Here is a 115,016-nt window from a genome sequence, read left to right as displayed (position 1 = left end):
TCGGGTGGCCCATATGCAGCGCGTGAACGCGGAGCTGATGGGTGCGGCCGGTATAGGGTTCCATCTCCAGCCAGGCGAGGTTCTGCGCGGCGGTATCGATGACACGGTAATAGGAAACGGCGTGATCGGCCCCCTCCTCGCCATGCTTGGCGATACGCATGCGGTCGCCATCCATGGTCTGTTCCTTGACCAGCCAGGTAGAAATCTTGTCCTGGTGCTTGCGCGGAACGCCTTTGACCAGCGCCCAATAGGTCTTCTTGGTGTCGCGCTCGCGGAAGGCGGCCGTCAGCTTCTGCGCAGCACCGCGGGTGCGGGCAACCACCAGCACGCCGGAGGTATCGCGGTCGAGGCGGTGCACCAGACGCGGCTTTTCGCCCTTAGGGCTGGTCCAGGCTTCCAGAAGCCCGTCGATATGGCGGTTGACGCCGGAACCGCCCTGAACGGCGATGCCGGCCGGCTTGTTGAAAACGAAAACCTTGTCGTCTTCATGCAAGAGCATGCGCGCCAGAAGTTCCGCGTCTTCCGAATGTTTGAGATCCCTTGATCCGATCGGTCCGCTTTTGACCTTGAGATCGGAATCGACCGGCGGCACGCGCACCATCTGTCCCGGCTGCACCCGCGCATCCGTCTTCACCCGGCCGCCATCCACGCGCACCTGTCCGGATCGCAACAGCTTCTGCAACTGTCCGAAACCAAGTCCCGGATAGTGAATCTTGAACCAGCGATCGAGGCGCATACCGGCCTCGTCGGCCCCGACCTTGATATGCTCGATACCTGCCATGAAATTTCCAGTCTCTCTGTCTTGATCGCGCGCCCGTTGTTCGGCGCGCCGTTTGGATCAAGCCTTTAGAACAAGTTGCGGCCCAAGGCCAGCCCGGCGAAAACCGCGGCAATGGAAACCACAAGACTTGCAAGGACGTAAACGGCCGAAAGGCCGAGCGCACCGCGTTCGAAAAGCGCCACCGCATCGAGTGAGAAGGAAGAAAATGTCGTAAAGCCGCCGAGCACGCCGGTGACGAGAAACAGGCGCATTTCCATCGAGGCGTTCAGCCGCCGCGCCACAAGCTCGACCAGCAGGCCGATGAGGAAAGACCCGACCACATTAACTGCAAGCGTTCCCCAGGGGAAATTGGGCCCGGCCAGCCGCACGCTCCAGACGCCGACCAGATAACGGAACACGGAACCGATGGCGCCGCCTGTCGCGACAAGAGCGATATTGATCATGGGAATGGTATCTCCGGAAATTACCGGACCTGTGAAGTCCGACGCATTTCTAGACCAAGGGCACAGCGGACGAAAGCCCTTTGGCAGGCGTCTTCGTCCACTAAAATACGATTAAATTGCAGCGTCGCGATTTAGCCTTCCAACAAGATGCGGCTGCTAATCTCGCTTTTTTAAGGGTCGGCGACAATTGCCGGGGGTTGGATGACACAGGTTCTTTCTGTTTCCGCGAATACGGCAGCCTATGCGCTGGAAGCCGTGAAGCCATCGCAGCGCGTTCCGCGCAAAAGCGAAGTGGAAGAGGCCATTCACGAATTGGCGCGCAAGGCCGAAGGTGGGGATGACTTCCAGCTGCGCGGCATGATGACGGTGATCAAGCCACCCGCCCTGACGCTCTATTTCCTGACCGTTGCCAGCCAGCGCCACGAGCCGCAGGCGACACTGGAGCAGGCCGTTGAGGCCTATGAGGAAAACAGCACCACGCAAAAACCCAGAAATGACGTGTTAGATCATACCGATATATAGGTATCTTAATTTGGTTTCTCGGTCTCTTGACCACGTCGAACGGACATTCGCGTTCAGCTTGGTGTCAGCTTGATTTTCTAGATATTTTCGACCGAATTCGGAAAATCGCGATGGCAGATGCCCTCTCCCTTTTTCCATCACGGCGCTGAAGAACAAATATAATATATGAAAAATTTGCGGCTACCGGACCTGTCACGCGTTCCGGTAGCCGCTTTTCATTGGTCAATTATGCTTGTGGTCGCTGCCGCCCTTGGCTGCGCCAGTGGAGAGCACGATCTCGACCTTGCCGGCCTTTTCGAAGATCAGCGTCACCGGCACCTTGTCGCCTTCGGCAAAGGGCTTCTTTACGTCAAAGAACATCATGTGCAGGCCGCCGGGCTTCAGCTCCACTGTCTGCCCTGCGGGAATGACGATGCCGTCATCCAGCTTGCGCATTTTCATGACGTCGTTGACCATGGCCATCTCATGGATTTCGGCACGACCGGCAGCCGAGGATTCAACGCCGACCAGCTTGTCGTCGCTATCGCCGGTATTCTTGATCGACACATAGCCGCCGCCCACGGGCTGGCCCGGCAACATGGCCTTGGTCGTGCCGCCAGACACTTCGAGACTGCCGCCCTTCACGACATCCATATCCATGCTCATGCCGGCATGATCGTGGCCGCCCGCATGCGCCTTGGCCGCAACCTTGATGGTCGGCGCCGGGCTTTTCAGGGAATGGGGATCGACGCCGGCCGCCGCGACCTCATCCCAGGATACCTTGCCCTTGTCACCGCAAAGCTGTGTTACCTTGAAAGGCAGGTCCTGCCCCGCTTCGATACCGGAAATCTTACCCTGCACCGCGAAGGTATCGTAAAACTCGTCCGGCAGGTTGCCGCCCTTCCAGCGAATTTCGATCGGACCGCTTTTGATCTCCTTGCCGTGGTTCTTATAGGCCTTCTGGTAGTCGCCCTTGATGATCTCCAGCTCCCAGCCGGCCTTGGGCTGCGGCTTGGCGGAAATGAAGCCTTCCGGCAGCTTGATCTGGACTTCGGTGGTGGCGAGACCGCCGTCGCAGCCATGCGGCACCTGAAGGGCGGCAACGACGGTGCTGTCCTGTTCGGCCGAACCCTCAACGAATGTGGCATGGGCAAAAGCCTGTGCAGTCGAAACCGAGGCGACGAAAAGGCCGCAGGTGATGATCTTGGTGGTTTTCATTTGCTTGTCCCTGCGACTGCTACCCTCAGGGTCTGCGCAGCCGCTCCGTGCCGCCAAAGACGGCGATTATCCCGTTAAAACGAAAAATCAGGCGGACTGGGGTGGCGGGCCGCGCGCGGCGGGTTGCTGGATCGTCAGGACGGAGCGGAAGCTCCATTCCGCAGAGAGACGATTGTCGAGCCAGGCAAATTGGGTCTTCAGCCAGCCTTCGGTATCGGGCATGGGCAGAAGAATGGACGATGCCAGCAGGCACGCCTCGCAGAAGAGGATCGCGTCACCCGAATGGGCCGGGCTGTCCTTGGTGTGGGAGGCATTCAAACCGCCGGCGTGGCCAAGGCAGATTTCGGCAAAGGTGCCATCCGGAAGCCGGTAGCTCTCGTCGAGGACAACCTCCGGGGCAACGGCAAGTGCTGGCTTGTGGGCAAAACCGAGCGACAACATCAGGGTCGCGCAGAAAATGCGAAGCACCTTCTCCATCCCTGTCAGTCGTCGTTTTTGATTTGCATCCATAATCCCATGCGATATCCCGCTTTCCTGCCGATTTCAAAGGGGAATTTTGCCGCAGGCTTAACAGTTGCAAGGGAACAATCGCCGCAAGGCGGCATTTCCCCGTCGGAACCACCGTTTCAAGGGAGATCCGACATGCCAGCCAAATCGAAAGCCCAGCAGAAAGCCGCCGGCGCCGCACTCGCCGCCAAAAGGGGTGAGACGAAGAAATCCAGTTTACAAGGTGCTTCAAAAAGCATGGAGAAGTCCATGACAGAAAAGGAACTTGAGGATTTCGCCTCGACGAAACGCAAAGGCCTGCCGGAGAAAAAATCCGATTAGCGCCGCCCCTTCCAGCCAGCCTGAAGCCGTGCGCTGAAAAAGCCTCGTCGCGCCCATGCGAGCCGCATCGACCGGACTACTCCGACGAGTACGAAACGCGGTCTTAAAACCGTTATACCGGACAGGATAGATGTTGATGGCGCAGATGGAGCAAGAATCTGTTCAGATGCGTCATTTGGTCCTTGCCAATAACGGGCCTTCGAAGATAATGAGCGTCGCATCATCGTTGGGAGAAACCGCTTCAATGCGGTGCCGAAGGAGCAACCGCCCCGGAAACTCTCAGGCAAAAGGACCAGCGGTGACGACGGAACTCTGGAGAGAAGCCACCTTTAAACAGGACGGCTCGCCGAAGGGATAACAATCTCAGGCGACAAGGACAGAGGGGGCTCTTGAACCCGGCGCGTTTCGCGTCATGACCTGAGCCCGCGCGATCTTTCGCGCAACCCTGGAGGCGTCCTTGGACGATACCGCCGAGCTTGACATCACGCCGTTGCATTCCCTGCATCTTTCGCTTGGCGCCCGCATGGTGCCGTTTGCCGGTTACGACATGCCGGTTCAATATCCGGCAGGCGTCTTGAAGGAACATCTTCAGACCCGCACCTCCGCCGGTCTCTTTGACGTGTCCCATATGGGCCAGGTGATCCTGAAGGCGAAATCCGCTAACAATGCCGATGCCGCACTTGCGCTGGAAAAGCTGGTGCCGGTCGACATTCTCGGCCTCAAGGAAGGTCGTCAGCGTTACGGTTTCTTCACCGATGAAAACGGCTGCATTCTCGACGACCTGATGATCACCAATCGCGGCGATCATCTTTTCGTCGTCGTCAACGCATCCTGCAAACACGCCGATGTCGCCCATATGAAGGCGCATCTTTCCGGCGACTGCGAGATTACCCTTCTTGACGACCGGGCGCTTATCGCGCTGCAGGGACCACGCGCGGAAGCGGTTCTGGCGGAACTGTGGGCCGGCGTCTCCGAAATGAAGTTCATGGATGTGCTGGAAATTCCGCTGCATGACGTGCCCTGCATCGTCTCCCGTTCCGGTTATTCCGGCGAGGATGGTTTTGAAATCTCCGTACCCGCCGAAAAGGCGGAAGAGATAGCCAAGGCCCTGCTCGAACATCCCGATTGCGAACCGATTGGTCTTGGCGCGCGTGACAGCCTGCGTCTCGAAGCGGGCCTTTGTCTTTATGGCAATGATATCGACACCACGACCTCCCCCATCGAAGCGTCGCTCGAATGGGCGATCCAGAAGGCGCGCCGCGCCGGTGGCGATCGCGAAGGCGGCTTTCCGGGCGCGAAACGCATTCTCGGCGAACTGAAAGACGGCACATCGCGCCGTCGCGTCGGCCTGAAGCCCGAGGGCAAGGCGCCGGTGCGCGGCCATTCCAAGCTTTTTGCGGATGCCGATGGCAAGACGGAAATCGGCGAAGTGACCTCCGGCGGCTTTGGCCCATCGGTCGAAGGTCCCGTCGCCATGGGTTACGTGCCAACGGCCTACACGGCTCCCGGTACGGCAATCTTTGCGGAAGTGCGCGGCAAATATCTGCCCGTCACCGTCGCTGCCCTGCCCTTCATCAAGCCCACCTACAAACGATAATCTTCATCCCATCTCCGGAGAGAATACGATGCTGAAATTTACCGCAGAACACGAATGGCTGAAGTTCGAAGGCGATATCGCCACCGTTGGCATTACCAGCCACGCCGCTGAACAGCTTGGCGACCTCGTCTTCGTCGAATTGCCGGAAGTGGGCGCCACCTTTTCCAAGGATGGCGACGCAGCGACCGTTGAATCCGTCAAGGCGGCTTCCGATGTCTATTGTCCGCTGGATGGCGAAGTGGTGGAAATCAACCAGGCCATCGTCGATGATCCCTCGCTGGTCAATTCCGATCCGCAGGGCGCCGGCTGGTTCTTCAAGCTGAAGCTTTCCAACGTCGCGGATGCCGATACGCTGCTCGACGAGGCAGCCTACAAGGAGCTGATCGCGTAATGACGACGCCCACAGAATTCCATTTCACCGACTATCAGCCCTATGATTTCGCCAACCGGCGTCACATCGGGCCGTCGCCGTCGGAAATGGCTGACATGCTGAAGGTCGTTGGTTACAAAAGCCTCGACGCGCTCATCGACGCCACCGTTCCCTCCTCCATCCGCCAGAAGGTGCCGCTGACCTGGGGTGCCGCGCTGACCGAACGCGAGGCGCTCGACCGCCTGCGCGAAACGGCCAACAAGAACCAGGTGCTGACCTCGCTGATCGGTCAGGGTTATTACGGCACGATCACGCCACCGGTCATCCAGCGCAACATTCTGGAAAACCCGGCCTGGTACACAGCCTATACGCCCTACCAGCCGGAAATCAGCCAGGGCCGTCTTGAGGCGCTGCTGAACTACCAGACCATGGTCTGCGATCTGACCGGCCTCGATGTCGCCAACGCATCGCTGCTCGATGAAGCGACGGCCGCAGCCGAAGCCATGGCCATGTGCCAGCGCGTCGCCAAGTCCAAGGCAACCGCCTTCTTTGTCGATGCCAATTGCCACCCGCAGACCATCGCGCTGATCGAGACCCGTGCGGCCCCGCTCGGCTGGAAGGTAATCGTCGGCAACCCGTTCACCGATCTCGATCCGGTCGACGTGTTCGGCGCGATCTTCCAGTATCCGGGCACCCACGGCCACGTCAGCGATTTCTCCGGCCTGATTTCCCGCCTGCACCAGACCGGCGCCATCGCCGCCGTCGCCGCCGATCTTCTGGCGCTGACGCTGCTCAAATCTCCCGGTGAAATGGGCGCCGATATCGCCATCGGCACCTCGCAGCGTTTCGGCGTTCCGGTCGGTTACGGTGGCCCGCATGCGGCTTACATGGCCGTCAAGGATGCGCACAAGCGCTCCATGCCCGGCCGTCTGGTCGGCGTCTCGGTCGATGCGCGCGGCAACCGCGCCTACCGCCTGTCGCTGCAGACCCGCGAGCAGCATATCCGCCGCGAAAAGGCCACCTCCAACATCTGCACGGCGCAGGTGCTCTTGGCCGTCATGGCCTCCATGTACGGTGTCTTCCACGGCCCGCAGGGCATCAAGGCCATCGCACAGCAGACCCACCAGAAGGCCGTTTTGATGGCCAAGGGTCTGGAGAAACTTGGCTACGTCATCGAGCCGGAGACTTTCTTCGATACGATCACCGTCGAAGTCGGCCATATGCAGGGCGTCATCCTGCGCTCGGCCGTTGCGGAAGGTGTGAACCTTCGCAAGGTCGGCGCAACCAAGATCGGCATGAGCCTTGACGAGCGCACGCGCCCGGCAACGCTTGAGGCCGTCTGGCGCGCGTTCGGCGGCAATTTCTCGATCTCGGATTTCGAGCCGGAATATCGTCTGCCGAAGGAACTGCTGCGCACCAGCCAGTACATGACGCATCCGATCTTCCACATGAACCGTGCCGAAAGCGAGATGACCCGTTACATCCGCCGTCTTTCGGATCGCGATCTGGCGCTCGACCGCTCGATGATCCCGCTCGGTTCCTGCACCATGAAACTGAACGCAACTGCGGAAATGCTGCCGATCACCTGGCCGGAATTTTCCGACATCCACCCCTTCGTGCCGGCCAATCAGGCGCTCGGCTACAAGGAAATGATCGACGATCTCTCCGAAAAGCTGTGCTCGGTCACCGGTTACGATGCCTTCTCCATGCAGCCCAATTCCGGTGCGCAGGGGGAATATGCGGGACTTTTGACCATCCGCAACTATCACCTCGCCAATGGCGGCACCCATCGCGATGTCTGCCTCATCCCGACGTCGGCGCATGGCACCAATCCTGCCTCAGCACAGATGGTCGGCATGAAAGTGGTGCCGGTGAAGGTGCGGGACAACGGTGACATTGACATCGAGGATTTCCGTGCAAAAGCAGAGCAGTATGCGGAAAACCTCTCGTGCTGCATGATCACCTACCCGTCCACCCACGGCGTGTTCGAGGAGACGGTTCGCGAGATCTGCGAGATCACCCACAAGCATGGTGGTCAGGTCTATCTCGACGGCGCGAACATGAACGCCATGGTCGGCCTTGCCCGTCCCGGCGATATCGGTTCGGACGTTTCCCACCTCAACTTGCACAAGACCTTCTGCATTCCGCATGGCGGCGGTGGTCCGGGCATGGGGCCGATCGGCGTCAAGGCGCATCTTGCTCCCTTCCTCCCCGGCCATCCGACGACGGACGGTCGCGAGGGCGCGGTTTCGGCTGCCCCCTTTGGCTCGCCCTCGATCCTGCCGATCTCCTGGAGCTATTGCCTGATGATGGGCGGCGAAGGGCTGACGCAGGCGACCAAGGTGGCGATCCTCAACGCCAACTATATCGCCGAGCGGCTGAAGGGCGCTTACGATGTGCTCTACAAGTCCGAAACCGGACGTGTAGCGCATGAGTGCATCATCGACACCCGGCCCTTGGCGGATAGCTGCGGCGTGACGGTGGACGATGTTGCAAAGCGCCTCATCGACTGCGGTTTCCATGCGCCGACCATGAGCTGGCCGGTTGCCGGCACGCTGATGATCGAGCCGACGGAATCCGAGACCAAGGCGGAAATCGACCGTTTCTGCGATGCCATGTTGGCGATCCGCGAGGAAGCCCGCGACATCGAGGAAGGCCGTGCGGACAAGACCAACAATCCGCTGAAGAACGCGCCGCACACGGTAGAAGATCTCGTCGGCGAGTGGGATCGTCCCTACAGCCGCGAACAGGGTTGCTTCCCGCCCGGCGCCTTCCGCATCGACAAATACTGGTCGCCTGTGAACCGCATCGACAACGTCTATGGCGACCGTAACCTCATCTGCACCTGCCCGCCGATGGAGGCCTACGCCGAAGCCGCCGAATAAGGCATTCGGTGCAAACAAACACAAAAAGGCCCGGAGCGATCCGGGCCTTTTTCGTTACGGCAACAACATTTCGCGACCTCGCTGCACACGATTGATCGTCATCCGTTCCATGCTAAAACGGGTGCCACAATCAAGCGGTGATGGAGTGTGAATGCGTCTGATTTGCCTGAATGGTTGGGGCGGAAAGCTTCATGACGAGCTTGTTCCCTATATCTCCTCATCCGATCCCGATATTCTTTGCCTGCAAGAGGTGGTGCACACGCCGACTGCCTTGCAGGACTGGCTGAGCTATCGCGATCACGGCATCGACCTGCCGCAAAGAGCGAACTTCTTCAGCGATATCGCCGAGGCCTTGCCGGATCATCTGGCGATTTTCTGCCCGGCGGCGCAGGGCGATCTCTGGCATGGTGAGATCAGGTATCCTTCCCAATGGGGGCTGGCGACCTTCGTGCGCAAATCCATTGCCATCGTTGCGCAGGCTCAGGGTTTCGTGCACGGCACCTTTTCCGCAGATGGATACGGCGATCATCCACGGTCTCGCACGGGCCACGCCATCAGGGTTTTCGATTTCACGACCGGTCAACCGGTTGTCATTGCCCATATGCACGGGCTGCGCGACCCCAACGGCAAACACGATATCCCTGCCCGTCTGGCGCAGGCGAAACGCCTCGTGCAACTTGTCAAAAACATTGCGGAAGATGGCGACCGGATCGTCGTCTGCGGTGACTTTAATGTTCTGCCTGACAGTGAGACCTTCGCCGTATTGAAGGAAATGGATCTCATCGAACTCGTGACGACACGCGGCTTTACCGACACCCGGACATCGCATTATGCCAAACCGAACCGTTATGCGGATTACATGCTGGTCAATCCGGCTGTGACGGTCGATCACTTCAATGTGGTGAGGCAGCCGGAAGTCTCGGACCACTGCCCTTTGCTGCTCGAGTTCAGCTAAAGACCCCGAGCAGCCTCGTCTGTCATTTTTTCACGGCCCGCTGCCTCAGCGCACCAGCCGGATATCGCTCGTCACCACCGTCTTGCCGGTCCGGCCATCCTTGTCGGTGGTGCGCAGGCGCAGGCCATTGGCGCCAACCTTTTCGATGGTCATGGCGGCGACGCGATCACCATTGATGTCGCGATTCCAGCGGACCGTGAGGTTGATCGCGTTTCCCCGCCTTGTGCCGGAAAGCGCAGACGGACGACCGGAAGGACCGGTATAGGCACCGCTATAGCGTCCACCCTTCGCCGAGAGATCGGCGGCTATTGCGCGCCTTACGACGAGCAGTCCCCGGCAAGTGCCGGACATGTTGAGCGACGAGGCCCCCGCATTGGAATTAAGCGTACAGTTCACATTGATGGGCGGCGTGCCGATGCGAGTAATCACGGTTCCCTTGCCCGCCCATGTGCCTTTCAGCGACGAAAGGAATTCGCGTTCATCCGCATGCGCGGGCTGTGCGCCGAGCAATCCGGCAGAAAATAAAATTGCGAGAGCCTTGGTCTTCATGGCGAGTATCCGGTTTTTCTTCGAAGACTAACTCGCTTGCACCGCGAAACGTTCCTCCGGCCTATTCTGCAACGAGCAAAATATCGAAGGACTTATATTTCTGTCGTGCCAATGCAACCAAACGCGGGCACAGATGTTTCTCGCCAGCCTCGATCAATTTCTGATCACCTCTTGCATATTTTTCGGAGCATATTTCATGACGATTATCGGCGTTTCGGCACCGCGCGGCAGCCTGCCTTCCGGCGGTCTGCCTCGCAGCGGTGGCATTTCAGACCGCACGCTTTTTGCCCTTGCAGCACTGAATTTTTTTCTGGCCGATGCCCGCGACGGTCTAGGGCCGTTTCTGGACGCATTTTTAGCGACACAGGGCTGGTCTTCGCTTTCATTGGGATTGATCGCCACGGTCGGCGGTCTCGTCGGTCTGCTCGCCACGCCGCTTTGCGGCGCGCTGGTGGACGGTACGACCTGGAAAAGAACGTTGATTGCCATCCCCGTCGTTTTCGTGACGGTCGGCGCGCTGATCACGCTGATCTTTCCGGATGTGTGGATCGTCTGGACCGGCCAGATCATGACGGCGGTCGTCGGTGCCGTCGTCGGCCCGGCGCTAGCCGGACTGACGCTCGGTCTGGTCGGTGAACGCCTGTTCTCCCATCAGATATCGCGAAACGAATTCTGGAACCACGGCGGCAATTTTGCGTCGCTTTTCGCCACTTACATTGCCGTCTCCTTCTTTGGCCTGCATGGCGTCATCGGGTTGATGCTGCTGACTGCGGCCGGTGCGCTTGTTGCGGCAGCAGCCATCGACCCTGATAGGATCGACCACAAGGTTGCGCGCGGCCTTGCCGAAGACAAGGGCGAACCGGGGCCGTCCGGCATCAACGTGCTGCTTCACGAACGCGGCCTGATATTCCTCGCCATCATTCTTCTGATCTTCCACTTCGGCAATGCGCCGATGGGACGGCTCATCGCGCAGAATTTCGCCATCGAATTGCAGACACCGTTCCGCACGACGGCGGTCATTACCGGCGTCGCGCAATTTGCGATGATCTTCGTTGCCGCCATGGCACCGTGGCTGATACGTCGCTTCGGTCTTGCGACCGTGTTTCTGATCGCGCTTGCCGCCCTGCCGATCCGCGGCCTGCTTGCCTCTGCCTTCACGGATTTCTGGGTGATCTTTCCGGTGCAGTTGCTCGACGGCATCGGCGCCGGTCTTTTAGGCATCGTGACACCCGTCGCGGCCGAACGCATTCTCAAGGGAACAGGCCGGTTCAATGTCGGGCTTGCAAGCGTCATGATGGTGCAGGGCGTGGGTGCTTCTCTCAGCAACGTCGTTGCCGGCTGGCTGGTCACCAAAGGCGGTTATGCGCTTTCGCATCTGGTCGGCGGCGGCATATCGGCCATCGCTATCGCCCTGTTTTTTATCTACCGAAACGAAATCGCCCCGAAGCAGGACGACGAAGCACTGCCTCAGTAGGCCGTACAAACAAAAAGGAGGCCTTCCGGCCTCCTTCATAAACCTTATCAAATGTCGGCTTTATCCGACGAAAGCGCGCTCGATAACGAACTCAGCGGGCTTGTTATTGGCGCCTTCGTTGAGGCCGGCCTTTTCAAGCAGCTCCTTGGTGTCCTTCAGCATGGCCGAGGAACCGCAGATCATGCCGCGATCGATTGTGGGATCGAGCGCAGGCACACCGAGATCCGCAAACAGCTTGCCGTTCTCGATCAGCGTGGTGATGCGGCCCTTGAAGGGGTAGTCCTCGCGGGTGACGGTGGCGTAATGCTTGAGCTTGTCGCCGACGATCTCGTTCAGGAATTCGTGGTTCCTGATTTCCTCGACCAGATCGAAACCGTATTTCAGCTCGGCCACGTCGCGGCAGGTATGGGTGAGGATGACCTCTTCGAACTTTTCATAGGTATCCGGATCGCGGATCAGGCTTGCGAAAGGCGCAATGCCGGTGCCGGTCGAGAACATATAAAGCCGTCTGCCGGGTGTCAGCGCGTCCAGAACCAGCGTGCCTGTCGGCTTCTTGCGCATCAGAACCGTGTCGCCGGGCTTGATCGCCTGAAGATGCGAGGTCAGCGGGCCATCAGGAACCTTGATCGAGAAGAACTCCAGTTCCTCGTCCCAGGCGGGGCTGGCGATGGAATAGGCGCGGTAGATCGGCTTTTCGCCGACCATCAGGCCGATCATGGCGAATTCGCCGGAACGGAAGCGGAAGCCGGCCGGACGCGTCATGCGGAAACGGAACAGGTGATCCGTATAGTGCTCCACCGACAAAACTGTCTCGGCGTAAACACCATCAGGTATCTTGATCGCGAAATCTTCCGTCTTGGCTGGCGCGTTCATTTCAGGTTCCGTCCATTCATTCGATAAGCGACATTCTTCGACCGGGCAATTATACCATTTTTGCCGCGGTTTGAAGGCATGAGAATATCAATACTGCCATGCGCGCAGAAAATATGCATCTAAAACTCATATTTCCGCGCAACGCGTCATTGGGCCGCACGGCGGCGCCAGCTATAGGCCTCTCCACCTTTGGCCGAAAGGGCCGTCGGCTGGTAATAGACCGGGATTTCCGGCAGGCGATTTTCGGACAGGCGGCGGATCGCCGTCTCGTTCGTCACCGCGAAGCTGGTAAAGCCGGTGCGCAGCATCAGCGGCACCTGGTCGATCAAAACATCGCCAACCGCCCTCACCTCACCGGCAAAATCAAGACGGCTGCGCAGCAACGAGGCATGGCTGAAACCCCGCCCGTCATTGAAGGCCGGGAAGCTGACGGCGACAAGGTCGATGCGGTCGAGATAGGGCTCGAGCCGGGTGACATCGTCGGCAGGCGCAATCAGAACGCCGAGGCCGACATCATTGCTTTCAGCCGCACGGACAAGGAAATCAGCAAGCGACAGCACCGGTTTCTGCTCGGCAGTTGCCTTCACTTCTTCCGTTTCGATCACCCAGGGATCGTTTTCCACGAAGCCGTCGCGGTTCCAGATTTTCGTCATGGCAATCTCCTCAGGCGGCTTCAGCGGCGGAACCGTAGAGCGCATCCTTGAACGGCTGCGGTCCGACGCGGCGATAGGCTTCGAGGAAGGTTTCTTCCTTCGAAAGACGCAAGCCCAGATAGGTGTCGACGATGGTTTCCACCGCGTCGGTCACCTTTTCCGGCTCGAAACCGCGACCGATGATCTCGCCGATCGAGGTATTTTCGTCGCCCGACCCACCAAGCGTGATCTGGTAGAGTTCGGCCCCCTTCTTCTCCACGCCCAGCAGGCCGATATGGCCGACATGGTGGTGGCCGCAGGCATTGATGCAGCCGGAAATCTTGATCTTCAGCTCGCCGATTTCCAACTGACGCTCATGTGCGCCGAAACGGGTGGAGATTTCCTGCGCGAGCGGAATGGAGCGCGCATTGGCAAGCGCGCAATAGTCCAGCCCGGGACAGGCAATGATATCGGTGATCAGCCCGGCATTGGCGGTTGCCAGCCCCGCACCCACCAGCGCGCGATAGACCGGTTCGAGATCGGCCAGCGCCACGTGCGGCAGGATGATGTTCTGCTCGTGGCTGATGCGGATTTCGTCGAAGGCATACTCCGCGGCGATATCGGCGACGAGTTCCATCTGCTCGTCGGTCGCATCGCCGGGGATGCCGCCGATCGGCTTCAGCGAGATCGTCACCATGCCGTAGTCGGGATGTTTGTGCGGCGCGACGTTCTGCTCGACGAAGCGGGCAAAGCCCTCATCCGCCCGCTTCCAGCGCGCCAGGCTTTCCCAGCCTTCAGGGCGATCCTTCAGTGCCGGCGGTGCAAAATAGGCGGTGATTGCCGCGATATCCGCATCCGGCAGCTTCAAATCGGTGTTTTTCAGTTCCGCGAATTCTACCTCGACCTGACGGGCCAGCTCTTCCGCACCCGTCTCGTGCACGAGGATCTTGATACGCGCCTTGTATTTGTTGTCGCGGCGGCCATGCAGGTTATAAACCCGCATGACGGCCGTGGTGTAGGAGAGAAGATCCTCTTCCGGCAGGAAGTCGCGGATCTTCTTGGCGATCATCGGCGTACGGCCCTGCCCGCCGCCGACATAAACGGCAAAACCGATCTCGCCCTTGTCGTTCTTTTTCAGGTGCAGACCGATATCGTGAACCTGAATAGCGGCGCGGTCGCGCTCGGCACCCGTTACCGCGATCTTGAACTTGCGCGGCAGGAACGAGAATTCAGGATGGACGGAAGACCATTGACGCAGGATTTCCGCGTAGGGGCGCGGATCGGCCACTTCGTCAGCCGCAGCACCGGCGAAATGATCGGCGGTGACGTTGCGAATGCAGTTTCCGGACGTCTGCAATGCGTGCATTTCCACGCTCGCAAGTTCGGACAGGATATCCGGCGTGTCGGAAAGGCGCGGCCAGTTGTACTGGATGTTCTGACGGGTGGTGAAGTGGCCGTAACCCCGGTCATATTTGCGGGCGATATGGGCCAGCATCCGCATCTGCTTGGAATTCAGCGTACCGTAGGGAATGGCGACGCGCAGCATGTAGGCATGGAGCTGGAGATAGACGCCGTTCATCAGGCGCAGCGGCTTGAACGCGTCCTCGGCCAGTTCGCCGGACAGCCGGCGCTCTACCTGATCGCGAAACTGTGCCACGCGGCCTTCAACAAATGCGTGATCGAATTCGTCGTAACGGTACATATTCTTCCTCAGACTGCGATAAATGCTGCATCGGCCGGCTTGAAGCCGTTGGCATAGTGCATGGTCGGGCCGGCGGCGCGAATGCGCTCGCGAAGCCGCGTCGGCCAAAGCTTGCCGTTCTCCTCAATGACATCGACGACATTCACGTCAACGACCTTATTGGCGGAAAAATCGCGCTTGCCGATTTCCTCGAACGAGGCAACAGCCTCCGCATGGCGCGCAACGATCGCGCCCTGCAGGTTCTCCGTCCATTCGCCATTGGCGTCGAGCCAGACGGCGATACCATCGCCGAGGCGGTTGGCGGTCAAAACCTTGTCAGCCATTTGCATACTCCCGTTTGAGGTTCGCTGGCTTTGAGCCAAGCGCAAGCGCCTCGGACCTGTCGAAATTGGCGCCCGCCACCGCATCGCCGATGATGACCATGACCGGACCGGTCAGTTCGTCGCGATCTTCGAGGTCGGGCAGATCGTTCAATGTACCATGCAGCAGGCGGCGATCCGCGCGGCTGGCATTTTCGATGACGGCCACCGTCGTTTCCACGCCGAGCCCCGCCTCTATCAGCCGTGTCGCCACCGAAGCGGCAACGCTGCGGCCCATATAGACGGCGATGGTTGCACCCGAGACGGCGAGACGTGCCCAATCGGGCAAGACATCGCCGGTCAGATCGTGGCCGGTGGTGAAAATCAGCGACGAAGCGACACCGCGCAGCGTCAACGGCAATTCGAAATCCGCAGCGGCGGCGAAGGCGGAAGTGATGCCGGGCACGATCTCGTAGCCGATACCGGCATTGCGCAGCGCCGCCATTTCCTCGCCCGCCCGGCCATAGACCAGCGGATCACCGGATTTGAGGCGCACGACACGCTTGCCGTCCTTGCCGAGACGCACCAGCAGGCGGTTGATTTCGTCCTGCGACTTCGTATGGCAGCCCTTGCGCTTGCCGACGGACAGTCTTTCGGCATCGCGGCGGCCCATATCGACGATCGCCTGCGGCACCAGCGCATCATAAACGATGACGTCGGCCTCCATCAGCACTCGCTGCGCGCGCAGCGTCAACAGGTCTTCAGCACCCGGACCGGCGCCGACAAGCCAGACACGACCTTCGCTGCGTTCGGGCGATTGCAGCAGACGGTCAGCGGCATCGCGGGCGGAAAGCGTATCGCCGAGAGCAACGGCATCCGCGACAGCACCGGAAAAGAACCGCCGCCAGAAATTGCGCCGCAAGGCCCCCTTGGGAACATTCTGCTCGGCGGCGTCACGATATTGGACGGCAAGGCGGGCAAGCTTGCCGAGCGACGGCGACAGCATCTGGTCGATACGCGCGCGGATCATCTGGGCAAGAACCGGCCCTGCCCCTTCGGTGCCAATGGCGATGGCGACGGGCGCGCGGGCGACGAGCGCCGGGGTGAAGAAATCGCAAAATTCCGGCTGGTCCACCGCATTGGCGAGGATTTTCTTAGCGCGCGCAGCCGTAACTATCTCGCGGTCCAGCGCCTCGTCCCCGGTGGCGGCAAAAACCAGCGTCGCGCCTTCGATCAACTGGCTGGAGAAACCCAAAGCCCGATGATCAATGCCGTTCTCGCGGAGATAGCGCACAAAATCCGCTTCCGCCTTGTCGGCATAGGCAATGATATGCGCATTGGTATTGGCGAGAAGCCTCACCTTCGCGAACGCTTCATCACCATTACCGAACACAGCGACCTGCCGTCCCTCAACCCGGAAGAAGGCGGGGAAGGTAGAAAGGCGGTCGCCAGCAGCGGAAAAATCATGTTCGTTGTGCATTGGACATATATCTCGCATTGCGGTGCAAGATTGAAGAAACAGAAATTCAAGCCTTTCCGACACCTGGATTTTTATTTCTCGAAGACCCCGGTTTTGGAGGAAAACAAACCGGTAGCCCTTTTTCGCGCCTGCGCAAGGCCTGAGAATCCACTCAGAATCCCTTGACAAAGCGGGTACCCGCGCCGAACAAGGAGCAACGATTACCCGTCGATTTCTCCATGCGAAGACCGCTTTTCCTTGAGGCGGCACGAAGGATCAGACCCTTGACCAGCCACACCCTCGCCGCCCGCCTTCTCGATGTCATCGAACACGATATTCTGCCCTTGACGGCGCGCGGCGTCAGCCTCGGCAACAAGGTCTTCGGTGCGGCTATCCTACGCAAATCCGATCTGTCGCTGGTGATAGCGGAGACCAATAACGAACTGGAAAACCCGCTCTGGCATGGCGAAGTGCACACGCTGAAGCGGTTTTACGAACTGGGCGAAAAGCCGAACACCAAGGACCTGATTTTTCTTTCCACCCACGAACCCTGCACCATGTGCATGTCCGCCATCACCTGGGCCGGCTTCGACAATTTCTATTCCTTTTTCAGCCATGAGGATTCACGCGACGCTTTCGCAATCCCGCACGATCTGAAAATCCTGAAAGAGGTTTTCGGGCTGGAGCCGGGCGGATATCGCCGAAACAATGCCTTCTGGAACTCGTATTTCATCGCCGATCTGGTGGAGGGCGAAGACGATCCGCTGAAAACCACGCTGAAGGCGCAGACGGCCCGTATCAAGGCCGCCTATGACGATCTTTCCACCAGCTATCAGTCGTCAAAAAGCGGCAACGACATTCCGTTGAATTAGAGCCCTTCCAGGCGGTTTTCCGTCAGGATAATGCGCAAAAAAGCGAAGAACGAAGGTTTGAGACATATGGAAGCCTCGAAGGATATTTCCCGCCTGATCGAGATCATGGAAGCCCTGCGCCAGCCGGAAACCGGTTGCCCGTGGGATGTTGTGCAAACCTTCGAAACGATCAAGCCCTATACCATTGAAGAAGCTTATGAAGTCGCCGACGCCATCGAGCGCAAGGACATGGACGATCTTTGCGAGGAACTGGGCGACCTTCTCTTGCAGGTGGTTTTCCACGCCCGCATTGCCGAGGAACGGGGTGAATTCGCCTTTGGCGACGTGGTTGAGGCTGTCACCTCGAAGATGATCCGCCGCCATCCGCATGTCTTTGCCGTTTCCGAGGCCGATACACCTGACAGCGTCAAGCTGCAATGGGACCGGATCAAGGCCGAGGAAAAGCGCGAGCGGGCTGAGCGCCGCGCGCGACGGGGCATCACCGAGGATTTCAAGGCCGGGTTTCTAGGCGGTGTGCAGCGCAACCAGCCGGCGCTCACCGAGGCCCTGAAGCTGCAGGAACAGGCCGCGCGCGCCGGTTTCGACTGGTCAGATCCCGCTCCCATTCTCGACAAGATCGAGGAGGAAATCGCCGAACTGCGTGAGGCGCTGGCGGATGGAAAGCCTGAGAAGGTTTCGGACGAACTAGGCGATCTGATCTTTGCCCTCGTCAATATTGGCCGGCATGTCAAAGCCGATCCGGAAGATGCGCTGCGCGGCACCAATACGAAATTCCGTAGGCGTTTCAATCACATCGAAACGTCGCTCACCGAAAATGGCGAGACGCTGGAAGAAGCGAGCCTTGAGCGGATGGAAGACCTGTGGCAGGCGGCAAAACGCATCGAGCGCTCGCTCGATACCGTTTCGTCCTAATCAACCGGATATGCCCGAAAAATAGGAGCGCCCGGCGCTCCCGAGACTGGTGACGTGAGGGAAGCTCCGCCATCGTTCTCGAAGCCCTCAGCGCTCCCAGTCCTCGCGTTCGCGGATGGTCACTTTACCAAGCTTGCGCTCCAGCTCGGCGGCCTGCGTTTCCGACAGGCGCACATCGAGCGCCACCGATCCGTCCTCATGGTCTTCACGGGCATCCACGATGGAATTGCTGTAGACCCAGGAAATCAGCGACAGCTGCTCAACGGAAAGCACGACGGTCGTTTCCGTCAGCACACCGGAGAGGCGCTTTGAAATCTCGTCCATCAGGGCATCAACGCCCTCACCCGTGATTGCCGAAACGGCGCGAATATCCGAGCGGCCTTCGGCGCGCTGCATGATGGCGTCATGCGCTTCCGGCTCGAGACGGTCGACCTTGTTCCAGACCTCGATGATGCGCTTTTCGGCCTCCTTCTCGTCAATGCCGAGATCGCCGAGAATACGTAGCACATCCGCAGACTGTGCGGCATTATCCGGATCGGACATGTCGCGCACATGCAGAACGAGATCGGCTTCCAGCACCTCTTCCAGCGTTGCACGGAAGGCGGCGACGAGATGCGTCGGCAGGTCGGAAATAAAACCGACCGTATCGGAAAGGATGACAGTGCGGCCATGCGGCAGCTTCATCCGGCGCAATGTCGGGTCGAGCGTCGCGAACAGCATGTCCTCCGCCAGAACGCCCGCGCCGGTGATGCGGTTGAACAGCGTGGATTTACCGGCATTGGTGTAACCGACCAGCGCCACGATCGGATGCGGCACCTTGCGGCGCTTGGCGCGGTGAAGCTGGCGGGTGCGCACCACCTGCTCCAGCTCCTTTTCGAGCTTTACGATGCGATCCTGCAGCAATCGTCTATCGGCCTCGATCTGAGTTTCACCCGGACCACCCATGAAGCCCGCACCACCGCGCTGGCGCTCAAGGTGGGTCCAGCTTCTGACGAGGCGGCCCTTCTGGTAGTTCAGATGCGCGAGATCAACCTGCAACGTGCCTTCCTTGGTGGAGGCGCGGCGGCCGAAGATTTCAAGGATGAGACCCGTGCGGTCGATAACCTTGGCATTCCACTGCTTTTCGAGATTTCGCTGCTGCACCGGGGTCAGCGGATGATCGACGATCACCAGGCCGGAATCCGTCTCATCGAGCAGATGGCCAATTTCCTCGATCTTGCCGGTACCGAACAATGTCGCCGGGCGCGGCTGGTTCACCGAAACGATGAGACCCTGCGTCACCTCCAGATCGATGGCGAGCGCCAGACCCTTGGCTTCCTCAAGCTTGGCTTCAACGGAGCGGCCGGGAGCGACGGGGCCTGCCGCCGCATCGCGATTTTCGCGCTGCTGCTTGAGGACGGGCACGAGGACAACCGCGCGCATGTCGTCGCGGCGCTTTTCCTGCTCCGGAATGATCGATTCGTTCGAAGTGTCGCGCGTCGAAATGGGCTCAGCCTTATCCAGAAAGAAGATTGCGGCCGACCGCATCCGCGCGGGCGGCCATGGGAATTAACCTGACGGAACGGGAAATGTTCCCGGTCCGGGTCAGTCTATATCGAATATCCGTCGAGGGAGCCGATCAGGCCGCGCCTTCTTCGCTTTCGAACATCTGCATCGGCTGGCCGGGCATGATGGTGGAGATCGCATGCTTGTAGACCAGCTGCGAATGACCGTCACGGCGCAAAAGCACGCAGAAATTGTCGAAGGAGGTGACAACGCCCGTCAGCTTGACGCCGTTGATCAGGAAAATCGTGAGCGAAATCTTCTGCTTACGAACGGTATTGAGGAAGAGATCCTGAAGGTTTTGAGAACGTTCCGCCATAGCGCCGCTTCTTTCTTTTTTGCCGGCAGGGATACCGGAAAATAATCAATCAATAATAAGTCGGCCAAGTCTTGTCCCCCGCTTGGCTGACCTCAAACTCTGGTATCAAATCATGTTCCGTTCCGCAACGGTCAAAACAGCCTGACGGGTACGAGTATTGACCCGCATTTTCGATTCGGGACAGTCAAAAATATTGTATCGAAACACGGAAAAGTTGTTCCACGTCGCGCACCGCATCGGCGGATGCAAAGAGCACGACACGGTCCTTCGCCTTGATTTTCGTGCTGCCGTCAGGACGGATCACCACACCGTCGCGATAGATCGCGCCGATGCGCACGCCTTCGGGCATATCGATGTCGCGGAAGGATTGGCCGACCAGCGGCGATGTCTCCAGCGCCTCCGCCTCGATTACCTCCGCCGAACCGCGTTGGACGGCGTAGACGGAGCGGATGCGACCCTTGCGCACGTGCTGAAGCACACGGGAGATCGTCACGGCCCTGGGGTTGATATAGGCATCGAGCCCCAGAGAACGGGCGACATCGTGGAATGACGTGCTGTTCAAGAGCGCCAGATTCGATTTGCAGCCGAGCTGCTTTGCAATGACGGCGGCCAGAATATTGGTCTGGTCATTGTTGGTGAGCGTTACAATCAGGTCGGCGTCCTGAATATCGGCCTGCATCAGGATTTTCTGATCGAGCGCCGAACCATGCATGACGATGGTGTGGCTCAACTGCTCAGATGCGGCAACCGCCCTGTCGCGGTCCGACTCGATGATCTTCACCCGCGTCTTCGGCTGCATCTCCTCGATCTTGTGCGCGACGAAATGGCCGATATTACCGGCGCCCGCAATCACGATGCGCTGCGCTTCCTGCTCCTCGTGACCGAAGAGGCTTAAGGTACGGCGGGCGTGCTGGCGCTGGCAGATGACATAGGCAAGGTCGCCCACCCGCAACTGTTCCGAAGAATGCGCCACCTTCAGAATACCATCCCGGTAAACGCCAACCACTGTGGCGATAAGGTCGGGAAAGAGGCTGGAGAGTTGCTGCAGCGGTGTGTTGATGACAGGGCAATCTTCCATGCACTCGATGGCCAGCATGTAGATCGTATCTTCCGCGAACCGCACAACGTCGGTTGCGCCCGGAAAAGCGATACGCCGCAGCACCATCTTGCCGACTTCGACTTCCGGAGAAATCGTCACATCGATGGACATGTTCTCGCGGCTGAAGAGATCGGCATATTCCGGCTTCAGATAGCTCTGGTCGCGGATGCGGGCGATCTTGGTCGGCACGCTGAAGAGCGCATGCGCCACCTCACAGGCGACGATATTGATCTCGTCATGCAGCGTAACGGCGATGATCATGTCGGCCTGGTCGGCACCGGCCTTGGCCAGCATGTCGGGATGGGCGCCATGGCCGACATAACCGCGCACGTCCAGCGTCTCGGTTATGGCGGTAATAAGCGGCGCAGCGGTATCGATGACCGATACCTCATTATCCTCCCGCGACAATTGTTCGGCGATGCCGTAACCCACCTGCCCTGCGCCGCAAATGATGACTTTCATGCTGTCTCTCTGACGGAATAATCGGTTACGGCAAAGCGCCTAGATTCCTTATACGCCGAGAGATTTCAGTTTGCGATGCAGCGCCGACCGTTCCATGCCGACAAATTCCGCCGTGCGCGAAATATTGCCGCCGAAGCGGTTGATCTGGGCCATCAGGTAGTCCCGCTCGAACATTTCACGCGCTTCGCGCAGCGGCAGGGTCATGATGTGCTGATCGCCCTGCGCCGAAATCTTCGGCAGCATGTCGCCAATATCCGCCGGCAGCATGTCGGCCGAGATCGGCGCTTCGCCGCCTTCGGGACGTGCCAGAATCATCAGCCGCTCGATATTGTTGCGGAGCTGGCGGATGTTGCCCGGCCAGTCATGGGTCTGGAGAACGGCCATGGCGTCATCCCCGATCTTGCGCGGACGGATGCCAGCCTGTTCGGAAATCTGCCGCATGAACATGTCGACGAGGAAGGGGATATCTTCGCGGCGCTCGGAAAGCGCCGGCACCTTCACCGGCACCACGGCGAGACGGTGGTAAAGATCCTCGCGGAATTGGCCTTCGGCGATCAGGCTTTCGAGATGGTGGGCGGTCGAGGAAATGATGCGCACATCCACCTTCACCCGCTTGCCGCCGCCGACACGCTCGAATTGCTGGTCGACCAGCACGCGCAGGATCTTGTTCTGCGTTTCGCGTGGCATTTCGCCGACTTCATCGAGATAAAGAACGCCGCGATGGGCTTCTTCCAAGGCGCCTACCTTGCGTGGCTGTCCGGGCAGGCCTTCCGTGCCGAAAAGCGCGATTTCCATGCGGTCGGGCGTGATCGTCGCGGCATTGAGCGCCACGAAAGGTCCTGTAGCGCGCGAGGATTTCTTGTGCACCATGCGCGCCACCAGTTCCTTGCCGGAACCGGAGGGGCCAAGGATCATGATGCGGCTGTTGGTGGGAGCCACCCTGTCAATGGTCTGGCGAAGCTGCGACACGGCAAGTGACGCACCGACGAGTTCAACCGCGTCACCGGTGCGTTTCTTGAGTTCCTGAACCTCGCGCTTCAGCTTGGAGTTTTCCAGCGCCCGCTCGGCGATCAGGATCAGCCGGTCGGCTTTGAACGGCTTTTCGATAAAGTCGAAAGCGCCACGCTTGATGGCGTTGACGGCGGTTTCGATATTGCCGTGACCGGAAATCATGACGACAGGAATTTCGGGATGGCGGCTCTTGATTTCGTCCAGCAGCGCCAGACCGTCGAGCTTCGAACCCTGCATCCAGATATCGAGAAAGATCAGGCGCGGCACCCGTTCCGAAATGGCGGCCAGCGCGCTGTCGCTGTCGAACGCCATGCGGGTCTCGTGTCCCTCGTCGGAAAGAATGCCCGCTACGATTTCGCGAATGTCCGCCTCGTCATCCACGACCAGAATATCAGACGCCATATGCTGCTTCCTTGTTATTTTCGCTGCCGACCGCCTCGATATAGGGCAGCAGCACTCGGATCATGGCGCCATGGCCATGGTCGAATTCGGCCGGGGCATCATGGAGCTCCAGATACCCGCCATGTTCTTCGATGATTTTCTTGACGATGGCGAGGCCGAGGCCTGTGCCCTTGTCCCGCATCGTCATATAGGGTTCGAGAATGCGGTGACGGTTCTCGACGGGAAGGCCGCGGCCATTGTCGATGATGTCAGCCACGAAACGGGAATTGGCCTCGTCGAAGGAGGCGCGCACCAGGATTTTACCCGGACGCTTTTCGCCTTCCACCGCCTCGATGGCTTCCGTCGCATTCTTGATGAGATTGCCGAACGCCTGTCCCAGCATGCGGGCATCGAACATGCCCTCCAGGGGAATGTCGCCCAGCTCCGTTGAGAACTTCGTGTCGGCGGCGCTGATTTCGCGCAGGAACGCCGCGTCCTTCAAAATCGAACGCAGGTCCGATTTTTCCTTCGTCGGTTTGGGCATACGCGCAAAAGCGGAGAATTCATCCACCATCCGGCCGATATCACCGACCTGCCGGACGATGGTGTCCGTACACTGGTCGAAAATGGCGCGGTCGCTCTCATCGATCTGCTTGCCGAAACGGCGCTTGATGCGCTCGGCAGAAAGCTGGATCGGCGTCAGCGGGTTCTTGATCTCGTGGGCGATGCGCCGCGCGACGTCCGACCATGCGGTGGAGCGTTGGGCGATGACGAGATCGGTGATGTCGTCGAGCGTGATGACGTAGCTGTCGCGGCTGTCGCGGGCGTCCTCGCGGGTCACCTGCACATTGAGGGTACGCTCCTTGCCGCGCCGCATGATATTGATCTGCTTGCGGAAGTTGCCGCGCGACCAGGTGTTGGCCTCGGTCACGACCTCTTCGATTTCAGGCGCAATTTCCGACAGTTGCGCACCGATCAACTGGTCGGAAGAAAGCGCCACGAATTCTTCTGCCGAAGGATTGACGATGGTGATCTTGCGGTTCTCGTCAACGCCGATGACGGCGGCTGTAACGCCCGACAGCACCGCCTCGATGAAGCGGCGACGATCGTCGATATCGTCTTTCGCCTCGATGATCTGCTCCTGCTGGCTGCGCAGTTCCGAGACCATCTTGTTGAAGGTGCGCGACAGACGCCCGACGTCGCCATCAACGGCGCGAACGGGCACCAGCACATGCATGTTGCCGGTGGCGACACTGTCTGCGGCGCTGATGAGAAGCCGGATCGGGCGCACGATACGGTCGGCGACCGCGATCGCCGTCCAGATCGCCGCCAGAAGCACGATCAGCGCAAAACCGAGATAGAGGATCGCAAAGGCGATCTGCAGCGGCGCACGGCCTGCCTCCATCGCCTTGTATTCGGCGCGGTTCTCTTCCATCAGCCGCATTGCGCCCATGACCTTGGGATCGACGGCGCGTACCGTGTAAAGGAAGGTTCCGCTAATGCCTTCGAGCTTGATAATCGCGCCAACGAGGTTGGTGATGCCAGGCGGGATCAGCGTCGGCTGACCGGCGGCGGCCTTTTCAAGCGCGTCATGCGGAATGGCGGGAAGCGGTTTTTCCGTCTTGATATCGGCCTGCGCGACGGCGTCGCCGTCTTCCTGCACCAGAAACGCGCCAAGCAGGCCGCGTCCCTTGGCCTGACGGGTCATGAGATCAACGAAGCCGGTGCGGTCTAGATAAAAAAGCGCGCGGTTGCGGTCGAGATCGGTGGCCATCGACAGGGTCTGGCCCTGAAGATAACCGGCATTTTCCATCATATAGGCCTGGGCGATGTTGCTGGAGGAATCGACGATCGACTGCGTGCGCAGCGAAAACCAGCGGTCGAGACCGACATTCAGCGTCAGGCTGGCGAAGATGGCGACAAGCACGGCGGGCGTGATCGCCACGATGGAGAAAAGCACGACGATGCGCACGTGCAGACGCGCTGCCGCCCTGCCCTTTTTCCGAGCTTTTAGCAGGCGGTTGATTTCGCGGCCGATCAGAAAGATCAGGCCGATCACGAAGATAGAATTGATGACGACGGAAGCGATGACGACGTTGGATGTCGGCGCAATCGGGGTCACGCCGAGCAGCACGAAGAGGGTAATGATGGCGCAGACGAGGGCGACGCCGGCGAGCACCAGCCCCGGCAGAGCGAAAGACATCCTGCGATCGGCAACCACCATGCCCGCTGCTTCGTCAGCAACGGCGTTTTCGGCGGCGGGTTTCCGCATCAACTACTCCCAATCGCTGGCCAGCCAGCACCACATTCCTGAAGTCAGGCAAGATTCACCGCAGTTCGACGAATCTCTCTCCCTCCTAGTGTTTTCCAAGCAACACAATGTGGCGAAAATGCAACGACAGATGCGGCCTTGTCAACATTCTCAGCTGGGGCGGGAGCTGCGATACACGGAAACTCCAAGCTCGCGGATTTTCTTGCGTAGCGTATTGCGGTTGAGGCCAAGAAGATCAGCAGCCTTGATCTGGTTGCCGCGTGTCGCCGTCAAGGCGGCGAGAATCAGCGGATATTCCAGTTCGCGCAGCACGCGGTCGTAAAGACCCGGCGGCGGCAGGCCATCGCCGAAGCTTGCGAAATAATCCCGCATGTTTTCCTCGACCGCCTGCGAAATGGTGAGCGAGCCGGTACGGACCGCCATCTTGTCGAGCGGGCTGTCCGGGACATCCGACTGCAATTCCTGCTCGATGATCTCGCGGGTGATGACTTCCTGCGGATAAAGCGCCATCAGCCGGCGGATCAGGTTTTCCAGCTCGCGCACGTTGCCCGGCCAGGCATAGGCCTTCATGACCTCCAGCGCCTCGGTCTCGAAACGCTTGCCTTCCAACCCTTCCTTTTCACCCTGCTGGATGAAATGGCGCACGAGATCGGGAATATCCTCGGCACGGTCGCGCAGCGGCGGCAGGCGCAGCGGCACGACGTTCAGGCGATAATAGAGGTCTTCGCGGAAGAGACCCTGATTGATCGACTGCTTCAAATCCTTGTTGGTGGCGGCGACGATGCGGACATCGGTGCGGATCGGCGTGCGTCCGCCGACGGTCGTATATTCACCCTGCTGCAAGACGCGCAGCAGGCGCGTCTGGGCGTCCATCGGCATGTCGCCGATTTCATCGAGGAACAGCGTGCCACCCTCGGCCTGTTCGAAACGGCCGGTCGAGCGGTTCTGCGCGCCGGTGAAGGCGCCCTTCTCATGGCCGAACAGTTCGGATTCGATCAGATCGCGCGGGATTGCCGCCATGTTGATGGCGACGAAGGGACCATTGCGGCGCTTGCCGTAATCATGCAGCGCCCGCGCCACCAGCTCCTTGCCGGTGCCGGATTCGCCGGTGATCATCAGCGTCAGGTCGGTCTGCATCAGGCGGGCGAGAACGCGGTAGATTTCCTGCATCGCCGCGGAACGGCCAACGAGCGGCATGCCGTCCTGCATGTCGTCATCAAGCTTGGCCGGCTTGCGCTTCGGCTCAGACAGGGCGCGGCCGATGATCGCGATCAGTTCCGTCAGGTCGAAGGGCTTCGGCAGATAGTCGTAAGCGCCTTTTTCCGAGGCCTTGATGGCGGTCATGAAGGTGTTCTGCGCGCTCATGACGAGAACCGGCAGATCCGGACGGGCCTTCTTGATGCGCGGCAGAAGGTCGAAGGCGTTTTCATCCGGCATCACGACATCGGTCACGACAAGATCGCCCTCGCCCGCCGAAACCCAGCGCCAGAGCGTTGCGGCGTTGGAGGTGATGCGCACGTCGTAACCGGCGCGGCTCAGCGCCTGGTTCAGAACGGTGCGGATTGCGGCATCATCATCGGCGACGAGGATCGTAGCTGTCATAGGTCATTTCCTGTCGTGTTCGGCAAGGTGATGTCGTCGAGCGCCACTTCCGGAGAGACGGGCATCAATACGCGGAAAGTCGTGCGATGGTTCTGGCTGTCGCATTCGACAATGCCGCCATGGGCGCCGATGAGTTTGGCGACAAGCGCCAGGCCCAGGCCCGAACCATTCGTCTTGGTGGTGATGAAGGGGTCGAAGAGATGCGGCAGCAGATCGGCCGGAACGCCCGGGCCATTGTCATGCACGCAGAATTCGAGCGGCAGCGAGATGCGCTCGCGGCTGCCGGCGACGGAAAGCCGCATGCCGGGACGGTAGGCGGTGGTCAGCAATATCTCGCCATCCGACTGGTTGCCCACGGCTTCCGCCGCATTCTTCACCAGATTGAGGAAGACCTGAACCAGCTGGTCGCGATTGGCATAGACCGGCGGCAGCGACGGGTCATAGTTCTCGGAAATCTTGATGTTGCGGGCAAAACCGGCCTTGGCGATTGCCTTCACATGATCGAGCACGGAATGGATGTTGACCGGTACGCGATCCACCGGCCGCTCGTCGGAAAACACCTCCATGCGGTCGACCAGCGAAACGATGCGGTCAGTCTCATCGCAGATCAGCCGCGTCAGCGCCCGGTCCTCATCGGCAACCGATGTCTCCAGAAGCTGGGCAGCGCCGCGAATGCCTGACAGCGGGTTCTTGATCTCATGCGCGAGCATCGAGGCAAGGCCGGTGACGGAACGGGCAGCCGCGCGATGGGTCAATTGCCGGTCGATCTTGTCCGCCATCGACCGCTCCTGAAAGACGACGACAACCGAACCCGGCTCGCTGACAACGGGCGCCACATAGAGATCGACGAGCTTGTCCTGTCCAAGCCGTGGCGAACTCAGATCGACGCGATATTCATTGACCGGCGCGCGGCGCTCCCGCACCTGATCGATCAACGCCAGAAGCGGGCTGCCGAAGGGAATGAATGTGGAAACGCGGTAGCGGGCAAGATGGGAGGCGCTTGCTCCGAAAAAGGCTTCGGCTTCCCAATTGGCGAATGCAATGAAACCTTCGGCATCCACCAGAATGACGGGGTTCTGCACCGCGTTCAGAACCGCCATGGCGAGCGGGTTTGCATCTGCCGGGCTGTGTTTGTCAGCGCTCATGCGGCCTTCCTTGCGGCGTCTTCGCCCGCATTTGCGCAAAGTGCGGAGCGCAGCAGATCGGCCACCTCCACCGTGTCACGCGATGTCATGATTTGAGCCTTGTCTGGCGTGGCGATCTCTGGCGCGAAACGGTCGAGATACCAGCCCAGATGTTTGCGGGCATGCCGGAGACCGGCTTCCATTCCGTAAAATTCCAGCATCATTTCGTAATGCTCGATGGCAATGGCGGGAATATCGTCGCGGTGCGGCGCTGCATGTCCGGCGAGCACTGCCGGCAGCCAGGGTTGTCCCTGTGCGCCGCGCCCGACCATGACGGCATCCGCACCCGAACGGCGCAAGATTTCGCGCGCATCTTCGGCCGTCTCCACATCTCCATTGGCGATGAGAGGGACGGAAATCACCTCGCGCACGGCGCGGATGGCGTTCCAGTCCGCTCGTCCCTCGTAAAACTGCATGCGGGTGCGCCCGTGAATGGTGATGAGCTGAACACCTGCCGCCTCGGCGCGGCGGGCGATATCAGGCGCATTGATGGTGTTTTCGTCCCAGCCGAGCCGCATCTTCAGCGTCACAGGCACGTCGACCGCATTGACCGTCGCCTCGATCAGCGAGAGCGCATGATCGGGATCGCGCATCAGCGCCGAGCCGGAATAACCGCCCGTTACCTTCTTGGCCGGGCATCCCATATTGATATCGATGATGCCGGCGCCGTTATCGGCCGCGATCTTCGCCGCCTCGGCCATGAAATGCGCCTCACGCCCGGCAAGCTGCACCATATGCGGAACCATGCCGGCATTTTTCAGCCGCGCCCAGGATTCCCCCCTGTTAGCGACGAGCTCGCGGCTTGCGACCATCTCCGTCACGACGAGACCCGCACCATAACGCCAGGCAAGCTGCCGAAACGGCAAATCCGTCACGCCCGACATGGGCGCCAGCACGGCACGATTACGGATCGTAACTGAGCCGATGCTGAACGGTTCTGACAACTCCGGAAGATGCAATTGATGATCTTTCATGCAGAAGGGTTATTTGCATTATTTTTAGACAGTGTTTGCGCGGTTGCCAAGCACTTTTAGAGGGTTGCACCTTTTATTTGCTGGGCGACTGCCTGCCTGTTTTGCTGTCGGCAGCAATTTGTGCAGGTTCAAAGGCCAATGACGATCGATCCTGCGTCATGCAGGGGCGAATGCGCGTCTTATCAGGCTGGCCATCCGGGTTTTGAAACGCTAGAGCAGGACTGTCAACCGCTAAGGGTTGCGCGCAAAGCATATGACCAATGCAGGAAAGTACTATGAAACTCGGCATCGTCATCGTCGCCGCGGGACGCGGTGAAAGGGCAGGCTCGCCACAGGAAGGGCCGAAGCAATATCGCCCGATCGGCGGAAGGGCCGTGATCGAGCATACATTGGCGACGTTCCTCGGCTGGAATGGCGCCTCCCCCATCGTGGTCGTCAGCCATGCCGACGATAAAGCACTGCTGTCACCAATCCTGCAGCGACTGGATGCGGGTGAGCGGATTGTCACCGTAACAGGCGGCGCGACGCGCCAGCAATCGGTGCTGGCCGGGCTGGAGGCGCTCGCCTCGGAAGAGCTGACGCATGTTATGATCCATGACGCCGTGCGGCCTTTCGTCGCCGTGGACATGCTGGAACGCATCATCGCCCTGCATCAGGCTGGCGCCACCGGCGTTCTGCCTGCCCTGCCCGTCACCGATACACTGAAGCGCGGCTCTGACGACCTCGTCGTACAGACAGTTTCCCGGCAGGGTCTTTATGCGGCGCAGACACCGCAGAGCTTCAATTACGGTGATATTCTTCGCGCGCATCGCGCTGCTGCTGCTTCCGGCAAAACGGATTTCACCGATGACGCATCCATCGCCGAATGGGCCGGGCTGACGGTGACGCTGACCGAAGGTTCGGTCGACAACGTAAAACTCACTCTCAAGCGGGATATCGCCATGGCCGATGAAAAGCTTTCTCACGGATTGCCCGACGTGCGCACCGGCAATGGTTACGACGTGCATCAGCTGGAGGCCGGGGATGGCGTCACCCTCTGCGGCATCTTCATCGAGCATGACCAGAGACTGAAAGGTCATTCGGATGCCGATGTGGCGCTGCATGCGCTGACCGATGCGCTGCTCGCCACCTGCGGCGCCGGCGATATCGGCGACCATTTCCCGCCCTCGGATCCGCAATGGAAGGGTGCGGCCTCCCGTATCTTCCTCGAACACGCGGCCAAGGTGGTGCGTGACAATGGCGGCACGATCATGAATGCCGACGTTTCGCTGATCGCCGAAGCGCCACGCATCGGTCCGCACCGCCAGGCCATGCGGGAAGCGCTTTCGGACATGCTCGGCATCGCGCTGGAGCGCTGCTCGGTGAAAGCGACAACCAACGAGACGATTGGCTTCGTCGGCCGTCGTGAGGGCATCGCGGCGATAGCCACCGCTACCGTCGTCTACCGGGGCAGACCGCTATGAGCCTTTTTCCCGCTGACATAGAAGAACTGGCGCGGCGAATCATCACCGATTTCACCGCCCGCGGTTTCATGGTCTCGACAGCTGAGAGCTGCACGGGCGGCCTGATCGCCGGCGCGCTGACAGAGATTGCCGGCTCCTCCGCCGTCGTGGACCGTGGTTTCGTTACCTATACCAATGAAGCCAAGATGGACATGCTGGGAGTTGGCGTCGAGACACTGGCGAATTTCGGCGCGGTCTCCCGGCAGACGGCGCGGCAGATGGCGCATGGCGCCCTGTTCCGTTCACGGGCGGATTTTGCCGTGGCTGTAACCGGCATTGCAGGCCCGAGTGGCGGCTCTTCGGAAAAACCGGTGGGATTGGTGCATCTGGCGGCCAAGGCGCGCAATGGCCAGAGCCTGCACAAAGAGATGCATTACGGCGACATTGGTCGCACCGAAATCCGTCTTGCGACGGTTAAGACAGCGCTCGAAATGCTGACTGCACTTAGTCAGGCCGGGTCAGCATAAATCTTGTCGGCGCGGGTCTCGAAGGCTTCCGCGAACATGCGGAACGCCCGGTCGAACATCGACCCCATGACCGCGCCGAGCAGTCGGTTCTTGAATTCATAGTCAATGAAGAAATGAATGGCTGAGCCGCCCTCGTCCGAGGCCTCAAAACGCCAGCGATTTTCGAGATATTTGAATGGTCCGTCGATATATTTCACATCGATGGCGCGCTCCGCAGGGTTCAGCAGCACCTGGGTGGTGAAGGTCTCACGAATGGCCTTGTAACCCACCGTCATGTCAGCCACCAGCAGCATCTTGCCGTCGCGTTCCTTGCGCGAGCGGACGGTGAGCGCCTCGCAAAGGGGAAGAAACTGCGGATATTTCTCCACATCGGCGACGAGGTCGTACATGCGGTCGGGCGAGTGTTTGACAAGGCGATGCGTTTCGAACTGTGGCATGAGCGGCAGTTAATCCTCGATAACGAGAAGATCAAGAAGGCGGCGAAACTGTTTTCGGCTTTTCAGCTGGAATACCGGCACATCAGGACCATAAAGCGCGAAATTCTGCTCAAAAATCGGGGCGTGGCGGCGTTCGAAATTCCAGATATAGCGCAGGAAATCGATGTCTATCCTTTCGGGACATCCCTCCGCCATTTCGGGCCGCGCCTTGCCGTAACCCTTGATCGCCCGGCTGACGGCGCCCCACAGGCAGAGCCAGCGCGGCATGCGCACCCAGAGAACGATGTGGGACCTCGGCAGGCGCATATCGAAAGACGACGGGTTGCTGCCGTCCATCAGCCAGCGCTCTTCGGTGATGATGGCGGCTATCCTCTGCCGCTGCTCATGGCGGGCGCGCGCCTGCCAGCCGGGCAGCCAGAAAATCTCCCGATCCATGGAGATATAACGAAGCCCGAAATTGCCCGCGAGCTTCTGCGAAAGCGTCGACTTGCCGCCGCCGGAACAGCCAACGACCAATATGCGCTGCGCGCCGGCGATAATCGCGGCAGCATCTTCTACCCTGTGAAGATAGTTCGGCATTTGATAGACCTCATCCAACCGCTGGATATATTTCTGCCACCCGGTCATAACCCTTGAGCGATATCGTTACCGCGCATGGCAGTTACGGAAAATTGACTATTGTAACTCCGTCGCAGGGATTGCTATTTATTTGCGACTAATATTACACCCATTGGATGCAACGGCGCTGGAAGCTCCCAATTTCACCCAGCGTATTCATCCTTGGGTTCAGACCCGATACATAACCGCTTTGAGCCACTGAGTGAGCCGATGGACGATTTTTCCAACATCATCAACCTTCTCGAATCCGCAAAACAACTCGCATCGATGAACGGCATGCCGGTGCTTGCCTATCTTATCGATGTCGCGAAATGCGAGGCGAGAGAAAACAAGCCGGTTCTGCGCAAGCGCAAACGCGGCGAATCGACCGCCAAGGAAGACTGTTAATTGCCGGCGCGCAGAGCCGACGGATAAAGCCGACTGGCCCAATCTTCAAGACGATGTCATAATCAAACAATGAAACCGGCCGCTTTTTCGAGGCGGCCATTTCTTTGCACAATGGAAACGACAGCGTCATGACAGCCGCATCCGCCGATATCAGAACCTACAGGGAAGAAAGACCGAAGGAACGGCATGGCTTCGTTCAGATCGTTCTTCCGGTCTCCGGGCGTCTGCTGATCGATGTAGCCGGACGGCAGGATGAATTGTCGACCGGGCGCGGCGTCTTCATCCATCGCGACACACCGCATACCCAGGAAGCGACAGCGAGCAATCACTCACTGGTGGTCGATATCGATGAAAGCGCCCTTCCCGCGCAAACCCTCGAAAAATTCGCCCGTTCGCCGTTTCTCGACATAGCGCAGGATACCCGGCAATTGATCGCCTATATGCGCGGCATCATCGGAGCGGATGGGCGGCGCGACGATATTGCCGGTCTGTGGGCGCCGCTGCTGATCGACAGCCTGGCCGACGAACGAACCGATATCCGCCAACGCCTGCACAGGCTCGCCGCGGTCGTCAGGGCGGAACCGTTCTTCCCCTGGACCATCGGGATGCTTGCCTCCTGCGTGACGATCAGCGACAGCCGTCTGCATGCTCTGTTTCTCGAAGAATTCGGCCTCCCACCTCACCGCTGGCTGGCCGGGCTGCGCATGGACAAGGTCTTTGCATTGCTCGACGATTCCGCCCTGCCAATTGCCGAGATTGCCCTACGGGCCGGCTTTTCCGACCAGACGGCACTGACGCGCGCCATGCGCAATGCGGTGGGTGAAACGCCCGCTGCCTATCGCCGAAACCGCGGCATTCATTAGAACCGTCTACACGGTCATCAGGAGTTTTTGTCAAGACAGCCGGAAGGGGCTGTGGCACATCGCAGGCAAATGCGAATGCGGATGTGACAGGACATGAACAGGACAGGTCTCGGTGTTTTTTATGGCATGCTGGCGGGAGCGATGTGGGGAGGCATCTTTCTCGCCCCCAAACTCGTGCCGGATTTTTCCGCCCTACAACTGTCGACGGCGCGTTACCTCACCTACGGGCTGATTTCCCTCATCATCATCGGACCGCGCATCAGGCGGGTTTCCGCCCGTTTTGGCGTGCGGGAATGGTTTGCGCTCGGCTGGCTGAGCATGATCGGCAATATCGCCTATTATGTCTTCATATCGACAGCCGTTAAACTCAGCGGTGTCGCTTTCACCTCCATCATCATCGGTTTCCTGCCCGTCGCCGTCACCATCATCGGCAGTCGCGACCACGGCGCGGTATCGCTCCGGCGGCTATGGCCGTCGCTTGTTTTCGGCGCAATCGGCATTGTCGGCATTTCCTGGCAATCGCTGGTGCAAGGCGATGGTGGGCTCAATGTTTCACGCGTCATCGGCCTTGCCTGCGCGCTCGGCGCACTGGCCTCCTGGACGGCCTTTGCCGTCGGCAACGCCCGCTGGCTTTCCCGCCTTCACGATGTCAGTGCCGATGACTGGAACATGATGACGGGTGTGGTGACCGGCGCGCTGGCGCTGGTGCTGGCAATTCCGGCTTTCGGCTTTGGTGGCGCAAACCACGCTTCCGGGGATTGGCTGCATTTCGCCGCCGTTGCCGCAGGCCTCGGCGTCACCGCCTCCATTATCGGCAATGCGCTATGGAACCGCATGAGCCGACTTCTACCACTCACCATGGTCGGACAGATGATCCTGTTCGAAACGCTGTTTGCGCTGCTTTACGGTTTTCTCTGGGAGGGACGTGGCCCGACGCTGGTTGAGGCCGTCGCGATCTGCTCAGTAGTGCTGAGCGTGGTGCTGTGCATGCGGGCGCATCGGCCGAAGAAGGTTGTGGCCTGATCGGCTTGTGGGGCCGAAAACAGGCGATTGAGCCATTTCGTAAGGTTCGCCTCCAGCTCAACGTCATCCTCGGGCCCGTCCCGAGGATACAATCACGTATCGTAAAGTACAGAGGTTGCAGATGCTCGGGACAAGCCCGAGCATGAGAGCGTGCAAAACGTGCGATGACACGTCGTTTTGCCCAGCCTTTCCGCCCCTGATTACTCAGCAGCAGCCAGCAGCTTCTTCTCGCGGGCAGCACGCAGGCGCTCGAAATCGTCGCCGGCATGGTGCGAGGAGCGGGTCAACGGGCTCGACGAGACCATCAGGAAGCCCTTGGTATAGGCCACCGTCTCGTAGGACTTGAATTCCTCCGGTGTCACGAAGGCCTCGACCTTGTGGTGCTTGCGGGTCGGCTGCAGATACTGGCCGATGGTCAGGAAGTCCACATCGGCGCTGCGCAGGTCGTCCATCAACTGCAGCACTTCGTTTCGCTCTTCGCCGAGACCGACCATGATGCCAGACTTGGTGAACATGGTGGGATCGAGTTCCTTCACCCGCTGCAAGAGGCGCACGGAGTGGAAATAGCGCGCACCGGGGCGAACCGTCAGGTAGTTGCCCGGGACGGTTTCCATATTGTGGTTGAAGACATCGGGCTTGGCCGCAACAACACGTTCCAGCGCGCCCGGCTTCTTCAGGAAGTCAGGCGTGAGGATTTCGATGGTCGTCGTCGGAGACGCCGCACGGATCGCCCAGATCACCTTCTCGAAATGTTCAGCGCCGCCATCGGCGAGGTCATCGCGGTCGACCGAGGTTATGACGACATGCGACAGGCCCATCTGCTTCACGGCCTTGGCGACATTCTCGGGCTCATCCATGTCAAGCGGATTGGGCTTGCCGGTCGCGACGTTGCAGAAGGCGCAGGCGCGGGTGCAGATTTCACCCATGATCATGAACGTCGCGTGCTTCTTGTCCCAGCATTCGCCGATATTCGGACAGCCGGCTTCCTCGCACACCGTTACCAGCTTGTGGCTGCGCACCAGTTCGCGCGTCTCGTGATAGCCCTTGGAGGTCGGCGCCTTGACGCGGATCCATTCCGGTTTGCGCATGACCTCGGTATCGGGCTTGTGCGCCTTTTCCGGGTGACGGATACGCTTTTCTTCGGACGACGTCCTGTCGAGAATAGTGACCATTAAAAACCTGCTTCCATCGCCTTTAGCGATCTAAACATCTGTTGGCCGGATGCTTTAGAACAATTCCAGAAAAAGCGTAAGCCCCTTCGGGTCACGAAGCCTTGTCAGCGCCGCACCAGCTTCGCCAGAAACAGCAGCAAGCTTGCCCCGAGGAAAGACGTGACGAAGTAGCCGAGCCTGCTGTCCTGGACGAAAACATCGAAGGTTCTCAGCACCGCAACAGCCACCACCGAACCGACGATGCCGAGGACGATGTTCATGAAAACGCCGAAGCGCATGTCCATGAGCTTGCCCGCAAGCCAGCCGGCGAGACCGCCGATGATGATTGCTGCAATCCAGCCTACACTTTCCATTCCACGCTCCCTGAAAGAACCGGCCCCTTGAGCGGCCTGCATCGAGACATATGGGACACCCGGCAGGGTTAGACAATGCCGGGTATCACGGAGCACTTATGCGTTCAGAACACGCCCATAGGCGTCGAGCACGCTTTCCTTCATCGACTCCGAAATCGTCGGATGCGGGAAGATCGTGTGCATCAGGTCTTCTTCCGTCGTCTCGAGATTCATGGCGACAACGAAGCCCTGAATGAGCTCGGTCACTTCCGCACCGACCATATGCGCGCCGAGCAGTTCACCGGTCTTTTTATCGAAGATAGTCTTGACCATACCCTGATCTTCGCCGAGTGCCACGGCCTTGCCGTTCGCAGCAAAGGAGAAGCGACCGACGCGGATATCGCGGCCCTGTTCCTTCGCCTTGGCTTCGGTGAGGCCGACAGAAGCGACCTGCGGGTTGCAATAGGTGCAGCCGGGAATCTTGAGCTTGTCCATCGGATGGACATTCGGCAGACCTGCAATCTTTTCGACGCAGATGACGGCCTCATGCTCCGCCTTGTGGGCGAGCAGCGGCGGGCCAGCAACATCGCCGATGGCGTAGATACCAGGTACATTGGTCTTGCCGTAACCGTCGATGACGATGAAGCCGCGATCGGTCTTCACGCCGGCAGCCTCAAGCCCGATACCTTCGATATTGGCGACGACGCCGACGGCGGAAATCATGCGGTCGGCCGTGATCTTTTCGGAAGAACCATCCTTCTTCTCAAGCGTCGCGGTGATGGAGTTCGCGCCCTTCTCGACCTTGGAAACCTTGGTCTCCAGATGGATTTTCATGCCCTGCTTTTCGAGCTGCTTCTTGGCGAAGGTGGAGATTTCCGCGTCTTCAACCGGCATGACCTGGCTCATGATTTCGACGACGGTGACGTCGACGCCCATGGTGCGGTAGAAGCTGGCGAATTCGATGCCGATGGCGCCCGACCCCATGACGAGCAGCGACTTCGGCAGTTCTTCCGGCTTCATCGCCTCGAAATAGGTCCAGATCAGCTTGCCATCCGGCTCGATGCCCGGAAGCGCGCGCGGGCGTGCGCCGGTGGCGACGATGATGTGCTTGGCGGTATAGGTGCCCTCGCCCAGCGTGTTTTTCGGCACGGGACCCTGCGGCTGAACCACCGGCTTGGTGGACTTTCCGACAACGATTTCGCCCGGCTTGGTGATCTTGGCTTCACCCCAGATGATATCGACCTTGTTCTTCTTGAACAGGAAACCGACGCCATTGTTCATGCGCGCAGCAATGCCGCGCGAGCGCGCCACAATCGCCTTGACGTCAGGCTTGATCGAGCCTTCCAGCGTCAGACCGTAATCCTTGGCGTGGGTGGCGGTGTGCATGACATCGGCGGTGCGCAGCAGCGCCTTGGTGGGAATGCAGCCCCAGTTGGAGCAGATGCCGGCCAGATGCTCGCGCTCCACGACCGCAACCTTCATGCCGAGCTGGGCTGCGCGGATCGCGGCAATGTAACCGCCTGGTCCCGAACCGATGATGATGACGTCATAAGATTGAGCCATTGGAAATCCTGCCTTGTCTTATTCGGGTGACGGCAAACCGCCCCGAAACGAGAATGAGTGTCAAAGTCCGAGCATCATGCGGACGACAGGCTCCAGCCCGCGCCCGATGGCCCGCGTGTTTTCAGCGTCGAGATGGACGCCGTCCACCGGCGTCGTGCGGGCGACAGACCCGGCATCGAAAAATCCGCAGTCGAGGTCGTCGGCAAGGTCCCGGTAAACGGAAGCCAGCATCGCCGACTCATCGATTGCATCGCGAAAGATCGCGCCCATGACAGGGTTTGCCGTCTCACTGAGTTGCGGTGGCGCGACGATCAGCACGTCAGGCGCTTCCCAGTCCGTAACTTGCCAGACATGGTTGCGCGTGAGCTTCACCAGCCGCTCGATACCCTTCATGGCGACAATCGCCGAGCCGTGGATCGACGGTTTCATGTCGTTGGTGCCGAGCATGATGATGACGAGATCAAGCGGCGCATGGCTGTGCAGCAGCGTCGGCAGAAGCCGCGCGCCGTTGCGGTCGCAATCGGCCGTCAGGTCGTCATAGGCGGTGGTGCGGCCGCCAAGACCCTCATGGATCACATGCACGTCGGAACCGAGCGCCTTCTGCAAGACGCTCGGCCAAAGATCGTCATGGCTGTGCCGGCCACCCGTTTCCGCATCAGATCCCCAGGTCAGGGAATCGCCAAAGCAGAGGACCGACTTCACCATGTTATTCTCCGATCAAACCAGCATGCCCATCGGGTTTTCGATGTAGCGCTTGAAGGCGCCGATCAGTTCGGCTCCGAGCGCGCCATCGACGCAGCGGTGGTCAGTGGAAAGCGTGACCGTCATGACATTGGCGATCTTGATCTCGCCGTTCTTCACGACAGCGCGCTGTTCGCCCGCACCGACAGCCAGGATGGTGGCATGCGGCGGGTTGATGACGGCGGAGAAGCTCTTGACGCCCATCATGCCCATGTTGGACACGGCCGTTGTGCCGCCCTGATACTCCTCGGGCTTCAGCTTGCGCTCTTTCGCGCGCTTGCCGTAGTCCTTCATCTCGTTGGAGATGGTGGAGAGCGACTTCTCTTCCGCCTTGCGGATGATCGGCGTAATCAGGCCACCCGGAATGGAAACGGCAACGCCGACATCCGAATGCTTGTGCTTGACCATGTTGCTTTCCGTCCAGGAGACGTTGGCATCAGGCACGTCGCGCAGCGCGAGAGCCAGCGCCTTGATGACCATGTCGTTGACCGAAAGCTTGTAGGCGGGCTTGCCGTCCTTTTCGGGAGCGGCGGCGTTGAGCTGGGCGCGCAGCGCCAGAAGCGTATCCAGTTCGCAATCCACGGAAACGTAGAAATGCGGAACGGTCTGCTTGGATTCGACCAGACGCTTGGCAATGACCTTGCGCATGCCGTCATGCGGCACCAGCTCGTAGGAACCCGGCTCGAACAGCTTGAGAACGGCTTCGTCGGACGGACCCTTGGCAAGTGCCGGAGCCGGTGCGCCTGCGGATGCTGCGGCGGCAGGAGCTGCCTTCGCACCACCGGAAGCGGCAGCCTTTTCCACGTCGGTCTTGACGATGCGGCCATGCGGGCCGGACCCGGAGACGGCCGTGAGGTCGAGACCGGCTTCCTTGGCAAGACGACGGGCAAGCGGCGAAGCGAAAATGCGCTCACCAGACTTTGCCACCGGAGCCGGTGTGGAAGCTGCGGCTGCCTGATCGGCTACAGGCTTTTCAGCTTTGACTGGCGCAGCTTCGCTCTTCTCTTCCTTCGGTGCCTCGGCTTTGGCCTGAGACGGAGCAGGCGCGGCATTGCCGCCCTGTGCCGCCTCGGCGACATCTTCGCCTTCCGCAGCGAGGATGGCGATCAGGGCGTTGACCTTGACCGCTTCAGTGCCGGCGGGAACGACCAGCTTGGCGACCGTGCCCTCATCGACGGCTTCCACTTCCATGGTCGCCTTGTCGGTCTCGATCTCGGCAATCACGTCACCGGGTGCGACCTTGTCGCCTTCCTTGACCAGCCACTTGGCCAGATTGCCCTCTTCCATGGTGGGAGAAAGGGCAGGCATGGTGATGTTTATCGGCATCGAAACGCCTCCCCTTACTTGTAGCAGACGGTTTTGACGGCCTGAACGACTTCATCGACGTTGGGCAGAGCCAGCTTTTCGAGGTTTGCCGCGTAAGGCATTGGAACGTCCTTGCCGGCGATCGTCAGGATCGGCGCATCGAGATAGTCGAAAGCGGCGCGCATGACCTGGTTGGCGATGAAGTCACCGACCGATGACTGCGGGAAACCTTCCTCGACCGTGACCAGACGACCGGTCTTCTTGACCGATTCGATGACGGTGGGCAGATCCATCGGACGGATGGTGCGCAGATCGATCAGTTCGACGTCGATGCCCAGCTTTTCGAGTTCCGCAACCGCCTTGATCGCGTAGGTCATGCCGATGCCGAAGGAAACGATGGTCGCGTCCGTGCCCTTGCGATGAATGCGCGCCTTGCCGATTGGCAGCACGAAATCATCGAGCTTCGGTACTTCGAAGCTCTGGCCGTAGAGAATTTCGTTCTCAAGGAAGATGACCGGGTTCGGATCGCGGATAGCCGCCTTCAGAAGACCCTTCGCGTCGGCAGCCGTATACGGCATGACGACCTTGAGGCCCGGAATATGGCTGTACCAGGCGGCATAACACTGCGAATGCTGAGCGCCAACGCGGGCGGCAGCACCCGAAGGACCGCGGAACACCATCGGCGCACCCATCTGGCCGCCCGACATGTAAAGTGTCTTCGCTGCCGAGTTGACGATCTGGTCGATCGCCTGCATGGCGAAGTTGAAGGTCATGAATTCGACGATGGGCCGCAGGCCCGTCATTGCCGCACCAACGCCGATACCGGCAAAACCGTGCTCGGTGATCGGGGTGTCGATGACGCGGCGTTCGCCGAATTCCTGCAACAGGCCTTGGGTAATCTTGTAGGCGCCCTGATATTCGGCGACTTCCTCACCCATGACGAAGACTTTTTCGTCGGCGCGCATTTCTTCGGCCATGGCGTCGCGCAGCGCTTCACGCACCGTCGTCATCACCATTTCCGTGCCTTCAGGAATATCCGGATCGGCAGCGACTTCGATCTTAGGTGCTGCCGGAACCTTTGCGGCTTCCTTGGCAGCGCTCGGCTCCTCGGATGCTTCGCGGGTCTTGCCGCCTGCGGCATCCGAATCGGAATTTGCAGCTTCAGCCTTCGGCTCTTCCTTCTTGGCGGAAGAAGAGATGTCGGCAGCGCTTTCGCCTTCCTGGATGAGAACGGCGATCGGCGTGTTGACCTTGACGCCTTCGGTGCCGGCGTCGATCAGCAGCTTGCCGATAACACCTTCATCCACAGCTTCCACTTCCATGGTCGCCTTGTCGGTCTCGATCTCGGCAATCACGTCGCCGGATGTGACCTTGTCGCCTTCCTTTTTAAGCCATTTGGAAAGCGTGCCTTCCTCCATGGTCGGGGAAAGGGCGGGCATAAGAATTTCTACTGGCATGGGTTTCCCTTTCCCGATCAGAGCAGAATGTCGGTGTAGAGCTCGGATACATCCGGCTCTGGGTCGTTCTGGGCGAAGTCTGCGCTATCGGCGACGATATCACGGACATCCTTGTCGATGGCCTTCAACTCGTCTTCGCTTGCCCAGCCCTGCTCCAGAAGCCGTGCCTTGACCTGCTCGATCGGGTCATGTTCGGAGCGCATCTTCTGCACTTCGTCTTTCGAACGGTATTTCGCCGGGTCGGACATGGAGTGACCACGGTAACGGTAGGTCAGCATTTCCAGAATGATCGGCCCCTTGCCGGAGCGGCAATGTTCCAGCGCCTGATCGGCGGCTGCCTTTACGGCGCGCACATCCATGCCATCCACCTGGATGCCGGGAATGCCGAAGGACTGGCCGCGCAGCGAATAGTTCGACTGTGCGGTGGCGCGGGCGGTCGAGGTGCCCATGGCGTAACGGTTGTTTTCAACGATATAGATGATCGGCAGTTTCCAGAGAGCGGCCATGTTGAAGCTCTCGTAGACCTGACCCTGGTTGGCGGCGCCGTCACCGAAATAGGTCACGGAGACATTGTCGTTGCCGCGATATTTATTGGCGAAGGCTAGACCGGTTCCGAGCGAAACCTGCGCACCGACGATGCCGTGGCCGCCGTAGAAATGCTTCTCCTTGGAGAACATGTGCATCGAGCCGCCCTTGCCTTTCGACAGGCCGCCCTTGCGGCCGGTCAATTCGGCCATGACGCCACGCGCGCTCATGCCCAGAGCCAACATATGGCCGTGGTCACGGTAAGCGGTGATGACCTGATCGCCTTCCTTCTGAGACATCTGCATGCCGACAACAACGGCTTCCTGACCGATGTAGAGGTGACAGAAACCACCGATGAAGCCCATGCCGTAAAGCTGGCCGGCTTTTTCCTCGAAGCGACGGATGAGAAGCATCTCACGATAGGCGTGAAGCTCTTCTTCCTTCGAAAAGTCCGGGCTGTTCTTACCGGTGAATTCGCCTGCAGCCTTTGCCGTTGTCTTTCGGCCGGATACGGTCGCTGGTTTTCGCGGCGCCATTCATCCCTCCCTGAGTTGCCGTTTGAATGGATAGAGTGGCGCGTACCATATGCAAGAAAATGCCATGCAGCAATGCTTTAAACGCATGGCACATATTCACGCTAAAGTGCTGTGAATAAATCACAAATCATTAATTAACTTGATTTCGGTTAATTAGAAGTAGGTATTCATGATGACAATTTCGTCCGTACGGGACATATTGAGCTGATAGCGCGAAATCTCGTCGATCATGTCCCGCTCAAGCGAGCCGTCGCTCATCAATTCCACCTGCCGCTCAAGCGCCACGCGCGCCTGCGTGAGCTTTGCGAGCTCCGCGGTGCGGGTAATGCGCTGCCGCTCCAGCCGCTCCGTCGCCTGCAGGCCGAAGTCGCCATGAATGGAATGATACCCGAAATAGGAAAGAAAAGCGATCGTGATGGCCGGAACGATCAAACGGCCGAATCGTCTCTTTTTATGATGTCTGGTCCACATGCCGGAGAGAAGCCTTAAAACGCACAACGTGATTCTGAGACTAAGCCGGATTGTTTAACTATCCGTTGACCTTAAATTCCTGTCGGCTGACGGACGCAAAAAAGCCCGCCGGAAGGCGGGCTACGTTTGCAAAGAAAGTTCTCCTCTCAACTTCGTCATCCTCGCCCTTGGGACGAGGATCTATAAGTGGTTTGGAAGGTGGATCCTCGGGTCAGGCCCGAGGACGACGTCTCATGCGTGGACACGTCTTTCACCAACCTCAGCCCGCCAAGCGGCGGGCCACGTCGCCAAACCTGAACGCGAATTATCCGCGCAGGATCGAACGGCCGGCGTAAGCGGCCTGCGGGCCCAGCATTTCCTCGATACGGATCAGCTGGTTGTACTTCGCGAGCCGGTCGGAACGGGCAAGCGAACCGGTCTTGATCTGACCGCAATTGGTGGCAACCGCGAGATCGGCGATGGTGGAATCTTCCGTTTCGCCCGAGCGGTGCGACATGACGGCGGTGTAACCGGCCTTGTGCGCCGTTTCGACCGCATCCAGCGTCTCGGAAAGCGAACCGATCTGGTTGACCTTGACGAGGATGGAGTTGGCAACCCCCATCTTGATGCCGTCGCGAAGACGTGCGGAGTTGGTGACGAAAAGATCGTCGCCCACCAGCTGGCACTTGTTGCCGACGAGATCGGTCAGCGTCTTCCAGCCTTCCCAGTCGTCTTCAGCCATGCCGTCTTCGATGGAGATGATCGGATACTTGCCGACCAGATCGGCGAGATATTCAGCCATCGCGCCCGGCTCCAGCGTGCGGCCTTCGCCTTCGAGAACGTATTTTCCGTCCTTGAAGAATTCGGTCGATGCACAGTCAAGACCAACGAACATGTCGTCGCCCGGACGGTAACCGGCCTTTTCAATCGACTTCATGATGAAATCGAGCGCAGCCGGCGCACTTTCGAGGCCCGGTGCAAAACCGCCCTCGTCGCCGACGTTGGTGTTGTGGCCCTGCGCCGACAGTTCTTTTTTCAGCGTATGGAACACTTCCGAACCCATGCGCACGGCTTCGCGGATGTTTTCCGCGCCGACCGGCAGGATCATGAATTCCTGGAAATCGATCGGGTTGTCTGCATGCGCGCCGCCATTGATGATGTTCATCATCGGAACCGGCAGCAGATGCGCGTTCGGGCCGCCGACATAACGGTAAAGCGGCAGGCCGGACGCTTCAGCGGCAGCCTTCGCAACGGCGAGCGACACGCCGAGGATGGCGTTGGCGCCGATACGCGACTTGTTCGGCGTGCCGTCGAGCGCGATCATCATCTGGTCGATCTGGATCTGGTTTTCAGCGTCGAAACCGCCAATCGCGTCGAAGATTTCCGTATTGACGGCTTCGACCGCCTTTTCCACGCCCTTGCCGAGATAACGCTTGCCGCCATCACGCAGCTCAACCGCCTCATGCGCGCCGGTGGAGGCGCCGGAGGGAACGGCGGCACGGCCCATGGAGCCGTCTTCGAGATAAACGTCGACTTCAACGGTCGGGTTGCCGCGGCTGTCGAGGATTTCGCGCGCGATGATATCGGTAATGGCAGTCATGGTCTCTCCCTTGGGAATGGAACAGATATTTTCCGTCGCCTGTCTTAGACGATGGCGAAGAAATTACAATGACGGTGGGCAGCGGAAACGGCCCGCCCGCCATTAAAATCGATTGGCACAAACGGCGCCCGCCGCAGCGGCCAGCCCTCAGGCTTTGGTGATGGCGTCGAAAGCCAGAAGCTTTTCGAGCAGTTTCGGCATGTCCTTCAGGTGCACCATGTTGGGGCCGTCAGACGGCGCATTATCAGGGTCCTCATGGGTCTCGATGAAGAGGCCGGCCACGCCGACGGCGACCGCCGCGCGTGCCAAGGTCTCGACGAATTCGCGCTGGCCGCCCGTGGAGCCACCCTGCCCGCCCGGCTGCTGCACCGAGTGGGTGGCGTCAAACACGACCGGCGCGCCAAGCGATGCCATGATCGGCAGGGAGCGCATGTCGGAGACCAGCGTATTGTAACCGAAGGAAGCGCCGCGCTCGCACAGAAGCACATTCGGGTTGCCGCTCTCATTAAGCTTGGCGAGCACGTTCTTCATGTCCCAGGGCGCCAGGAACTGGCCCTTCTTGACGTTGATGACACGGCCGGTTTTGGCGGCGGCGACGAGAAGATCGGTCTGGCGGCTGAGGAAAGCCGGAATCTGCAGCACATCCACCACCTCGGAAACGATGGCGCATTGCTCCTCGGTGTGAATGTCGGTCAGAACAGGAAAGCCGAATTCCTTCTTGAGATCAGCGAAAACCTGCATCGCACTGTCAAGGCCGATGCCGCGCTTGCCGGAAAGCGAGGTGCGGTTCGCCTTGTCGAAGGAGGACTTATAAACGAGCCCGATCCCCAGCTTGTCGCAAAGCTCCTTCAGGATGCCAGCGATCATGAAAGCATGTTCCCGGCTTTCCATCTGGCAGGGGCCGGCGATCAGGGAAAACCGCTCGCTATTGGAAAAGGAAACCGAATTGGCGCCGTCGCCGGCGGTGACTTTGAGATTGTTCGTAACGCTCATCATTTTTCCTCGAAGGCGAATGCACCGCCCTGACCGGCGCGGCGGACACCACCAGACGGCCGCCCGCTTCTGCGCTGGAGACGCCATTAGCAGCAAGCACCGCTTCTGTCACGGCAAGATCGTCAACGGAGAAGACAATGCCTGCGCCGTGCAATCGAGCGGCAGCAAGAAATGATAAAAAATCCATACCTATGAGACATCAAACCACCTCGGAAGCAATAGTTAGTAAAATCGATTACTCTAATTCAACAAGCAATAAATCAAAATAAAAATATTGACATTACTTAATAAATACTAAAATTATCTTAAATTAAACGCAGCAATTGAGACATAAAATGTATATTTTTACAATAAATTATAATTTAACTCATAATTATTCAAGAATAATAGTATTTACATTATTACTATTCTTAAGCATTTTCCTACCGAGATATGAAGCCAGCGCCGCTGTACCGGGATTCTGGGAGACGCTAGGAAAGCAGTTCTCAACCCCAGATGCAGCTTGTCAATATCAGTGGAACTATTGGGGTATGAACAACGGCTACAGCCGTTTTATCGGCGCTTTCGATCGTCCCGGCCATCCATTTTCCAAGGATTGCAGTTGGACAAGTTTCCAGTATTTGTGCCCTAAAGAAAACCGTCTTGGAGGCGGGCTTTCTGCTATTGCAAAGTGCTGGACAGTCTTACCCTCGATCGTCTCATTTGCCTGCCCTGCTGGCTACAATTCCGCTTTTCCTTATGCTTGCGTTAAAAACCCCGACTACCCACCCCAGCGTCCAGAATGCTCTTCTGCAAACGGAGGCAGACCCAACCCGTCAATAGGTAATCCGATTATTCTGGCATCGGGAACTAAATACCATGAAACGGAAGATTTCTCGACGTCAGATGGAAAACTGAGTGTATCTCGGACATACCGCTCTCAACCCCTCGGTCGCAATGCGAGCGCTCAATATATGCCAATGGGATTGCCGAGTGGGTGGCAATTCAACTTTGCAATGGAAATTCAACTTGGGACTTTTTCAGGGTCTCCCGCGTCTGGCACTGGTAACCTGACGCTTATCGCGCCAGATGGTTCTGCCTATGATTTTTCGCTAAGCAAATCCGGGGATTGGATATCCAATCCATCGTCGGGCATGGCCGCTTCGGATTATTCGATCAAACATGTCGGCTCCTTACCCTCCAATCTCGGAACCATAAAAAGCACTGCCACGAAATGGATCGTTACCGGTCCTGACGATCGGAAATGGTCTCTGCAAACAATGGCCCGCGTGAACTCGCCATCTATCTTCGATGTTACTCTTATTAGAAAACAATTAACCATATAATACATTGAAATCCGAAAAGTAAGAAAATCACCCTGTGTTAGACCTGCGGCCTCCAGCACTTTGCCGCGCCCATAAGTCGTGGCAAAGTGCTGGAGGCCGCAAGCTCATTCACCGGCACGCATCGAGACGGTTGATCGCCTCCACATTTTTCGCCGACGATCCTTTAGGGTCGAAATCCTATGCCAGCAAGGTGTCGACGATGGTTTTTGCTAGTTCCCGGCCGATCACGCGGGCGCCATGGTGATGATCTGGGTGTTGTTGAATTCCCAATCACGACATCGCAGAACATTGAATCGTGAGAAGGTTCCCAATATATTCTGCCTAATCAAACACTTGGCATCTCAGTCGGAATGACAAATTCCAAAGATTCCGAAAAAGCTGATTGAGTAACCCTTTTTCCGATAAAAGAGCTAATAAAAATAACAAAACTTTGGGGTCTTAATTCCAGCTCATCTACCAGAGTTTTTGCCGCGCCATTCCCGTTTTGTTTTCGCGCCTCCAACAGCTTCACGAAATTTTAGGGGATTGCGGAACACATATGGAACATATAGTGTTCGTTCTGTATTTGTTTCGCGACTTCCACTACGATTCTAAAGGGTGTTTTCCTCATGCTCACGCGCAAACAGCAGGAATTGCTTCTCTTCATTCATGAACGAATGAAAGAGTCCGGCGTGCCGCCATCCTTCGATGAAATGAAGGACGCACTCGATCTTGCCTCGAAATCTGGCATCCACCGCCTGATCACCGCCCTCGAAGAGCGCGGGTTTATTCGCCGGCTACCAAATAGAGCGCGAGCGCTGGAAGTCATCAAGCTGCCTGAGGCCTATACGCCGGGTGCAAGGCCGCAGCGCGGCTTTTCGCCGAGCGTCATCGAAGGCAGCCTTGGCAAACCCAAGGCGTCGGAAGCGGCCCCTGCCCCCAAGACGCCGGCCAATGATCTCGTCGGGGCTGTCACCGTGCCGGTCATGGGCCGCATCGCTGCGGGCGTGCCGATTTCCGCCATCCAGAACAATACCCACGATGTGGCCGTGCCTGTTGATATGCTGGGTTCGGGCGAACATTACGCTCTTGAGGTCAAGGGCGACTCGATGATCGAGGCCGGCATTTTTGATGGCGATACCGTCATCATCCGCAATGGCAATACGGCGAATCCGGGTGATATCGTCGTAGCGCTGGTGGATGATGAGGAAGCCACCCTGAAGCGTTTCCGTCGCAAGGGCGCCTCCATTGCGCTCGAGGCGGCAAACCCAGCCTATGAAACGCGTATTTTTGGACCGGACCGGGTGAAAATCCAGGGCAAGCTGGTAGGGCTGATCCGCCGTTACCATTGATTCAAGGCATGGGGCCGCAATTCCTTTTGCTGCGGGCACCATCAAGATTATGGCGCTCCCCTTATGGAGCGTTGCAGCTTGCTCCTTGGAACGATGCGGCTCTGCATAAGTGAGAAGCGACATCGTCTGGCAGGTCCGCACATCTTTTATCGCGAAGGCCAGCAGGCAGCGGTAAGAAACAGATGATTGAAAATGGGCATCCTTAATTTCGTTGAGAAAGGATGCAGGTCATCAGTCTCGCCGCGATGTGTTTTGCCGTCATCTCCGAATGGTGACGTACAGGTGCTTCTTTTCTTCCTGCCCCACTCATCAATGCGGCTTATGGGAGCCATGGATTATTTGCAATATTCCTGGGCCCATCCGCCGGTATAGAAATGCGCATCATATCGGGGAACACGCCATGTACGATCTTTATATCGCCAACAAGAACTATTCCTCATGGTCACTGCGGCCATGGGTATTAATGCGCACGCTCGGCATTGCTTTCAATGAAAAACTCGTTCCCTTCGGCGAAGGCGTTTCCTTCTCCACCTTTTCGCCAACCGGCAAGGTGCCTTGCCTCGTTGATGAAGGCGTGACGGTTTGGGAATCGTTGTCGATCGCCGAATATCTGGCGGAGCGACATCAGGGCGTCTGGGCGAGCGACAAGCAGGCAAGAGCCTGGTCGCGTTCGGCTGCGAGCGAAATGCATGCGGGCTTTTTCTCGCTGCGCAATCTCTACCCCATGTCGGTCGGCATTCGCGTAAAACCGAAGGGTGGTGATACCGGGCTAGCGGCCGACATAAAGCGCGTTGATGCGCTGTGGAGCGAAGGCCTGGCAAAATTTGGCGGGCCCTTTCTTGCCGGCCAGAAATTTACGGCGGTCGATGCCTTCTTCTGCCCGGTGGCTTTCCGTTTCCAGACCTATGGCGCGGAACTTTCGCCCGCAGCGAAAGCCTATTGTGACCGGCTGCTCGCCCTGCCCGCCATGCGCGAATGGTACGAGGCCGGACTGAAGGAAACCTGGCGCGACGCGGCGCATGAAGAGGAAATCGGCGGGATCGGCGAATTGACGACGGATCTGCGCATCAAGGCCTGACGATCCAGGCTGGCGGCCCTCATTGTGGTGCCGCCAGCAACCGCGTGACGGCATCAGGGACCTCATGGTCAAAACGGCCGCTTTTCCAGTCGTAATAGCGATGTTCGCTCCAGGGCCTGTCCATGCCGGCTATCGCGGCGCGCAACCTGCCGACTACCGCTACCTGATCGCTGCCGGCAAAGTCTATTTCCAGTGAACCGATCCGCCGCAGGATATCGCGGTTAAGCAAGAGTGCGCCCGAGCGGCATTGGGAGAAGGATGTTCTGCGGGAAACGACGACAATATCGGCGATATCACAAGCCTTTCCGGCAAATCGACCATCTTCCAGAACGATGATCCATTCGCCGCTTCCCGCGCGTGCGGCACACCATATGCCTTTGCTGCAGGTGAAAATACCGGGCTCCGCGTCTCTCAGGGCCACCGTCATCTGCCGTGTAACCGCCCTCATCTTTTCCGGATCAAGCTTCGCCTTGGTCAAAGCCACGGTGGTTGCCGCAGCCTCGCTCTTGAGAAAGACCGGCGGAACTGGCTGTTCCGGCAACAGCAGTGCCCTTTGCCACTGGTCATAAACGAAACCCTGCGGCCGTGTTTTCGTCGTGTAGGCTTTGCCATCCTCCAGCAGCGCCACCAGCATGCCATCCTCATGAACAAGCAGATGAGGCGGATTGCGATAGGCCGTGGCCGCCGACAGGCCAAAGGCGAGGACCAGAAACGGCAAACCAAGAAGCGCCAGCCGGCTGCGTAACAATGCCAGCAGCAGAAAACCAACGGAGGCAAGCCCCAGGAACCAGCCATGTGGCCGCCCCGTCGCAGCGCTTCCTCCCCAGGAGGCCACCTCCCGAGAAACTTCGATCACGAGAGCCATACCGTAACCCATGACCTTGAGGAACGGAGCATCAAGCCCGAAAGGCATCAGCAGCATGGCGACAAGGCCGAAAGGCATGACGATCAGCGACATGAGCGGCATGGCGGCCAGATTGGCAAAAAGTCCATAGGTGGTGACACGCTGAAAATGCTCGGCGGAATAGATCGCAGTCGAAAGACCGCCGATCAACGAGGTCGTGATGACTCCGCCGATGATGGCGCCCGCCGTTTGCGCCACCGTCATCCATGCCGGTTTGCGCCCGATGAACAGACGCTCGCGATCAACACGCCAGCGGCTCCAGGCGGCATAGGAGGCGACGAGCGCGATGGTTGCGGCAAAGGACATCTGGAAGCTCGGCCCCATGATTTCCGAGGGCGACAAGGCAAGAATGACCAGAGCGGAAAGCGCAACATTCCTGAGACTGAGCGAGGGTTGATCGAAGAGAACAGCGATCAGCATCACCGACATCATCAGCCAGGCCCGTTCGGCGGAGACGGCGAAACCGGAAATCAGATAATAGGCAAGCGTCATCAGGAGTGCGGCGAAAGCCGAGATCTTCTTGACGGGCCAGCGCTGCGCAAAGGCCGGAAAAAGGCTGAAGGCAAGCCTCAGCCCCACAAAAAATATGCCTGACGCGAGCGCCATGTTGAGCCCGGATATGGCGACGATGTGGGCAAGGCCGGAAAGCCGCAGCGCTTCCATCGTCCCGGCAGATATGGCCTGTCTCTCATCGGTGACGATGGAGGCGGCAAAGGCTCCGGCGTCCCCGCCGATGGTGTTGCGAATGCGTTCGGCAATGGCGGTGCGCAGGCCGTAAAGCCTCATATCGGCCCATTCCAGCCAGTCCGTTCCGGCGCTGATGTCATCTTCGGGTGATATGACCGTCTGTGGCGGCTTATAAAAGAAGCCCGTCGCGCCTATGCCCCTGAAATAGGAGGCAAAGGCGAAATCGTTGAGCCCCGGCAAAGCCGGGCCGGATGGTGGCGAAAGCCGCGCCTTACCACGAATGGTCGCGCCCAGTGCGACAGGCTCACCTCCCCCGCGTGAGAGAAGCGAGACCTTTTCCGGCGGGCGTGACAATGCCGGCGCCTCCGTCGCGGCAAGCCGCACCACATATCGCCAATCCCCGCGTGCATCGACCTCCCGGCGCGTCACCGTGCCTGTAATGGTAGTGGTGACGGGTGTATCCAGCACCACGGTTCCCACCCGCCGCGTTTCGACCTCGGCGAAAAGCATGCCCAGCAAGAACAGCGCGAAAAAGCCGCAGGCCGTCGCTGCCAGGCCCGAACGATATTTCGTGAAGGATGCCAGGCCCGCGGCAATGAGACATATGATTGCCAGAACAGGGAATGAAGGCGAGGTATCGAGGGAAAACCAGAAGATCGCACCACAGCCGATTAAGACCGGCACGAAAAGAAAATCGTGGCCGAATGCACGCTCCTCGGCGAAGCACGCGGCGATTTTTTGAGAGGCGACAGCTCGCAGTTTTGGCCTGCTGACAAGGGCGGGCGTATCATATGTCGCGACATCCCCGGCTCTGCGTAGCGGAAACAGAATCTCCGCCGTGCCGGGCAAGCCGCCCTGCATCGTTTCCGCATATCCGAAATGCTTTTTTTCCCCTTGACCAAGCACTCTGCGCCGCGCCCCTGCCGCACAGGAAACAGGTTTGCAGGCGGATGCGAGGGATTGCAATGCTTTCCTTTAACCCTGCGTTGACCGAGATCGAATTGCTATGATGATAAAGCGAAAAGCAACGCAATTGCGTATGCCGCAATGCACAATTTGACCTTTGGATAGCTTGGCATCGGCGCAAGGATCATATAGCTAATCGGTAGACGCTTAACCGCGGGGCGTGTCTCAACGCCCCCACCCGCATGTTTTCGGAGGATCAGTATGACGGAAAAAAGCGCTACAGTGACACTTGGCGAAAAACAGGTCGAACTCCCGGTCAGGGAAGGCACGATTGGACCAAGCGTCGTCGATATCGCCACGCTGTACAAGCACACGGGCTCCTTCACCTACGACCCGGGCTTCACGTCGACGGCCTCCTGCGAATCCAAGATCACCTACATCGACGGTGACGAAGGCGTTCTCCTGCACCGTGGTTTCCCCATCGAGCAGCTTGCCGAACAGGGCGACTTCCTGGAAACCTGCTACCTGCTGCTCTACGGCGAACTGCCGACGGCTGCGCAGAAGAAGGATTTCGACACCCGCGTCACGCGTCACACCATGGTGCATGAGCAGATGAGCCGATTCTTCACCGGCTATCGTCGCGACGCACATCCGATGGCCGTCATGTGTGGCACGGTCGGCGCTCTCTCGGCCTTCTATCACGACTCGACCGACATTACCGATCCGCACCAGCGCATGGTCGCTTCGCTGCGTATGATCGCAAAAATGCCGACGATCGCCGCCATGGCCTACAAGTACCATATCGGCCAGCCTTTCGTTTACCCGAAGAACGATCTCGATTACGCCTCCAACTTCCTGCATATGTGTTTTGCCGTACCGTGCGAGGACTACAAGGTTGATCCGGTTCTGGCCCGCGCCATGGACCGTATCTTCATCCTGCATGCCGATCACGAGCAGAACGCCTCCACTTCCACGGTGCGTCTTGCCGGTTCTTCGGGCGCCAACCCGTTCGCCTGTATTGCGGCTGGCATTGCCTGCCTCTGGGGCCCGGCTCATGGCGGCGCCAACGAAGCGGCGCTCAACATGCTCAACGAGATCGGCACGGTTGACCGTATTCCGGAATATATCGCCCGCGCCAAGGACAAGAACGATCCGTTCCGCCTGATGGGCTTTGGCCACCGCGTCTACAAGAACTACGACCCGCGCGCCAAGATCATGCAGAAGACGATGTACGAAGTGCTGGAAGCCACTGGCAACTCCGACGATCCAATCATGCAGGTTGCTCTGGAACTGGAAAAGATCGCCCTTTCCGACCCTTATTTCGTCGAGAAGAAGCTCTACCCGAATGTCGACTTCTATTCGGGCATCACGCTGAAGGCGCTCGGCTTCCCCACGACCATGTTCACCGTTCTCTTCGCTCTCGCCCGCACCGTCGGCTGGATCGCACAGTGGAACGAAATGATCGAAGATCCGCAGCAGCGCATCGGTCGTCCGCGCCAGCTCTACACGGGCGCCGGCAAGCGCGACTACGTTCCGGTTTCCAAGCGCTAAGCCGCGAAACCATTTGAGATCAAAGGCCGGCAGGTTTTCACCCGCCGGCCTTTTTTGTTGGGCGTCTGAGTGGTTCTTAGTGGCGCGCCGCAACGCCCAGGAACTGCTTGAGTTCGGGGGTTGCGGGATTGGCGAACACCTCTTCCGGCGGGCCAATTTCATGCACCCTGCCCTCATGCATGAAGACGACGCGAGAGCAGACGTCGCGCGCGAACTTCATTTCATGCGTCACCATCAAGAGCGTCATGCCTTCGGCGGCGAGTTCCCGCACCACGGCAAGCACTTCCGCAACCAGTTCGGGATCGAGCGCCGAGGTGATCTCATCGCAGAGCAAAGCGATCGGCTGCATGGCGAGGGCGCGGGCAATGGCGACGCGCTGTTGCTGGCCACCTGACAACTCATCGGGATAGGCATCGAATTTATGCGCTAGGCCAACCCGTTCCAGCATCTTGCGGGCAACGGCTTCCGCCTCCGGTTTCGACGTCTTCTTGACCACCATCTGTGACAGCATGACATTGCCGCCGACGGTCTGGTGCGGGAAGAGATTGAACTGCTGGAAGATCATGCCGACCTTCAATCGAAGTGCCTTGAGACGGAGATCGTCTTCGAGAAGCTGTGCGCCGGCGACCGATATGGAACCGGCCGAAATCGTCTCCAGCCCGTTGATGCAACGAAGCAGGGTCGATTTTCCCGATCCGCTCTTGCCGATGATGGCGATGACCTCGCCCGGCTCGACATCGAGATTGATGCCCTTCAGAACCTCGTTGCTGCCATAGCTTTTGCGGACTTCAGTGATTTCGATGAGCGACATTGAGCTTCCTTTCGAGGATCTGGCTGCTCTTCGACAGAGGCCAGCACAGCGCGAAATAGATGAGGGCCACGAGGCCATAAACGGTGAAGGGCTGGAAGGTGGCGTTGGTGACGACCGTGCCGGCCTTGGACAGTTCCACGAAGCCTATGATCGAGGTCACCGCCGTTCCCTTGATGACCTGCACGAAAAAACCGACGGTCGGCGGAATGGCGACCCGCATGGCCTGCGGCAGGATGACGTAACGCATCTGCTGCAGGCGGCCCATGGCAAGGCTTGCCGACGCCTCCCATTGCCCCTTGGCGACAGATTCGACGCAGCCACGCCAGATTTCGGTCAGGAAGGCTGCTGCCCACAGGATCAGCGTCAGACCCGCCGCGAGCCAGGCCGGCACATCGATACCGAAGAGACCAAGGCCGAAAAAGGCTATGAAGAGCTGCATCAGCAGCGGCGTTCCCTGAAAAAGCTCGACATAATAGCGTGCGAAAGCCCGTATCGATTTTTTCCGGGAAATGCGCATGAAGAGCAGAAGCAGCGCCACCAAGCCGCCGCCCGCAAAGGAGACGAGCGAGAGCAGCACGGTCCAGCGCGTGGCGAGCAGCAGGTTTCTGAGAATATCCCAGGTGGAGAACTCGATCATCGGACACTCCTGCGCGGAAAAATGAGGTTGCCGCCCATCACCAGCACCTGCCGGAGAAGAATGGCCAGCACGAGATAGATGACGGTGGAGACCATGTAGGCTTCGAAGGCGCGGAAGGTGCGCGACTGGATGAAATTGGCCGCGAAGGTCAGGTCCTCGGCGGCGATCTGCGACACGACCGACGAACCGAGCATGACGATTACCACCTGCGAGGAGAGCGCCGGCCATATTCGTTGCAGGGAGGGAACCAGCACCACGTGGCGGAAGGTTTCGAAACGGGTCATGGCGAGGCTTGCGCCGGCCTCGAACTGCCCCTTCGGCGTCGCCTGAATGCCGGCGCGGATGATCTCGCAGCTATAGGCCCCGAGATTGACCACCATGGCGATATTGGCGGCGCTCAGTTCCGACAGTTGCAAGCCAAGCGACGGCAGGCCGAAAAAGATAAAAAACAATTGTATGAGAAACGGCGTATTGCGAATGAGTTCCACATAGGTCGCGACCGGCGGCCGCAGCCATTTCGGGCCAAGCGCGCGCACCCAGGCACAGAATATGCCGAGCGTGATGCCGAGAACGCCGCCGACGGCGATCAATTCAAGCGTGACGGCGATACCCTTGGCGATCTGCGGATAATATTCGAGGAGCCATCCAAAATCGAATGTGTATTTCACCCGATGTTTCCTTCGGAAGAGGACAAACCATGCGCCGGGCCGGGATCAAACGGGACCGGCGCATGTGTTTGCCGGGTTGGTCACAGATCCTTCGGAAGATCGGTTTTCAGCCACTTCTGCGCGATGGTGTTCAGCGAACCGTCGGTCTTTGCAGTGGCGATGATGGCGTTGACCTTCTCCAGCAGCGCCGGCTGCTCCTTGTTCAGGCCGATATAGCAGGGAGAATTTTTGATCAGGAACTTAAGCTCGGGGCGCTTCGGTGGGTTCTTCGCGAGAATGGCGGCGGCCACGACATTGCCCGTGGCGACGGCTTCCACCTGACCGGCGAGGAAGGCAGAGATAGTGCCGTTATTGTCCTCGTAGCGCTTGATGGTCGTATCAGCGGGAGCGACCTTGGTCAGTTCCAGATCCTCGACGGCGCCACGGGTAACGCCGATGGTCTTGCCGGCCAAATCTTCCGCCTTGGTGACAGCAAGCGAGTCCGGAGCGAACACACCGTTGAAGAAAGGCGCATAGGCAGTGGAGAAGTCGATGACCTTCTCACGGTCCGGGTTCTTGCCGAGGCTCGAAATGACGAGATCGACCTTGTTGGTCTGCAGATAGGGAACGCGGTTTGCGCTGGTGACCGGCACCAGCTCGACCTTCACCCCGAGCTTCTCGCCGATCAGGTTGGCGACGTCGATATCGTAACCCTGCGGCGCCATATCGGTGCCAACGCTGCCGAACGGCGGAAAATCCTGCGGGACGGCGACGCGGATCGTGCCTCGGGAAGTGATATCGCCGAGCGCGTCGGCAAAGGCTGCGGGCGAAAAACCAAGTGTTGCGGAAATCGCGGCAATGGCAAGCAATGAACGTCTGGAAAACATTGGGAATTACTCCTTGGGGCTTGAGGAAAGAGGCTGCAGTGAAAGCGAATTGCGAAGCTCGTAGAGCGGGTCCGGCCTGCGGGTGAGATCGAGACCGGTTTCAACTTCGTCGAGATGGCGGATGGCGAGTTCGGCGGCGCCGTGAAAATCAGCCGCCTTGATCGCCTCAAAGATGCGGCAGTGCCCGTCATGCGATTGCTGCGCATGGAAATCGGACTGATAGAGCATGGAGATGAGGATGGTTCTGGCCGTCAGGTCGCGCAGCGTTTCGACGATGATGTCATTTCCGGCGATTTCGGCGATGCGGATGTGGAAATCGCCCATCAGGCAGGTCAGGCGCTGGCGGTCGCCTTTGACAATCGCCGCCTTTTCTTCATCGAGATGATCGGCAAGGATCGTTATGCCTTCCGCGCTGATGGCGGAAAGGTTGCGCAAAAGTCCATATTCGATGATGCGCCGTGCCTCATAGACCTTGATGGATTCTTCGGCGGAAGGCTCCACCACGAACCAGCCTCGGCGCGGGCTGACGGTGACGATGCCGCGCGTCTCCAGCCGCATCATCGCCTCGCGGATACGCGTGCGCGACACGCTGAAAAGGCTAGCGAGCTGGTTCTCGCTGAGGCGGGTGCCCGGGCGGATGCGCGCGGAAAGAATACCTGAGATGATGGCGTCTTCTACCGCGCTCTGGGCGCTTTCTGATGTATGGCTATCTTGCATACAAGATTGAAAGCAAGAGGTGTGCCAGACGTAAATTCGCGGGCCGCGAACCCTATAAAAGCCTGGGGATTGCCGCCCTAACGATCAAATGCGTTAAAACCAACCCCTCGCCTGCCTGCATTGGCGGCAAGGCGGCCGCTGGCTTAACCTTGTCGGAAAACCGCTATTTCCGCCGCCTGAGGACAGGATGGCTGCGATTATACCGAGGAGCTATTCTTGTTTTTGAGGACATCGAGAAGAATGCGTGCGCCGGTTTCGCCCGGCGGTACATCCGTGTGCAAACGCCGCTGCACCAGCGCATAACCTTCGAGCATCGCCCGCCGCTCGGTGGTATCGGACGACAGACGCTCGGCCCAGCGCAGCATCGAGCCTGCCCTGACGACCTCGTTGAAATATTCCGGAATGATGGCGTAATCGGCAATCAGGTTCGGCAGGGCGCCGGTCCAGGTTTTCACCCGCTTGCTCAGCATGGTGAAAATCCAGTCGGTCTTGTAGACCGAGATGGTCGGTACGCCCGCGAGTGCGAGTTCCAGAATGACCGTGCCGGAAGCGGCGATGGCCGCATCGGCTTCAGCAAACGCGTTCCATTTGAAGGCGGAATCGATGCCGATTTCGGGCCTTATATCCTCCGGCCATGATGCCGCCAGTTCGTGGATGCGTTTTTCCTGACGTGGCACAGTGGGCAGGAGAAACCGCGTCGGACCGTTGCGCTCTACAAAAGCTCTCGCTGCCGCCTGAAAAGGCTCCATCAGCCGCGTCGTTTCAGTGGAGCGCGAGCCCGGCAGGAGGAGGATGGTTTTCGGCTGGCCATCTGCCGGCAGAGAGCGTTCCGCCCGCTTCTGCCGCACAGAGAGCACATCGGCATCGACGCTGAGCCGATGGCCGACAAAGGTCGTCGGGGGACCGCCGAGACGGCGCATCGCTTCCGGCTCGAAGGGCAGCAGGGCTAGAACATGATCGACATAGGACAGCATCGCGGTGGCGCGATATTCCTTCCACGCCCAGACGCTGGGGCAGACATAATTGACAACAGGCAGATGCGGTAATTGCCGGCGGACTTTTTTCGCCACGCGATGGGTGAAATCCGGACTGTCGATGATCAGCAGAATATCGGGCTTTGCAGCGGCGATTGCCTGGGCGGTCTGGTTGATCCGCGCAATGAGCTTCGGCAGCTTTTTCAAAACCTGCGTGAAGCCCATGATCGAGAGTTCGGAATAGTCGAACAGGGAAACCAGACCCTGTGCTTCCAGCGCATCGCCGCCGACACCCACCAGCTCGACGGGGCCCGCATATCGGGCCTTGAGCGACCGGATCAGATCCGCACCCAGAAGATCACCGGATACCTCTCCGGCAATGACCGCCACTTTTAATGCCGCCGTCATCCGATCAACTCTCCCCCATCATGTCTCCGCTGAGTGACGTATCGATGCCGCAGACGAATATGCCCGCCTCATCGGCCGCCTTCAACATCGCCTCGCGATCAAGCACCAGCGCCCGTCCGGCTTCGACGGCGATGCCGGCCAATCCCGCCTTGCGTGCATTCTCCACCGTTTCCACACCGATTGTCGGCAGGTCGGCGCGCACATCCTGCTGCGGCTTGCACAGCTTTACGAGTACACCCTTGCGGCGCGGGGATATACGTCCTTCGGCGCGCAATGCCGCGACGCGCGCCAGCATGGCATCCGTGCCCTCAACGCCTTCCAGCGCGACGATACGGCCACCCACGGCGACTGCTCCCTGCCCCACATCCAGCTTACCGAGTGCAAGTGCCGCCTCAGCCGCCTTGCGTATGTCACGCAGATCTTCCTCGGCGGGCTTTTGTGCACCGAAAGGGCCTGTCGCAGCCAGCAGGCCGGGCGCGATCTCGTGCGCGCCGATGACTTTTGCGCCAAGTGTGCCAATGATCTTGATGACCATCTGCAAAACGGCGTCATCGCCGCTCGACAGCAGCGTCCTGACAATGGACGGCAGTTTGAGCAGGATGCCGACCGTGGGGCGGATCTCCCGCCATTCCGGCCGTCGCGCCACGCCGCCGGAAAGCACGACACGGTCTACCTGATTTTCACGCAGCAGACGGCCCAGCCCGGCGACATCACCGACACTGATGACGGCATTGTCGAAACCGCTCCAGTCGAAACGGGAATCGTCGCGCAAGCGCACGATGAAAGGGTTCTCGCCCATCTCACGGGCGGCAGCCGCCACATAAAGCGGCAGCTGGCCGCTGCCGGCCACGATGGCGAGACGCCCGCCGCCTGTCACGGCTCACTTGCCCCGGTTGGGCGAAGAGATCGCGCGGTCGCTATCCGCGCCGATGAAATCGAGGATTTCAAGCGCCTGCGGGCAGTCCAGATAGTCGTTGCGGTCGAGGGCTGCGGCATTGCCGCGGATCGTGCCTTCGGCCTCGAAAATCGCCTTGTAGACGCGTCTGACCTTGTGGATATCCGCACGCTCGATGCCTGCACGTGTCATGCCGACAACGTTCAGCCCGCCGAGAATGCCGGGGTTGCCATTCAGCATGCCATAGGGAATGACGTCGTAATTGACCGCCGACAGCCCGCCGATGAAAGCCTGGCGGCCGATACGGGTGAACTGGTGCACGGCGCAGCCACCGCCCAGAATAGCGCGGTCCTCGATGGTAACATGGCCCGCCAGCATCACATTGTTAGACAGGATGATGTGGCTGCCGAGGCGGCAATCATGCGCCACATGCGAATTGGCGAGGAAGAGATTGTCATCACCGATAATGGTCTTGCCGCTGCCATCGGAACTGCCGGCGTTCATCGTCACGCCTTCACGCATGACGCAGCGCTCACCGATCTCGAGCGTCGTTTCCGAACCGTCGTGGCGAACCGCCTGCGGTGTGCCGCCGATGACCGCCATGGGATGGACGACCGAACCGCGGCCGATGACGGTCCGGCCGGAAACAACGGCGTGATTGTGCAGCCAGACACCGTCATGCAGCGTGACTTTCGCGCCGACATAGCTCAGCGCGCCGATGACGACGTTTTCACCGATCACCGCGCCGTCTTCGATGACGGCCGTCGGGTGAATTCTGGCCGAGGCGGCAATCGTGCTCATTGCTGGTCCTCGGGGATCATCATGGCGCCGACATCGGCTTCCGCCACCAGCGCGCCGTCCACCTTCGCCTCGCAATGGAATTTAAAAACATTGCCGCGCTGGCGCTGCTTGACCACGTGGATTTCCAGACGATCACCGGGAACGACGGGTCTACGAAAGCGCGCATTGTCGATGGTCATGAAATAGACGAGGTAACCGCCCTCACCCTGGCTACGGGCGCAGATCGCGCCTGCCGTCTGCGCCATGGCTTCGACGATCAGAACGCCCGGCATGATCGGGCGATCCGGGAAATGGCCGGTGAAATGCGGTTCGTTGACCGTGACGTTCTTGATGCCGATCGCCGAGTTGTTACCATCGATCTCGATGATCTTGTCGATCAGCAGGAATGGGTAACGATGCGGCAGAAGCTTCATGACTTCCAGAATGTCAGCCGCGCCGAGCGTCGTCTTCGTTTCTTCAGTCATTGTTTTTCTCTCCTGTTTTTTTATCACGCCCTTCAGCGCGTGCCAGAATTTCGGCCATGTCGCGCAGGAAATATTTCATTGGACGCGCAGGCGTTCCGCCATAACGGGCGCCTGCCGGTACGTCCGCTACAACACCGCTCATCGCCGCAATCTGCACGCCGTCGCCAATGTTGATATGGCCATTGATGCCGGCCGCGCCGCCAATCATCACACCGTCGCCGATGCGGGTGCTGCCCGCAATGCCAACCTTGCTGACGATGCCGCAATGGCGGCCGATACGAACGTTGTGGCCAATCTGGACCTGATTGTCGATCTTGGTGCCTTCGCCAATGACCGTGTCATCCATGGTGCCGCGATCGATCGTGGTGTTGGCGCCAATCTCGACATTGTCCTGAATGATGACACGACCGATCTGCACGATCTTCAGCATGCCGCGTGGACCGGGGGCATAACCGAAACCGTCCTGACCGATGCGCGCGCCGTTGTGGATAATCACATTATTACCGATGAGCGCGGCAAGAACGCTTGCGCCGCCCGCAATGGTGCAATCACGCCCTATCTGCACATCCTGCCCGATGATGACGCCGGGGCCAATCCGCGTGCCAGCGCCAATATGGGCGCCGGCTCCGATCACGGCAAGCGCCTCGACAATGACGCCCGCTTCCAGTTTCGCGGATGGATCGACATGGGCAGCATGGGAAATTTCGGCGTCCATCCGCGCGATCGGACCGGGTCGCATGGCGGAAGGATGCAACAATGCACCGACCTGCGCAAAAAGGGTGTGGGGGCTTTTCGATATCAGCGCGGGGGTGTGAGACGGAAGCATGTCTACAAGCGCTGCATCACAAATGACGGCGCCAGCTTCGCAGGTCTGCAACTCATCGCGGCTCTTGCGCGAAAGAATATAGCAGAGCTGATCGGGCTTTGCCCTATAGACCGGCGAAACGGACCTGATAATCCGTTCTCCCGCCGCATCGTCAGACAGTTCCGCCCCAAAATTATCTGCGATATCTTTCAATCGCAGTCCCTCGTGGGGCGGAAAAAAGGCATTGTATTCCATCAGCCGGAAACTCCAGAACGTTCAAAGTTGCAGTTCTGGACTGCCGATATCAGAAAGTGTTGGACATGCCAAACCGGAAACGCTGTTCCTCGTCGTAGTCTTCCTTGGCGATCGGTACCGCGTAGTCGACTCGGATCGGACCAAAGGGCGACGCCCACATCACGCCGATACCAGCGGATGCACGGATGGAGTTGTCGTCCTTCACACCTGCGCTGTTGGCAACCTTGTTGCCATAGAGCGTGCCGGCATCAACGAAGCCTGCGAGGCGCAGACCGAAATCTTCCGGAACGCCAGGCATCGGAGCCGTGACTTCAGCAGACGCGGCGAAATAGGTCGTGCCGCCGATGGAGTCGGAGCCGATACGCGGACCGATACCGTCATTCTTGAAGCCGCGAACCTGACGGCCGCCGAACTTGAACTGATCGAAGACCAGCAGATTGTCGCCCGTCGGCACTACGTGACCGGCCTGACCCGTGAGCGAGCCGATGACATCGTATTCGTCAGACAGCGTATAGAAGAAACGAGCCTTGGCGTAGATCTTGTAATATTCGGAATCGCCGCCGAGGCCTGCAAATTCGTTCGTCAGAGCAGCCTGCCAGCCTTCACGCGGCATGTTGCGGTCGTCGAGCGTATTGTAGTTCAGCGTGTTCGAAATGATGGACTGCGTCCAGTCACCGCCACGGATCAGGTCTTTATAAGGCGCTGCAAGGTTGCTGCCGGTTTCCCAGTCGCCTTCGCCATCATAGTTGAGCTGCTTGTAGGTGTACTTGAACGTTGTCGAGAGGTCCTCGGTGATCGGCGCGGTTACACGCAGCGCGAAACCCTGCTCGTCGTAGTCGTAATAATCTTCGCTGCGGCTCTGGCTCTTGAACAGGTCGAAACCTGCGGCAAGACGATAGCCGAGGAAGTAAGGCTCGGTGAAGGACAGCGTGTAGCTACGTGCATCGTCTTCACCCGCACCAGCGGCGAGACGAATGTACTGGCCACGACCGAGGAAGTTCTTTTCTTCGATGGAGGCTTCGAGCAGAACGCCGTCGTTCTGCGAGTAACCTGCACCGATACCGAACGAACCCGTCGACTGGTCTTCCACATCGACAACAATCACGACGCGGTCAGGCGCGCTGCCGCCGGCGGTCGAGATATTGACCTTCGAGAAATAGCCGAGCGCCTCGAGACGGCGCTTTGCAGCCGTGATGACCGTCTGGTTGAACGCGTCGCCTTCGGAGATATCGAACTCGCGACGAATGACGTAGTCACGCGTACGGGTGTTGCCACGGATTTCGATGCGCTCGACATAGGCGCGCTCGCCCTGATCGACGATATAGGTTACGCCGATGGTGTTGCCAGCCATGTCACGGTCGCCGCGCGGCGTTACGCGGGCAAAGGGATAACCTTCGCCGGCCACGCGCTTGGAAATCGCTTCCATGCTCTGCTGAACTTCCTTGGCGCTGTAGCTGCCACCCTGACGGGTTTCCACGAGGCCCTGAAGTTCGGAACCATCGACGCCCGGAACGGTCGATTCGACCGCAACGTTGCCGAAGTTATAACGCTGACCTTCATCGACCGTGATGGAGACGGTGTATTCGTTCTTGGACTCGTCCAGCACCGCCTCGGAGGACACGACCCGGAAGTCGGCGTAACCGCGGTTGTAATAGAACTGGCGCAGCGCCTCTTCGTCGGCGCGCAGCTTGTCCTCGTTATAAACGTCCTTACGCGTCAGGAACGACAGCATGTTGGACTTCTTGGTATTGATGACAGCGGCCAGACGACCATCGCTGTAGGCATTGTTGCCGACGAAATCGATACGGCCGATCTTCGTGCGCTCGCCTTCATTGATGACGAAAGCAATGTTCACACGGCCCTGACCGACGGAAACGGTCTGCGTGGTGATTTCGACGTCACTACGGCCGATCGCGGCATAGGCTTCCTTGATGCGGGCGATATCCGCCGTCACGATAGCCTGATTGAAGGGGCCAAGCGCCTGTGTCTGTACGACGCCAGCGAGCTTGTCGTCCTTGATCTTGCGGTTACCGTTGAAGACCACCTGGTTGACCAGCTGGTTCTCGTTAACAGTAACGACCAGCGTGCTGCCGGAAACGCGCATGGAGACATTCGAGAAGTAACCGGTGGCGTAAAGACGCTTCACCGATTCATCGATATCCGAATTGGAAAAATTCTTACCCGGCGCAATGGTGATGTTGGAGCGCACGGAGTCCGCACCGGACCTCTCGGCCCCGCGAACATCGATCTTGCTGATGACGGCTGCATTCGCAACACCAGCAGAGGCAAGCACGCCAAGGCCCGCAACCGAAGAAACACCAGCAGACAGCGCAACCGCCGACACCGCGTTCAAAAATCTTGAACCAGCCTTCATTTCAATTCTTACCTTTTTACGTTGTCCCTCAGCGGGCGGAACCCGACTCCGGCCATGTGCGTCGTTTTACCTGCTTTTCCCCTACAAGCAAGTCAGAACGTTAAATTCTGTTTACTTCGTGATCCAGAGTGGCGCATTCGCCACTTCGGCATAAAAACAAGGTAAACAAACAACTAACAAAACCGTTAAAACACAATCCTCAGCCGATCAAGCTGCTGATATCATTCCATGTTGCAAAAACCATAAGACCCAAAATCATCATCATGCCGATACGGAACGCGACTTCCTGCGCGCCCGCGCCGAGCGGCCTGCCCCGAATGGCCTCGATCGCGTAAAACACCAGATGGCCGCCGTCCAGAACCGGGACGGGCATCAGGTTCAGCAGACCGATCGAAACGGAAAGGACTGCGGCAAGCTGGATAACGGCGGAAATGCCGAGCGTCGCCATCTGGCCGGACGCCTGCGCGACACGGACCGGACCGCCCAGCTGATCGGCATTCATGCGGCCGGTCACGAGGTTGCCGATATAGTTGAAGGTGCCGGTAATGACGTGGCCGGTTTCGCGCACGCCCTCAACCAGCGCCTCGGTCGGCGAATATTCGATGTGGCGGAAATTGCCGCTGGTCTGGTCGGTGACGATGCCGATAATGCCCATTTCCAGCTTGTTGCCGAACTGGTCAGTTGTTTCCGTGCGCGTCGGAACCATCGGCAGCTTCAGCTCCTCGCCTGCCCTTTCGACAGTTACGGTGATCGGCGTGCCCGGGCGGATGCCGACGTAACGACGGACATCCTCGAAAGTCATCACCTTTTCACCATCGATTGCGACCAGTCGGTCGCCGGGCCGTACGCCAGCTGCGGCGGCAGCGCTGTTTTCGCGCACTTCCGCCACGACTGGATCGGCGATCATCCGGCCATAAATGCCGAAAAGCACCGCGAAGATGAGAATGGCGAGAATGAAATTTGCGATTGGGCCCGCAGCAACCGTGGCCGCTCTTTTCCACAGCTTTGCGCCGGAAAGCGTCTGCGCCCTCTCCTCCAGCGACATATGCGACAGGCCGGAACTATCCGGTTTGCTGGCGGCATCCTCATCACCGAAGAACTTGACGTAACCGCCGAGCGGGATCGCGGAAATCTTCCATCTCGTGCCGCGCTTGTCGGTGAAACCGATCAGCTCCGGGCCGAAGCCGATGGAAAATGCCGTGGAACGGATGCCGCACCAGCGCCCGACCAGATAGTGGCCCATTTCATGGACAAAAACGAGCAGGGACAGCACCAGGATGAAGGGCACGATATAGCCGGTCAGAAAGCCGGTCGCCGCCATTACTGTGTTCATGACAATCTGCCCTTTATGTCGTGACCTTTCGCGCCGCTCAGAAACCCGGCAACAGACCGCCGCCCGATCCGGGCACGTCGCCGGTTGCCGCCGCATGCACGAAAGCAATGAGGAATACCGTAAAGCAGGCGAAAACAAGACCGTCAACACGGTCCATGAAGCCGCCATGGCCCGGAATGAGATGGCTGGAATCCTTGACCTGGAAACGTCGTTTCACGAAGGATTCAAAGAGATCACCTATCTGGCTGAATACCGACAGGATGAACGCGAGCCCCAGCACCAGCAGGCTGATTCTGCCGTGATAGGCCATGGACACCGCGCCGCCGCCGATCACAGCCGCCGCTGCCCCGCCGATCGCACCCGACCAGGTCTTGCCGGGCGAAATCGAAGGCGCAAGCTTCGGCCCGCCAATGGCGCGTCCAACGAAATAGGCGAGAATATCCGTCGACCAGACAACGGCGAAGATGAAAAGGATGGACACGAAGCCCGTCAGCTCATCACCGCGAATGGCCGCCAGCGATATGCCGCTCAGACCCGCATAAAAAATGCCACCCACCAGCCACCAGTTCCTGCCGCGCAAAACCGGAAACAGGGCTGCGGTCAGCGTGAAGCCGGATAAAAGCGGCAGATCGAGCGAGGATTCGCCGAAAATCGTGTTGCCGGCGATAACGGCGACCGCGAACCAGCCCCAGGCATTGCCGGTCGGGTTGGCCTCCGACAGCCGGGTAATCGTCGACCATTCATAATAGATGAGGATCGCCAGAAGACCCGCGACGATGCGGAACAGAATGCCGCCATACCAGGTCGCGGCCAGAATGACCGCTGCCATGACGATTGCGGAGACGATCCGCAGTCTGAGTTCACGGCTCATCAGGCGCCTGCCACGGCAACCTGCTCGGTGAGTGCACCAAAGCGGCGGTCACGCGTTGCATATTGCTCGATTGCGGAGAAGAATCGCTGGCGGTCGAAGTCGGGCCAATATTCGGGAACGAAGAGGAACTCAGAATAAGCGGCCTGCCAGAGCAGGAAGTTCGACAGGCGCTCTTCGCCACTGGTGCGGATGATAAGATCCGGATCCGGCATGCCCGACGTGTCAAGCCGGGTCGAAATCATCTCCGGCGTGATCGAAGCGGCATCGAGCCGGCCTTCGGCGACATCGCGGGCGATTGCCACCGTCGCGCGCGCAATCTCGTCACGGCTTCCATAGTTGAAGGCGATCACCAGCGTCAGCTTGGTATTGCCAGCCGTCATCTGCTCCGCCTCTTCGAGGAGAGAGCGTATGTCGGTCTTCAGCCCCTGCCGGTCACCGATGATCCGCACGCGGACATTTTCGCGATGCAGTTCGGCAAGGTCACGCCGGATGAAAGCCTTCAAAAGCCCCATCAGGTCACTCACCTCGGATTCGGGCCTGCGCCAGTTTTCCGACGAGAAGGCAAACAGCGTGAGATAGCGTATTCCGCAATCACCGGCCGCGCGCACGGTCTCGCGTACGGCCTCCACCCCGCGGCGATGCCCCATCACGCGCGGAAGACCGCGCTGCTTTGCCCAGCGTCCATTGCCATCCATGATGATGGCGACGTGCTCGGGTATGGAGGAACGTGTCGTCGTCGGCATATCGATCCAGTAACAGGGCAGCGCGGAATTAAAACGAATAAAATACAGGTCTATCGCAAGCGATATCAGACCTGCATGATTTCCTTTTCCTTCTCGGCAAGCAAGCGGTCAATTTCCGAAATCGTGTCGTCGGTCATTTTCTGCACCTTTTCCGACTGTCCACGGCTTTCGTCCTGACCGATGTCACCATCCTTTTCGGCTTTTTTCAGACCATCCATGCCGTCGCGGCGCACATGGCGAATCGCGACCTTGGACTTTTCGGCATAGTCATGGGCGACCTTGACGAGCGACTTGCGGCGCTCTTCGTTCAGTTCAGGCAGCGGAATTCTGAGGTTCTGACCATCGACGATCGGGTTGAGGCCGAGATTGGATTCGCGGATCGCGCGATCGACGGCATTGACCATCGACTTGTCCCAGATGTTGACCCCGAGCATGCGCGGCTCCGGAACCGTGATGTTTGCGACCTGGTTGAGCGGCACACGCGAACCGTAAGCTTCAATGGTGACCGGATCGAGAATGTTGGCCGAAGCCCGGCCGGTACGCAGCGATGCGATATCGCTCTTGAATGCGTTGATGGCGCCATCCATGCGGCGCTTGATATCGTTGAGGTCAATACCACTCATCTTGATACTCCGTCTCTGTCGGCTGTGGCCGGAATTCGCCCAGGGGGCGGCGTCTTTTTTGATTACTTGTCGTGCACGATGGTCTTGCGGCCACCGCCGGTCAATATCTGCGCGAAACCGCCCTTCTCGTGGATCGAGAAGACGATGATCGGAATATGGTTTTCGCGGGCAAGCGCGACAGCGGCGATATCCATGACCGCCAGGCCCTTGCCAAGCACTTCGCTATGGGTCAACTCGTCGAAACGGGTAGCTGTCGGATCCTTCTTCGGATCGGCAGAGTAGATGCCATCCACCTGGGTACCCTTGAAGATCGCCTCGGCGCCCATTTCCGCGGCGCGAAGCGCGGCAGCAGAATCGGTGGTGAAGAACGGGTTGCCCGTACCGCCGGCGAAAATCACCACACGCCCCTGCGCGAGATGGTGAAGGGCGGCGCGCTGGGAGAAGCTCTCACAGATTTCAGGCATCGCGATTGCCGAGAGAACGACGGTGTCGATGCTGAGCTTGCGCAGCGACGTGGCGAGCGCCAGTGCATTGATGACGGTCGCCAGCATGCCCATATGGTCGCCGGTAACGCGGTCGCCCCCCTTGGAGGCCACGGCCACGCCGCGGAAAATATTACCGCCGCCGACGACAACGCCGACTTCAACACCCATCGCCCTCGCCTCGGCGATATCGGAGGCGATACGGTCGGCCACCGCCACATCGATACCGAAACCCTGATCGCCCATAAGGGCTTCACCGGAAGCCTTGAGAAGAACACGTTTGTAGATCGGCTTGGAAGACATCATGACTCCTCGGAAATGTAACCGAAACGCGGATACACGAAGGGCACCGCGTTGTCACGCGATGCCCTCCCGTTTTCCCAAGATTGGGTAAATATAATCAGCCCTTGGCGACTGCGGCGACTTCTGCTGCGAAATCGCTTTCTTCCTTTTCGACGCCTTCGCCGAGCAGCAGGCGAACCATGCCCGTCACTTCGATGGAAGCGCCGGCTTCCTTTTCGGCTTCCTTGACGGCAGCGCCGACAGTGATGTCGGGGTTGATGACGAAAGCCTGCGACAGAAGAGCTACTTCTTCGAAGAACTTGCGCATACGGCCATCAACCATCTTTTCGATGATGGCTTCCGGCTTGCCGGATTCGCGGGCCTGTTCGATGAAGACGTTGCGCTCGCGCTCGGCCACGGCAGCGTCGACTTCTTCAGCGCGGATGGCGAGCGGGTTGGTCGCAGCGATGTGCATGGCAACCTGGCGGCCGATCGAGTTCAGAACGGCCTTGTCGCCGTCCGACTTCAGGGCAACGAGAACGCCGAGCTTGCCGATGCCGTCGCCGGCAGCGTTGTGGATGTAGGTCGCAACAACACCGTGCGGCACTTCGAGTGCAGCCGAGCGGCGCAGCGTCATGTTTTCGCCGATCGTCGCGATCGCGTCCTTGATGCTGTCGGAAACGGACTTGCCGGTTGCCGGATAGGTCGCAGCGGAAACAGCGTCAACGGTGCCGTCGGTGGTGAGGGCAACCTGGGCGATACCGCGGATGAGGTCCTGGAACGCATCGTTGCGGGCAACGAAGTCGGTTTCGGAGTTCAGCTCGACAACAACAGCCTTGTGACCCATGGTGGCAACGCCGACCAGACCTTCGGCAGCCGTGCGGCCGGACTTCTTGTCGGCCTTTGCGATGCCCTTGGCGCGCAGCCAGTCGATCGCCGCTTCCATGTCGCCATTGGTCTCAGCAAGAGCCTTCTTGCAGTCCATCATGCCTGCGCCAGACTTCTCGCGCAGTTCCTTCACCATTGCGGCTGTGATTTCGGTCATTGTTTGCCTCTTATCGGTTCGATCGGTCAGCCGGCGGAATTTGCCGTGCCGAAGTTCTGGGTGATGACTGTACCCGGCCGCACACCCTTTGAAACCGAAGAGGATTTCAGGAAAGGGGCATGCGCATTCCCAAGTGCTGCGGCGTCTCCATACATCGGAATGATGGGTGCCGCCGAAGTGTGACAGCGTTATGAAGACTGCCTTGCGTTTCAACCACGTCAGACGCCAGCGGTTTCCAAAAAACGTGGCGGAGCGCTTGAAACGAACAAGGCCGTCAACCCATTGAAGGTCTTTGACGGCCTTGTCATATCCTGGTCGAGGAGACGGAGATTAAGAAATCGCCGCCAGACAGGGCCTAAATCAGGCGCCAGCCTCGTCTTCGAGAGCGGGCTCGATCGGAGCTTCTTCAGAAGCGCCGATGTCGCGGCCGGAAGCACCCTGCTGACGGGCAATACCGTCGATGGCAGCGCGGGCAATCAGGTCGCAGTAGAGCGAGATGGCGCGCGAAGCATCGTCGTTACCCGGGATCGGGTAGTCGATATGGTCCGGGTCGCAGTTGCTGTCGATGATCGCAACGACCGGGATGCCAAGACGCTTGGCTTCTTCGATCGCGATCTTTTCCTTGTTGGTGTCGATGATGAACATCAGGTCCGGAACGCCGCCCATATCGCGGATACCGCCGAGAGCCTTTTCGAGCTTTTCGCGCTCGCGCTCAAGGTTCAGGCGTTCCTTCTTGGAGTAGCCGGAGCCTTCCGAGTTCAGGATTTCGTCAACCTTGCGCAGACGCTGGATCGAGTTCGAAATGGTCTTCCAGTTGGTCATCATGCCGCCGAGCCAGCGGGAGTTGACGTAGTACTGGGCCGAACGCTTTGCGCTGTCGGCGATGATTTCGGACGCCTGACGCTTGGTGCCGACGAACAGAACGCGGCCGCCACGGGCAACGGTGTCGGACACGACCTGAAGGGCGCGCGACAGCATCGGAACGGTCTGAGCCAGGTCGATGATGTGGATGTTGTTACGGTCGCCGAAGATGTACGGCTTCATCTTCGGGTTCCAGCGGTGCGTCTGGTGGCCGAAGTGAACACCAGCTTCCAGAAGCTGACGCATAGAAAAATCGGGCAATGCCATGCCTTGTTACTCCTTTTCCGGTTTAACCCCCGCGAAGCGAACAGCGCCGATTTTCATCGACACCACCGGGCGGAACGGACCGGATTTCTCCCGGAACATCCCAAGCTTCGCGTGTGGAATGGTGAGCCGCATACAGTCGCCCGCGTGAAAATGCAAGCATTTATGCGAAAAAACCGGCAAAATAGCCGCGTTTCAGCGAACCGGCTTGTTTTCGCAGGTTTCGGGCTTGAGAATATCGAGCTTCGCAAGCTTTCCCGTCAGAACGAAATCGCCGTAATCCATCGTCAGATCGCGGGTGATTCCGTTTTCGTAAAGCTTGAACGACATGCGGTAGATCGGCAGGGCGTCAGTGCCGGTCTTGTCGTTGTAATAGGCGATCGTCACCGGCCAGAAGGCAGCCTTGGCGAATTCGCCCGCCTTGCCGGCGTCGGCATCGCCATCCTTCGGCATTTGCGACTTGCCGACCAGCGTGGAGGTGATCAGGCTTTCATCGCCATCATCAGAACCGTCGAATATCCGGGATTCGAAAATACGCTTTCCCTGTTTCGCATGTTCGATGACCTGAAACATGTGCTGCGTCGGGAATTCGCTGGCGACGAGACTGATCTGGCGGGCATCCGGCCGGGTCAGATCGACCTTCACGCCCTCGGTGCTGTCGGTTGCGGCCCCCTGCACTTCCTTGTCCAGCTTGTCGTCGGTGTAGGATTTGGTCTCGAAGGTGAATTTCTTCGCGGCAAGGTCTTCGAAAGTCGTGGTCTGCTGGTCGGTCATGCGCACGGCGTCGCCGGTGTTGATCTGCGTCACGAAACGGAAATCGGTCTTGTAACCCTGACAGGATGAGCCGGTGAATTCATAGACCATGCGGCCGGTCATGCCCTCGATGCCGGAGCGATCCGACGCATCCTTGAGTTCGAGATCGTAGACGGCGCGGTGGGCGACGAGATCCGGAACCGTGACGGGCAAGGCATTGGCAGCGCTTGACAGGCCGGTCATAAGCCCTGTTGCGGCAACGAAACCAAGCGTCCTGACAAACATGCAATATCTCCTGTTGGACTCGCCGCTCATATTGTACAAGCAACCGCCCGGCTTTTGGATCAACATCTTCTGAATGCCGGATTCTTGAAGGATTTACAACAAAACCGGAGACGAAAATGTCGGACGTCATCGAAGGCCGCCTCAAGGAACTTGGCTTCACGCTTCCCGTCGCCGCGGCGCCAGCCGCAAACTACGTTCCGTTCACCATCAGCGGCAATCTTCTTTATGTATCGGGTCAACTGCCGATGGAATCAGGCAAGATTGCGGTGACGGGCCTCGTTGGCCGCGATGTCGACGTGCCAGGCGCCCAGCGCGCGGCCGAATTATGCGCCGTCAACATTCTCGCACAGGTCAAGGCCGCTTTGAATGGTGACCTCTCGAAAATCCGCCGTGTCATCAAGCTGAATGGCTTTGTTGCCTCGGTTCCGGAGTTCGTGGAACAGCATCTCGTCATCAATGGCGCCTCCAATCTTCTCGCCAATGTTCTCGGTGATGCCGGCAAACATGCCCGCGCCGCCGTCGGCATGGCCTGCCTGCCCTTCAACGCATCAGTCGAAATCGACGCCATCGTGGAAATCGACGTATGACGCTCAAGCTTTCCTGGCTGACGGCTGAGCCTGTCGCCCATCGCGGTTATCATGATCTCAACAAGGCGGTCTGGGAAAACACGCTTTCCGCCTTTTCCCGCGCCATCGAGGCCGGTTTCGCCATCGAATGCGACGTTCAGCTGGCAGCCGACAGCGTTCCGGTGATTTTTCACGACGACGACATGGCCCGCCTGACGGGCATCAAGGGCGACGTGCGCGAACGCACATCGGCCGAGCTGTCCCTTCTTGCCGTCGGGCAGACCAAGGACCGCGTGCCTACCCTCAAGCAGCTTCTGGCGCTCTGCGCCGGCAAGGTGCCGCTGGTGATCGAGCTCAAGGGCCGTGCCGGCGAAGGCGTCGATGACGGTTTTGCCGAGGCGGTTCTGGAGGACCTCGAAGGCTATAAGGGCCATGTGGCGCTGATGAGCTTCGACCATCACCTGCTGAAGGACCTGAAGGCTGCGGGTTCACCCTGGCCGCTGGGCCTCACCGCCGAAGGCGACAAGCCGGAAGACTTCTTCAAACATGATGAAGCGATGCAGCTGGGGCTCGATTTCATTTCCTATCATTGGGGTCATCTGCCCAACAGCTTTATCGAGGCGCAAAGAAAACTCGGGCTTCCGGTGATTACCTGGACGGTCAGGGATGAAAATGCGCGCGAGACTACCTATAAATATGCGGACCAGATGACATTCGAAGGTTTCGACCCTAGAGAGAACCCATCCGCGACGGCATGACAGAAGACTATTCCATCAGCATTGCGCAATCCTTTGGGGATATCGATCCGGAAAGCTGGAAACGGCTTTCCGGAACATCGCGCAATACATCAGGAAAATACTACAACCCTTTTATCTCCCATGAATTTTTATCATCCATGGAAGAGTCAGGATCAGCGACAGCCAAGACCGGCTGGCTTGGCCACCATCTTCTTCTCGAAAATGCCTCCGGTGTGCTCGTCGGCGCAGTGCCGGCCTATCTGAAAAACCACAGCAAGGGCGAATACGTCTTCGACCACGGCTGGGCGGATGCTTTCGAGCGGGCCGGCGGCCACTATTATCCGAAGCTGCAATGCTCGGTGCCCTTCACGCCGGCAACCGGGCCACGCCTGCTCGTTTCCGAAGCGGTGGACGAAACGCGCTTTAAACCGCTTCTTGCCTCCGGCCTCGCCCAGGTGACCGAAAAGATCGGCGTCTCTTCCGCCCATGTCACGTTTCTCGAAGAAGACGATCTGTCTGCTCTTCTGTCCCGCGATTTCCTGCACAGGACAGACCAACAGTTCCACTTCATCAATGATGGCTATCGCGACCACGATGATTTTCTCGATGCCCTTTCTTCGCGCAAGCGAAAGGGGCTGAAAAAGGAACGCCGTGCGGCGCTGGAACACGGTATCGAGATCGACTGGTTGACCGGAAGCGACCTCACCGAAGACATCTGGGACCAGTTCTTCGCCTTCTACATGGATACCGGCAGCCGCAAATGGGGCCGGCCTTATCTCACGCGGGAGTTCTATTCGCTGATCGGCGAGCGCATGGCCGATGATGTGCTGCTGGTGATGGCGAAACGCGATGGGCGCTATATTGCGGGGGCAATCAACTTCATAGGCTCGGATGCGCTTTATGGTCGCCATTGGGGCTGCATCGAGGATCATCCCTTCCTGCATTTCGAGGTCTGTTACCATCAGGCAATCGATTTTGCGCTGGCGAAGGGGTTGAAACGGGTGGAAGCGGGCGCCCAGGGCGAGCACAAGCTGGCGCGTGGTTACGTGCCGGTGACCACCCATTCGGCGCATTTCATCGCCCATCCGGGCCTGCGCCGCGCCATTGCCGATTATCTTCAGCGCGAACGCGAAGAGGTCGAACATATCGGCGATTATCTTGATGAACACACGCCCTTCCGCAAGGGCGAGAGACAGGAACCGGACGTATAGTCCGCTACGAGGAGAGATCACGATGACGGCCAGCGCCTATGACGACAACAATATCTTCGCAAAAATCCTGCGTGGCGAAATTCCGAGCCACAAGCTTTACGAAGACGAGCATACGCTTGCTTTCATGGATGTGATGCCGCAGGCCCCCGGCCATCTGCTCGTCGTTCCCAAGACCGGCTCGCGCAATCTGCTCGATGCCGACCCCGAGGTTCTGGCAAGGACAATTCCCGTGGTGCAGAAACTGGCCGTCGCGGCCAAGGAAGCCTTCGATGCAGACGGCGTCTTCGTCGCCCAGTTCAATGAGCCGGCGGCCGGGCAGACCGTTTTCCATCTGCATTTCCACGTCATTCCGCGCAAGGAAGGCGAGCCGTTGAAGCCGCATTCCGGCGTGATGGCCGATGGCGAGGTACTGAAGGCCCACGCGGCGAAGATAAAGGCTGCGCTTGCTTCGTGATGCGTGCCAAGACGCCAACGCGTCTGGCAGAACCGCAGCTTCCGCAGATCGTCACCCCGGACTGGATCCGGGGTCCAGCGCGATCAAGTCCTTGATCGCAAAGACTATCCTTACGGCGCCGACGCGCCGTGACTGGATGCCGGATCTAGTCCGGCATGACGGCGGTGGTGCTTATCATCATTCCACAGGCTGATACGCATTCCTCTGCGGCCATGGCCAGCCTTCAAGCACCGCCATATCCGGCCGGAATATCTCCACCTTCAACGGATAACAGGCCGCCGTATCGCTGGAATGTGTGGCGCTGCAATCACCGCCCGGGCAGGCGGACAGCGCGCCGATAAGATCGATCTCCGCAAAAAGCTCCAGATAATCTCCCGGCCGCACCGGGCTCGCTTTCATGAAATATTGATGCGTGTCGCGGGTAAAGCCCGTGCACATGAACACGTTCAGCACGTCGTGCACATGCGGCTCCGCCTCCTGGAACGACAGACCCTTGGCCGAGGCGAGCGCATTCGTCAGGGTCGAATGACAGCAATGGTGATAGTCGCCGCCGCTCAAAAGCCTGTTGGTATAGGGATCGCAGCGGGTGCCGATCACGTCATGCACCCCGCCGCCATCCTCGTCGAAGCCATACCATGACAGCGTGTCGTGCGTGATGGTCGCCATTGGCCGCAGCGATGGCAGGTTGCTCCAAAGCCGATTGCCGACCGAAACGTGGGTGGCGTGCAGGGCGCGGGTCTTGCCGCTGAAAAACCGCTCGGTCAGATCATGGGCGTTCCATAGGTTCAGGTCTCCCACCTGCGGACCTTCGATGCTCACGATGCGAAAGAAATGTCCTTTCGGCACATGAAAGGTGCGACCGTCACGCGGCGGCACGATGACCTCATCGATCTTTTCCATGCCATTCTTTGCCTGCGCCAGGCGCGCGAGGTCCGGCGTCTCAAGCGTGCCGTTCGGATAAACGACAACAGGACGGACGGCGCGGCGTGCAGCGGCGTCAGCGGGTTCGGCGACGGGCATGGGGGTCATGAAATCCTCTGATCGATGAAAATACCGATGCGAAATTGCGTCAGGAATACCCGCCTGACAAGACGGGTTTTTCTTGCGCTCAGACCAAGTCTGACTTAGCCTTGGCAATCATGAAGCTGCCTCCCCTTGCCACCCTCCGCGCATTCGAAGCCGCCGCCAGAAGAACGAGTTTTTCTCTGGCCGGGCAGGAACTCGGCATGACGGCGACTGCCGTGAGCCAGCATGTGCGCAATCTGGAGGCCTGGCTTGGCGTGGCCCTGTTCGAGCGGCATGCTAGAGGCGTGAGGCTCACCCCGGCCGGCCGGGAATTCGGTCTTACGGTTTCGTCAGGCCTGCGGCAGATCGCCTCCGGCGCAGAGCGGATCAGCCGCGGCCGTGACCGCATGACCGTCCGCCTTGCCAGCCTGCCCTCCGTCGTGGCGCATTTTCTGACTCCCCGCCTGCCCCGCTTCCGGGCGCTTTACGCGGATATCCAGGTATCCATCAGCTATTCCGGAGCACATCATGCAGTGCCGGCTGATCTGACCATAGAGCATGGGGTGGTCTCCGGGGAAAATGCCGTAGCTCTCTTTAGCGCTGAGACCCGGCCGACATGCGCGCCAAGCTATGCCGCCGAATTCGGTCCTTTCGACGACGTTGACAGCCTGTTGCGAGCGGAATTGCTGCATGACGATACCGAAGCGGCATGGCAGAACTGGTTCGCAGCCGACGGGATATCCCTCCCCGATAATGCCGGCCCCGTTTTCGCGGATTTCAATCTGCTCGTGACCGCACTCAAAGCCGGACAAGGCGTCGGCCTTTGCCCGACGGCGCTTCTTCACGACGAGATTGCCAACGGTCAACTGACCGTGCTTTTCGACCGGGCCGCCGATACGGAGAAATATTACTGGCTCATGGAAGCAGAAGAGATGACCGCCCCGGCCCGCATATTATCGGACTGGCTTGTTGCGGAAGCCCGGGAGAGCGAAACGCGTCGCAATTATTCTGCCGCGACGATCTGAATACGGGAGGCGGCCGCCGCTTCGGTCAGTTCCCTTGCCGACAGCCGGTTGAGCAGGCGGGACGATACAGCACAAATGACGACAAAAGCAGCGAGACCGCCGAAAACATCCGAAAGATGGTGTCCACCCTGAACAAGAACGGCCAGCGGCATCAACAGGTTTATCGGCAAGATCGCTGCCATCACCGCCCAGTGACGCGGCATGAACCAGACTGACATTGCCGCCATGAAGATATGAAACGATGGAAAGCCGATCAGCCCCAGGACATTTTTGGGAGAAAGATAGACCACTCCCTCGGTTATAAGGCGGTTCAACTCTTGGCCGTAATTATTATCAACGGCCAGGGGGATAGCCTGTGATACCCACTGCGGCAATTGCACATAGGCTGAAGGTCCGAATGTCGGGAAGAATATCCAAAAGACGATACATGCAAACGCCCCCAGCACTCCCGTCACCAGGAAGTGGTGCAGCATCCGCTGGTTGCCGGTGAAGCCGAGCGTAAGGACGATCACCAGAAGCTGCGGCAACGATGAGGCATAGACGAAAAACAGGCCGGTTCCGATCCATGGATGGGTTGCCGCCCACAGGACGACGCCCGTCCAACTGTAGCCAAACGCTGCATCCACACCGAAAAGCACATGATCAATCGCTGGAAAGGCGACAGGTAGGAACATGTAGTTGAAAATCGAAGCGGCAAGCGTGAACAGGATGAATAGCCCGCCAGAAATCAGGGCGACTGCGATGCGAAGATCGCGCCCGCTAGTGCGATATAGCTGACCGAGGATAAAAACGCCGACGCCTGCCAGAACGCACAGAAGATATCCGGCGTAATCGACACGAATGCCTTTGACCGCAATCAATACCGCATCGATAACGAATAATGTTGCGATAAATCCAAGTACAAAACGCTCTGCCGCAAAGAGTCGCATTGAATTCCGGTCCCTGTTTCAACCAGCGGCAAAGTAGGGCAATGAGCTTAATATTCGGATAAAGCGAGCATCAGAAACCGAGTGCGAACAATCCACCCGCCAGAAGCAGGATCGGAACCGCCACACCGACGATGACCCGCTGGCCCGCCAGCAGAAATGCGATGAAACCGAGTGTGGCAGCGCCGATGCGCAGCCATAGGGGTGACGCCTCAAGCGTACCGGTTGGAAAGACGATCAGCTTGGCGGTGACGGCCATGACGAGTGCGGTGGCAACCGCCCTTACCCAGTGCAGGGCCTCGGAATCTTCCTTCAGGCGGTTACCGGCGAGAACGCCGAGCCAGCGCCACAGATCGGTCGCCAGCCAGCCGGCAATCGCGATGAAAAGATAGGGCGCCCACCAATGTTCGGTCATCATGGTTCGCTCTCCGGTGAGACGGGTTTTATGCGCCGGCGGAAGACAAGGCGGTCGATGAGATAGGCCGCCGTGCCGCCGCCAATCCCGGCATAGAGAATATCGAACTCCGGTGCGATCACCGCGAAGGCGGGTCCGGCGATGACGCCGATGACGAAGGCGACCTTGACGACGGAATGACGGGCCGAAGCCCAGATCGATGCCACGAAATAGACCGGTGTGAGAAAAAACAGCACGCCGGCGACGAGAGGCGGAAAGGCGGCGACGATGCCGTAACACAGGCCGACGATGATGGCATTGACCACGGTGAGCGTAATACCGAAACCGGCAAACCAGGCGGCGCGGGCTTCACGCGGCACCTTGGAAAGATTCTGCGTGGCAAAGACCCAGGCGGTGATTGCAACGAAGTGTGAGAGGAACAGTAAAATCCATGTCGGCGTCTTCGCGCCACGCATTTCCGGAACGATGGAGGCGACCATCGGCATCATGCGGACCGAAGACAGCGTCACCGCCAGAAAACAGGCGGCGAGGTTGGCGCCGCCGACCATGGAACCGATCAGGATCATCTTGGCCGGCAAGGCCCAGATGACAAGCGTCATGAACACGGCTTCGCCGCGCGCAACCCCGGATTCGAGTGCGAAAGCGCTGAAACCGACGAAAGATGTCATGAGAATGAGCGAGGGCAGCGAGAATATGCCCCGCATCCCCCGGAAAAACCAGCCGCGCAATGGGATGGTATCGCTGTCGGCAGTGTGCATTGCTGACCCACTCGAGCATGTCGCCCGAAAATGCCGTGGCCTCGGGGTAACGTCATGCATGAAACAAAAATGAAACGCGCCGCAGGTATCAGGTAAAACGCGACGCATTTCATACATGAAAATGCCGGGCTTTCGCCCGGCACCGGTTTATAGATCAAAGACCGTGATCATTTTTTCTTCGGCACTTTCGGCACCGTATTGGTCTTGCGCCGCGGCTTGCTGGCCTCATCGGACTTATCGGCCTCGGCAACAAGGACATCCGCCTCTTCCTTGGCTTTTGCCGCCTTGGAAGCAGTTTTTGCCTTTGCCTTGCCCGGCGATTTGGCCGCCTTCAGTTCGGCCTCCGGCTGCGGCTTAACGGGCGCGGTTTCCGGCAGAACCTCAAGCTTGAGGCCGTCGGAGCCGTCATCCTTCTTGCCGACGGTGACGCTGACGACGCCGCCCTTCTTGAGCTTGCCAAAGAGGATTTCGTTGGCGAGCGGCTTCTTGATGTGCTCCTGGATCACGCGCGACAGCGGGCGTGCGCCCATCTTTTCGTCGTAACCCTTTTCCGCCAGCCAGGAGATCGCGTCTTCGTGCAGGTCGAAGGTGACGTTGCGCTCGGAGAGCTGGGTTTCCAGCTGCATGACGAACTTCTGCACCACCTTGTGGATAACGGCAGTCGGCAGCGGCGAGAACGGAATGATCGCATCCAGACGGTTGCGGAACTCCGGCGTGAACAGGCGGTTGATCGCCTCTTCATCCTCACCCGTGCGGCGTGAAGAGCCGAAACCGATCGCCGATTTCGCCATTTCGGACGCACCCGCATTGGTCGTCATGATGAGGATGACATTGCGGAAGTCGATCTTCTTGCCGTTATGATCGGTCAGTGAGCCGTGGTCCATCACCTGCAACAGGATGTTGTAGATATCCGGATGCGCCTTCTCGATTTCATCTAGCAGCACCACGGAATGCGGATGCTGGTCGACGCCGTCGGTCAGAAGACCGCCCTGATCGAAGCCGACATAACCGGGAGGTGCGCCGAGCAGACGCGACACGGTATGGCGTTCCATATATTCCGACATGTCAAACCGTAGCATCTCGACGCCAAGCGAGGCGGCAAGCTGCTTGGCCACCTCCGTCTTGCCCACGCCCGTCGGGCCGGAGAAGACATAGGAGCCGATCGGCTTGTTCGGTTCGCGAAGTCCGGCACGCGCCAGCTTGATCGCCGTGGCGAGAGCCTCGATGGCGATATCCTGACCGTAAACAACCGAGCGCAGTTCCTTTTCAAGGTTGGCGAGGACCATCTCGTCATCCTTGGAAACCGTCTTCGCGGGAATGCGGGCCATCGTCGCGATGGTGACCTCGATTTCCTTTTCGGTTATCAGCTTGCGGCGCTTGGACGCTGGCAGCAACATCTGCGCCGCACCGGTTTCGTCGATCACGTCGATTGCCTTGTCCGGCAGTTTCCGGTCGGAAATGTAGCGGGCCGACAATTCAACGGCCGCCTTGATCGCATCGTTGGAATATCGCAGATGGTGATATTCCTCAAAATAGGGCTTCAGGCCCTTCATGATCGCGATGGTGTCATCGATAGAAGGCTCGTTGACGTCGATCTTCTGGAAGCGGCGCACGAGCGCACGATCCTTCTCGAAGAACTGGCGATATTCCTTATAGGTGGTCGAACCGATGCAGCGGATCGCACCCGAAGACAGGGCCGGCTTCAGCAGGTTCGAAGCATCCATTGCGCCGCCGGAGGTGGCGCCCGCGCCGATGACGGTGTGAATTTCATCGATGAACAGAACCGCGCCCGGATACTCTTCGAGTTCCTTGACGACCTGCTTCAGACGCTCTTCGAAATCACCGCGATAACGGGTTCCGGCGAGCAGCGTGCCCATGTCGAGCGAGAAGATCGTGTCATTGGCCAGCGCTTCCGGCACCTTGCCTTCAACGATACGCTTGGCCAGACCTTCGGCGATCGCCGTCTTGCCCACGCCGGGATCGCCCACATAAAGCGGGTTGTTCTTGGAGCGGCGGCAGAGAATCTGGATCGTGCGGTTGACCTCGTCGTGACGGCCGATCAACGGATCGATCTTGCCGTTTTTCGCCTTTTCATTGAGGTTGACGCAATACGCCTTCAGCGCATCCTGCTGCTTCTTGGCGGAAGATCCCTCTTCCTCGGGATTGCTGCGGCTCGCCTTGTTTTCACCTTCGGGCTCATCAGCACCGCGCGGCGCGCGCGTCTGCGACGTGCCCGGACGCTTGCCGATGCCGTGGGAGATGTAATTGACCGCATCGTAACGGGTCATCTCCTGCTCCTGCAGGAAATAGGCGGCGTGGCTTTCGCGCTCGGCGAAAATGGCGACGAGCACGTTCGCGCCGGTCACTTCCTCGCGGCCGGATGATTGCACGTGAATGACGGCCCGCTGGATGACCCGCTGGAAGCCGGATGTGGGCTTGGAATCCTCGTCGTAACCGGTCACGAGGTTGGTCAGTTCGTTGTCGACGTAATCGCTGACAGTCTTGCGCAGCGCATCGAGATCGACGTTGCAGGCGCCCATCACGGCAGCGGCATCCGCGTCGTCGATCAGCGCCAGAAGGAGATGTTCAAGCGTCGCATATTCGTGGTGACGCTCATTTGCAAAGGTCAGTGCCTGGTGCAGCGCCTTCTCGAGACTCGGGGAAAAAGTTGGCACGTTGCGATCCTCATTTCTTTTCCATGACGCATTGCAGCGGATGCTGGTGCTGTCGGGCGAAATCCATGACCTGGCTTACTTTCGTCTCTGCGACCTCATATGTAAACACCCCGCATTCGCCCACGCCGTGCTGGTGCACGTGCAGCATGATACGGGTTGCCGCTTCGCGATCCTTCTGGAAAAAACGCTCCAGAATATGGATGACAAACTCCATGGGAGTGTAGTCGTCATTCAGTAAAAGAACACGGTACAAATTCGGTCTTTTCGTCTTAGGCTTGACGCGGGTGATAACAGACGTTCCGCGGTTGGTGCCGCCGCCGTCTTCCCCTTCGCCCTCGCCCTGCATGTAGATCGGCTTAGCGATCATCTTTCATCATTCTCCAAACTGTTCTCAAACCGACAGTTCTTTGCCAGGAGGGAGAACTTCGCCTCTTCATATCTAGGTCGTTAAGACGCGATTTTAAGCCCCTTGCGAAACGGTGCAATCACTATTGCGTTTGCGAAGAGGCAAACCTCGGGAAAAGTGCGGATATGGAGGCAGCTAAAGCGCGGGAAGACATGAGCCAGCATTGGCGGCATGTTTTCAGGCCGGACGCAAATGGGTACGACAGGTCTCAGCGCTGCCGAATCCGGTTCGCCGCCGCTGGCCTTACTCCTTGTCGTCAAGCATTTCGCGGACGGCGATGGCGAGCTGCTTCAGCGAGAACGGTTTCGGCAGGAAACCGAACTTGGCGTCCGCCGGAAGGTTCTTTGCGAAGGCATCCTCGGCATAACCCGAAACGAAGATGAATTTCAGGTCGGGATAGGACTTGCGCAATTCTCTCAGTAGCGACGGACCATCCATTTCCGGCATCACGACGTCGGAAACGACGATATCGACCTTGCCCTCCAGTTCCTCCATCACCTCCAGCGCCTCGGTGCCGGAACCGGCCTCGTGCACGGTGTAGCCACGGGTTTCCAGCATGCGCTTGCCACCGCGCCGCACCGCCTCCTCGTCTTCCACCAGAAGCACGACGGCGGAGTTGCCGGTCAGGTCCAGCGGTTCTTCCTTCACGGGCTCGGGGGCGGCCACGGGGGCGAGAGCCGCCTGACCAGGCTGCTGGCCGGCAACGGCTTCCACCACATGGCGCGGCAGGTAGATACGGAAGGCAGTGCCCTTGCCCACTTCCGATTCGGGATAAATGTAACCGCCCGACTGCTTGACGATGCCATAGACCATAGAGAGGCCAAGGCCCGTGCCCTTGCCCACTTCCTTGGTGGTGAAGAAGGGCTCAAAAATCTTGTCCATGATCTCGGGCGGAATACCCGTGCCGTTATCGGCAACTTCCACCATCACCATGTCTTCTGCCGGGAATTCCGGACGGCCAAGCGCTGCGATCTCTTTCTCGTCGACGTTGCGCGTCCTGATGGTGATCTTGCCACCGTCAGGCATGGCGTCACGCGCATTGACGCAGAGATTGATGAGCACCTGCTCGAATTGCGACAGGTCGGTCTTTACCGGCCACAGATCACGGCCATAATCGACCTCCAGCTTGACATTGGTGCCTGATATCAACCGGTCGACCAGCATGCGCAGATCGCCGATCACATCGGTCAGGTTGAGGATCGCCGGGCGCATGGTCTGCTTGCGCGAGAATGCCAGCAGCTGGCGCACCAGCACCGCTGCGCGATTGGCGTTGCGCTTGATCTCCATGAGGTCGGCAAAGCTCGGATCGGCCGGCCTCGCCTGCAGCAGCAGATGGTCGGACGACAGCAGGATGGCGGTCAACACGTTGTTGAAATCGTGGGCGATGCCGCCTGCGAGCGTGCCCACCGCATTCATCTTCTGCGTCTGCGCCATCTGGGTTTCGAGCGCCTTCTGCTCGGTCACTTCTATGGCGTAAACGATCGCCACCTCTTCCGGGGCTTCATCATCCTGATCGATCACGGCATTGACGTAGAAACGGAAATGCCTGCCCTCGTCGCTCGGATGGCGGGAATCGAAGGGCGCGATATCGCCCTGACGATCCTTGGCTTCGGCCAGCGCCTGTTCGAGCCGCGGCTTTTCGTTGTCGTGAAGCACGGTTTCAAGCGCCACGCCACGGTCGATATCATCGCGCCCGACAACGCCGGAGAACAGCTTGAGGAAAGGCGCGTTGATGCGCAGGATGCGGCCATCGCCGTCGAGCGAGGCAATCGCCATCGGCGTGTTGTTGAAAAAGCGGGTAAAGCGCATGGCGGAGGAGGATTCGGTGTCCTCCTGCCCCTTCGGACGCATAAGCACAATGGTCCGGCTCTCACCCGGCGCGCCGTCCTTTGCGGTGACCTGATGCACAAGGCGGGCCGGCATGCTCTGGCCGTTGACGCGGCGCATGTCGAGATCAAGGATTTCGGTGCGCTTGGCAGCCCCCTGGGGCTGGACGGATTCGATCAGCGCCATGCCTTCGCCGGCGACGATGTCGGAAACGGTCATCGAACCGGGTGAAAACTGCGCGAGATCTATGCCGAGCCATTCGGACAGGGTGGCGTTCAGATAAACGATCTCACCCTTGCGCCCGGCGGAAAAGAAACCAGCCGGGGCATGATCGAGGTAATCGATGGCATTCTGCAATTCGCGGAAAAAGCGCTCCTGATCCTCGCGCTCCGGCGTGATGTCGGCGATCTGGAAGACGTGCAGCCCCTCGCCGCCCGCATCCTTCAGCACCCGGCCCTTCAGCCGGTACCAGTGCGGCCCCGCATTGGAATCCCCGCCCAGCGGTTTCAGCAGCCGGAATTCTTCGTAGCCATCGCGGCCTTCGCGCAGCACGTTGATGAGCCGGTAAAGCGCTTCGGTGGATTCCCGGCTGCGCGACAGAAGCGTCTCGAGGCTCTGGATATCGCTCGCCTTCGTGGTGCCGCTCATGCGGCAATAGGTGGCGTTGGCATAAACCATATGCCCCTTGGCGTCGGTAATCAGCGTACCTTCGGGGTGAGCCGACAGGAAGCGGCGGGCAAGCCCATCAGATTGCGACTGCGGCATGACCTCGATGAAGCCGATGATCGACGACACCAGAAAGAAGATGCCCATCATCGCCAGCACGCCGAGAATGCCGAGCACGATTTCGTTTTCCAGCGAATCCTTGAAATAGACAAAGGCGGCGGCAGCCGCGATCAGAACCAGCGCCAGAAGCAGAATGCGCAGCACCGTGCCGGAACGGGCACGCCTGTCCACCAGCGGAAGGTCGTTGTCGCTTGTCTCGCGCACCCGTGTCATCTTGGCCTCGCAGTCGTGCAGGTCGTCATTCGGTCAGCCTTATTTCCTTGACGGAATCGGGCAGCAGAATTTCTTGTAGCAACTCGCTTGACCGGCAAAAAGCTCCGCCAGGACACAAAGGCTTAAAAACGCACAGCGAAAACGGCCTGAAAGGTGTATAAAAGCGTTGAGAGACTACTGCCTGGTACAGGTAAGCTCCTTCACCTGACATTGGATGCGTGGCGCGGAACAGACGATCTTGCCGTCAGCGACGGTGCAAACCGAGCATCCGTCAGTGAAGTCGAGGCAGGAGGGATTATCGCGCACGAACTCCGCCATGGTCGCTACGTTATCCGGCGCCTTGTCTTCGGCCCTCACGATCGAATGCGGGAACGCGAAAGAGGATAGCAACAGCAAAACAATAATGAAATGCCGAGCAAGGGAGCCGTCAATGCGCAATGCTTGGAACATTCAGAACCGCTCCTTCGTCAAAAGAATTGCAACTTTCACTGTCTCTCAGCATTGAAGGACGAGATGAGGCGCTTTGGTGGCGTCTTCACGTTTGAGGCGGCAATCCTGTGGGGTGAAATGAATAAACCTTGTATCGCGCCCAAAAAAATCGTCTTTTCCTGCTTGATGTTCACAATATAAGAACCACGGCAATATTAATTGCCCAAGAAATTAAAAAGCCAGAAAATCTGAAGGGATGATCTCCATGATGGAAGATTTTATCGGCACCTATGGAAACCGTCTCATCGTCGCCGTTGTTGGTGTGGGCGTGGCCCTGCTCATTCTGGCGATTGCGCTGTGGCTTATGCGCAGACGCAGCGGTTCGGCCCCATTCATTCGAGGCGGGCGCAACCGGCAGCCGCGCCTGCAGGTTCTCGACGCAACGGCCGTGGATGCGCGCCGCCGTCTGGTGCTGGTGCGCCGCGACAATGTCGAGCATCTGGTCATGATCGGCGGCCCGACGGATATCGTCATCGAAAGCGGCATAGGCGCGATCCCAATCGTCAGGGATGTGCAGGAGCCGGAACTGAAGGCGCTGCCGCGTCAGGAAAGCGAACAGAAGAGAGCCGAGCCGACGATCCAGCAGGAACGTCGCCCCGCCCTGCCGCAACAGCAGCCCGTTGCCGCTGCGGCCCCCGTTTCCGTGCCTGAAGAACCCGCAAGGCAACCACAACGGCCGGAGCCGCCGGCACCTGCGCCGCGTCCCGCACCCGTTGCAGCAGCAGCCGCTCAGGTTCCGCCACGCCCATCAACCCCGCCGCAACCCGTCTCCACGCCTGTAACGGCGCGCGAACCCGCTCCGCCGGCAAGACAGGCCGCGCCCGAGCGGGAGACAGTTCGGCCCACGCCGCCGCCAATACCGGTTGCTGCGGCTACAGCTGCCGTCTTGCCCATGGCGGCCGCATCGCTAGACATGGCCGCAGCCCGGACGGAACCCAGGCGTGCCGAACCCGTCGCGCCCGCTCCGGCACCCGTCGCACCGCCGATCCCGGCACAGACGCCCGTACAGGCAAAGGCGGAAGAACGGACTGCGGAATTCGCCCCGCCGGTTTTTGCCGCACGCGAGCCGGTGATCGACCAATCCATCGCCGCTGATTTTCTCGACGCGGCCCGGGAACGTGTCCTTCCCGACCTGAATCCAGGGCAGACGACGCCCCCCGCACCGTTTCCGCCCAGACCTGAAAATCCGGCTGTGGCTTCCAATGACGCCGAACCGAAATTTTCCGACGAGCTCGCCAGCGATTTCGAGAGCTTCCTCGAGGCGGAGATCGCCAAGAGCAAAGAGGCGGATAACGAACCGTCCATCGCCCCTGCCGCGGAAAAGCAGGCCAAGACCCAGCCCGCCTCCCCGCCTGTCACCGGCGCTTCACCGGATGGAGACATGCAGAAGGAAATGGCGCGTATCTTCGGAGAACTTTCCGTTACCCGTGACCGCTGACGGGCGCGGGCCTTTCGACCAGAAATTCGAAATAGAAAAAGGGCACGGAAGCGAATTCCGTGCCCTTTTTATTTGCCTGCGATTTGAAGGCCTGCTTGCCGCAGCGCCTTATTCGTCGCGGTAGACTTTTTCGCGACGCTCGTGACGCTCCTGCGCCTCGATGGAGAGCGTTGCAATCGGGCGGGCGTCCAGACGCTTGAGGCCGATAGGCTCGCCCGTTTCCTCACAGTAACCGTAAGTGCCGTCTTCGATCCGCTGAAGGGCTGCATCGATCTTTGAAATCAGCTTGCGCTGACGGTCGCGGGCGCGAAGTTCGATCGCCCGGTCCGTTTCGGAAGAAGCCCGATCAGCGAGATCGGGATGGTTGGCGCTTTCTTCAGCGAGATGTCCGAGGGTCTCGCGCGCTTCTCTAAGGATGTCATTTTTCCAGGCGACCAGCTTCGCGCGGAAGTATGCCCGTTGGCTGGCATTCATGAACTCATCGTCTTCCGAGAGCACATATTTGCTAAGATCGATCTTCTCACTCAACGCGATTCTCCTCGAAGAACATCTCAATGCGGCGGTGTATACTCCAATGATAGTGGCCGATTCAAGTCTGCAGATCAGTTTTCAGGCATTTTTAAAACTGACACAAAAATCATCTAAATGACTAATTTTTATTCTTTATTCGTATTGAAGCGAACTCTTCTTCAATCACGTCAACGCGACTTACCAACAGGAAAGAGGACTTGCGGTCCTGCAACCCTATCCTGTAGCATTCATACCGTGCCCTGACATTCGAACGCCGGTCCCCGCCCTTGACAGCATCTTCCCCGAGCCGAGTTTATCTTCTGCGCCACGCCAAGGCCGCCTGGGCGGCACCTGGAGAACGGGATTTCGACCGGGGATTGAACGAAGCCGGTTTTGCCGAGGCGGAGGTCATCGCCGACCTTGCCGCCGACCGGCATTACCGCCCCGATCTGCTTCTGTCATCCACGGCCGCGCGCTGCCGGCAAACCACGCAGGCCTGGCAACGGGCCTTCAACGAAGGCATAGACATCTTCTACGTCGATGAGATGTATAATGCGCGCAGCGAGACCTATCTGTCGCTTATCGCCGCTCAGGCGGAGGCGCCGTCGGTGATGCTGGTGGGTCACAACCCCACCATGGAGGCGACGCTGGAGGCGATGATCGGCGAGGACCTGCTGCATGCCGCCCTGCCCTCGGGCTTTCCGACATCGGGCCTTGCAGTTCTCGACCATGATGACAGCGCCGCAAACGGTAAAAATCGCTGGCGGCTGGTCGATTTCCTCGCACCGGGCAAATAATCGCTGCGGCCTTTCATAAGAATTTTGCAGAGCGGCCTTCTGAAAATCCGCTGGAGCGCTTCTTTTTTGGGCAGCCGCAGCTCCCTATATTGCAGCGGTGACCGTTAAACACAGCCAGGAAACTGCCATTGTCGCCTTCTCTTACGTCCCTGACAGACAGCGCGCTGATCGCTTTCGATAATCTGGCCGACCGTGCGAGCAACCTCACCCATCCGACATTGCGGCTTGGCGTCACCGGCCTTTCGCGGGCGGGAAAGACGGTTTTCATCTCTTCCCTCGTCCATAATCTTCTGAATGGCGGGCGATTGCCGCTGTTCGAGGCCATGCGGTCCGGGCGCGTCTCGAATGTGCGTCTCGAACCGCAGCCGGACGACGCCATTCCCCGTTTTCAATATGAGGATCATATTCAGGCGCTGGTGCGCGACAGGCTGTGGCCGGATTCGACGCGGGCGATCTCGGAACTCAGGATCACGCTGGATTACCAGAGCGCCAGCGGCTGGGGCCGGTGGTTTTCCGCCGGCAAGCTTTCCATCGATATTGTCGATTACCCCGGTGAATGGCTGCTCGACCTGCCGCTTCTGTCGCAGGATTACAAACAGTTCAGCGATGCGACCGTCGCCCTTGCCGGAAGCGGCGTCCGTGCCGAACTGGCGCAGGAATGGCTGGCGATCGCGTCTTCGCTCGACATCAACGCGCCGGCAGACGAGATGACGGCCCGACGTCTGGCCGAAAGTTTCGCAGCCTATCTGAAGGCCTGCAAATCCGACGAAAGATCGCTTTCCACTTTGCCGCCCGGCCGTTTCCTGATGCCCGGCGATCTGGAAGGGTCGCCCGCGCTGACCTTCGCGCCGCTTCCGGGCCTGACCGACGAGAAAGCGCCGAAGGGCTCGCTGCGCGCCATGATGGAACGGCGCTACGACGCTTATAAGTCGATCGTGGTCAAACCCTTCTTCCGCGAGCATTTCGCCCGCCTCGACCGGCAGATCGTCCTGATCGACACGCTGCAGGCCGTCAATCGCGGGCCGGAAGCCGTGCAGGATTTGGAGCGGGCGCTCGGCGACGTGCTTGCCTGTTTCCGCCCCGGCACCAACAGCCTGCTGTCGTCGTTGATCGGCAGGCGAATCGACAAGGTGCTGATTGCAGCCACCAAGGCCGACCATCTGCATCATGAAAGCCATGACCGGCTGGAGCGGCTGACCCGCCGTCTGGTGGACCGCGCCATCACCACCATCGGCATGAACGGCGCCGGCATCGAGGTCATGGCGCTGGCTTCCGTGCGCGCCACCCGTGAGGCAAGCGTGCGCCAGGACGGCCACGACCTGCCGGTCATCGTCGGCACGCCGATGGCGGGTGAAACCATCAATGGCGAGACCTTCGACGGCAATCGCAAGACGGCGATCTTTCCCGGCGACCTGCCCGAGGATCCGGAACCGCTGTTTCGCAGCCTCGATAGGGATGGCGACAAGGCATCGCTGCCCGATGTCAATGTCGTGCGCTTCCGCCCGCCCAACATAGATGAGCCGGGTAGCGGCGGCCTCCGGCTTTCCGTTCCCCATATCAGGCTCGATCGCGCCATGCAGTTCCTGTTCGGAGACAAGCTCGCATGAAGGCTCCCACACAAAACGATCCGCAGACACGCCGCCCCGCGGCTTTCACGCTTGAGACCGAGGAAACGACACGGTCGTCCGCCACACAGAAGCGCGCGCCGCGCAGCTTCGACGCCGAGGTTTCGTTGACGGCGGACGAGGACGATCCGTTTCTGGCGCCCGAGGGCATAGATGCCAATGCGCTGCCGGTGGCGACGCCGAAGAAGAGCCGTTTCTCCTTCGGCAAGCTCGCGCTCGGTGCATTGGGCGTCCTGTTCTCGCTTGCCTTCGGGCTGTGGGCGGATCAGCTTATCCGCAATCTCTTCTCCCGCTCCGACTGGCTGGGTTATACCGCGACAATCGCCCTCATCGTGGCGCTTTTTGCAGTTCTCGCCCTCGTCGGCCGCGAAGTCTTCGGCATCATGCGGCTCAATGCCGTGCAATCTCTCAAGGCGGATGCCGAGACGGCGAGCCTCGACAAGAGCCCGAAACCTGCGCGCGCCATCGTCACCCGCCTGAATGCCGTCCTCTCCCACCGGGCCGAAACGGCCAAGGGGCGAGCGGCGCTGAAGGAAACGGAAAGTGACGTCATCGACGGCCCGCATCTGATCGAGCTTGCCGAACGCGAGCTGCTCGTGCCGCTCGACCGGCAAGCGCGGGCACTGATTCTCAATTCGTCCAAGCGCGTCTCCGTCGTCACTGCCGTCAGCCCACGCGCTGTGGTCGATCTCGCTTATGTGCTGTTTGAAGTCACGCGGCTGGTGCGCGCCATGGCGGAGCTTTATGGCGGCCGCCCCGGCACGCTCGGCATGCTCAAGCTTCTGCGGGATGTCGTCGCACATCTCGCCGTCACGGGGTCGATTGCCGTCGGTGACGGCCTTGCCCAGCAGGTTCTCGGTCACGGCCTTGCCTCGAAACTCTCCGCACGTCTCGGCGAAGGCGTCATCAACGGCCTGATGACGGCGCGAATCGGCATTGCGGCGATGGATCTGTGCCGTCCGCTGCCGTTCAGGGCGGTGAAGCGTCCGGGGATCGGCGATTTCATGTCCGACCTCACACCCGATCTAAGCGGGGGGAAAACCGGTGAAAAAGCCTGATCTACCGGGCATTGACGGTTCAAAAGGTTACGGACAAAGCCGCAAATGAGAGTGAAATAAACCAAGCATTAACCATTCCGCCGGTAGATTGCAGCCTATCGAACAGGCTTCTTCGCCGGGGAAAGTATCATGTATTCGCGCTTCTTTTCGCTTGTGGGCGGGCTTGCCGCCATATTGTCCGTCAGCGGTGGTTTCGGCATGTCTGACGTCCATGCCGCATCGCGCGATCGCGACGACGTGTTTTTCCGCTCCGTGGCCGGTGTCTGGAAAGGTCCGGGCGAAATCGTCGCCGGCAAATACAAAGGCACCAAATTCACCTGCGACCTGACGGGCGAACCGCTCGACGACAAGCAGACCGGCATCAAGCTCGGCGGCACCTGCCGCGTCGGCGTCTTCAGCCAGCCCATGTCGGCCGTCATCAGCCAGAACGGCAACAGCTACGAGGGCAAGTTCCTCGACGGCGCCGAAGGCAAGGGACTAGACATCACCTCCGGACAGGTGAGCGGTGACAAGGTCGTCGTCGGCATCAACCGCGCCAAGCTCAACGGCGCCATGGTCGCCCGCGTCTCCAAAGACAATTCGATGAACATCACCATTTCCGTCAAGGTCGCCGACCAGATGATCCCGGTCATCGGCGTGACACTGGCGCGCGATATTGATCAGATCGCTGTCGGCTCCATCAAGCCGTAAACGCCATACTCTTCTCAGTCATCACCAAGCGGGAGTGTCCACCACTCCCGCTTTTCGTTTGCGCTGACAATGCCTGTTTTGTCCGCCTGCCGTAGCCATTCCCGCACGGCCTTGCCCCTGACTTCGAGATCGGATGCAATATCGGCGAGCGGCATCAGCACGAAAGCGCGTTCCGTCATGCGTGGATGCGGCACTTCAATGCTTTCCGTTACGAGAGACTCATTCCCATAGGTAAGCACATCAATATCGATGGTGCGTGGACCCCAGCGCTCCGTCCGCACGCGTTTCATGCCCTTTTCGATATCAAGGCACAATTGCAAGAGCGCGGGCGCTGAAAGCGAGGTTTCGACCAAAGCGCAGCAATTGAAGAAATCCGCCTGATCCGTCTTGCCCCAGGGCGGCGTGCGATAAAGTCCGGAAACGGCCAGCACGCGGCAATCCTCGTGTGCATCGAGTTCTCGGAGCGCCCTTGCCATGGCGGCGGCGGGATCGCCGATATTGCCGCCAAGGCCCAATGCGGCGACGGTCTTCTTCTCAGGCACGGTGTTCAACGCTCACCTGCGCATAATCGAGAATGCCGGGAACCGGCGCGGAGGGTTTGCGCACTGTGATCCTGAGCCAGACGATCTGCGGATAACGGGCACGCAGCGCCTTGGCGATATCGTTCGCCAGCGCCTCGATGAGATAGCGGCGCTGGCCCACGACGATTTTTTCGATGACGGCAAAGGCCACGCCGTAATCGACGGTATTTTCAATATCGTCGGTTTCCAGCGCATCACCCGCCTCGACTTCCATCTCGGCATCGACGAAAAAGCGCTGGCCCAGCACCTCCTCCTGCTCGAGAAGACCATGACGGGCGAAGAAAGAACAGTTTTTCAGGATGATGGTATAGCGGCTCATCGCATCGCCTCCATGGCAGGACTGTTTCTCCAGAAAGCCGCCCCCTCTTGGGGACATGGCATTCCGGCACTCATTGATCTACGCATCGGCCTTTGCCAACGTTTTGGCAAGAACCGCATCGGCGATTGCCAGTGCATCGCGCGTTGCAGCGACATTGTGCACGCGAAAAATCGAAGCACCCGCCAACCTCAGGATCGCGGTGGTCGCAGCCGTTCCGATATCGCGTTCCGCTGCCGCATCCCGGCCCGTCAGCGACCCGATGAAACGCTTGCGCGACGTACCGGCGAGAACCGGAAGGCCGAAAGCGGCAAGCTCGCCGAAACGTGCCATCAGTTCGACATTTTCCCGCTCGTCCTTGGCAAAACCAAAACCGGGATCGAGCACGACGGCATCGCGGGCAATACCCGCATCCTCGGCGATCTCGAGCGAGCGATTGAGGAATTCGAACTGGTCGGCGACCACATCGGCAAGCTTCTGCCGGTCGCGGCCGGTATGCATGATGCAGACCCCGGCGCGGGTGGCGGCGACCACGCCGGCCATTTCCATGTCCTTCTGCAGGCCGAAGACGTCATTGACGATATGTGCGCCGGCGCTGATCGCCAGCTTCGCCGTCGAAGCGCGGTAGGTATCGACGGAAATCAGCACATCCGTCTCGCGGCGCAGCTTCTCGATGACCGGCAGCACCCGGTCCTGTTCCTGGGCTTCCGTCACCGCGGCGGCACCCGGCCGCGTGGATTCGCCGCCGATATCGATGATGTCAGCACCCTCTTCCACGCAGGTCAGCGCATGGGAAAAAGCCGAATCGACGGCAAGATAACGGCCGCCATCGGAAAAGGAATCGGGCGTTGCATTGACGATGGCCATAATACGGCCACGCCCATCAAGTTTCAGGGAGCGACCATGGGCCGCTTGCCACGCGTTGCTGCCGGCTGTTATCACGTAACACGCGCCTTTCGGGAATAACGGAGTGTTATGCCAATTCTTATAAGTTCCGCTCCGCCTATGCAGCAAACCTTTTTGAAGTTCAACCGGAAGGCCGGGTCATGACTAAATCATCACGTGCTCTTTGCGTCGCTTTGGCGGGCGCAATGGCACTTTCCCTACCCGGATCGGCATTTTCCGACACCATCGTCCGCAAGACCTATTCCTATTTTTCGATTGGCGGCAAAACGGCGGCCGATCTCGACCAGCAGCTTTCCAAGCACGGCCCCCTGACCCGCAATACCGGCGCGCGCCATCCCGGCGCTACCGAAATCAAATTCGGGGGCGAGCTCACCTATGTGGAGAAAAACGGCCTTTGCAGCGTCGGAACCGCCAAAGTGGTGCTAAACACCCGCATTCTCCTGCCGCAATGGAAAAACCGCCGTCGCACCACGGCGGAACTGGCCTTCATCTGGGATACGCTGCTTGCCGATATCAAGCGCCACGAGGAGCGCCATGCGGAAATCGCCCGCACCCATGCCCGTTCGCTTGAAAGACAGCTGACCTCGCTTCGGCCGCAGAAAAGCTGCGAGACGCTACAGGAAATGGTCGGCAAGATCACCCAGACGGTGATGGACGAGCATGACCGGGACCAAATGCGCTTCGACGTCGTGGAATCGAAAAATTTCGATGCCCGCATGACCCGGCTTTTGAAAAACCGGCTCGAGCAGGGCCAGAATCGTCGCTGACGGTCATTGGCCGTACCTTCCAGAATCTCGGGGAAAATCACGGACATGACGTAACGTCATGTCCTATATCACCCGTGAATTCTCGCCGTGGTGCGGCCGGCAAGACTCATTGTAGCTTGTTCATACGGTTTGAAATGGTTGCGGCCCAAGGCGGGTCCGGCGGTTGCAACCGTCTCCGGTTCTCCCGGTGCGCACTTGAGGGCTCGCAGGTGTTTCCTCCCTCGCCTGCATGCGCGTACCCGCCTCGCCCCGCTCCCCGCTACTAGGTGAGCGGGGCTTTTTCTGCGTGAAGCAATACGGAAATTTTCAGCCCTGACGCTCGGGAACATGAACGACGAGACCATCAAGCTCATCATTCATCTTGATCTGACAGGAGAGCCGCGAGGTGGGGCGCACGTCGAAGGCGAAGTCCAGCATGTCCTCTTCCATCGGTTCCGGTCCGCCGACGCGCTCGGCCCAGGCGTCGTCGACATAGACATGACAGGTCGCACAGGCGCAGGCGCCGCCGCATTCCGCATCGATGCCGGGAATGGAGTTGCGCACCGCATTCTCCATGACGGTGGAGCCGTTGCTCACGTCGAGTTCATGGGGCGTGCCGTCAAAGGCAACGATGGTCAGTTTTGTCATGCCGGAAATCCAAAATGTGATCTAAGAACTGTTCTAAACACATAGAAAGGCCGCTCCGCCTTGGCAACCCGCTTCGAGGGCGCTTAGACGCAACCGGCCTTGCAAAATGGCAAATTTGATGGATTACGCCTCAGCGGCAGAGCTTGAGGATGAAATTTTCGGCTTCGACAATGGTTGCTGCGAGTTTTGCGATCGCCGCGCTGTCCTTGCCCTTGTCTTCCACTGCTGCCGCGGCTGCGGAAACGGCGGATGCACCGACGGCCTGCGCCGACCCCTTCAGACGGTGGGCCGTCGCCATGACGGTCTTGTCGTCCGCACCCGCCATTTCATGCAGGGCGGCGCGGGCGTTGCGGCTGAAGAGTTGCAGCACCTCGATCTCCAGATCCTTGTCGCCCATCGTCTGCCGGGCGAGATGATCGAAATCGATCGGTTTTTTACCGGTGGCAGGCGCGCCGCCGCAATTATCGGGAGCTTCGAAAACAATACTGACCGCTGCCATGGCTGAAATCCTGTCTCACCGTTTCCTGTTTCGTGTCACATCTGTGTCGTATTCACGCATCCGGGCGGCTGCTATCAGCTTAAATTACGGCGTGACGCGGGCGAAAATCTTCTGCTATGGTTAATTTATGTTAAACTTATGCGAAACAAGGCGTTCAGCGTGAAACTCAGGTTTAAAAACTGTTAAAAAGCCGACACTTCGCCACCGCCGCAAATCCGCATTAATTGTTTCGAACACCTAAATGTGTCACTACGGTACTGCCGTTCCTGCGAGGCTTAAGCTCAAGCTTTGTTATTGCGGCACAGTGATGTAATTTCGCCCGAAAGCTGGACCACCAGCAATTCGGGATTTGGTAAATGGCGGAATTGTTCTCTCTTCAAGGGATAATGTTCCGCTGGCATGATGGCGGCAGTCTGCTTGCGGATCGCAAGTGGTCAACGGCATGAAGCCGGGCGTATGTGTAACGAGGCGTAACCGCATGGCGAATAACAAGATCAGCGACTCTGTCGACGAGACTGCATTTCAGGCATTGGAAGATGCCCTGCAGCTTGGCGCTTTCGAAGAAAAGCCGGAGACGCGGAAAACTGCAGCGCCGAAGCAGCCGGAGGCCAGATTGAAGGAAGCAAGCAGACAGACCCCTGCTCCCGAGGCCGCGCGCGCGCCTGCCGAACAGACGCCCAGATCGCCCAATCTCGAGGCGGCCAATGACGGTTCCAAGCGCAGCCCGGCCATGATCCTGAAATCGCTTGAAGGCGGCTCCATTGGCGGCGCACTTCGCAACGCCACGATCATGTCGGTCATCTGGGCGCTCGGCGGCCTTGGTATCGCACATCTTCTTTATGGCAACACGCTGTGGAACATCGCCTCGCTGGCTGATCTCACCGCAATCCCCGGCCTGATGGCAATCGTCGTCGGCATCCTCGTTCCCATCATGCTGTTCTTCGCCTTCGCGATCATGATGGCGCGTGCCCGCGATCTGCGGAATGCCGCCCGCTCCATGGCCGAAGTCGCCCTTCGCCTTGCGGAACCGGAAACCGTAGCATCCGACCGCATCATGTCGGTCGGCCAGGCGGTTCGCCGCGAAGTCTCGGCCATGAATGACGGTATCGAGCGCACAATCGCCCGCGCGACGGAACTCGAGACACTCGTTCATTCCGAAGTCAACGCGCTCGAGCGCAGCTATGCCGACAATGAACTGCGCGTGCGCAGCCTCGTGCAGGAACTGACCGCCGAGCGTGACGCCATCGTCAATCATGCCGAGCGCATCCGCTCCTCCATCGTCGGCGCGCAGGAACAGATTAAAGAAGAGCTTTCCATCGTTGGCGAAGAGCTTTCGATGCGGATCGCCACGACCGGCGAGGCTTTCGCCTCTATGATCGACACGCGTTCGGCTGCGCTGCTCGAAAAATCGCGCGCCTCGACCGAAGCGATGGGCAGCCTGATCGCCGCCAAGACCGAAAACCTGCTCCAGGCGCTGAACTCTTCGGGCTCGACGATCTCCAACGAATTCGACATGCGCCTGCATAATCTCACCTCAACGCTGGACGAGCGCGGTGAAGTGCTGCTGGAGCGTTTCGCGATCCATGCTTCGACGCTGGATAGCGGCGTGGAAAGCCTCAACAGCGCGCTTGAGGAACGCACCCGCCAGCTCAACGAGACGCTGTCCAACCGCACGCTGGAACTCAATCGCAATATCGAACGCGGCCAGCAGGTCATCGGCGGTTCGCTCGATACGGTTCTCGACAAGCTGTCCACGACGCTTGAAGAAAAGGGCCTCTCCTTCCGCCAGAGCCTGCAGAGCACGGCCGACGATGCGATCATGGATCTCGATCTTCGCTCCGGCCTCTACGAGGAGCGCATGCAGGCGACGGTAGGCCAGGTCAACTCGGCCTTCGACGTGCATGTGGCGCAATTCGCCAGTGCCTTCGACCAGCGCGCCGGCAGCCTCGACAGCAAGCTGATGGAAAGTCTCGCCCGCATCAACGAAACCGTTGCCGGCGGCTCCGAAGCGCTCGACACCATGCTGAGCGCCGGTCTGGAGCGTATCGGCACCACCATGACCGATCAGTCGCTGGCGCTTGCAACTGCGCTGGGCACGGGTCAGGAAATGCTGGAAAGCGCGCTTGAAATCCGGACACAGGCCTTCAGCGACGCGATCGGCCAGCGCACCGCCGAAATCACCGACGCCTTCGCCAATTCTCACGAGAAGATCGACGCTGTGCTGTCGGAACGAAGCAACGCCCTGTTCGGCGCGCTCTCAGCCAGCCAGAACCGTTTCGACGAGGCACTCGCCAGCCGTTCGATGGCGATTACCGGCTCCGTCTCCGGCACGGCCGAACGCCTTGCCGCCATGCTCGACGAACGCGCCGCCGCGATCAACAGTGTCGTTGCCGATGTCGAGCGCCGCCTTTCGGAAACGCTCGAAACCCGGGCTGCCGCCATCACCGGTGCTGTTTCCGGCATCGAGGATCGTATTTCCGATACGCTGGAAAGCCGCACGGCTGCCCTGCACGACGTCGTCGCCGGTGCGGAAAGCCGCATCGCCGATACGCTTGACGGCCGCACGGCCGCTCTTTCCAGCGCCATTTCCGGCGTCGAGGAACGCATCGCCGATACGATGGACAGCCGCACCCTGTCGCTCGACATGACCTTTGCCAATGTCGAGGAAAGACTGTCCGAGACGCTCGACAACCGTACCTCTGCCCTCACCGGCATTGTGGCGAGCGCTGAAGAGAAAATCGCCGGCGCGCTCGACAGCCGCACGGCCACCTTCGGCGACGTGGTCGCCGGTGCTGAAACCCGTATCGCGGAAACGCTGGATGGCCGCACCGCCGCTCTCAACGCCGTGGTCTCCGGCGCTGAAGAACGCATCGCCGATGCGCTCGACAGCCGTACCATGGCGCTCGACATGGCATTCTCCGGCGCGGAGGAAAAAATCACCGAAGCGCTCGACACGCGCACCGCAGCCCTTGGCGAACTGGTGGCCGGCGCCGAGACCCGTATTGCCAGCGCGCTTGACAGCCGCACGGATTCGCTGAAGACCGTCGTTTCCGGCGCCGAAGAGCGGATTACGGATGTTCTCGACAGCCGCACCATGGCGCTCGACATGAGCTTCTCCGGCGTCGAGGAAAAGATCGCCGATATTCTCGATGGTCGCACCACGGCCCTGCAGAACGCCGTTTCCGGTGTCGAAGACCGCATTGCAGACGCATTGGACAGCCGTACCGCTGCCCTTTCCGGCATCGTGGCAGGCGCGGAAGAACGCATCGCGGATGCGCTGGACAGCCGCACTCTTGCGCTCGATATGACGATTTCTGGTGTCGAGGAGCGTATCGCCGAGGCGATGGATGCCAGAGCATCGTCGCTTTCGCTTGCGGCGGCCGGTGTCGGCCAGCGTCTCGAATCCACCGCATTCACGCTTGAAAACGCGCTTGCCAGCGGTCACGAGCGGCTCGAAACCATGCTCGGCTCACAGGCCGAGCGCATTGCCGGCTCGCTGGAGCGCAATAGCGGCCTGATCGAGCAGAGTGTCTCGGGCGCGGCCAACCGCATCGAAAGCGTCGTTGAAGACGGCAGCACCCGTTTTGCCCAGACGGTGGAAGAAGGTGTGTCCCGCCTCGAAACCAACCTCTCGCAATCGCATGAGGATATTCGCACGGCGCTCGACCAGCGCCAGGCGGACCTTGCTGCGACGCTCAGCTCCGCCACGACGCAGATGGGCGACATGCTTTCCGAGCAGGCTATGATGATCGGCACCACGGTCGCCTCCAGCGCCAGCATGCTTGAACTGTCGCTCGAGACCCAGCAGGACACGCTGCAGAAGGCAATCGACGGCAGTGCTGCGACGCTGGAAGAGCGTCTTCGCAACAGCGCCGGTGATATCGCCGTCAAGATCGGCGAGGCAGCCCGCGAAATCGGCGGGGCCACCGACGCCCTCTCCGCCCGCATCGAAACATCGATCGGCAATGTCACAACCCGTCTCGACGAGACAGGCGCCCGCATCGAGACCTCTCTCGACACCCTGCAGACCCGCGTCGGTGGCGATCTCGCCAACGTCAACAGCTCGATCGAGGACGCCGGCCGCCGCTTCGCCGACGCGCTGGAAGACAAGACGGCCGTGTTCGCCCGCACCAGCGACGAGGCCGCCGAGCGCATCACCGGCATTCTGGACGAACAGACCACGCGTGTCGCAGATACGCTGGAAAGCCGCACCAGCCGCCTGGCAGAAACCTTCGATAGCGGCACGGCCCGCATCGATGAGCGCCTCGGCACCATGGACCGTGCGCTGACGATCGGCCTCGAAAACGTCAACCGCACCATTGAAGGCAAGGCGAGCGATCTCGCTGTCAGCCTGCGCGGCGCGGTCACGTCGGCCACCCAGAGCATCGGCGATGAAGCGGCCCGCTCATCCGCCCTGCTCTCGAAATCCGGTTCGGAATTTGCAGAACAGGTGCAGGCGCAGAACGAAGCCTTCACCAAGGCCATCGAAGAGCGCTCCGGCGAGATCGTTAACCGCATCTCGGATGCGCAGACCCGTCTCTCCGGCCAGGCCGCCGCCGTGGCCCAGACCTTCTCCGAGGCAGGCAACATTATCGTCAACAAGGTTGCCGAGGCTGAAGCCGTCGTCCGCTCTCAGGTCGGTGTCATTTCCGAAACGCTGACGGGTGTCGAATCGGCCCTCGACGCGCGCGGCGAATCCATCCGCTCGGCGCTGGACAACCGCACCCGCGAACTCAACTCGATGCTGGCCAGCCGCTCTGCGGAGCTGTCTCGCCTGATCGAGGAGAAAGCCAAGCCTATCGTCGACGAATATGCCACCATCGGCCGCGAAGCCGCCGAGAAGATCGTTTCCGCCGCCCAGCAGAGCGCCGAGCTTCTCTCGCAGAGCAACAGCGGCATGGTCGGCATGGTGGAACAGGCGATCAGTGACTATGCCGCTGCCGGAACGGATGCGGCGGGCAAGCTCGTCGCAGCCACCCGCCAGAGCACGGATATGCTGTCCGAGACCCATACTGCTATGGCGGACGCCGTCGAACAGGGCATCGACAAATATGCCCGCGCCGGCAGCGATGCCGCCAACAAGCTGGTCGCCGCCACCCGCCAGAGCACGGACATGCTGTCGCAGACCCATAACAGCATGGCCGAGATCGTTGAACAGTCGGCAACCAACTTCAATTCCGCCGTTGAGCGCGCCGCACAGGGCTTCGGCGCGGCAGATGAGGCATTGAACGCCTCGGCGACCCGCTTCTCCGAATCCGCCTCGCAGGCCGCCGACATGGTGTCCAGCTCCAGCCGTCTGCTCGAAGGAAAGATCGACCGCCTGTCGAATATTTCCGGCCAGACGCTGGCGCAGGTTGCCGGTATCGTCGGACGCTTCGAAGAACATTCGAAGGTGCTGAGCCAGGCATCCGAACTGCTCAATGCCGCACAGTCGAGCCTCGTCGGCACGCTGGAGGAACGCCAGGATGCGCTGCGCAGCCTGTCCGTCGGCCTCGTCAAGCGCTCCGAGGAAATCGAAAGCGCCATGCGCAACGTCGTCGGCGTCGTGGAAACCACGCTCAACGAAGCCGAAGAGCGTTCGCAGAATGTCGCCGGCAATCTGCGTGACAATCTGCAGGCGTCCTTCACCGATATCGGCCGCTCGCTCGACGAGACCGAACAGCGCGCCCGCTCGGCGGCACAGACCATGCGGGGCGCCCTGCTCTCCGCCGGTCAGGATGCCAGCCGCTCGATCGAAAGCACGCTCTCCGACGCGCAGAAATACTCCGACGAGCTGGTGAACCGCCTGCGCGGCGGTGTCGAGTCCTCGCTTTCGGAAGTCGACAATCTTCTGGGCAGCGCCTCGGAAAAATCGAATGCCGCCGCCGCCAACCTCAAGGAAACGCTGCGTCAGGCCGTCGAGGAAGCCGTTAGCCGCTTTGCCGGTGCAACGGACGAAATCCGCCGCTCCAGCCACGACATCCGCCGCGAGCTGGATGCGACACGCGCCGAACTGAAGCGCGGCGCCTTCGACCTGCCGGAAGAAGCCAAGGAAAGCGCTGCCGCCATGCGCCGCGCCGTTTCCGAGCAGATCAAGGCCCTGCAGGATATTTCCCACCTTGTCGGTCGTTCGACCCACCAGATGGAAGTGTCCGAACCGGTCGCCCGTGCCATCGCCGCGACCCAGCCTGCCGCTGAACGCCGCGTCGAGACGCGTCCGCAGCCGGCAGCAGCCGCTCCGGTACAACAGCGCCCGGCACAGCCGCAGCCTGCTGCTGCCCCTGCCTTGCGTGGCACCCTGCCGCTTGAAAACCGCCAGGTCGAGAACCGTCAGGCACCTGCCCCGGCTCCCACTGGCGCTGCCGCTCCCGCTGGACGTCGTGAAGAAGGCGGTGGCTGGATCAGCGATCTTCTGCGCGGCGCCTCACAGGAAACGGCAGCCGCTTCCGCACCCCGCACCGAGCAGCAGCCAACGCGTGCGGCCGATACCCGCAATCCGCGGCACATGGTGGAATCGCTGAACTCGCTCTCCGTCGACATCGCCCGCGCCATCGACCACGATGCGTCCGTGGAACTGTGGCGCCGTTACCAGCGCGGCGAGCGCGACGTCTTTACCCGTCGCCTCTACACGCTGAAGGGCCAGACGACTTTTGACGAGATCAAGCGCAAATACGAGCGGGAAGCTGAATTCCGCACCGCCGTGGACCGCTACATCACCGATTTCGAAAAGCTGCTTGCCGATGTGGCCCGCACGGATCGCGACCGGACAGTCACCCAGTCCTACCTCACCTCCGATACCGGCAAGGTCTATACGATGCTTGCCCATGCGGCGGGTCGGTTCAACTGACAGGAGGTCACGCGGAGAGCATCCCTCTCCGCGTTGCCTGTTCAAGTCTGCTATGGAAAATGACCGTCGCGGAACATTTGATTTCCGCGGCGGTCATTCTGCATTTCGGCGCAGGCCCAGCAGATAATCGCGCTCATTGAACGGATCAGCACCCGACCGGCGGCGCAGCGGTGGCGGATTATCCGCCCGTGCATAGTGGCTGAACGACGTTTCCATCGCGCCCATGCCACCCGTCAGCCCCGGCACCTGCTGCTGAACACCCTGAACCATTGCCGACGCTATCGTCCCTTCAAGCCTTGCCATGCCGCCGGAGATAACGGCGTTTCTGGTGACTGCACCCGCTTTGGCAAGAACGGTGCTCAGGCGTGTCATCGCTGCCGCCGGCGCTTCGAGGTGGAAGTGATCGATCGGTTCACAAACGTAGGTTTGCGCTTCGGTCAGCGCCATTGCCAGCACCCATGGTGTCAGCTGCCGGAAATCGGCAGCCGTGCTTGACGGTGCACTCTGCCGGGCGGCCGTCATGGCGACATGGCAATCCACCACCCGCCAACCGAATATGCCCTGCTTCAACGTTTCGAATACGGTCTCCTCGACCGCTCGATAAAAGCTTGCGGGCATCTGGCCCACCTCCACCTCCAGTGCGAAGCTGTTGCCCGCACCATCCGGTCTTGGCTCGACCCGCAATCCGACAGTGGCGATAAAGGGGTTTGGTGCCTTGAAGATGGTTTGAAGTCCGTGCCCGATACCTGCCAGCCTTTCCACGCAGATAATCGTGCTGTCCTCAAATTCGGCCTCGATGCCAAACCCCGTCAACAGTTCCGATTGGATGATCTCCTTTTGCACCTCGCCATAGAGCGATACGAAAACCTCGTTCGTCTCGTCGTTCCTTCGCAATCCGATAAGCGGATCCTGCTCGGTCAGCTGGTTCAGCGCCAGCCAGAGCGCCGCGTGCTCAGCCGGACGGCGAGAAACGACTCGTGTTTCAAGCGTGGGTGGAGCGAAATGAAACGGGCTGTCGGCAACCGCGTCCGCGCCAATCCTGTCGCCGATCCGGGCACTCGTAAGGCCGGTGACGCGGGCGATCTGACCGGCGCGGAGATGCGTCGAATTGTGAACGTGACCGTCCTCGAACAACTGTATTCCGGTCACTCTTGCCGGTCCCTGCGGTAAAGGCAGATATTGCCTCACCTGGACGGTTCCGGATGTCAGATGCAGGTATGACAGCTTTTCACCGCCCCATCCGCGTTCGATCTTGAAGATTTTTCCCGAGACTTCTCCCTCGGGGTCGGGTTGACGAGCGGGCAGCATGTCGACAATGGCAGATATCAAAGCCGGCAGGCCGGCTCCCGTCATCGCCGCACCGGCAAAAGCCGGATGCACCAGCCCATGGGCGGTCTGATGCGCGAGCGATTGGAGGAGTCTTTCGGCCTCCACACCGTCGGGCGTCAAAAGATAGTCGCGCAACAGGTCCTCGTCATTCTCGGCAAGGATTTCGCAGAGGATGGAGAAAAATGGCTCGCTCTTCACATCCGGAGCCTCCACCCGCGCGGACTTGCCGCCAGCGCCAGTGACAGTCGACATGGCGATCGGGCGCACCCTCAACTGATCGGCGAGGTTCTGCACGACCTCATCATAGCGCGCGCCGGGGCGATCGACCTTGTTGATGAAGAATACGAACGGGACTGCGAGACGTTGCAACGCCCGAACAAGTATCCGCGTTTGCGCCTGCACGCCTTCCACGGCCGAAACCACAACCACCGCTGCATCAAGCAGCCCCAACACACGCTCGACTTCCGCAATGAAATCGGGATGGCCGGGCGTATCGATGAGATTGACGACGGTATCGCCAATGGTGAAGGACACGACAGCGGCCCTGATGGTGATGCCGCGCTGCCGCTCCAGTTCGAGGCTGTCTGTCTGTGTATTACCGGTATCGACGCTGCCCAGCCTGTCGATTACGCCGGTGTCAAATAGGAGACGCTCCGTAAGGCTAGTCTTGCCTGCGTCTACATGGGCAAGGATGCCCAGATTCAAAGTGCGCATGAACCCTCAACTTCTCAGAAACTCCAAGGTGATTTTCGTGAGAAGGGACTCGGCGCATTGGGACCTCTATGTACTAAAACCCATGATCTGGCGCGCAAATCTCCGTGGGTTCGCGGAGATGCGAGCGAATTTAAAACCCTCGTCGGGATATATGTCAAGGACGGCCATCTCTGTGTCCGCTCCATCAGGCGTCGCGCGGCGCGCGATCACAGAAGCCACCGGTACGGGATGTTGCCGGACAATCAAACGACAGTTCGCCTCAAACCTCGAACGTGCCCGACGCCACACGCACCGCATGACCGCCGATGCGCGCGCGGGCTATTTCGTTGTCCTTGATGTCCATGCGTAGATGGATGTGGGACGGTCTTTCCATCTCCACGCCCTGCTCTATCAGGAGCGGATGATGGCCGTCCGTCAGCCCGTCGAAATGGTGGATCGCGCCGGAAAGGGCGGCGGCGGCGGAACCGGTTGCGGGGTCTTCCGAAATGCCCATATCCGGGGAGAACATGCGGGCGTGGAACTTTGCCGCGTGATTGACGCCGCCGCGACAGTAGATATAGGCCGCCGCCAGGCGTCCCTCGACAAGTGGCGCGGTGCGCAGCCACAGATTGGCGTCGAAATCCATGTCCCTGATAGCGGCGATATTGTGCAGCGGCACGAGCAGGAACGGCACACCTGCTGTCCAGATAGACGGCACATGATTCTCAAAGCCGAGATGTCCTTCGCTGACGCCGAGCGCATCGGCAAGAGCGGTGTGATCGAGCGGCAGGTCGACTCGGGATGATTTACGCGGCAGGTCGAATTCCGCGAAGCTGACGGCGTCGGCGCGCATCTTCACCGCGCAGCGCACCGGCCCCACCTTCTCCTCCAGCACACAGACCATATCGATGTCGTCATCACCCTCGCCGCGATTTCGCTCGGCGATGGCGACAGCAGCACCCACCGTCGGATGGCCGGCAAAGGGCAATTCGCCGGATGGCGTGAAGATGCGCAGCGAAGCTGCATGCGCCGGGTTGGTGGAGCGGTTGACGAAAACCGTCTCGGAAAGGTTCATTTCCCGCGCAATCGCCTGCATCGTGCCTTGGGGAAGATCATCGGCGTCATACATGACCGCCAGCGGATTTCCCGCCATTTTCGTCTCGGTAAAGACATCGTAGATATCGTAGTTCAGCGCCACATCCGTCTCCTGCCACTCGTCATTCCGGCTGCCTTGGCAAACTGCATCAGGCCGTCCCGCATCGCAACCCTTGTCGGTGGGCGCAAATCAAGAAGCTGTGGACCGGAGCGATGCGGCCCGCCGTCAGGGAACGCCTGCGCCTGCGAAAGGCCTTGTCGCCAGCCGCCGTCTTCATGTACCAAGGGTGCGTCTGGCGGCTAGCTATCGATCTCTTCATCGAGGTTTAAAGATTTCAAGCCGCTTCAACAGGTTACAGTGCCTTGCTCGGACCGGCCCGGTCTGCGCCGTTGTCGAGGGAAGCGAATGTCGCATTCTACCTATTCACTGTCCTTCGTCGCCTCCGCAACAGAGGAGGCGCAGACAGCGCTGAGAGTGCTGAAAGGCATTTACGGCGACACGCCGTTCGCAGAGGCGGAAGTGATCGTTGCACTCGGCGGCGATGGCTTCATGCTGCAGATTCTCAACGAGACAATGAATTCCGGCAAGCGTGTCTATGGCATGAACCGGGGGTCCGTCGGCTTCCTGATGAATGACTACCGGGTGGAAGGCCTGCTCGAGCGCATCGCGGTGGCCAGCGGCAATGATTTCCATCCCTTGCGCATGACGACGACGGATTCCGACGGCGACGAGTTTACAGCCCTTGCCATGAACGAGGTCAGCCTGTTTCGCCAGTCCCATCAGGCCGCCAAGCTTCGTGTCGAGGTGGATGGCAAGGTGCGGCTGGAAGAGCTGATCTGCGACGGCATGATGGTGGCGACCCCCGCAGGGTCGACAGCCTACAATTTCTCCGCCCATGGCCCCATCCTGCCGCTGGAATCGCCGCTTCTGGCGCTGACCCCCGTCAGTGCTTTCCGCCCACGGCGCTGGCGCGGCGCGCTTTTGCCGAATAAGGTAACGGTCGACATTCATGTTCTGGAACGCGACAAGCGCCCGGTGAACGCGGTGGCCGACCACACCGAGGTGAAATCCGTTCGTCACGTTCGGATCGCACAATCGCAGGACAGGACGGCAAGGATTCTCTCGGATCCGGATCGTTCATGGTCGGACCGGGTTCTCGCCGAACAGTTCAACAATTGACGCCCACAATCGATAATGGCCATGCAACTGACAAGACCTATCCTCGCTGCTTTCCTTTTCGCCGCCGCCGTGCTTCCCGCGCGGGCGCAGACGGAAGTGATCGACGCCTTGCCGGTTTCGGCAATCTTCGTCGTCAGCAGCGGCATGTGGGAAGATCGGAATCTTGAGCCGGTGAAAGGTCCTGACGGACAGCTGCGGCCGCCGCCTGCCTCGCCCACACGCGGTTATTACAAGGTCATCGCCATCCGCCAGGGCGACGGTACGGCGAAAATCTACCTGCAGCGCATCGTCTTTACCGCCGATGGGCCGAATCTTCTCGAAAATATCGAGCTGGAAGAATTCAGCCAGATGAAATCCTACGTCACGGATATTCGTCCTGAAAGCTCGAATGGCGCGCCCGCCTCGCCTGGCCTGTTCGTAACCGTTTATCTGAAGACGGACCCGATGAGCAAGGAAGCGGAAAGCTGGACGATCCTGATCGACGAGCTGGGTGAGATGAAGATCGAAAAAGCTTCGAACTGATCGGACCGGATACGCGGCCGGGCAAGGTTATGCTTCCAGTGCCTCCGGCCCGGCAAGAACCGCTCCAAAATGATGCTTCCATAATCTTGCACCGAGTTCACCACTGCGGTCGAGACTGGAGCCTACCGTCAGCCACGGCAACAGCGTGGGATGCAGCCCCGCATCAAAAAGGGCAAAACCAGCGGCCAGCACGCAGGTATCAGCTTGAATGCCGCAGACCAGCACCCTGTCGAGTTTCAGCGACAGGAGATAGTCGATGACCTCCCGTGGAGGCGCATAACCGTGTTTGATGAATATGCGATCTGCCGCAACAAGCGACTCGTCATGCCTGCCCGGCTTCCAGCCGAGTTGCCGCTCGAAGGGCGTCACGCTTTCATCATGACGCTCGACGGTGGCAATGCTGGGCATGGTCAGGGCGAGTGCGGATATTTCCGCCACCAGCCCAGCCGGCGGATTGAAGCTCGGCTGGACGTCGACGATATAGAGCGCCTGTTTCATGCTAGTCCTCCAACGAAAAACCCCTCGCAATGGGTTTGCGAGGGGCAATTTTCCAGTCGACGCGCCGGACGCCTTAATCGATATCCGAGACTTCCACATCCGCGCCGCCGCTGATGCGGTGGGCGAGTGCGGCTTCCATGAATTCGTTCAGGTCGCCATCCAGCACGTTGCCGGGTGCTGTACTTTCCACGCCGGTGCGCAGATCCTTGACCAGCTGGTAAGGCTGCAGAACGTAGGAACGGATCTGGTGGCCCCAGCCGATATCCGTTTTGGAGGCCGCCTGGGCGTTTGCCGCCTCTTCCCGCTTCTGCAGTTCCACCTCATAGAGACGGGCGCGCAGCATGTCCCACGCCTTGGCGCGGTTCTTGTGCTGGGAGCGCTCCTGCTGGCAGGCGACGGCAATACCGGTCGGAATATGCGTGATACGCACGGCCGAGTCTGTCGTGTTGACGTGCTGGCCGCCCGCACCGGACGAACGATAGGTATCGATACGGCAATCGCTCTCATTGATGTCGATCTGGATCGAATCGTCGACGACGGGGTAAACCCAGACGGAAGAGAACGATGTGTGGCGACGCGCATTGCTGTCATAGGGCGAAATACGAACGAGGCGGTGCACGCCCGATTCCGTTTTCATCCAGCCGAATGCATTGTGGCCCTTGACGAGGATCGTCGCGGACTTGATGCCGGCTTCTTCGCCGTCGTGAACTTCGAGAACCTCGACCTTGAAACCTTCGCGGTCGGCCCAGCGGGTATACATGCGCAGAAGCATGTTCGCCCAGTCCTGGCTTTCGGTGCCGCCGGCGCCGGAATGCACTTCGACATAGGTGTCGTTGCTATCGGCCTCGCCTGAAAGCATGGCTTCCACCTGGCGGCGGTTCGCCTCGCTCTTCAGCGCCTTCAGCGCGTCTTCGGCGTCCTTGACGATCTCGTCATCGCCTTCCATCTCGCCGAGTTCGATCAGCTCGATATTGTCGCGGAGCTGCTGCTCCATCGCCTTGACGCCGTTGATGCTGTCATCCAGCTGCTGGCGTTCGCGCATCAGCTTCTGGGCCTCAGTGGCATCGTTCCAGAGGGTCGGGTCCTCTGCCTTGTTATTCAACCAGTCCAGCCGTCTTATCGCCTGGTCCCAGTCAAAGATGCCTCCTCAGCAGGCTTATGGCCTGCTTGATTTCGTCGACTACGTTCACGATTTCATTGCGCATTTCGCTGGTTCTTCACCTTCATTGAAACTCGTTGCTCAAATAAATGCGGGGGGCGCGGATGTAAAGACCCGCGCCCCCGCCAAACGTCAGGACTAATGTCAATAAAGACCGCCGCCACCGCCGGTGATGGCCTGCTGCGCCTGCGGCGAGGTCTTCAGAATGTCTTCCTGCGACATGTATCCGTCATCGCCGATGACAGAGAAGGTAGAGGCGGGACCCGTGCCCGGCTTGAAGGCTTCCATGATGGTGTCCGGCTCGCCCTCGACCGCCGCCATGCCGGTCTTGCGGTTGACGGCGACGAAGTTCATGCCAGCAGGCACGATGAACTTGCTCGGTTCCATGTGCTTGGCCGCATCGGCGATAAATTCACCGAAGATCGGTGCCGACAGCGAACCGCCGGTACCGCCGCGACCGAGAGGTGCGGGCGAATCGAAACCGATATAGAGGCCGGCAACCATGTCCGGCGTGTAACCGACGAACCAGGCGTCCTTTTCATCATTGGTGGTGCCCGTCTTGCCGGCAACCGGCAGATCGACCTTGATCTTGCCCGCCGCCGTGCCGCGCTGCACGACGCCTTCCAGCATAGAGGTCGTCTGGTATGCCGTCATCGGGTCGAGAACCTGTTCGCGATTGTCGACGATGACAGGCTCGTCCTGGTTCTGCCAGCTGGTCGCGTTGCAGCCCTCGCAGGCGCGCTCCTCGTGGCGGAAGATCGTCTTGCCGTAGCGGTCCTGAATACGGTCGATCAGCGTCGGCTTGATCTGCTTGCCACCATTGGCGATGACCGAATAGGCAGAAACCATGCGCATGACGGTCGTTTCGCCCGAACCGAGCGACATGGACAGAAGCGGCGGCATCTTGTCGTAAATGCCGAAGCGTTCGGCATATTCCGCGACCAGATTCATGCCCATGTCCTGCGCCAGACGCACGGTCATGAGGTTACGGGATTTTTCAATACCGAGACGCAGGGTCGAAGGACCGGCGGAACCCCCGCCGTAATTCTGCGGCTTCCAGACCTGATTGCCCGAAACCACCTCGATCGGCGCGTCGAGAATGACCGATGCGGGCGTATAGCCGTTGTCGAGCGCTGCCGCATAGATGAACGGCTTGAAGGAGGAGCCCGGCTGGCGCATGGCCTGCGTCGAGCGGTTGAATTCCGACTGCGCGTAGGAGAAGCCGCCGACCATGGCCAGAACACGGCCGGTATGCGGGTCCATCACCACCATGCCGCCCTGCACTTTTGGCGGCTGGCGCAGGCGATATTCGTTGCCGGAGCCGGAAAGCGGCTGCGCATAAACGACGTCGCCCGCGGTCACGACACCGACCGGCGATTTGGCGGTCGCTCTTTTGCCGCTTGCATCACGGAAAGCCCAGCGCATGTTTTCAGCAGAGATATGGCCGCGCGTGCGCTTGTCGCCATCTTCCGCATCGGGATCGGCCTGAACGCCGATATCGACGCCATCGGCGGCGACTGCGAGCACGACCGCGACCTTCCATTCCGGAACGTCCCGGAGACCCTTGACCTTGGCCAGTGCCGCCGTCCAGTCGCCGGCCGTCTCGATCTTTTCCACCGGTCCGCGGAAGCCGCGGCGCTCGTCATATTGCACAAGCCCGTCCTGAAGCGCCTTGCGCGCCTCCATCTGGATTTGCGGGTCGAAAGAGGTACGGACCGAGAGCCCCCCTTCAAGAAGGGCTTCCTCGCCATATTTCTCGACGATCTGGCGGCGGACTTCCTCAGCGAAATAATCGGACGCGAAAATATGCGCGCCACCGCGGCGCAGATTGACGCCGAGCGGCTGCTTTTTGGCGTCGGTGGCGTCGGCGACGGTGATGTAGCCGTTTTCGGCCATGCGGTCGATCACCCAGTCGCGGCGCTCCAGAGCAGCCTTTTCGCGGCGGATGGGATGATAGTTGTTCGGTCCCTTCGGCAGCGATGCGAGATAAGCGGTCTCAGCGATCGTCAGTTCCGTTACCGACTTGTTGAAATAGGTGAGTGCCGCACCGGCGATGCCGTAGGAATTCAGGCCGAAAAAGATCTCGTTGAGATAGAGTTCAAGGATCTTGTCCTTGGAATAGGTCTGCTCGATGCGGAAGGAGAGAATGGCTTCCTTGAGCTTGCGGTCAATGGTCTGGTCGTTGGTCAGAAGGAAGTTCTTCGCCACCTGCTGGGTGATGGTGGATGCGCCGACCGGACGGCGACCGGAGCCGACATTCTGGAGATTGACGAGAATGGCGCGGCCGAGACCGAAGATGTCGACACCCGGGTGGTTGTAGAAATTCTTGTCTTCGGCGGACAGGAAAGCGGCCTTCACGCGGTCGGGAATGGCCTGGATCGGCAGGAACAGGCGCTTTTCATGGGCGTATTCCGCCATCAGCGCACCGTTGCCGGCATGCACGCGCGTCGTTACCGGCGGCTCATAGGTGCTCAGAACTGCGTAATCCGGCAGGTCCTTCGTCACGCCGTGCAAATAAATCGCACCGACGACGGCGGCGCACAGGAAGAGTACGCTGGCCAAGCCGAAAAAATATCCAATCAGTCTGATCATACCAAGCTACCGATAATTCGAATCGTAACCATCAACGCCCGACGATTTACGGGCGCATCCTTGCATATCGCGTGCCGTTTTGCACACCATACCTTCGATGACAAGCCGGATACGGCAGCATTCGCTGATATGTTACCGGGCGGCAGGCCCGCAATTGCGTTGCGGACGCTTGCGGATCGCCACCGAATCCGCGCTTCGAGTAACGCGGCGAATGTGAGTAAAATAGGGCTTCGCCTCCGCAATCGTCCGCAAGACCCAAGAATTGAACAGCTTTTCGGCGGTCAATGGCAGGGAGGCAACAGCATCGTCGCTCCGCTGGTTCCCTTCTCAGCCGCCGTTCGCCATGGCCTTGGCGCGGTATCGCCCGACGGCCGTTGCCAGCGTATCGGCCACCTTCTTGCGCCATTCCCCATCGAGAAGCAGCTTTTCGTCTTCCGCATTGGAGAGGAAACCGAGTTCCAGCAGCACAGAGGGCACGTCATGAGCGCGCAGCACCATGAAACCGGCATAACGGTGCGGATTGTTGATGAGGCCCACCTGCCCCTCGAAGGATGAGACGATGTTTTCGGCGAGCGTCACCGAAAAGGCCTGGGTTTCGCGGCGGGTGAAATCGAGAAGAATATCGGCGACCTCAGGCGGCTCGCTGGAGGCCGCAACACCCGCAATCTGGTCGGACTTGTTTTCGCGCTCCGCCAGTTCCTGTGCCTGCCGGTCCGACGCCCGGTCTGACAATGTATAAACGGTCGCGCCGCGGATACCCTTTTGCTTCAATGTATCCGCATGCAGCGATATAAAGAGGTTGGCATTGTTCTGGCGGGCAATCGTCACCCGTTCGGACAGGGCAAGGAATGTATCGGAATCGCGCGTCAGAAACGCCTTGATGCCGGGTTCGCGGTTCAACCGTTCCGCGAGTTCCTTCGCAAAGGTCAAAGTGATGACCTTTTCCTCGGTGCCCGTCGTGCCGCCGGTGGCGCCGGCATCGATGCCGCCATGACCGGCATCGACCGCGATGACAAATTCCGCAGGACGCGATGTCTTGTCGTCAGGCGTGATCGCGGCAGTCGTTACCGGGGCGGGCGCCTGCCATTGCTGATCCTTCACCAGCTCCGCGAACTTGCCCTTGGTGGTGATCTCGGCATCGAGCACGAAACGGAAAGATTGCCCGTCGTCAGCCTTCTTCGTTTCGGCAACAGTCACCTGTACCGGCTTTTTCGCCGTCAGCACGATGCGGGCGCTGTTCTGGCCCATGGTGCCGAAGCGGATATCCGAGAAAAGACCTGTTGGCTTGAGGTCGGATGTGGGGAAAGCGAAATTCACCGCGGGAAAGTCCACGACGATGCGCGCGGGCGAATCGAGATAGTGAACGTCGAATTCCGGCTCTTCCGCAAAATCGAGAACGATGCGCGTGCGCGCCTCATCACCGATGATACGCGCCTGATGGGCGACAAGCGGCTCCACGGCATGGGCTGCCGGCACGACGGAAACAGAGGCGGCGACGGAAAATGCCAGAGCCGCCAAAGCCCGCGCGATTCGCGCGCCAAGCCGCCCTGCCCCGCCTGATATCGCTGCGTTGCGCGTGAAATCCATGGTCCTCAAGAAATTCCGTATGTCAGTCATTTTCGATAAACGGCGCGGAAAAACGCCGGCAACAGTGCCGTTTCAACCACGCCGTACGATAGTTTGCGCGTTTGCGCCCCACAATCGCAGGCCTTGGTGAACCAATTGTTAACCCGGAAATTCCACCAACAATATGGCATATTTAGCCAGCCTATTGCTATTATGACAGAGAAAACATACAACACGGATGAGGGTTAAAAGTGTTGACGGGATAGATGCCCGCCGGCTGCCAATCGGAAAAGACGCTGGCGCTGCAAATCGGGCAATCATCTGCCGTCGTTACATTTATCCTGAAACTGGATCAATTCCGGCCGTGGCCGGAGACCTACCCGGTGGCGCTGCCACCGCTGCTCTGAGGAGAGCAAATTCATCGGACCCCAAGGGGTCTATATATTATTGTCGTTCCGCCTGGCCAATGATGTCGCAGCAGTTTTCACATGAACCGGATACCAGGAGCAGGCCAAATGCCTCGCCGTCGGTCCGGATGCTGCCAGTTTACAGAGGCCCGGCTGGAGACTTCATTTCCGGCACATCCTTGCACTCATATGAAAGGCTCGTCCGTGTGGCGGGCCTGTTCTCGTATAAAACAAGGCTGCGCCGAGGAGCACAGCTTACATGGCAGACAAAATGCTTATCGACGCCTCCCACGAAGAGGAGACACGCGTAGTCGTTGTCCGTGGGAACCGGATCGAAGAATTCGATTTCGAATCGGAGCACAAAAAACAGATCCGCGGCAATATCTATCTTGCCAAGGTCACTCGCGTTGAGCCCTCCCTTCAGGCGGCCTTCGTCGATTACGGTGGAAACCGTCACGGCTTTCTCGCTTTCGCGGAAATCCATCCGGATTATTACCAGATCCCGCTTGCCGACCGTCAGGCTCTCCTGAAGGCGGAAGCCGAGGATCATCGCCGCAGCGACGACTTCGAATCCGCTGATGCACCCGAGCCCGGCGCCCCCATGATCGACCTTTCGCAGGTGGATCAGCCGGATGTCGGCATTGTTTCCGCCAGCGAAACCACTGAAACGGTCGTCGTGGAAGAGACTGCGCCTGTCGCGGAAGAGGTTTCCGAGGAAACCGCCATCGAGGCCGTAGCCGTGGAAGCGCCCGCCGAGGAAGAAAAGCCGAAGAAGCGCACCCGCCGCCCCCGCGCAAAGAAGAAGACCGCCGAAGAAGAAGCCGCAGCAGCCGAGGCCGCCGAAGCTTCTTCCGAAGACGACGGCAGCACCGGTGGCGAAATGGCCGCCATGGTCGACACCGACACGATTTCCGAGGAAGTCGAAGGTCTTCGTCGTGGCAATGACGATGATGACGACGATGATGACGATCATCACGAAAAGGAAGTGATCGAATCCGTCGGCGCCGAAGACGCCATGGAAGAAGTTCCGGACCGCGTCGCCCGCAAGCCGCGCAAGCAGTATCGCATTCAGGAAGTCATCAAGCGCCGTCAGATCCTTCTGGTGCAGGTGGCCAAGGAAGAACGCGGCAACAAGGGTGCCGCACTCACCACCTATCTGTCGCTTGCCGGTCGTTATTCCGTGCTGATGCCGAACACGGCGCGCGGCGGTGGTATTTCCCGCAAGATCACCCAGCCGACCGACCGCAAGCGCCTGAAGGAAATCGCGCGCGATCTGGAGGTTCCGCAGGGCATGGGCGTCATTCTGCGTACCGCAGGCGCCAACCGCACCCGCGTCGAAATCAAGCGCGACTTCGAATATCTGATGCGCCTGTGGGAAAACGTCCGCACGCTGACGCTGAACTCCACGGCCCCCTGCCTCGTTTATGAGGAAGGCTCGCTCATCAAGCGTTCGATCCGCGACCTTTACAACAAGGATATAGGCGAGATCATCGTTTCGGGCGAAGAAGGCTATCGTGAAGCCAAAGACTTCATGAAGATGCTGATGCCGAGCCACGCCAAGGTGGTTCAGCCTTACCGCGACATTCATCCGATCTTCTCGCGCTCCGGCATCGAAGCCCAGCTCGACCGGATGCTGCAGCCGCAGGTCACGCTGAAATCGGGCGGTTATCTCATCATCAACCAGACCGAAGCGCTGGTTTCCATCGACGTGAACTCGGGCCGTTCGACGCGCGAGCATTCCATTGAGGAAACCGCGCTGACGACCAACCTCGAGGCTGCAGAAGAAGTGGCGCGCCAGCTGCGCCTGCGCGACCTTGCCGGTCTTGTCGTCATCGACTTCATCGACATGGAAGAGAAGCGCAACAACCGCTCCGTCGAGAAGAAGCTCAAGGATTGCCTGAAAAACGACCGCGCACGCATTCAGGTCGGCCGCATCTCGCATTTCGGCCTTCTGGAAATGTCGCGCCAGCGCATCCGCGCTTCGGTGCTGGAATCGACCACGCAGGTCTGCCAGCATTGCGGCGGCACGGGTCATGTCCGCTCGGAATCCTCCATCGCCCTGCATGTTCTGCGCGGCGTCGAGGAATATCTGCTGCGTAACACCACGCATAACATCACGGTGCGCTGCACGCCGGAAACGGCGCTTTACCTGCTCAACCACAAGCGCGGCACGATCGTCGATTATGAAGGCCGCTTCGGCGTGTCTATCATCATCGCTGCTGACGCCGGCGTCGGCGCGCAGCATTTCGCCATCGACCGTGGTGAAGCCGTCGAAAATCCGGTGAAGATCGAAAGCCTCATCCAGATGCTGCCGAGCTTCGTGGAAGAGGAAGACGATTTCGTCGCCGAGGTGGAAGAGGACGAAGACGAGGAAGAAATCGTCAAGGCGCAGACCTCCGAGCCACGCCAGCAGCAGCCACAGGGCGACAATAGTGAAGAAGGCAAGCGCAAGCGCAAGCGTCGTCGTCGCCGTCGCGGCAAGGGTGGCCAGGGCGACCAGAACGGTGCGCTCGACGCCCAGTCCGGCGATGCGGAAGGCGATGATGCCGAAGGTGACGACGATGGCATCGAAACCGATGAGGCCGATGCTGAAAACGAAAACGGTGCAGCGGAAGCAGTAGGTTCCGAAGAGGATGGCAAGCGCAAGCGCCGCCGTCGCGGCAAGCGCGGTGGACG

The 115,016-nt window shown here is 59.5% G+C and carries 104 protein-coding genes, 1 pseudogene and 1 riboswitch (2 of these 106 only partly in view); of the genes and pseudogenes, 33 read left to right on the top strand and 72 right to left on the bottom strand.

Translation table 11 applies throughout. The features are described 5' to 3' along the window. Both V6S97_RS02810 and crcB read right to left on the bottom strand, forming a co-directional pair. On the bottom strand, positions 1–781 hold the 5' portion of the coding sequence (locus V6S97_RS02810) for an RluA family pseudouridine synthase (protein WP_003502691.1). 209 nt of this gene lie to the left of the window's left edge; only the first 781 of its 990 coding nucleotides appear in the window; its start codon is at positions 779–781; its stop codon lies beyond the left edge, outside the window. Positions 782–846: 65 nt separating this feature from the next. Further along, a complete protein-coding gene (crcB, locus tag V6S97_RS02805; protein WP_003502690.1) occupies positions 847–1,224 on the bottom strand; it encodes a fluoride efflux transporter CrcB in 378 nt (125 codons plus the stop codon). Positions 1,225–1,425: 201 nt separating this feature from the next. Here crcB and V6S97_RS02800 point away from each other — a divergent pair, with 201 nt between their 5' ends. Further along, a complete protein-coding gene (locus V6S97_RS02800; protein ID WP_060724170.1) occupies positions 1,426–1,746 on the top strand; it encodes a hypothetical protein in 321 nt (106 codons plus the stop codon). A gap of 222 nt (positions 1,747–1,968) precedes the next feature. Here V6S97_RS02800 and V6S97_RS02795 read toward each other — a convergent pair whose 3' ends face one another. Both V6S97_RS02795 and V6S97_RS02790 read right to left on the bottom strand, forming a co-directional pair. Further along, a complete protein-coding gene (locus V6S97_RS02795) occupies positions 1,969–2,943 on the bottom strand; it encodes a copper chaperone PCu(A)C (RefSeq protein ID WP_111793893.1) in 975 nt (324 codons plus the stop codon). Between the two features lie 87 nt (positions 2,944–3,030). Beyond that, positions 3,031–3,420, bottom strand: a complete 390-nt coding sequence (locus tag V6S97_RS02790) for a hypothetical protein (protein ID WP_153314771.1) — start codon at positions 3,418–3,420, stop codon at positions 3,031–3,033. 165 nt (positions 3,421–3,585) lie between these two features. Between V6S97_RS02790 and V6S97_RS02785 the strand changes: the two genes are divergently transcribed. From V6S97_RS02785 to V6S97_RS02765, 5 genes are all read left to right on the top strand, one after another. Continuing rightward, positions 3,586–3,771: a DUF3008 family protein gene (locus V6S97_RS02785; RefSeq protein WP_020012481.1), complete on the top strand. Its 186-nt coding sequence runs from the start codon at positions 3,586–3,588 to the stop codon at positions 3,769–3,771. Between the two features lie 217 nt (positions 3,772–3,988). Continuing rightward, a riboswitch (glycine riboswitch) is annotated at positions 3,989–4,076 on the top strand. 152 nt (positions 4,077–4,228) lie between these two features. After that, a complete protein-coding gene (gene gcvT / locus V6S97_RS02780) occupies positions 4,229–5,368 on the top strand; it encodes a glycine cleavage system aminomethyltransferase GcvT (RefSeq protein WP_334426042.1) in 1,140 nt (379 codons plus the stop codon). A gap of 28 nt (positions 5,369–5,396) precedes the next feature. After that, positions 5,397–5,759: a glycine cleavage system protein GcvH gene (gcvH, locus tag V6S97_RS02775; protein ID WP_045016075.1), complete on the top strand. Its 363-nt coding sequence runs from the start codon at positions 5,397–5,399 to the stop codon at positions 5,757–5,759. Continuing rightward, positions 5,759–8,623 carry an aminomethyl-transferring glycine dehydrogenase gene (gene gcvP / locus V6S97_RS02770; RefSeq protein WP_060724167.1) on the top strand — a complete coding sequence of 955 codons (2,865 nt, stop codon included), beginning with the start codon at positions 5,759–5,761 and terminating at the stop codon, positions 8,621–8,623. The genes gcvH and gcvP overlap by 1 nt, the downstream gene beginning before the upstream one ends. Positions 8,624–8,774: 151 nt before the next feature. Beyond that, positions 8,775–9,578 (top strand): endonuclease/exonuclease/phosphatase family protein, encoded by an 804-nt coding sequence (locus tag V6S97_RS02765; protein ID WP_334426040.1) that lies wholly within the window; start codon positions 8,775–8,777, stop codon positions 9,576–9,578. A 45-nt stretch (positions 9,579–9,623) separates the two neighbouring features. Here V6S97_RS02765 and V6S97_RS02760 read toward each other — a convergent pair whose 3' ends face one another. After that, positions 9,624–10,127, bottom strand: a complete 504-nt coding sequence (locus V6S97_RS02760; RefSeq protein ID WP_099085431.1) for a hypothetical protein — start codon at positions 10,125–10,127, stop codon at positions 9,624–9,626. A 133-nt stretch (positions 10,128–10,260) separates the two neighbouring features. On the opposite strand from V6S97_RS02760, the gene V6S97_RS02755 reads away from it, so the two are divergent. After that, positions 10,261–11,601 carry an MFS transporter gene (locus tag V6S97_RS02755; protein ID WP_334426039.1) on the top strand — a complete coding sequence of 447 codons (1,341 nt, stop codon included), beginning with the start codon at positions 10,261–10,263 and terminating at the stop codon, positions 11,599–11,601. A gap of 60 nt (positions 11,602–11,661) precedes the next feature. On the opposite strand, the gene V6S97_RS02750 is transcribed toward V6S97_RS02755, so the two are convergent. From V6S97_RS02750 to cysG, 5 genes are all read right to left on the bottom strand, one after another. Further along, on the bottom strand, positions 11,662–12,474 hold the full coding sequence (locus V6S97_RS02750) for a ferredoxin--NADP reductase (protein ID WP_003502669.1): 813 nt from the start codon (positions 12,472–12,474) through the stop codon (positions 11,662–11,664). Between the two features lie 146 nt (positions 12,475–12,620). Then, the gene (locus V6S97_RS02745) at positions 12,621–13,127 is read right to left on the bottom strand and encodes a DUF934 domain-containing protein (protein ID WP_003502665.1); all 507 of its coding nucleotides are present in this window, start codon (positions 13,125–13,127) and stop codon (positions 12,621–12,623) included. A gap of 10 nt (positions 13,128–13,137) precedes the next feature. After that, a complete protein-coding gene (locus V6S97_RS02740) occupies positions 13,138–14,808 on the bottom strand; it encodes a nitrite/sulfite reductase (RefSeq protein ID WP_087743879.1) in 1,671 nt (556 codons plus the stop codon). Positions 14,809–14,816: 8 nt separating this feature from the next. Further along, a complete protein-coding gene (locus V6S97_RS02735) occupies positions 14,817–15,131 on the bottom strand; it encodes a DUF2849 domain-containing protein (protein WP_003502661.1) in 315 nt (104 codons plus the stop codon). Then, positions 15,124–16,587, bottom strand: a complete 1,464-nt coding sequence (cysG, locus tag V6S97_RS02730; protein ID WP_003502659.1) for a siroheme synthase CysG — start codon at positions 16,585–16,587, stop codon at positions 15,124–15,126. Before cysG ends, V6S97_RS02735 begins: the two co-directional genes overlap by 8 nt. A 218-nt stretch (positions 16,588–16,805) precedes the next feature. On the opposite strand from cysG, the gene V6S97_RS02725 reads away from it, so the two are divergent. Together V6S97_RS02725 and mazG are read left to right on the top strand one after the other, a co-directional pair. Then, positions 16,806–17,438 carry a deaminase gene (locus V6S97_RS02725; protein ID WP_373427964.1) on the top strand — a complete coding sequence of 211 codons (633 nt, stop codon included), beginning with the start codon at positions 16,806–16,808 and terminating at the stop codon, positions 17,436–17,438. 66 nt (positions 17,439–17,504) lie between these two features. Then, on the top strand, positions 17,505–18,350 hold the full coding sequence (mazG, locus tag V6S97_RS02720; RefSeq protein WP_099086119.1) for a nucleoside triphosphate pyrophosphohydrolase: 846 nt from the start codon (positions 17,505–17,507) through the stop codon (positions 18,348–18,350). Between the two features lie 87 nt (positions 18,351–18,437). Here mazG and hflX read toward each other — a convergent pair whose 3' ends face one another. From hflX to dusB, 8 genes are all read right to left on the bottom strand, one after another. Continuing rightward, a complete protein-coding gene (gene hflX / locus V6S97_RS02715) occupies positions 18,438–19,877 on the bottom strand; it encodes a GTPase HflX (protein ID WP_170318977.1) in 1,440 nt (479 codons plus the stop codon). Between the two features lie 91 nt (positions 19,878–19,968). Further along, positions 19,969–20,211, bottom strand: coding sequence for an RNA chaperone Hfq (gene hfq / locus V6S97_RS02710; protein ID WP_003496145.1), 243 nt, complete (start codon positions 20,209–20,211; stop codon positions 19,969–19,971). A gap of 184 nt (positions 20,212–20,395) precedes the next feature. After that, on the bottom strand, positions 20,396–21,772 hold the full coding sequence (gene trkA / locus V6S97_RS02705; RefSeq protein ID WP_003502654.1) for a Trk system potassium transporter TrkA: 1,377 nt from the start codon (positions 21,770–21,772) through the stop codon (positions 20,396–20,398). A 48-nt stretch (positions 21,773–21,820) separates the two neighbouring features. Next, positions 21,821–23,185 carry a nitrogen assimilation response regulator NtrX gene (gene ntrX / locus V6S97_RS02700; protein WP_003502628.1) on the bottom strand — a complete coding sequence of 455 codons (1,365 nt, stop codon included), beginning with the start codon at positions 23,183–23,185 and terminating at the stop codon, positions 21,821–21,823. Then, positions 23,175–25,436 (bottom strand): sensor histidine kinase NtrY-like, encoded by a 2,262-nt coding sequence (locus tag V6S97_RS02695; protein WP_003502626.1) that lies wholly within the window; start codon positions 25,434–25,436, stop codon positions 23,175–23,177. Before V6S97_RS02695 ends, ntrX begins: the two co-directional genes overlap by 11 nt. A 150-nt stretch (positions 25,437–25,586) precedes the next feature. Then, complete coding sequence (gene ntrC, locus V6S97_RS02690; RefSeq protein ID WP_020012463.1) at positions 25,587–27,038, bottom strand: nitrogen regulation protein NR(I); 1,452 nt, start codon at positions 27,036–27,038, stop codon at positions 25,587–25,589. Further along, on the bottom strand, positions 27,035–28,183 hold the full coding sequence (locus V6S97_RS02685) for a two-component system sensor histidine kinase NtrB (RefSeq protein ID WP_003502622.1): 1,149 nt from the start codon (positions 28,181–28,183) through the stop codon (positions 27,035–27,037). Before V6S97_RS02685 ends, ntrC begins: the two co-directional genes overlap by 4 nt. Then, complete coding sequence (dusB, locus tag V6S97_RS02680) at positions 28,180–29,196, bottom strand: tRNA dihydrouridine synthase DusB (RefSeq protein ID WP_334426037.1); 1,017 nt, start codon at positions 29,194–29,196, stop codon at positions 28,180–28,182. Before dusB ends, V6S97_RS02685 begins: the two co-directional genes overlap by 4 nt. 275 nt (positions 29,197–29,471) lie before the next feature. Between dusB and V6S97_RS02675 the strand changes: the two genes are divergently transcribed. Continuing rightward, positions 29,472–30,659 (top strand): bifunctional 2-C-methyl-D-erythritol 4-phosphate cytidylyltransferase/2-C-methyl-D-erythritol 2,4-cyclodiphosphate synthase, encoded by a 1,188-nt coding sequence (locus V6S97_RS02675; RefSeq protein ID WP_112277791.1) that lies wholly within the window; start codon positions 29,472–29,474, stop codon positions 30,657–30,659. Then, positions 30,656–31,165, top strand: coding sequence for a CinA family protein (locus tag V6S97_RS02670; RefSeq protein ID WP_334426035.1), 510 nt, complete (start codon positions 30,656–30,658; stop codon positions 31,163–31,165). The genes V6S97_RS02675 and V6S97_RS02670 overlap by 4 nt, the downstream gene beginning before the upstream one ends. Here V6S97_RS02670 and V6S97_RS02665 read toward each other — a convergent pair. After that, positions 31,147–31,602 (bottom strand): type II toxin-antitoxin system RatA family toxin, encoded by a 456-nt coding sequence (locus V6S97_RS02665; protein ID WP_107675517.1) that lies wholly within the window; start codon positions 31,600–31,602, stop codon positions 31,147–31,149. The genes V6S97_RS02670 and V6S97_RS02665 overlap by 19 nt on opposite strands. A 9-nt stretch (positions 31,603–31,611) precedes the next feature. Next, entirely contained in the window at positions 31,612–32,181 is a 570-nt protein-coding gene (locus tag V6S97_RS02660; protein WP_035212510.1) for an ATPase AAA, read from the bottom strand. 249 nt (positions 32,182–32,430) lie between these two features. Here V6S97_RS02660 and V6S97_RS02655 point away from each other — a divergent pair, with 249 nt between their 5' ends. From V6S97_RS02655 to V6S97_RS02645, 3 genes are all read left to right on the top strand, one after another. Next, the gene (locus V6S97_RS02655) at positions 32,431–32,607 is read left to right on the top strand and encodes a hypothetical protein (RefSeq protein ID WP_003496171.1); all 177 of its coding nucleotides are present in this window, start codon (positions 32,431–32,433) and stop codon (positions 32,605–32,607) included. A gap of 128 nt (positions 32,608–32,735) precedes the next feature. Then, on the top strand, positions 32,736–33,470 hold the full coding sequence (locus V6S97_RS02650; protein ID WP_060726183.1) for a helix-turn-helix transcriptional regulator: 735 nt from the start codon (positions 32,736–32,738) through the stop codon (positions 33,468–33,470). 93 nt (positions 33,471–33,563) lie between these two features. Beyond that, positions 33,564–34,493: a DMT family transporter gene (locus tag V6S97_RS02645; protein ID WP_334426033.1), complete on the top strand. Its 930-nt coding sequence runs from the start codon at positions 33,564–33,566 to the stop codon at positions 34,491–34,493. A gap of 200 nt (positions 34,494–34,693) precedes the next feature. On the opposite strand, the gene lipA is transcribed toward V6S97_RS02645, so the two are convergent. The 11 genes and pseudogenes from lipA to V6S97_RS02590 all read right to left on the bottom strand — a co-directional run. Continuing rightward, positions 34,694–35,665 carry a lipoyl synthase gene (gene lipA, locus V6S97_RS02640; protein ID WP_087743870.1) on the bottom strand — a complete coding sequence of 324 codons (972 nt, stop codon included), beginning with the start codon at positions 35,663–35,665 and terminating at the stop codon, positions 34,694–34,696. 104 nt (positions 35,666–35,769) lie between these two features. Beyond that, on the bottom strand, positions 35,770–36,018 hold the full coding sequence (locus V6S97_RS02635; RefSeq protein ID WP_003502608.1) for a GlsB/YeaQ/YmgE family stress response membrane protein: 249 nt from the start codon (positions 36,016–36,018) through the stop codon (positions 35,770–35,772). 96 nt (positions 36,019–36,114) lie between these two features. Continuing rightward, positions 36,115–37,560: a dihydrolipoyl dehydrogenase gene (lpdA, locus tag V6S97_RS02630; RefSeq protein ID WP_003502607.1), complete on the bottom strand. Its 1,446-nt coding sequence runs from the start codon at positions 37,558–37,560 to the stop codon at positions 36,115–36,117. Between the two features lie 60 nt (positions 37,561–37,620). Then, a complete protein-coding gene (locus tag V6S97_RS02625; RefSeq protein WP_003502606.1) occupies positions 37,621–38,265 on the bottom strand; it encodes an SGNH/GDSL hydrolase family protein in 645 nt (214 codons plus the stop codon). Between the two features lie 12 nt (positions 38,266–38,277). Further along, on the bottom strand, positions 38,278–39,627 hold the full coding sequence (locus V6S97_RS02620) for a pyruvate dehydrogenase complex dihydrolipoamide acetyltransferase (protein WP_003502605.1): 1,350 nt from the start codon (positions 39,625–39,627) through the stop codon (positions 38,278–38,280). A 14-nt stretch (positions 39,628–39,641) separates the two neighbouring features. Next, positions 39,642–41,063, bottom strand: a complete 1,422-nt coding sequence (locus V6S97_RS02615; RefSeq protein WP_003502603.1) for a pyruvate dehydrogenase complex E1 component subunit beta — start codon at positions 41,061–41,063, stop codon at positions 39,642–39,644. A gap of 17 nt (positions 41,064–41,080) precedes the next feature. After that, positions 41,081–42,124, bottom strand: coding sequence for a pyruvate dehydrogenase (acetyl-transferring) E1 component subunit alpha (gene pdhA / locus V6S97_RS02610; protein ID WP_003502601.1), 1,044 nt, complete (start codon positions 42,122–42,124; stop codon positions 41,081–41,083). Between the two features lie 153 nt (positions 42,125–42,277). Continuing rightward, positions 42,278–42,595: an FtsB family cell division protein gene (locus tag V6S97_RS02605; protein WP_003502598.1), complete on the bottom strand. Its 318-nt coding sequence runs from the start codon at positions 42,593–42,595 to the stop codon at positions 42,278–42,280. A 304-nt stretch (positions 42,596–42,899) separates the two neighbouring features. After that, the gene (gene eno, locus V6S97_RS02600) at positions 42,900–44,174 is read right to left on the bottom strand and encodes a phosphopyruvate hydratase (RefSeq protein ID WP_003502596.1); all 1,275 of its coding nucleotides are present in this window, start codon (positions 44,172–44,174) and stop codon (positions 42,900–42,902) included. Positions 44,175–44,321: 147 nt separating this feature from the next. Beyond that, positions 44,322–45,167, bottom strand: coding sequence for a 3-deoxy-8-phosphooctulonate synthase (kdsA, locus tag V6S97_RS02595; protein ID WP_099086122.1), 846 nt, complete (start codon positions 45,165–45,167; stop codon positions 44,322–44,324). Next, a pseudogene (locus tag V6S97_RS02590) lies at positions 45,167–45,321 on the bottom strand (VOC family protein); the annotation flags it as partial. The gene kdsA and the pseudogene V6S97_RS02590, both read right to left, overlap by 1 nt. Before the next feature lie 181 nt (positions 45,322–45,502). On the opposite strand from V6S97_RS02590, the gene V6S97_RS02585 reads away from it, so the two are divergent. The 3 genes from V6S97_RS02585 to V6S97_RS02575 all read left to right on the top strand — a co-directional run bounded on the left by V6S97_RS02585 (position 45,503) and on the right by V6S97_RS02575 (position 48,901). Next, complete coding sequence (locus V6S97_RS02585) at positions 45,503–46,492, top strand: DUF6531 domain-containing protein (RefSeq protein ID WP_334426029.1); 990 nt, start codon at positions 45,503–45,505, stop codon at positions 46,490–46,492. Between the two features lie 608 nt (positions 46,493–47,100). Continuing rightward, entirely contained in the window at positions 47,101–47,823 is a 723-nt protein-coding gene (gene lexA, locus V6S97_RS02580; RefSeq protein WP_020810865.1) for a transcriptional repressor LexA, read from the top strand. Positions 47,824–48,223: 400 nt separating this feature from the next. Then, positions 48,224–48,901, top strand: a complete 678-nt coding sequence (locus V6S97_RS02575; RefSeq protein WP_080864272.1) for a glutathione S-transferase family protein — start codon at positions 48,224–48,226, stop codon at positions 48,899–48,901. Between the two features lie 19 nt (positions 48,902–48,920). Here the strand turns inward: V6S97_RS02575 and V6S97_RS02570 are convergent, their stop codons facing one another. After that, positions 48,921–51,353: a ComEC/Rec2 family competence protein gene (locus V6S97_RS02570; RefSeq protein WP_334426028.1), complete on the bottom strand. Its 2,433-nt coding sequence runs from the start codon at positions 51,351–51,353 to the stop codon at positions 48,921–48,923. 306 nt (positions 51,354–51,659) lie between these two features. Between V6S97_RS02570 and gltA the strand changes: the two genes are divergently transcribed. After that, complete coding sequence (gene gltA, locus V6S97_RS02565; RefSeq protein WP_003502585.1) at positions 51,660–52,949, top strand: citrate synthase; 1,290 nt, start codon at positions 51,660–51,662, stop codon at positions 52,947–52,949. 76 nt (positions 52,950–53,025) lie between these two features. On the opposite strand, the gene V6S97_RS02560 is transcribed toward gltA, so the two are convergent. From V6S97_RS02560 to V6S97_RS02465, 20 genes are all read right to left on the bottom strand, one after another. Beyond that, complete coding sequence (locus tag V6S97_RS02560) at positions 53,026–53,760, bottom strand: amino acid ABC transporter ATP-binding protein (RefSeq protein WP_334426027.1); 735 nt, start codon at positions 53,758–53,760, stop codon at positions 53,026–53,028. Beyond that, on the bottom strand, positions 53,738–54,397 hold the full coding sequence (locus tag V6S97_RS02555; protein ID WP_020012428.1) for an amino acid ABC transporter permease: 660 nt from the start codon (positions 54,395–54,397) through the stop codon (positions 53,738–53,740). The genes V6S97_RS02560 and V6S97_RS02555 overlap by 23 nt, the downstream gene beginning before the upstream one ends. After that, positions 54,394–55,065 carry an amino acid ABC transporter permease gene (locus V6S97_RS02550; protein WP_334426026.1) on the bottom strand — a complete coding sequence of 224 codons (672 nt, stop codon included), beginning with the start codon at positions 55,063–55,065 and terminating at the stop codon, positions 54,394–54,396. Before V6S97_RS02550 ends, V6S97_RS02555 begins: the two co-directional genes overlap by 4 nt. A gap of 80 nt (positions 55,066–55,145) precedes the next feature. Continuing rightward, positions 55,146–55,931: a transporter substrate-binding domain-containing protein gene (locus V6S97_RS02545; RefSeq protein WP_003502579.1), complete on the bottom strand. Its 786-nt coding sequence runs from the start codon at positions 55,929–55,931 to the stop codon at positions 55,146–55,148. Positions 55,932–55,937: 6 nt separating this feature from the next. Then, entirely contained in the window at positions 55,938–56,648 is a 711-nt protein-coding gene (locus tag V6S97_RS02540) for a GntR family transcriptional regulator (protein ID WP_087743863.1), read from the bottom strand. Between the two features lie 197 nt (positions 56,649–56,845). Further along, positions 56,846–58,030, bottom strand: a complete 1,185-nt coding sequence (gene lpxB, locus V6S97_RS02535; protein ID WP_060726174.1) for a lipid-A-disaccharide synthase — start codon at positions 58,028–58,030, stop codon at positions 56,846–56,848. A gap of 4 nt (positions 58,031–58,034) precedes the next feature. Further along, positions 58,035–58,907, bottom strand: coding sequence for an LpxI family protein (locus V6S97_RS02530; RefSeq protein ID WP_162690413.1), 873 nt, complete (start codon positions 58,905–58,907; stop codon positions 58,035–58,037). A gap of 3 nt (positions 58,908–58,910) precedes the next feature. Beyond that, complete coding sequence (gene lpxA, locus V6S97_RS02525) at positions 58,911–59,726, bottom strand: acyl-ACP--UDP-N-acetylglucosamine O-acyltransferase (protein WP_003502575.1); 816 nt, start codon at positions 59,724–59,726, stop codon at positions 58,911–58,913. Beyond that, the gene (gene fabZ / locus V6S97_RS02520) at positions 59,723–60,190 is read right to left on the bottom strand and encodes a 3-hydroxyacyl-ACP dehydratase FabZ (RefSeq protein WP_003502572.1); all 468 of its coding nucleotides are present in this window, start codon (positions 60,188–60,190) and stop codon (positions 59,723–59,725) included. The genes lpxA and fabZ overlap by 4 nt, the downstream gene beginning before the upstream one ends. Continuing rightward, positions 60,183–61,250 (bottom strand): UDP-3-O-(3-hydroxymyristoyl)glucosamine N-acyltransferase, encoded by a 1,068-nt coding sequence (gene lpxD, locus V6S97_RS02515; protein WP_334426025.1) that lies wholly within the window; start codon positions 61,248–61,250, stop codon positions 60,183–60,185. The genes fabZ and lpxD overlap by 8 nt, the downstream gene beginning before the upstream one ends. Before the next feature lie 49 nt (positions 61,251–61,299). After that, positions 61,300–63,624, bottom strand: a complete 2,325-nt coding sequence (gene bamA, locus V6S97_RS02510) for an outer membrane protein assembly factor BamA (RefSeq protein ID WP_060724139.1) — start codon at positions 63,622–63,624, stop codon at positions 61,300–61,302. 199 nt (positions 63,625–63,823) lie between these two features. Beyond that, positions 63,824–64,945: an RIP metalloprotease RseP gene (gene rseP, locus V6S97_RS02505; protein ID WP_162687200.1), complete on the bottom strand. Its 1,122-nt coding sequence runs from the start codon at positions 64,943–64,945 to the stop codon at positions 63,824–63,826. Positions 64,946–64,994: 49 nt separating this feature from the next. Further along, positions 64,995–65,828: a phosphatidate cytidylyltransferase gene (locus tag V6S97_RS02500; protein ID WP_080866113.1), complete on the bottom strand. Its 834-nt coding sequence runs from the start codon at positions 65,826–65,828 to the stop codon at positions 64,995–64,997. Then, a complete protein-coding gene (locus V6S97_RS02495) occupies positions 65,828–66,571 on the bottom strand; it encodes an isoprenyl transferase (RefSeq protein WP_334426022.1) in 744 nt (247 codons plus the stop codon). Before V6S97_RS02495 ends, V6S97_RS02500 begins: the two co-directional genes overlap by 1 nt. Positions 66,572–66,636: 65 nt before the next feature. After that, the gene (gene frr, locus V6S97_RS02490) at positions 66,637–67,194 is read right to left on the bottom strand and encodes a ribosome recycling factor (RefSeq protein WP_003502562.1); all 558 of its coding nucleotides are present in this window, start codon (positions 67,192–67,194) and stop codon (positions 66,637–66,639) included. Positions 67,195–67,256: 62 nt separating this feature from the next. After that, positions 67,257–67,979 (bottom strand): UMP kinase, encoded by a 723-nt coding sequence (gene pyrH / locus V6S97_RS02485; protein WP_003502561.1) that lies wholly within the window; start codon positions 67,977–67,979, stop codon positions 67,257–67,259. A gap of 97 nt (positions 67,980–68,076) precedes the next feature. Beyond that, positions 68,077–69,003, bottom strand: coding sequence for a translation elongation factor Ts (gene tsf / locus V6S97_RS02480; RefSeq protein WP_003502560.1), 927 nt, complete (start codon positions 69,001–69,003; stop codon positions 68,077–68,079). A gap of 360 nt (positions 69,004–69,363) precedes the next feature. Next, positions 69,364–70,131, bottom strand: a complete 768-nt coding sequence (rpsB, locus tag V6S97_RS02475) for a 30S ribosomal protein S2 (RefSeq protein ID WP_003502558.1) — start codon at positions 70,129–70,131, stop codon at positions 69,364–69,366. A 6-nt stretch (positions 70,132–70,137) separates the two neighbouring features. Then, a complete protein-coding gene (locus V6S97_RS02470; RefSeq protein ID WP_003512833.1) occupies positions 70,138–70,263 on the bottom strand; it encodes a hypothetical protein in 126 nt (41 codons plus the stop codon). Positions 70,264–70,323: 60 nt separating this feature from the next. Beyond that, the gene (locus V6S97_RS02465) at positions 70,324–71,166 is read right to left on the bottom strand and encodes a cell envelope integrity EipB family protein (RefSeq protein WP_003502556.1); all 843 of its coding nucleotides are present in this window, start codon (positions 71,164–71,166) and stop codon (positions 70,324–70,326) included. A 116-nt stretch (positions 71,167–71,282) separates the two neighbouring features. On the opposite strand from V6S97_RS02465, the gene V6S97_RS02460 reads away from it, so the two are divergent. Genes V6S97_RS02460 through V6S97_RS02445 form a run of 4 tightly spaced genes read left to right on the top strand, consistent with a single transcriptional unit; the run spans position 71,283 to position 74,134 of the window. Further along, complete coding sequence (locus V6S97_RS02460; RefSeq protein WP_003502555.1) at positions 71,283–71,753, top strand: RidA family protein; 471 nt, start codon at positions 71,283–71,285, stop codon at positions 71,751–71,753. Then, positions 71,750–72,490, top strand: coding sequence for a glycerophosphodiester phosphodiesterase (locus V6S97_RS02455; protein WP_020012413.1), 741 nt, complete (start codon positions 71,750–71,752; stop codon positions 72,488–72,490). Before V6S97_RS02460 ends, V6S97_RS02455 begins: the two co-directional genes overlap by 4 nt. After that, positions 72,487–73,680, top strand: a complete 1,194-nt coding sequence (locus V6S97_RS02450) for a GNAT family N-acetyltransferase (protein ID WP_334426018.1) — start codon at positions 72,487–72,489, stop codon at positions 73,678–73,680. The genes V6S97_RS02455 and V6S97_RS02450 overlap by 4 nt, the downstream gene beginning before the upstream one ends. Before the next feature lie 22 nt (positions 73,681–73,702). Continuing rightward, a complete protein-coding gene (locus tag V6S97_RS02445) occupies positions 73,703–74,134 on the top strand; it encodes an HIT family protein (RefSeq protein WP_003502549.1) in 432 nt (143 codons plus the stop codon). A gap of 177 nt (positions 74,135–74,311) precedes the next feature. Here the strand turns inward: V6S97_RS02445 and V6S97_RS02440 are convergent, their stop codons facing one another. After that, positions 74,312–75,163, bottom strand: coding sequence for an urea carboxylase-associated family protein (locus tag V6S97_RS02440; RefSeq protein ID WP_334426017.1), 852 nt, complete (start codon positions 75,161–75,163; stop codon positions 74,312–74,314). A gap of 110 nt (positions 75,164–75,273) precedes the next feature. On the opposite strand from V6S97_RS02440, the gene V6S97_RS02435 reads away from it, so the two are divergent. Further along, the gene (locus V6S97_RS02435; protein WP_334426016.1) at positions 75,274–76,164 is read left to right on the top strand and encodes a LysR family transcriptional regulator; all 891 of its coding nucleotides are present in this window, start codon (positions 75,274–75,276) and stop codon (positions 76,162–76,164) included. On the opposite strand, the gene V6S97_RS02430 is transcribed toward V6S97_RS02435, so the two are convergent. From V6S97_RS02430 to V6S97_RS02400, 7 genes are all read right to left on the bottom strand, one after another. Continuing rightward, the gene (locus V6S97_RS02430) at positions 76,143–77,093 is read right to left on the bottom strand and encodes a phosphatase PAP2 family protein (RefSeq protein WP_003502545.1); all 951 of its coding nucleotides are present in this window, start codon (positions 77,091–77,093) and stop codon (positions 76,143–76,145) included. The two genes, V6S97_RS02435 and V6S97_RS02430, sit on opposite strands and share 22 nt — an antisense overlap. Positions 77,094–77,163: 70 nt before the next feature. After that, the gene (locus V6S97_RS02425; RefSeq protein WP_003502544.1) at positions 77,164–77,508 is read right to left on the bottom strand and encodes an AzlD domain-containing protein; all 345 of its coding nucleotides are present in this window, start codon (positions 77,506–77,508) and stop codon (positions 77,164–77,166) included. Continuing rightward, positions 77,505–78,263 carry an AzlC family ABC transporter permease gene (locus tag V6S97_RS02420; RefSeq protein WP_003502543.1) on the bottom strand — a complete coding sequence of 253 codons (759 nt, stop codon included), beginning with the start codon at positions 78,261–78,263 and terminating at the stop codon, positions 77,505–77,507. The genes V6S97_RS02425 and V6S97_RS02420 overlap by 4 nt, the downstream gene beginning before the upstream one ends. Before the next feature lie 167 nt (positions 78,264–78,430). After that, the gene (gene clpA, locus V6S97_RS02415; RefSeq protein ID WP_003502542.1) at positions 78,431–80,938 is read right to left on the bottom strand and encodes an ATP-dependent Clp protease ATP-binding subunit ClpA; all 2,508 of its coding nucleotides are present in this window, start codon (positions 80,936–80,938) and stop codon (positions 78,431–78,433) included. A gap of 10 nt (positions 80,939–80,948) precedes the next feature. Further along, positions 80,949–81,305, bottom strand: a complete 357-nt coding sequence (clpS, locus tag V6S97_RS02410; RefSeq protein WP_003502541.1) for an ATP-dependent Clp protease adapter ClpS — start codon at positions 81,303–81,305, stop codon at positions 80,949–80,951. A gap of 282 nt (positions 81,306–81,587) precedes the next feature. Continuing rightward, complete coding sequence (gene cckA / locus V6S97_RS02405; protein ID WP_020811569.1) at positions 81,588–84,170, bottom strand: cell cycle histidine kinase CckA; 2,583 nt, start codon at positions 84,168–84,170, stop codon at positions 81,588–81,590. 174 nt (positions 84,171–84,344) lie between these two features. Further along, entirely contained in the window at positions 84,345–84,620 is a 276-nt protein-coding gene (locus V6S97_RS02400) for a hypothetical protein (protein WP_003502539.1), read from the bottom strand. Between the two features lie 235 nt (positions 84,621–84,855). Between V6S97_RS02400 and V6S97_RS02395 the strand changes: the two genes are divergently transcribed. Beyond that, positions 84,856–86,097 carry a flagellar biosynthetic protein FliO gene (locus V6S97_RS02395; RefSeq protein WP_003502538.1) on the top strand — a complete coding sequence of 414 codons (1,242 nt, stop codon included), beginning with the start codon at positions 84,856–84,858 and terminating at the stop codon, positions 86,095–86,097. 108 nt (positions 86,098–86,205) lie between these two features. Here V6S97_RS02395 and dksA read toward each other — a convergent pair whose 3' ends face one another. Next, complete coding sequence (dksA, locus tag V6S97_RS02390) at positions 86,206–86,625, bottom strand: RNA polymerase-binding protein DksA (RefSeq protein ID WP_003496274.1); 420 nt, start codon at positions 86,623–86,625, stop codon at positions 86,206–86,208. A gap of 302 nt (positions 86,626–86,927) precedes the next feature. On the opposite strand from dksA, the gene V6S97_RS02385 reads away from it, so the two are divergent. The 4 genes from V6S97_RS02385 (at position 86,928) to V6S97_RS02370 (ending at position 90,777) form a co-directional block, all read left to right on the top strand. Next, entirely contained in the window at positions 86,928–87,404 is a 477-nt protein-coding gene (locus tag V6S97_RS02385; protein ID WP_050816408.1) for a SixA phosphatase family protein, read from the top strand. A 128-nt stretch (positions 87,405–87,532) separates the two neighbouring features. Next, a complete protein-coding gene (locus V6S97_RS02380) occupies positions 87,533–89,011 on the top strand; it encodes a YcjX family protein (protein ID WP_187772832.1) in 1,479 nt (492 codons plus the stop codon). Beyond that, positions 89,008–90,087: a YcjF family protein gene (locus V6S97_RS02375; protein ID WP_187772831.1), complete on the top strand. Its 1,080-nt coding sequence runs from the start codon at positions 89,008–89,010 to the stop codon at positions 90,085–90,087. The genes V6S97_RS02380 and V6S97_RS02375 overlap by 4 nt, the downstream gene beginning before the upstream one ends. 129 nt (positions 90,088–90,216) lie before the next feature. Then, positions 90,217–90,777: a hypothetical protein gene (locus tag V6S97_RS02370; RefSeq protein ID WP_003502534.1), complete on the top strand. Its 561-nt coding sequence runs from the start codon at positions 90,217–90,219 to the stop codon at positions 90,775–90,777. Between the two features lie 14 nt (positions 90,778–90,791). Here the strand turns inward: V6S97_RS02370 and folK are convergent, their stop codons facing one another. The 3 genes from folK to folP all read right to left on the bottom strand — a co-directional run bounded on the left by folK (position 90,792) and on the right by folP (position 92,616). Further along, positions 90,792–91,328 carry a 2-amino-4-hydroxy-6-hydroxymethyldihydropteridine diphosphokinase gene (gene folK / locus V6S97_RS02365; protein ID WP_162691796.1) on the bottom strand — a complete coding sequence of 179 codons (537 nt, stop codon included), beginning with the start codon at positions 91,326–91,328 and terminating at the stop codon, positions 90,792–90,794. Further along, on the bottom strand, positions 91,312–91,677 hold the full coding sequence (folB, locus tag V6S97_RS02360; RefSeq protein WP_003502532.1) for a dihydroneopterin aldolase: 366 nt from the start codon (positions 91,675–91,677) through the stop codon (positions 91,312–91,314). Before folB ends, folK begins: the two co-directional genes overlap by 17 nt. A gap of 78 nt (positions 91,678–91,755) precedes the next feature. Next, complete coding sequence (gene folP / locus V6S97_RS02355) at positions 91,756–92,616, bottom strand: dihydropteroate synthase (RefSeq protein WP_162691797.1); 861 nt, start codon at positions 92,614–92,616, stop codon at positions 91,756–91,758. 104 nt (positions 92,617–92,720) lie between these two features. Here folP and V6S97_RS02350 point away from each other — a divergent pair, with 104 nt between their 5' ends. Beyond that, positions 92,721–93,347 carry a DUF922 domain-containing Zn-dependent protease gene (locus V6S97_RS02350; RefSeq protein WP_031234002.1) on the top strand — a complete coding sequence of 209 codons (627 nt, stop codon included), beginning with the start codon at positions 92,721–92,723 and terminating at the stop codon, positions 93,345–93,347. A gap of 306 nt (positions 93,348–93,653) precedes the next feature. Here V6S97_RS02350 and V6S97_RS02345 read toward each other — a convergent pair whose 3' ends face one another. Together V6S97_RS02345 and V6S97_RS02340 are read right to left on the bottom strand one after the other, a co-directional pair. Further along, entirely contained in the window at positions 93,654–93,974 is a 321-nt protein-coding gene (locus tag V6S97_RS02345) for a 2Fe-2S iron-sulfur cluster-binding protein (protein ID WP_003502527.1), read from the bottom strand. A 130-nt stretch (positions 93,975–94,104) separates the two neighbouring features. Next, positions 94,105–94,473 (bottom strand): Hpt domain-containing protein, encoded by a 369-nt coding sequence (locus tag V6S97_RS02340; protein WP_003502525.1) that lies wholly within the window; start codon positions 94,471–94,473, stop codon positions 94,105–94,107. 478 nt (positions 94,474–94,951) lie between these two features. Between V6S97_RS02340 and V6S97_RS02335 the strand changes: the two genes are divergently transcribed. Next, a complete protein-coding gene (locus tag V6S97_RS02335) occupies positions 94,952–101,299 on the top strand; it encodes a hypothetical protein (protein ID WP_003502523.1) in 6,348 nt (2,115 codons plus the stop codon). A gap of 93 nt (positions 101,300–101,392) precedes the next feature. Here the strand turns inward: V6S97_RS02335 and V6S97_RS02330 are convergent, their stop codons facing one another. Continuing rightward, positions 101,393–103,342 carry a translation factor GTPase family protein gene (locus V6S97_RS02330; protein WP_334426015.1) on the bottom strand — a complete coding sequence of 650 codons (1,950 nt, stop codon included), beginning with the start codon at positions 103,340–103,342 and terminating at the stop codon, positions 101,393–101,395. A 259-nt stretch (positions 103,343–103,601) separates the two neighbouring features. Beyond that, the gene (locus V6S97_RS02325; protein WP_111780838.1) at positions 103,602–104,519 is read right to left on the bottom strand and encodes a PhzF family phenazine biosynthesis protein; all 918 of its coding nucleotides are present in this window, start codon (positions 104,517–104,519) and stop codon (positions 103,602–103,604) included. Positions 104,520–104,822: 303 nt separating this feature from the next. On the opposite strand from V6S97_RS02325, the gene V6S97_RS02320 reads away from it, so the two are divergent. Together V6S97_RS02320 and V6S97_RS02315 are read left to right on the top strand one after the other, a co-directional pair. Next, positions 104,823–105,596 (top strand): NAD kinase, encoded by a 774-nt coding sequence (locus tag V6S97_RS02320; protein WP_020809760.1) that lies wholly within the window; start codon positions 104,823–104,825, stop codon positions 105,594–105,596. 21 nt (positions 105,597–105,617) lie between these two features. Beyond that, on the top strand, positions 105,618–106,118 hold the full coding sequence (locus V6S97_RS02315; RefSeq protein ID WP_112292770.1) for a hypothetical protein: 501 nt from the start codon (positions 105,618–105,620) through the stop codon (positions 106,116–106,118). Between the two features lie 27 nt (positions 106,119–106,145). On the opposite strand, the gene V6S97_RS02310 is transcribed toward V6S97_RS02315, so the two are convergent. From V6S97_RS02310 to V6S97_RS02295, 4 genes are all read right to left on the bottom strand, one after another. Beyond that, positions 106,146–106,616 (bottom strand): cysteine hydrolase family protein, encoded by a 471-nt coding sequence (locus tag V6S97_RS02310; RefSeq protein ID WP_209788016.1) that lies wholly within the window; start codon positions 106,614–106,616, stop codon positions 106,146–106,148. Between the two features lie 73 nt (positions 106,617–106,689). Continuing rightward, a protein-coding gene (gene prfB / locus V6S97_RS02305; RefSeq protein WP_209788013.1) for a peptide chain release factor 2 occupies positions 106,690–107,821 on the bottom strand; the annotation gives its coding sequence in 2 pieces (ribosomal slippage) (positions 106,690–107,751 and positions 107,753–107,821; 1,131 coding nt in all). Between the two features lie 98 nt (positions 107,822–107,919). Then, positions 107,920–110,367 carry a penicillin-binding protein 1A gene (locus V6S97_RS02300; protein ID WP_060726167.1) on the bottom strand — a complete coding sequence of 816 codons (2,448 nt, stop codon included), beginning with the start codon at positions 110,365–110,367 and terminating at the stop codon, positions 107,920–107,922. A 327-nt stretch (positions 110,368–110,694) separates the two neighbouring features. After that, positions 110,695–111,954 (bottom strand): N-acetylmuramoyl-L-alanine amidase, encoded by a 1,260-nt coding sequence (locus tag V6S97_RS02295; protein WP_003502504.1) that lies wholly within the window; start codon positions 111,952–111,954, stop codon positions 110,695–110,697. Between the two features lie 645 nt (positions 111,955–112,599). On the opposite strand from V6S97_RS02295, the gene V6S97_RS02290 reads away from it, so the two are divergent. Further along, positions 112,600–115,016, top strand: partial view of an Rne/Rng family ribonuclease gene (locus V6S97_RS02290; protein WP_334426013.1) — the 5' portion only. Its footprint extends 481 nt past the window's final position; only the first 2,417 of its 2,898 coding nucleotides appear in the window; its start codon is at positions 112,600–112,602; the stop codon falls past the right edge of the window.

The organism is Agrobacterium sp. CCNWLW155, from assembly GCF_036888815.1.
In the GTDB taxonomy this organism is placed as follows: Bacteria; Pseudomonadota; Alphaproteobacteria; order Rhizobiales; family Rhizobiaceae; genus Agrobacterium; species Agrobacterium radiobacter.
The sequence above is the reverse complement of the archived record's forward strand: the minus strand, read 5'-3'. Positions and strand labels throughout refer to the sequence as shown.

What these genes read in the sequence shown, in the direction of transcription:
- crcB (WP_003502690.1), bottom strand. Translation starts at nt 1,224, where the DNA reads ATGATCAATATCGCTCTTGTCGCGACAGGCGGCGCCATCGGTTCCGTG.
- V6S97_RS02800 (WP_060724170.1), top strand. Translation starts at nt 1,426, where the DNA reads ATGACACAGGTTCTTTCTGTTTCCGCGAATACGGCAGCCTATGCGCTG.
- V6S97_RS02795 (WP_111793893.1), bottom strand. Translation starts at nt 2,943, where the DNA reads ATGAAAACCACCAAGATCATCACCTGCGGCCTTTTCGTCGCCTCGGTT.
- V6S97_RS02790 (WP_153314771.1), bottom strand. Translation starts at nt 3,420, where the DNA reads ATGGAGAAGGTGCTTCGCATTTTCTGCGCGACCCTGATGTTGTCGCTC.
- V6S97_RS02785 (WP_020012481.1), top strand. Translation starts at nt 3,586, where the DNA reads ATGCCAGCCAAATCGAAAGCCCAGCAGAAAGCCGCCGGCGCCGCACTC.
- gcvH (WP_045016075.1), top strand. Translation starts at nt 5,397, where the DNA reads ATGCTGAAATTTACCGCAGAACACGAATGGCTGAAGTTCGAAGGCGAT.
- gcvP (WP_060724167.1), top strand. Translation starts at nt 5,759, where the DNA reads ATGACGACGCCCACAGAATTCCATTTCACCGACTATCAGCCCTATGAT.
- V6S97_RS02765 (WP_334426040.1), top strand. Translation starts at nt 8,775, where the DNA reads ATGCGTCTGATTTGCCTGAATGGTTGGGGCGGAAAGCTTCATGACGAG.
- V6S97_RS02760 (WP_099085431.1), bottom strand. Translation starts at nt 10,127, where the DNA reads ATGAAGACCAAGGCTCTCGCAATTTTATTTTCTGCCGGATTGCTCGGC.
- V6S97_RS02755 (WP_334426039.1), top strand. Translation starts at nt 10,261, where the DNA reads ATGTTTCTCGCCAGCCTCGATCAATTTCTGATCACCTCTTGCATATTT.
- V6S97_RS02750 (WP_003502669.1), bottom strand. Translation starts at nt 12,474, where the DNA reads ATGAACGCGCCAGCCAAGACGGAAGATTTCGCGATCAAGATACCTGAT.
- V6S97_RS02745 (WP_003502665.1), bottom strand. Translation starts at nt 13,127, where the DNA reads ATGACGAAAATCTGGAACCGCGACGGCTTCGTGGAAAACGATCCCTGG.
- V6S97_RS02740 (WP_087743879.1), bottom strand. Translation starts at nt 14,808, where the DNA reads ATGTACCGTTACGACGAATTCGATCACGCATTTGTTGAAGGCCGCGTG.
- V6S97_RS02735 (WP_003502661.1), bottom strand. Translation starts at nt 15,131, where the DNA reads ATGGCTGACAAGGTTTTGACCGCCAACCGCCTCGGCGATGGTATCGCC.
- cysG (WP_003502659.1), bottom strand. Translation starts at nt 16,587, where the DNA reads ATGCACAACGAACATGATTTTTCCGCTGCTGGCGACCGCCTTTCTACC.
- V6S97_RS02725 (WP_373427964.1), top strand. Translation starts at nt 16,806, where the DNA reads ATGCGAAGACCGCTTTTCCTTGAGGCGGCACGAAGGATCAGACCCTTG.
- mazG (WP_099086119.1), top strand. Translation starts at nt 17,505, where the DNA reads ATGGAAGCCTCGAAGGATATTTCCCGCCTGATCGAGATCATGGAAGCC.
- hflX (WP_170318977.1), bottom strand. Translation starts at nt 19,877, where the DNA reads ATGCGGTCGGCCGCAATCTTCTTTCTGGATAAGGCTGAGCCCATTTCG.
- hfq (WP_003496145.1), bottom strand. Translation starts at nt 20,211, where the DNA reads ATGGCGGAACGTTCTCAAAACCTTCAGGATCTCTTCCTCAATACCGTT.
- trkA (WP_003502654.1), bottom strand. Translation starts at nt 21,772, where the DNA reads ATGAAAGTCATCATTTGCGGCGCAGGGCAGGTGGGTTACGGCATCGCC.
- ntrX (WP_003502628.1), bottom strand. Translation starts at nt 23,185, where the DNA reads ATGGCGTCTGATATTCTGGTCGTGGATGACGAGGCGGACATTCGCGAA.
- V6S97_RS02695 (WP_003502626.1), bottom strand. Translation starts at nt 25,436, where the DNA reads ATGCGGAAACCCGCCGCCGAAAACGCCGTTGCTGACGAAGCAGCGGGC.
- ntrC (WP_020012463.1), bottom strand. Translation starts at nt 27,038, where the DNA reads ATGACAGCTACGATCCTCGTCGCCGATGATGATGCCGCAATCCGCACC.
- V6S97_RS02685 (WP_003502622.1), bottom strand. Translation starts at nt 28,183, where the DNA reads ATGAGCGCTGACAAACACAGCCCGGCAGATGCAAACCCGCTCGCCATG.
- dusB (WP_334426037.1), bottom strand. Translation starts at nt 29,196, where the DNA reads ATGAAAGATCATCAATTGCATCTTCCGGAGTTGTCAGAACCGTTCAGC.
- V6S97_RS02675 (WP_112277791.1), top strand. Translation starts at nt 29,472, where the DNA reads ATGAAACTCGGCATCGTCATCGTCGCCGCGGGACGCGGTGAAAGGGCA.
- V6S97_RS02670 (WP_334426035.1), top strand. Translation starts at nt 30,656, where the DNA reads ATGAGCCTTTTTCCCGCTGACATAGAAGAACTGGCGCGGCGAATCATC.
- V6S97_RS02665 (WP_107675517.1), bottom strand. Translation starts at nt 31,602, where the DNA reads ATGCCACAGTTCGAAACGCATCGCCTTGTCAAACACTCGCCCGACCGC.
- V6S97_RS02660 (WP_035212510.1), bottom strand. Translation starts at nt 32,181, where the DNA reads ATGCCGAACTATCTTCACAGGGTAGAAGATGCTGCCGCGATTATCGCC.
- V6S97_RS02655 (WP_003496171.1), top strand. Translation starts at nt 32,431, where the DNA reads ATGGACGATTTTTCCAACATCATCAACCTTCTCGAATCCGCAAAACAA.
- V6S97_RS02650 (WP_060726183.1), top strand. Translation starts at nt 32,736, where the DNA reads ATGACAGCCGCATCCGCCGATATCAGAACCTACAGGGAAGAAAGACCG.
- V6S97_RS02645 (WP_334426033.1), top strand. Translation starts at nt 33,564, where the DNA reads ATGAACAGGACAGGTCTCGGTGTTTTTTATGGCATGCTGGCGGGAGCG.
- lipA (WP_087743870.1), bottom strand. Translation starts at nt 35,665, where the DNA reads ATGGTCACTATTCTCGACAGGACGTCGTCCGAAGAAAAGCGTATCCGT.
- V6S97_RS02635 (WP_003502608.1), bottom strand. Translation starts at nt 36,018, where the DNA reads ATGGAAAGTGTAGGCTGGATTGCAGCAATCATCATCGGCGGTCTCGCC.
- lpdA (WP_003502607.1), bottom strand. Translation starts at nt 37,560, where the DNA reads ATGGCTCAATCTTATGACGTCATCATCATCGGTTCGGGACCAGGCGGT.
- V6S97_RS02625 (WP_003502606.1), bottom strand. Translation starts at nt 38,265, where the DNA reads ATGGTGAAGTCGGTCCTCTGCTTTGGCGATTCCCTGACCTGGGGATCT.
- V6S97_RS02620 (WP_003502605.1), bottom strand. Translation starts at nt 39,627, where the DNA reads ATGCCGATAAACATCACCATGCCTGCCCTTTCTCCCACCATGGAAGAG.
- V6S97_RS02615 (WP_003502603.1), bottom strand. Translation starts at nt 41,063, where the DNA reads ATGCCAGTAGAAATTCTTATGCCCGCCCTTTCCCCGACCATGGAGGAA.
- pdhA (WP_003502601.1), bottom strand. Translation starts at nt 42,124, where the DNA reads ATGGCGCCGCGAAAACCAGCGACCGTATCCGGCCGAAAGACAACGGCA.
- V6S97_RS02605 (WP_003502598.1), bottom strand. Translation starts at nt 42,595, where the DNA reads ATGTGGACCAGACATCATAAAAAGAGACGATTCGGCCGTTTGATCGTT.
- eno (WP_003502596.1), bottom strand. Translation starts at nt 44,174, where the DNA reads ATGACTGCCATTACCGATATCATCGCGCGCGAAATCCTCGACAGCCGC.
- kdsA (WP_099086122.1), bottom strand. Translation starts at nt 45,167, where the DNA reads ATGAGCGTTACGAACAATCTCAAAGTCACCGCCGGCGACGGCGCCAAT.
- V6S97_RS02585 (WP_334426029.1), top strand. Translation starts at nt 45,503, where the DNA reads ATGTATATTTTTACAATAAATTATAATTTAACTCATAATTATTCAAGA.
- lexA (WP_020810865.1), top strand. Translation starts at nt 47,101, where the DNA reads ATGCTCACGCGCAAACAGCAGGAATTGCTTCTCTTCATTCATGAACGA.
- V6S97_RS02575 (WP_080864272.1), top strand. Translation starts at nt 48,224, where the DNA reads ATGTACGATCTTTATATCGCCAACAAGAACTATTCCTCATGGTCACTG.
- V6S97_RS02570 (WP_334426028.1), bottom strand. Translation starts at nt 51,353, where the DNA reads ATGCAGGGCGGCTTGCCCGGCACGGCGGAGATTCTGTTTCCGCTACGC.
- gltA (WP_003502585.1), top strand. Translation starts at nt 51,660, where the DNA reads ATGACGGAAAAAAGCGCTACAGTGACACTTGGCGAAAAACAGGTCGAA.
- V6S97_RS02560 (WP_334426027.1), bottom strand. Translation starts at nt 53,760, where the DNA reads ATGTCGCTCATCGAAATCACTGAAGTCCGCAAAAGCTATGGCAGCAAC.
- V6S97_RS02555 (WP_020012428.1), bottom strand. Translation starts at nt 54,397, where the DNA reads ATGATCGAGTTCTCCACCTGGGATATTCTCAGAAACCTGCTGCTCGCC.
- V6S97_RS02545 (WP_003502579.1), bottom strand. Translation starts at nt 55,931, where the DNA reads ATGTTTTCCAGACGTTCATTGCTTGCCATTGCCGCGATTTCCGCAACA.
- V6S97_RS02540 (WP_087743863.1), bottom strand. Translation starts at nt 56,648, where the DNA reads ATGCAAGATAGCCATACATCAGAAAGCGCCCAGAGCGCGGTAGAAGAC.
- lpxB (WP_060726174.1), bottom strand. Translation starts at nt 58,030, where the DNA reads ATGACGGCGGCATTAAAAGTGGCGGTCATTGCCGGAGAGGTATCCGGT.
- lpxA (WP_003502575.1), bottom strand. Translation starts at nt 59,726, where the DNA reads ATGAGCACGATTGCCGCCTCGGCCAGAATTCACCCGACGGCCGTCATC.
- fabZ (WP_003502572.1), bottom strand. Translation starts at nt 60,190, where the DNA reads ATGACTGAAGAAACGAAGACGACGCTCGGCGCGGCTGACATTCTGGAA.
- lpxD (WP_334426025.1), bottom strand. Translation starts at nt 61,250, where the DNA reads ATGGAATACAATGCCTTTTTTCCGCCCCACGAGGGACTGCGATTGAAA.
- bamA (WP_060724139.1), bottom strand. Translation starts at nt 63,624, where the DNA reads ATGAAGGCTGGTTCAAGATTTTTGAACGCGGTGTCGGCGGTTGCGCTG.
- rseP (WP_162687200.1), bottom strand. Translation starts at nt 64,945, where the DNA reads ATGGCGGCGACCGGCTTTCTGACCGGCTATATCGTGCCCTTCATCCTG.
- V6S97_RS02500 (WP_080866113.1), bottom strand. Translation starts at nt 65,828, where the DNA reads ATGAGCCGTGAACTCAGACTGCGGATCGTCTCCGCAATCGTCATGGCA.
- V6S97_RS02495 (WP_334426022.1), bottom strand. Translation starts at nt 66,571, where the DNA reads ATGCCGACGACGACACGTTCCTCCATACCCGAGCACGTCGCCATCATC.
- frr (WP_003502562.1), bottom strand. Translation starts at nt 67,194, where the DNA reads ATGAGTGGTATTGACCTCAACGATATCAAGCGCCGCATGGATGGCGCC.
- pyrH (WP_003502561.1), bottom strand. Translation starts at nt 67,979, where the DNA reads ATGTCTTCCAAGCCGATCTACAAACGTGTTCTTCTCAAGGCTTCCGGT.
- tsf (WP_003502560.1), bottom strand. Translation starts at nt 69,003, where the DNA reads ATGACCGAAATCACAGCCGCAATGGTGAAGGAACTGCGCGAGAAGTCT.
- rpsB (WP_003502558.1), bottom strand. Translation starts at nt 70,131, where the DNA reads ATGGCATTGCCCGATTTTTCTATGCGTCAGCTTCTGGAAGCTGGTGTT.
- V6S97_RS02470 (WP_003512833.1), bottom strand. Translation starts at nt 70,263, where the DNA reads ATGCGGCTCACCATTCCACACGCGAAGCTTGGGATGTTCCGGGAGAAA.
- V6S97_RS02465 (WP_003502556.1), bottom strand. Translation starts at nt 71,166, where the DNA reads ATGTTTGTCAGGACGCTTGGTTTCGTTGCCGCAACAGGGCTTATGACC.
- V6S97_RS02460 (WP_003502555.1), top strand. Translation starts at nt 71,283, where the DNA reads ATGTCGGACGTCATCGAAGGCCGCCTCAAGGAACTTGGCTTCACGCTT.
- V6S97_RS02455 (WP_020012413.1), top strand. Translation starts at nt 71,750, where the DNA reads ATGACGCTCAAGCTTTCCTGGCTGACGGCTGAGCCTGTCGCCCATCGC.
- V6S97_RS02450 (WP_334426018.1), top strand. Translation starts at nt 72,487, where the DNA reads ATGACAGAAGACTATTCCATCAGCATTGCGCAATCCTTTGGGGATATC.
- V6S97_RS02445 (WP_003502549.1), top strand. Translation starts at nt 73,703, where the DNA reads ATGACGGCCAGCGCCTATGACGACAACAATATCTTCGCAAAAATCCTG.
- V6S97_RS02440 (WP_334426017.1), bottom strand. Translation starts at nt 75,163, where the DNA reads ATGACCCCCATGCCCGTCGCCGAACCCGCTGACGCCGCTGCACGCCGC.
- V6S97_RS02435 (WP_334426016.1), top strand. Translation starts at nt 75,274, where the DNA reads ATGAAGCTGCCTCCCCTTGCCACCCTCCGCGCATTCGAAGCCGCCGCC.
- V6S97_RS02430 (WP_003502545.1), bottom strand. Translation starts at nt 77,093, where the DNA reads ATGCGACTCTTTGCGGCAGAGCGTTTTGTACTTGGATTTATCGCAACA.
- V6S97_RS02425 (WP_003502544.1), bottom strand. Translation starts at nt 77,508, where the DNA reads ATGATGACCGAACATTGGTGGGCGCCCTATCTTTTCATCGCGATTGCC.
- V6S97_RS02420 (WP_003502543.1), bottom strand. Translation starts at nt 78,263, where the DNA reads ATGCACACTGCCGACAGCGATACCATCCCATTGCGCGGCTGGTTTTTC.
- clpS (WP_003502541.1), bottom strand. Translation starts at nt 81,305, where the DNA reads ATGATCGCTAAGCCGATCTACATGCAGGGCGAGGGCGAAGGGGAAGAC.
- cckA (WP_020811569.1), bottom strand. Translation starts at nt 84,170, where the DNA reads ATGACACGGGTGCGCGAGACAAGCGACAACGACCTTCCGCTGGTGGAC.
- V6S97_RS02400 (WP_003502539.1), bottom strand. Translation starts at nt 84,620, where the DNA reads ATGTTCCAAGCATTGCGCATTGACGGCTCCCTTGCTCGGCATTTCATT.
- V6S97_RS02395 (WP_003502538.1), top strand. Translation starts at nt 84,856, where the DNA reads ATGATCTCCATGATGGAAGATTTTATCGGCACCTATGGAAACCGTCTC.
- V6S97_RS02375 (WP_187772831.1), top strand. Translation starts at nt 89,008, where the DNA reads ATGAAGGCTCCCACACAAAACGATCCGCAGACACGCCGCCCCGCGGCT.
- V6S97_RS02370 (WP_003502534.1), top strand. Translation starts at nt 90,217, where the DNA reads ATGTATTCGCGCTTCTTTTCGCTTGTGGGCGGGCTTGCCGCCATATTG.
- folB (WP_003502532.1), bottom strand. Translation starts at nt 91,677, where the DNA reads ATGAGCCGCTATACCATCATCCTGAAAAACTGTTCTTTCTTCGCCCGT.
- V6S97_RS02350 (WP_031234002.1), top strand. Translation starts at nt 92,721, where the DNA reads ATGACTAAATCATCACGTGCTCTTTGCGTCGCTTTGGCGGGCGCAATG.
- V6S97_RS02345 (WP_003502527.1), bottom strand. Translation starts at nt 93,974, where the DNA reads ATGACAAAACTGACCATCGTTGCCTTTGACGGCACGCCCCATGAACTC.
- V6S97_RS02340 (WP_003502525.1), bottom strand. Translation starts at nt 94,473, where the DNA reads ATGGCAGCGGTCAGTATTGTTTTCGAAGCTCCCGATAATTGCGGCGGC.
- V6S97_RS02335 (WP_003502523.1), top strand. Translation starts at nt 94,952, where the DNA reads ATGGCGAATAACAAGATCAGCGACTCTGTCGACGAGACTGCATTTCAG.
- V6S97_RS02330 (WP_334426015.1), bottom strand. Translation starts at nt 103,342, where the DNA reads ATGCGCACTTTGAATCTGGGCATCCTTGCCCATGTAGACGCAGGCAAG.
- V6S97_RS02320 (WP_020809760.1), top strand. Translation starts at nt 104,823, where the DNA reads ATGTCGCATTCTACCTATTCACTGTCCTTCGTCGCCTCCGCAACAGAG.
- V6S97_RS02315 (WP_112292770.1), top strand. Translation starts at nt 105,618, where the DNA reads ATGCAACTGACAAGACCTATCCTCGCTGCTTTCCTTTTCGCCGCCGCC.
- V6S97_RS02310 (WP_209788016.1), bottom strand. Translation starts at nt 106,616, where the DNA reads ATGAAACAGGCGCTCTATATCGTCGACGTCCAGCCGAGCTTCAATCCG.
- V6S97_RS02300 (WP_060726167.1), bottom strand. Translation starts at nt 110,367, where the DNA reads ATGATCAGACTGATTGGATATTTTTTCGGCTTGGCCAGCGTACTCTTC.
- V6S97_RS02295 (WP_003502504.1), bottom strand. Translation starts at nt 111,954, where the DNA reads ATGGATTTCACGCGCAACGCAGCGATATCAGGCGGGGCAGGGCGGCTT.